Below are 115,343 nucleotides of genomic sequence, written 5' to 3'. Positions count from 1 at the left end.
TCTGTCAGGATTTGGAGACTCACCGGAACGCAATACGTCATAAAGATTAGAATCTTCTCCTTCTACAAGTGGCGCATCCATGGATAAGTGACGACCGGAGTTTTTCATGGACTCTTTTACATCATTTACCGTCATGTCTAATTCTTTTGCTATTTCTTCTGCAGATGGCGGACGTTCATTAGATTGCTCTAATAGGGCATACATCTTGTTGATTTTGTTGATAGAACCGATTTTATTTAATGGCAAACGAACAATACGGGATTGCTCGGCTAATGCCTGTAAAATAGACTGACGAATCCACCAAACAGCATACGAAATGAATTTGAAACCACGGGTTTCATCAAAACGTTGTGCGGCTTTAATCAGTCCTAAATTTCCTTCGTTGATCAAATCGGGAAGGGTTAATCCCTGATTTTGATATTGTTTAGCTACCGAAACAACGAAACGCAAGTTGGCTTTTGTTAGTTTTTCAAGTGCTCTTTGGTCACCGGCTTTGATGCGTTGTGCTAATTCTACCTCTTCGTCAGCGGTAATAAGGTCAACTTTACCAATTTCTTGTAAATATTTGTCTAAGGAAGCGGTTTCACGATTGGTAACCTGCTTGGTAATTTTAAGTTGTCTCATGATTTTGTTGTCCCAATTTTAAGTGTACAAATGATTATACGTTTAGAAGTTGAAAAAAGTTACAAAAAATTGAAAATAATTTATATTATTTCAATACGAGTATTTTGTAAGGTTTTATTTTATTGATTTGTAATGGATTAGTTGTTTTTTTATTGAGTTAATTATTTGTAAATACTAATTTTTGTATTTTAAAGTTTACTAAATTTAAGTGTTAATCTTAAAACTGAAATGTTATGAAAAAAGTATTTTTATTTTGTTTGATGTTGGTTTTTTCAACTCAATTTTATGCTCAGGAAGCTACTGCTGGTGGTGTTATGAAAGAAAAAATGGCTGCTGAAAAGAAAAAAGCCGATAAGGAGGCTAAGGACAAGGCAGCTATGGCTGCGGATAAGAAAAAGAAAATGGCTGATGAGGCTATGATGAAAACCGATGAAGCTAAGGCAAAAAAAGAGGCTGCGATGGTTAGAAAAGATGAAATAACGGCTAAGGCTAAAAAGGAAATGAAGGCTAAGAAAGAAGCGGGAACTAACATGTCGGCCAATAAAGCTCAGGTGGCTAAGGATAATGCCATGGAGAAAGAAGCTCGTGTGAAAGAAAAAGCCTCGGTAGCAAAAGATAAAGTAACAGGGTCTTATAACGGACATAAAGTATATACCGGTCCTAAAGGAGGTAAGTATTACATCAATAAAAATGGGAATAAAATTTATTTGGATAAATAGTTGTCAGTTTTTTGTAATTCAATCTTTCAGTATCTAAACAAAAATCCCGTCTTGTTCTGAAACGAGACAGGATTTTTTATAATAAACCTTTAGTAAACTAAGATTGGATTACTCTTGTTTAGCCTCACGCGGAGGGCGGGCGATAAGTGCTTTTTTAGATACTTTCTCTTTTTTAGTTTTAGGGTCAACTCCTAAGTATTTTACTTGGAAAACATCTCCCATTTTTACTACATCGGCTACGTTTTCTGTGCGTTCCCAGGCTAATTCAGATACGTGTAATAAAACTTCGTTTCCAGGAGCAGCAGTATATTCTACTACAGCACCAAAATCCAGCATTTTAATTACTTTTACTTGATAAGCTTCTCCAACTTGTGGTTTGAAAGTGATAGCGTCAATTTTAGCTAATACTGCTTTGATTCCGTCAGGATCAGTTCCTAAAATTTCAACAACCCCTTGTTCGTCCACCTCGTTGATAACGATAGTAGTTCCGGTAGCTTTTTGTAAATCCTGAATTACTTTTCCACCAGGACCGATTAAAGCACCAATGAAGTTTCCAGGAATAGTTCTGGTGATGATTTTAGGAGCGTGAGCTTTAACGTCTTCTCTAGGAGTAGCAATTGTTTCGGTTAATTTTCCTAAAATATGCATACGTCCGTCACGAGCCTGAGATAAGGCTTGTTCCATGATGTCATAACGTAATCCTTCGATTTTGATGTCCATTTGACAAGCAGTGATTCCGTCAGCAGTTCCTGTTACTTTAAAGTCCATGTCTCCTAAGTGGTCTTCGTCACCTAAAATATCTGAAAGTACAGCAAATTTTTCTCCGTCAGTAATTAATCCCATGGCAATTCCGGAAACGGGTTTTGTCATTTTAACTCCTGCATCCATTAATGCCATTGTTCCGGCACAAACAGTAGCCATAGAAGAAGAACCATTTGATTCTAATACTTCAGAAACCACACGAATTGTATAAGGACAATCAGCAGGAATCATGTTTTTCAAAGCACGTTGTGCTAAGTTTCCGTGACCAACCTCTCTTCTTGAAGTTCCTCTTAGAGGTTTGGCTTCTCCGGTAGAGAAAGGAGGGAAGTTATAGTGTAAGTAGAATTTTTCTTCACCTTGTTCTGATGGAGAATCGATTTGGTTAGCTTCTCTTGAAGTTCCCAAAGTTACAGTAGCCAAAGCCTGAGTTTCTCCGCGTGTAAAAATAGATGAACCGTGAACAGACGGTAAGTAATCTATTTCGCTCCAAATAGGTCTGATTTCAGTTGTTTTTCTTCCATCCAAACGAATTCCTTGTTCTAAGATTACATTACGAACGGCTTCTTTATTGGTTTTGTAGAAATATTTTCCAACTAATCCGGCTAAGTCAGCATTTTCAGCATATTCTTCTTCTGTAAATAAAGCTTTTGCTTCTTCTTTTACAGCAGCAAATTTTTCACCTCTTTCGCTTTTTCCAGATGCTTCTGCAGCAATGGCATAACATTTGTCGTAAGCAGCAGCTTTAACTTTTGCGTAAACCGCTTCGTCTTCCACTTCGCCTTCGTATGTTCTGTATTCAGGATTTCCAACAGCCGCTCTTAAGCGTTGTTGTGCCTGAATTTGAACTTTAATAGCTTCGTGAGCAAATTTGATTGCTTCGATCATTTCAGCTTCTGAGATTTCTTTCATCTCACCTTCCACCATCGCAACTGAATCCATAGAAGCTCCAATCATCATGTCGATGTCTGATTGTTCTAATTCTTCTCTGCTTGGGTTGATAACTAATTTTCCGTCGATACGTGCTACACGAACTTCAGAAATTAGATTGTAAAAAGGAATGTCAGATACTGCTAAAGCTGCTGATGCAGCTAAACCAGCTAATGCATCCGGCATCACATCGTCATCATGAGACATTAACTGAATCATAACCTGAGTTTCAGCGTGGTAATCATCCGGGAAAAGCGGACGTAATACACGGTCAACTAAACGCATGGTTAATACTTCGCTGTCACTTGGACGAGCTTCTCTCTTGAAGAAACCTCCAGGGAAACGACCTGCAGCGGCAAATTTTTCACGGTAATCTACCGTTAATGGTAAAAAGTCTACGCCTGGGTTTGAAGTTCTTGCAGATACTGCTGTTGCTAAAAGCATACAGTTTCCTAAACGAACGACTACCGAACCGTCAGCTTGTTTGGCTAATTTACCAGTTTCGATTGAGATGCTTCTTCCATCTCCTAAATCGATAATTTCTTGTTTTACTTGTGGAATCATAAATTTCCTTTTGTTTTGGTTATACTACGGACTTTGTTGTGTTGTTGTAGTTGTTGTGTGTCCAATGAAAAACCAAACTTTTTTTTATTGTATTTAAACCTTAAGAATAAGGTTTTTATAATTTAACCATTAAGGAGTTTAGTTTCATTAAGTTTCGCTCTTAACTTTTCTTAATTTCTTAATGGTTCAAATAATTTTAAATTAAAAAAGAGGTACTTGCGCACCTCTTTTTTGTATTGATTATTTTCTGATACCCAATACTTTGATGATTTCACGATATCTGTTGATATCTTTCTTTTTCAAATAGTCAAGTAAAGATCTTCTTTTACCTACTAATTTCACTAGTGAACGCTCAGTGTTGTAATCGTGACGATTTCTTTTTAAGTGCTCAGTCAAGTGGTTGATTCTGAAAGAGAACAAAGCGATTTGTCCTTCTGCAGAACCAGTGTTTTCTGCTTTTCCTCCGTGTTGAGCGAAAATTTCCGCTTTTCCTTCTTTAGTTAAATACATGCTAATATTTTTTTAAATGATTTTTATGTATGCCTTACAGTTATTGTAAGACGGCAGCAAAAGTAATACTTTATTTTGAATTGGCAATGCAATTCAAATGTTTTGATTCTTTATTTGCTACCTCTTAATGTAATAGGGATAGAGTATAAAACTTTAACGTATTGTCCTCTTTGTTTTGCGGGAATCCATTTTTCATAATTGGTAATAACCCTTATTGCTTCATTATCTAAAGTCTCGTTCAAGGATTTTATAGTTTTTGGTTCTGTTATTTTGCCTTCTTTATCAACTATAAACCTTATGAATATTTTTCCGTTTAGTGATTTGTATTCATTTGGAATTTTAAAGTTTCTGCCAATGTATTGATAAAAGTCTTGCATTCCTTTTATTGGTTCTGGTTTGCTTTCCGGTACATCATAATGGTATTCATTGTTGTCTTTGTCTGTGCTTGTTCCTGAAATTAGTTTTCCTTTTTTGTACTCTTCGGTGTATTTGCAGTTTTTGTTGTATTTTCCTTTCCATACGCCATCTTTAAGACCGTTTTTTATATTACCTGTATCAGAATGTTTTTCGGATGTCTCTTCGTAAAACCCATTTCCGTCAATTACAGTGTGTTGTCCATCTTTGTTCCAAAACTGCGATATTTTAATTGTGGAAGTTTTGTTTTCAGAATCCCAAGTTATTTCTTTTTCTGTTTTTTTTTCGCCGTTTTCATACCATTGGGCTTGTTTTCCATTTAAGCGGTTATCAATATAGTTGGATTCTTGTTTTTTGTTTCCGTTTTCGTAAAAATCAATGCGGAGTCCTTCTAATTTTAGGATGTCTTTGTCCTTAGTAAAAGCTTTCATGTTTAGTTTTCCTAATTTAGTATATTCGGAAACAGAGTATAAATCCTTATCGTTTTTATAATCTTCGACTATTCTGATGTAGGCATAATTTTTGTCAGTAGTAGTAATGTGCAGTGAATCAAGAAAAATTATCTTGTCATTTTTTGATGTTTGAGCAGATATAATTATTGATAAGAATAATAAATATATTAGTATATAATTTGTTTTCATATTGATAAATTTTTATGGTTAATTAGCAGGGCTTTGAATGCTGATGGGTAATATAAAAGAAACTTTAGAAATAATCCCTCTGTGTGTTCCCGGAATCCAATTTGGAGATTTTTTCAATACTCTTATCGCTTCCTCTCCTGTGCCTAATCCAAGATCTTTTACGATTTTGATATCTGTTAGTTTTCCATCAATATCAACATTAAACACAGCATATAGTTTTGGTTTTTCTCCCGGTTTGGTTTGTAGCCCGTATGGGACTCTGTAATTTTTTCCTATGAATTGGTAAAAAGCCATCATGCCTTCTTTGTATTCTGGTTTTTTAAAAAGTACCTTGTATGGATGTTCAACATTATTAGCGTCAATACTTACTCCGGAAATTAATGCTCCGTTTTCATAGTTTTCTGTGAAAGAGGTTTTTGTTTTGCTGTTCTTTCCGTTCCAAATTCCTTGTTTTCGGCTGTTTTTGATTTCTCCTTTTTCGATTGTTCCGCCAATTGTTTCTTCATAGAATCCGTTACCGTCAACTACTTTTTGTTCGTTATTTTCGTTCCAATATTGTATAATTTGAGTGTAAGATTCTAAGGTTTTAGGGTCAGTGTGAATTATTTTTTCAATTTTTTTATTTTGATTTTCATACCACTCCGTTTGTTTTCCGTTGATTAGATTTTTACTGTATTGCGTTTCACGTTGTTTGTTCCCGTTTTCGTAATAATCAATTCTTGGACCCTCAAATCGGGGTTCATCTTTGTTAGTTGAAATGGCTTTCATTTTTATTTTTCCTGATTTTTTGTAGTATTCTGTGAAAATAAAAATATTAGGCTGGTTGTTGTAATTCTCTACGATACGGATGTATTTATACTCTTTTTTATTGGTTGGATATCCTAAAGAATCCAAATTATATCGAGTTGGTTCTATGATTTGTGCCGATATAGTAATTGAAGTTAAAAGTAATACGTTGGTTAATAGGTTGATTTTCATATTTGGTTATTTTTTTTCAAATATAACGAAATAGATGACAGTTTTATATTACGTTAGTGGATTTTGTTGAATTTTTCTCAAAACTTATGATGTGGCTGATTTAGAGAAAAAATTAAAGATGTTTCTCAAATGAAATAAAAAAGGCTGCCAAAATCTGGCAGCCTTTTTATTGTACTAAATTGTAATTAAAAAAACTAACTAGTTTTTTACTTTAAATGTAACTCTGCGTACAATTTGACGAGCTGTAGCTGAATTTTTGTTTACAGAAGCATCTTCTCCATTACCAACAACTGATAGTCTTGAAGCATTAATTCCAGAGTTAGTTATAATAGTTTTAACTGTTTCAGCACGTTTTGTTGATAATTTTTGGTTGTAATCTGAATTTCCAATTTCGTCAGCATAACCAATAACCTGAGCAGAAGCAGAAGGGTTGTTTTTTAAATATTTCACTAAGAAATCAATACCAGCTAATGAAGAGTTTGTTGGTTTAGATGAATTGAAATCAAAATAAACATTTACATATCCATCATTGATTAATTGTTCAACAGTAGTACCTGAAGTTGTAGTGTTATTTTGTCCGAATTTGTCAGATAAGTAGCTTTCTAATTCGTCTGGAACACCATTTTTATTGTTGTCAATAGATTGTCCTTTAGTGTTTACAGCTACACCGGAAACAGTGTTAGGCTCTAAATCATACATATCAGCAACACCGTCTTTGTCTGAATCAATTAAACCTGTTTCTAATTGAGTTAAACGGTTGTCTAAGTTGTCGTATTTGTCAGCTTCAGCAACCCAGTCAGCATGTTTTTCGTTTTTACCTAAGTAGAAAGTAAGTCCAACAGAGCCGTTTAGAATTCCACCGTCAAAAAATCCTGTGTTTGCAGCAGACATTCCGTCAAAATTATGGTTTTGTTTACCATTAGTAATTCCAGAGATATCTCCGGTTAAAACAATTGAATTGCTTAATTTAATTTGTCCTGTCAATCCAATAATTCCATTTGCCATGTAGTCGTCTCCATTGAAGCCATCAGATGTCATCATAGAAACACCCACACCTCCATGAGCTAATAAACCGATAGTGTTTGTCCAAGTTTCAAAATTTAAAACACGTCCAAGGTTTACCACCCCTTGTAAATCAGTTCTCCAGTAATTGGTGTCGAATTTAGAAGAGTCATCATCTTCTTGAAATTTGTTGTATCCAAAATCTAATTTTAAACCGAATTTAGGGTTGAACATGTAACGTACTCCTAAATCTGCATTCCAAAAGCTTGGTGTGCTTGTGAAGTAACCAGGAGTTAATGTTCTAAAAGGTTTGTTTACACCTGCTCCTAATTCAATAGACCATTTGTCATATGAATTTATGTCGGTTGATGAATTTACAGCAGCATCTTGTGCGTTTGCTGCAAAAGATAACATGATGATTGACAATGTCGCGATTGTTTTTTTCATGATTTTAATATTTAGTTAATTTTTGTAAGATTTGAGTCTAATTTAAAAACAAAGTTAAAAGGTAAAAGTTTAAAAAAGTTTCATTTGAGTTTATATAATTCCCATGTATTAACTTAAGAAAATATAATTTTAAGATTACAAATTTCGGTAGTTTATTTAAGAAAATTGCTATGGTAGTTTTTTTTAAGAAAATATTAACATTTGTTTTTCTTTCTTTTACTTTGTATCTATTTATAAATTAGTTTGTAATGTTTTTTTTAGAAACAATTTTTTTGTTTTCTTAAAAAGAAATGTTAACATAAAATTAACAAATATTATCTTTTGTTAGCGTTTTTTTTTGTGATTGTTATAAGTAATTTTAATCTCATATCATTTTTTAAATATTATGGTTAATTTGTTTTTTATGGTTTTAGATAATTTGAATATGAGGTTTTATATAGAATTTATTAAGTGGTGTTTTTGTTTGTTTTTTTTACGGTATTATGTTTAGTTGTGGAGTTGTGAATTTTGTATTTAATAAGTTAGTTTTATTTCGTTTTTTTGAATGAATCAGAATTGATAATAATTTATATAAATTTGATAAAAATCAAAGTTTGAAGAAATACTTAATTCTATATCGCCCTTTTTTAGTTTTTCTGGCTAAGTTTTTCCTGACTTATGCAGTTTTGACTTTAATTTATCAGGGGTACTTGTCGCGTTTTGATGAAAGTTCAGTGGATACTATAACTCGTTTTGTTGCTGAAAATACCAAGCAATTGCTTCATCTATTTGGAGTTGATTTTAGGTTAAAAGAGGTTTTTCAAACTGGTTTTATCACATTGTTTTACAATCAGCAAGCTGTTGCCCGAATGATAGAAGGTTGTAATGCGATTAGTGTCATTATTTTGTTTGCGGCTTTTATTGTAGCATTTTCAGGAAAAAAGAGAACGACTTTAATTTTTATTTTGGCAGGCAGTTTTTTTATTTATGTTTTAAATGTAGTTCGAATAGCTTTGTTATGTTCGGCTTTGTACTGGTTTCCCAATCAGGAAGCCTTGCTGCATGAAATTGTTTTTCCTTTGTTTATTTACGGAGTAGTGTTTGTTTTATGGGTAATTTGGGTTAATAAATTTTCATTAGATGTCAGATAAAAACTACCCACGGTCGTTAAAAATACTACTTTTTTTATTGTTGCTATTTGGTTTTGTGTTGATTCGTTATAATGAAGATGTCTTGTTTTACGACCCCTTTTTGAGTTATTTTAAAGACGATTTTAACCACATGCCTTTGCCGGAATTTGATAATTTCCGACTAATTTTAAATTTGTATTTTCGTTATGGCTTGAATATGTTACTTTCGTTAGCGATGATTTATGTGATTTTTCGTGATTGGAAGATGATTAAATTTGCTTTTTTTCTTTATTTGACAGCATTTGTGGTCTTACTGATTTCTTTTTTTATGGTCATTCATTTTTGTGGTGTTCATAATAATTTTTTACTTTTTTATATTCGGAGATTTCTCATTCAGCCACTATTTGTTTTGCTGTTTATTCCTGCATTTTATTTTCAAAAACGAAATTCCTAAGATTTTTTATGTAACTTTAAAAGGCTGTTTCAGTTGATGATACCTAATTAAATTGCTATGAAAATTGTAAAACATTCCGGTGCAGTCGTTAATTTTAATCCCGAAAAACTTACTGAATCCTTACTGAATTCGGGAGCTGATGCCCATACCGCTGAATCTATCCTAAAGGAAATTACTCATGAAATCTACGAGGGAATTTCAACTAAAAATATCTACAAAAAAGCTTTTGTATTATTGAAAAAACATACGCATTCTCATGCTGCCCGCTACAATTTACGTGCGGCTATTGAAATGTTAGGACCGGAAGGATTTTATTTTGAAAAATATATCGCCCGTCTTTTTGAAGCTGAAAAATATGAAACTAAGACTAATGTTGTTTTGCAGGGGAACTGTGTCATGCACGAAGTAGATATTTTACTGAAAAAAAACAATGTGATTTCGATGGTGGAATGTAAGTTCCACGGTGGGCGGGAAGCGGCTTCGGATGTAAAAGTGCCTTTGTATGTTTATTCCCGATTCAACGATTTAAGGGAGAATAATTACACTCTTTTTTCGAATAAAGAGCAAATTAATAATTGCTGGATTGTAACTAATACTCGTTTTACAGCCGATGCTATTGCTTTTGCAGAATGTTCTGGTATTCATTTACTGAGTTGGGATTATCCTGAAAAAAGAAGTCTGAAATCCAGAAACAATCACGATTGTTTGTATCCGGTAACCTGTTTGACAACTTTGACTAAGGCGGAAAAAGAAAAATTATTACTGCTGGATGTGATTTTAGTAAAAGAACTAAAAGACAACAGAGTTGATTTGAAGGAAATAGGAATTAGTACGCATCGGATTAAAAATGTTTTGAAAGAAGTTAATGAATTGTGTAAGTGTTACTAATATTACGATATTATGAAAATTAAATTTATCGGAGCGGCAGGGACAGTAACGGGTTCTAAAACATTGATTGATAGTAATAATGTTCGTTTTTTAGTGGATTGCGGATTATTTCAGGGGGTAAAATCCTTGCGGGAGTTAAATTGGGAACCTTTGCCGGTTTTAGCCTCCACCATCGATTTTGTGTTATTGACGCACGGACATTTGGATCATTGTGGCTGGTTGCCCAGATTGGTAAGTCAGGGGTTTACGGGTAAAATTTATTGTACCGGTCCTACGAAGGAAATTACTAAGCTGATTTTGGTAGATAGTGCTAAAATTCAGGAAGAAGATGCCTTGAAAGCCAATCAGGAAAATAGCTCGAAACACGAAATAGCCGAACCTTTGTATACAGTTAAAGAAGCAGAAAATGTTTTTCCGTTGCTCACTGTTGTTCAACCGGAGACTCCAATTGTGTTAGGAGAGGGTATTGAAGCTAGTTTTTTTCTGGCGGGACATATTATTGGTGCTTGTAGTATTGTTGTGAATTTAGAAGGTAAAACTTTAGTTTTTTCAGGAGATATCGGTAGAGATAATGATGTGTTGTTGTATCCGCCTATAAAACCTAAAAATGCCAATTTAGTATTTCTCGAAAGTACTTATGGTGATCGTTTGCATCCCGATACTGATCCAAAATTAGAATTAGAGGAATATATTAATGAAGCTTTTAAAAAAGGCGGGACAGTAATTATTCCGAGTTTTGCTGTAGAACGCGCTCAGAGTATTATGTTTTTATTGTGGGAATTAAAAAAAGAAGGTCGCATTCCAAATATTCCTTATATCGTTGATTCTCCAATGGGAGTAGGCGCTTTTGAAGTCTTTTTTAATAATACCAAATGGCACAAATTAAATTTTGTCGATTGTCAGACCATGAGTAAAATGTTTGTGATTAATTCTGATTATGAAGAAACCTTGACAGCCATCAATCATAAAGGTCCGAAAGTGGTAATTGCGGCGAGTGGCATGATTACCGGAGGAAGGGTTTTAGGTTATTTAGAAAATTACATCGGACTTCCTGAAACAACAATCCTAATTGTGGGTTATCAGGCTGAAGGAACCCGCGGACGTAAGTTGATTGAAGGGGCAAAGGCGATAAAGATATTTGGAACTTATTATACCGTAAGAGCTAAAGTTGTAGAGATAAACGGACTTTCGGCTCATGGTGATCAGGCTGATTTATTGGATTGGTTATCCGATTTAGAACAAAAACCGCACCGAGTATTTTTAGTTCATGGTGAACCTGCGGCGGCCGACGAATTGCGTATCAAAATAAGAGAACATTACGGATTTAATTGTTCGGTTCCGCTGATGGGGCAGGAATTTAAATTTTAATTTGATGAAAAAGTTGTCTACTTGTTTGAAAGGCTGTTTTTTATCGTTAATTAAACTTTAAATGGAATGAATAAATTGTGGTTGATATAATTTATTCTTACTTTCACGCTCAAAAATATTTTGAATAAAATCCGGGAGAATGAATAGCTTTGATTGGAAGAATTTAATAGACCCACTTTTTTATATTCATTTTGATATAAATGGAATAAAATTAGGAATCTATATCGTATTGTTTATTGTTTTTGCGGAGACAGGTTTGTTTGCCGGTTTCTTTTTGCCGGGTGATAGTTTGCTTTTTCTTGCCGGAATCTACAACAGAGAATTAATAGAGAATATTTTGTTCATTGATAGTGATTTTATCAATGTGACATTATTGTCTACTATGGTAGCTCTTGCCGGTATTTTAGGTAATATGATTGGGTATTGGTTTGGAGCTAAGAGTGGTTATTATTTGTATAATCGTGAGGATAGTTTTTGGTTTAAGAAAAATTATCTTATTCAGTCTAAAGATTTTTTTGAAAGACATGGAGGGAGAGCCATTATTTTTGCCAGATTCCTGCCTATTTTCAGAACCTTTGCGCCAATAGTTGCCGGAATTGTTACCATGGATAAGAAGAAATTCATGTTTTTTAATGTGGTGAGTTCTTTTTTGTGGTCGTTTACATTGATTTTTTCCGGTCATTATCTGTATGGTTTTTTACTTGAAAAATTCGGAATAGATTTAAAAGAGCATATTGAAGTTATCGTGATCGGATTAGTAGTAGTTACTCTATCTCCGGTTATTCTTAAGTTAACTAAAAAAGTAACTACTTCCGACGAGGAATAGTTTTATAAAAAATACAGCATAAAAAAATCCGTTCATATCGGAACGGATTTTTTTATTATTTAATGTGGAAATTACATCATTCCCGGCATTCCGCCACCCATTGGCATTCCGCCACCGGCATTTTCTTCTTTAATGTCGATTAAAGCACATTCAGTTGTTAAAATCATTCCGGAAACTGAAGCTGCATTTTCTAATGCTACACGAGTTACTTTTTTAGGATCGATGATACCTGCTTTAAGCATATCCACATATTCGTTAGTTTTAGCATTGTATCCAAAATCACCTGTGCCTTCTGCTACTTTTGCAACAACTACTGAACCTTCAAGACCAGCATTTTCAACGATAGTTCTCAATGGAGCTTCGATGGCACGAGCAACGATTTGGATTCCGGTAGCTTCATCAGCGTTGTCAGCAGTTAAACCACTTAAAACTGTTTTGGCTCTTAATAAAGCTACACCACCTCCGGCAACGATTCCTTCTTCAACAGCAGCACGAGTTGCGTGAAGGGCATCATCCACACGGTCTTTTTTCTCTTTCATTTCTACTTCTGAAGCGGCTCCTACATAAAGAACTGCCACGCCTCCGGCTAATTTAGCCAAACGCTCTTGAAGTTTTTCTTTGTCATAATCAGAAGTGGTAACTTCCATTTGACCTTTGATTTGGTTCACACGGTTTTTGATCATTTCAGCATCACCAGAACCACTTACGATAGTTGTATTGTCTTTATCGATAGCTACTCTTTTAGCATTTCCTAACATTTCGATAGTAGTGTTTTCAAGCGTGTATCCTCTTTCTTCAGAGATTACTGTTCCACCTGTTAAGATGGCGATATCTTCCAACATAGCTTTTCTTCTGTCACCAAAACCAGGTGCTTTTACAGCAGCAATTTTTAAGGCACCACGCAATTTGTTTACTACCAAAGTGGAAAGTGCTTCTCCATCTACATCTTCAGCAATAATTAATAATGGTTTTCCTGATTGCGCCACTGGCTCAAGAACCGGTAATAATTCTTTTAATGAAGATACTTTTTTGTCGTATAATAAAATGTAAGGGCTGTCTAATTCCACTTCCATTTTTTCAGAATTAGTAACGAAATATGGAGAAAGATATCCTCTGTCAAATTGCATTCCTTCAACTACATCAACAAATGTATCAGTGCCTTTAGCTTCTTCCACAGTGATAACACCTTCTTTTCCTACTTTTGCGAAAGCAGTAGCGATTAATTCACCGATAACTTCGTCATTATTGGCAGAGATAGAAGCAATTTGTTTGATTTTGTCTGAGTCGCTTCCTACAACCTGAGATTGTTTTGCAAGATCAGTAACGATAGCGTCAACAGCTTTATCGATACCACGTTTTAAGTCCATTGGATTGGCTCCGGCAGCTACGTTTTTCAAACCTTCTTTTACGATAGCCTGCGCTAAAACGGTTGCAGTAGTGGTTCCGTCGCCAGCTAAATCATTGGTTTTAGAAGCTACTTCTTTCACCATTTGAGCTCCCATGTTTTCTAATGGGTCTTTCAATTCTACTTCTTTGGCAACAGAAACACCATCTTTGGTTACTGTAGGTCCTCCAAAAGTTTTTCCAATGATTACATTACGACCTTTAGGTCCTAAAGTTACTTTTACTGCATTAGCTAATGCGTCAACTCCACGTTTTAATCCGTCACGTGCTTCAATATCGAATTTAATGTCTTTTGCCATTTTTATTTTCTATTTTTTAATATTGTGTTTTAAAAATTTGAATACTTTGTACTTAATTCTTAATACTCTTTTTTTTAGATTATTGCAAGAATATCATCTTCTCTCATAATCAAATAATCGGTACCTTCTAATTTTAATTCGGTTCCTGCATATTTTCCGTAAAGTACAGTGTCTCCCACTTTTACGGTCATTTCATGATCTTTTGTGCCATTTCCTACGGCTACAACAGTTCCTTTTTGTGGTTTTTCTTTGGCAGTATCTGGAATAAAAATCCCTGACGCTGTCTTAGTTTCGGCTGCAACTGGTTCAATCAGAACACGGTCTGAAAGTGGTTTAATGTTTAATGTCATGATTTTTTATGTTTTATATTAAATTAAAAGTTGCTTTTTGCTATTCAGAAATTATGCCAGTCAAATTTTACTGCCATTTTTTCTTATGAAAAATGCCAGCTTTGACAAGCTGGCATTTTTTTATGTGTATTCAAAATAATGAATTATTTTGCAGGAGCAGGAGTTGCTGGTGCAGCTGGCTGACTAGCAGCAGGTGTTGCAGGAACCGCAGCTTCCGTATTGTCAATAATTTTAGAATTGGTGTCGCTGACAGCTCCTGTGAAGCTTAAGCTTGATAAGATAATCAAGGCGATTAAAACGATAGCTAAAGTCCAGGTACTCTTATCTAAAAAGTCAGTCGTTTTTTGTACACCACCCAGCATTTGAGAACCACCGATTGAAGACGATAAACCACCACCTTTAGGATTTTGAACCATGATTACTACAATTAGTAGAAAACAAACTATAGTGATTAAAACTAAAAAAATTGAAAATGTGCTCATTATTACTTAATTATTGTTTTGTTGTAAAATCTTAATATCCGCTATGCGGTCTGCAAAGAAACTACTTTTTTCTGGATATTTCAAAATTAATATTTCATAAGCTTGAATTGCTTTTTGATATTTTTTTTGTTCCAAATAGACCTTGGCTAGCGTTTCGGTCATTAGCGAAGTAGTGTCGTCTTTATTAATGTCGATACTAAAGTTTGATGAAGTTCCCGGTTTGATTGACGGAATCTTTGGGTTGTTCTGAATAAATTTATCAATAATTGCTTCTTTTTTCTTTTTCGAATCCTCTTCAGGACTTGAAGAAATAGTGTCTTCTTTTATTTCTGATTCCCGAACAATTGGTTGGATTCTGGAAAGTTGCAGCCATTCCTGGAAAGAATGGGTTTCGTTTTTTGAAAATTCCAAAGGTTTTCCCAATTCCAGTTTTTCCTCTGTGGTTTGGGGAATTGTTTCTTCTTCAACTTTGTTGTTTAGTGATTCAAAATTTGAAATAGTCTCTTCAATTTCTTTTTTGGCAATTACTTCTATACTGTCTATTACTTTTATGGAAAGTAATTCACTTTTTTTCTTTTCAAATAATTCTTTTTGAATCGCATTGAAATCATCTGAACTAATAAAATCAAACAAAACAGCTCTGTCAGTAGTATGTGCCGCTGTAACTTTTAAAGCCGAATTGTACTTAAAACTATTTTCATTGTAGAGCCCTTTAAGGCGTAAAGCTCTGGCACTTTGAAAATACGGAAACTCCTCCAATACGTTCTCCAATGCAAGGGTTTGCCTGTTAGTAATTGTGTTCGGATGATTGATTAAATAAGTATAATCGGTTACGTTCATTGTTTTTTTTTGTTTAATCGTGGAATCGTTTATTTGTTAATCGGTTAAACAGATAAACGGTTAATCAAATAAACTTCAATTTACCATTTTGCCAAAGATTCATTGAAAATATCCTGAGTGATTCGGTCAAAAATTTCTTTTAATGCGGTGTCTAAAACAGCGCCTTGTAATTGTGTGGTTGCCGGATAATCGTAATAAAACTCGAATGGTTTTTCAAAATCGTCTGTTTCTTTGTTTTTATTAAAAAATCGGACATTGATTCTTATTTTTAATCGGTTTTGTGCTGCCTGCTGATCGGCAGTAGCAGTCATCGGGCTGATTCGGTAATCTACAATTTCTCCTTCGTAAGTTAGGTCGGCACCATTTTTAACCAAATTCAAATTGGTTTGGTTTTGAAGAATATCCTGTAAGGCAAGGGTGAATTTTCTGTCGAGTCCAGGTTCTACTAAATCGGCATTATTTGCAAAAAAATTCACTTGAAAGGTTTTAGCATCAATTTTTCCGGTTCCGGTAAAATTGTAAATCCCACAACTGCTCAACATAAAGAGACTAATTAAAGCAAAAAAAGAAAGTGTTTTTTTCATATTGTTTATTGGCAAAATTCCAATCCTGAAATTTCGGTATTAAATTCCAATTGTGTCCAAATATAATAATTGGAATTTAAGTTTTTATTTTTTTATAAATCGAATTGTTTGATTTTTCGATACAGCGTTCTTTCTGAAATTCCTAATTCGTCAGCTGCCGCTTTTCTTTTTCCTTTGTTTTTTTCTAATGATTTTTTAATCATTTCGATTTCCTTTTGTTCCAAGCGTAAAACCTCTTCCTCTTCGATTGTTTCGGCAAAAAGATAATTGTCGTCAGGATTGCTGTAATTTTCGGTGTGCGTTGGTGTCACAACAGCGGTCACAGGTTGCTCTTCAAATTCAATTTCACTGTCTTCTTTAGAGTCATATATTTTCTGAATCAAATTCGGATTGATATCCTGAGCTTTGGCGGCGCCACTTTTCATGAGTTCCAAAGTGAGTTTTTTTAAATCATTCAAATCACTTTTCATGTCAAAAAGTACTTTGTATAAAATGTCCCTTTCCGTACTAAAATCGCTTTCGTTTTTACCACTGTTAATTACCGAAGGAAGATTGCTGCCTTCTGTTGGTGGTAGGTAAGTTTGCAAAGTAGCTGCCGAAATATCTCTGTTAGTTTCCAGAACCGAAATTTGTTCGGCAACATTTCGTAACTGACGAATGTTTCCGCTCCAACGGTATTTTTGCAATAATTGAACAGTGCCTTCGTCTAGTTTTAGCGGAGGCATTTTGTATTTATGTGCAAAATCAGCAGCAAATTTTCGAAACAATAAATGAATGTCATCTTTGCGGTCTCTCAATGGAGGTAAGGCAATTTCTACCGTGCTTAGACGATAATATAAATCCTCACGAAATTTTCCTTTTTCGATAGCATTGAACAAATTGACATTGGTTGCGGCTACAATTCGTACGTCGGTTTTTTGAACCTGAGACGAACCTACTTTTAGGAATTCACCGTTTTCCAAGATTCTTAATAAACGAACCTGTGTGGTTAAGGGTAATTCACCTACTTCATCCAGAAAAATAGTTCCGCCGTTGGCTACTTCAAAATAACCTTCACGAGTGCTGGTGGCTCCGGTAAAAGCTCCTTTTTCGTGTCCAAAAAGCTCACTGTCTATGGTTCCTTCCGGAATGGCACCACAGTTTACAGCAATGTATTTGCCGTGTTTTCGGTGTGAAAGCGAATGGATGATTTTGGGAATATTTTCTTTACCTACACCACTTTCTCCGGTTACCAACACCGAAATATCAGTAGGAGCAACCTGAATAGCTTTTTCTATGGCTCGATTGAGCTTTGGGTCATTCCCAATAATCTCAAATCGTTGTTTTATGTTTTGAACTGTTTCCATGGTTTCATTGCGAGGCACGAAGCAATCTCATTATTGTTAAACGTATATTCGCAGAATTACTCTTTATTTGTTTGTCAAAGTGTCTTTGACGCGGTATTGCTGTTTTCAACTTTGTGTTTTGGAAAGTAAGTTCTAATTACATAGAATGTTACTCCAAAACCAAGTAGAAAAGTCGCTATTGCAATATATAGTTGTTTTTTTGTCATAGTTTTTTGCCACAGATTAGAAAGATTAACACAGATTTATTTTTTATAAAGTGAATCTTTTGTACTGTAGTGATTTGGTTTGAAAATTAATTAATAATCCAATTTCAGAATTAGCCAGTTTTAAATAATTTAATATTTGTGCCGTATGTTCGGTTGTAAATTCTTTTACAGCTTTTACTTCAAGGATGATATCTTCATTTACAATAAAATCAGCATAAAATTTATGAGGTAAAATTTTGCCTTTATATTCAATCGAAAATTCTTTTTCCATAATAAAAGGAATATTATTTTCTTTAAATTCAATTTCTAGAGCATCTTTATAAACTATTTCTAATAAACCTGGGCCAAGATTTCTATGAACTTCCATACATATTCCAATGATTTTGTATGTTTCTTCTTCTCGATATACTTCCATGATTTTTGAATAAGAAAATAAAATCCTTTAAATCTTTTTAATCTGTGGCTAAACAAAAACTAATTCATATCGCTCAAACCAACAGCTTCACCAATTAATGTTCCGCTGGTGCAGGACGTAATTTTTACATTTACAAAATCACCGATTTGATAGTTTTCTTTAGGGAAAACAACCGTCATGTTTTGTGAATTTCTTCCTGAAAACTCATTGGCTGATTTTTTTGAAATTTTGTCAACTAAAACTTCAACTGTTTTTCCTATAAATTCCTGGCATGTTATTAAGGAATGTTTTTGCTGCAAGTCTACAATTTCCTGAAGACGTCTTAGTTTTGTTTCTTCCGGAACATCATCTTCCATTTTTCTCTCGGCTAAAGTTCCAGGTCTTTCTGAATAAGCAAACATATAACCGAAGTTGTATTTTACATATTCCATTAAGCTTAAAGTATCCTGATGATCTTCTTCCGTTTCTGTTGGAAAACCGGTAATCATATCTTGTGTAATGGCACAACCAGGAATGATGTTGTATATCTTGTCAACTAATTGCATGTATTCCTCACGGGTATGCAAACGGTTCATCTCTTTTAAAATTCGGTCGCTTCCGGACTGAACTGGCAAGTGAATATGTTTGCAAATATTAGGATATCTAGCAATAACGTGTAAAACACTTTCGTGCATATCTTGCGGATTGGAAGTCGAAAAACGAATTCTCATTTTCGGGAAAGCCTGCGCAGTCATTTCTAATAATTGGTCAAAATTTACGGCAGTCGCTTTTTGGATTTCTGAAGCTTTTTCGAAATCTTTTTTCAATCCTCCTCCATACCATAAATAACTATCTACGTTTTGACCCAGAAGAGTAACTTCTTTAAAGCCTTTTTCGTATAAATCCTGAATCTCAGCCATGATACTTTGTGGTTCACGACTTCTTTCGCGACCTCTGGTAAATGGAACTACACAAAAAGTACACATATTGTCACAACCACGGGTGATGGAAACCAAAGCGGTGATTCCGTTACTCATTAATCGAACTGGTGAAATATCACCATAGGTTTCTTCTTTAGATAAAATAACGTTAATGGCGTCACGACCTTCTTCTACTTCGGTTAAAAGATTTGGTAAATCTTTATATGCATCCGGCCCTACAACCAAGTCAACGATTTTTTCCTGTTCTAAAAACTGACTTTTTAAACGTTCGGCCATGCAGCCTAAAACACCCACTTTCATTTTGGTGTTTTTGCGTTTTACAGCATTGTATTTTTCCAAACGTTTACGGATGGTTTGTTCTGCTTTATCTCGGATGGAGCAGGTGTTTACCAAAACCAAGTCGGCTTCTTCCAAAACTTGTGTGGTGTTATATCCGTTAGTGGATAAAATGGAGGCAACAATTTCGCTATCCGAAAAATTCATTGCGCAACCATAACTTTCTATATAAAGTTTTTTATTGTTTTCAGGTTTGTTTTCCAAGACAAGACTTTCGCCTTGTTTGCTCTCTTCTATAATCTTTTCCATTCTAAGTTGTTTCAGAGTACAAAGATAAGTGAAATCAAATAGATGTGACAAGATGTCAGATGAAGAATTAACAGTATTTTTTGATTTTGTTTTTGGATTGTTTTTAGGGGATGGAATTTGGATGTAGTTGGTTGAAAATGTTTGTGTACGATTATAATTAAGGAGAAGAATTTGTAATAAATGAAGGGAAAAAGGAAACTTATTCTCTGATAAACATTGCGTCAAATCTTTTCAAAAAAAAATGCGAAAGTCTTTGTATTTAAAAAAAATAGATACTTTTGTCTGAGAAAAATTAAGCAATGGCAAAGAATTTAGTAATAGTTGAGTCACCTGCAAAGGCGAAAACGATAGAGAAATTTTTAGGAAGTGATTTCCAGGTGGAGTCAAGTTACGGGCATATTGCCGACTTGCCTTCTAAGGAAATAGGAGTAGATGTGGAACAGGGATTTAAACCTAAATATGAAGTTTCTCCTGATAAAAAAGCCTTGGTTAGTAAGCTGAAAACCTTATCTAAAAATGCCGAAACGGTTTGGTTAGCCAGTGATGAGGACCGCGAGGGAGAGGCTATTTCATGGCACTTGGCGGAAGAATTAAAATTAGATAAAAAGAAAACCAAAAGAATTGTTTTTCATGAGATTACCAAAAATGCTATTTTAAAAGCAATTGATAATCCGCGTGAGATTGATTATAATTTAGTAAATGCGCAGCAGGCGCGTCGTGTACTGGATCGTTTGGTGGGTTATGAATTGTCACCGGTTTTATGGAGAAAAATTAAAGGCGGATTGTCGGCTGGTCGTGTTCAGTCGGTTTCTGTTCGTTTGATTGTAGAACGTGAACGCGAAATTCAGGATTTTAAAGCCGTTGCTGCTTATTCGGTTGTCGCCGAATTTACTAATGAAGCCGGAAAAGCTTTCAAAGCCAAATTGCCTAAAAATTTCAATACTAAAAAAGAAGCCGAAGATTTTTTAAATAAAAATATCGGTTCTGCTTATAAGGTTTCGGATTTAGAAACAAAACCAACCAAAAAATCACCAACAGCGCCATTTACTACTTCGACTTTGCAACAGGAAGCCGCGCGTAAATTGTATTTGCCGGTTGGGATTACAATGCAGTTAGCACAACGTTTGTATGAGGCGGGGTTGATTACTTATATGAGAACGGATAGTGTGAACCTGTCTAAAGAAGCGATGGATGCAGCGCAGGCTGAAATTATTAAATCGTATGGTAAGGAGTTTTCAAATCCAAGAACTTTTGCTAATAAAAGCAAAGGCGCTCAGGAAGCACACGAGGCAATCCGTCCGACGGACATGTCGCGTCATACGGTAAATATCGACCGGGATCAGGCGCGTTTGTATGATTTGATTTGGAAAAGAACTTTGGCTTCACAAATGAGTGATGCGCAATTAGAGCGTACTAATGTTAAAATAGCTGCGAATAATCACAATGAATTGTTCACTGCTTCGGGAGAAGTGCTGCTTTTTGAAGGTTTCTTAAAAGTATATTTGGAAGGGCACGACGATGATGAGGAAGAACAGGAAGGAATGTTGCCAGCCTTGAAAGTGAATGAAAATTTACAAAACAATTACATAACTGCAACAGAGCGCTATTCCCGTCCGGCAGCGAGATATACCGAAGCTTCTTTGGTGAAAAAATTAGAAGAATTAGGAATTGGTCGTCCTTCGACTTATGCACCAACAATTTCTACAATTATCAACAGAAATTATGTAGAGAAAGGAAATTTAGAAGGTCAGGAGCGGAATTATACGCAATTGACTTTGCAATCCGGAAAAGTTGGAGAGAAATTGTTGAAGGAAAACACCGGTTCGGATAAAGGAAAATTAGTACCAACAGATATTGGAACTATTGTAACCGACTTTTTGGTGAAAAATTTTGGAAACATTCTGGATTATAATTTCACTGCAAAAGTAGAACAGGATTTTGACGAAATCGCCGAAGGAAATATTGAGTGGGCGAAGATGATGCAGGAGTTTTACGATCAATTTCACCCTACGGTAAAAGATGTGGAAGCGAATGCCGACAGAGAAAGCGGAGAACGAATTTTAGGTGTTGATCCGGCAACTGGAAAACAGGTTTCGGTTCGTTTAGGTAAATTTGGTCCAATGGCTCAAATTGGTGATGCGGAAGATGAGGATAAGAAATTTGCCAGTTTGATGAAAGAGCAAAATATTGGAAACATCACACTGGAAGAAGCTCTGAATTTATTCTTGTTGCCAAAAGCTTTAGGAACTTATAAAAATGAAGAAGTAGAGGTAAATAACGGGCGTTTTGGCCCTTACGTGCGTCATGGAAGTGTTTTTATTTCTTTGCCAAAAGGCGAAGATCCATTGGCGGTTACTAAAGAAAGAGCACAGGAATTAATTGATGAAAAAATAAAAGCCGATGCTCCAATTGCTACTTATAAAGGAGAACCGGTTCAAAAAGGAACGGGGCGTTTTGGGCCATTTATCAAATGGGATGGCATTTTTATCAATGTGAGTAAGAAATATGATTTTGATAATTTGTCACAGGATGATATTGAAACCCTGATTGAGGAAAAACTTCAGAAGAATATCGATAAGGTCATTCATAATTGGGAAGAAGAAGGGATTGTAGTTGAAAAAGCCAGATGGGGGCGTTCGGTGATTTTAAAAGGGAAAATTAAAATTGAACTGAGTAAAGATGTTGATGCTTCTAAATTGACATTGGCGGAAGTTCAGGAAATGATTGCTCAAAAAGCGCCAGCCAAGAAAGCGCCAGCTAAAAAAACAGTTGCCAAAAAAACGACAACTAAAAAGAAATAAAACGTTTTTCCTTTTATTCTTGGGAAATAAATAAAGAGAATAAATAATTATGATGGGATTAGATTTTCTGGAGCCAATAAATGATGAAGTCTTAAAAATGTTGAAATCGTTAAGCTCTCAACAGTTGGGGAGTAAGGTGGTTTTTCATACCAAAGAAGAGTTTCCGGACTTGGATAAGGTAAAAATTGCCTTGATTGGAGTTTTGGAAAATCGCGGTAGCGACATTCTAATAGATGAAGCAGAGGATTTATCACTAATTCGACAGGAGTTGTATCGTTTGTTTCCGGGAAACTGGGATGCGACAATTGCTGATTTGGGCGATATTTTGCCTGGAAATTCGAAAGAAGATACTTATTTTGCTTTGCGCAAAGTTGTCTCTGATTTGATTAAAAAAGGGGTAATTCCGGTTGTTATTGGTGGTTCGCAGGATTTGACTTACAGTCTTTATCGTGCTTATGACGAATTAGAGCAAATGGTGAATTTAGTTGCCATTGACAGTAAATTTGATTTTGGTAAAGAAGAGGAACTGATGTCGGCTAATTCCTATTTGAGTCAAATTATTGTTGATGAACCGAACAATCTGTTTAATTTTTGCAATATCGGTTATCAAACGTATTATAATTCTCAGGAAGAAATTGATTTGATTGAAAAGCTATTTTTTGATGGTTATCGTTTGGGTGAAGTTTCTAATAATATTGCCATTGCCGAACCGGTTTTTAGAGATGCCGATCTTGTGAGTATGGATTTAACAGCTGTGAAATCATCCGATTCGGGTAATTTCTTTTCATTTGAGCCTAATGGTTTTAACGGAAAAGAGATTTGTGCCTTAGCCCGTTATGCAGGAATTAGCGATAAGGTTTCTGTCTTTGGTGTTTTTAATCATTATAATTCTAGTAAGGAATCTGTTTTAATTGCTCAGATTTTGTGGTATTTTATAGAAGGGTTTCATTATCGCTCTAAGGAATACCCTTTTGGAAGTCGTGAAAATTACATCAAATACAGTGTTCCTATTGAAGAAGAGACTTTGGTGTTTTATAAAAGTGATAAAACGGATCGCTGGTGGATAGAAATACCTTTTGTTGCTAATGGGAACAATAAATTAAAGCGAAATACGTTGTTACCATGTTCTTATGAAGAGTATTTGGGAGCCTGTAATCAGGAATTACCGGAAAGATGGTGGAAAGCGCAAAGAAAAAATGTGTTATAACTGCGTTTTTTTATAAATAAAAAGAGTTAATTTGTTAATTTCTTTCTCTGTATTTTTGTAATCTAAAGCTTATTTTTATTAAAAAAACATGTTTTTAATCGTGTTTTTATGCTTTTTGTCGATAAAATATTTTTTTTATAATTTATTTAACTCTACATTTGGGTGTGTGTTTAATAAGAAGAAAAAAATATTGTTTTATTGCTAAATAATAAATAGGTTTACAAACGAAAAAAGTAAAGAATATATAACCCGAATTTGTATGAAGAAGTTCATTACGTTTATGACAATTTTGTCACTTTTAGCAAGCTGTGGAAAATCAAGTGATAAAGGCGAGTTGGTCGGTGTTAAAGGAGCTAAATGGCATCCGGAAAAACCGTATGGAATGGCTTTAGTTCCCGGAGGTGCTTTTATTATGGGAAAAGCAGATGAAGATGTAGCGGGTGTACAGGATGCTCAAACTAAAACTGTAACGGTGCGTTCTTTCTATATGGATGAAACAGAAATTACAAATAGTGAGTACCGCCAGTTTGTGGAATGGGTTAAAGATTCTACAATCAGAATGAAGTTGGCTATTTTGGCTGATGAAACCGGAACAAAACCAGGAAGTGATGGTAAAGGAAAAGGAAAAAATTCCGGAAGTATTGGTGATTTTGCCTTTAATGATGCTGATCCTGAGAAAATGACGGCTTATGATAAATATATGTACGACAACTATTATAGTATTGGTACAGCCGAAGATCCTTATGCAGGAAGAAAATTAAACAGAAAAATAAAATTAATTAAGGATCCAAAATTATATCCAGATGAATATTATACAGAGGTTATGGATTCGATGTATATTCCAATCGAGGAAGCATACAACGGATTGCGTACTATTGATGTTGAGAAATTGAAATTCCGTTATTCCTGGATGGATATTCAGGCTGCCGCTAAAGCAAAAGTTGGAAAAAGAAAAGATTTTATTAGAAACGAAGAAGTAAAAGTGTATCCGGATACTACAGTTTGGATTAAAGATTTTGCTTATTCTTACAATGAACCAATGCATAATGATTATTTCTGGCATAAAGCCTATGGGGATTATCCGGTTGTGGGGGTAAAATGGACTCAGGCAAAAGCTTTTTGTGCGTGGAGAACGTTAAACAAAAATACTTATATCAAATCTAAAAAATCTGGTCGTGATTTGATTAACTCATTCCGATTGCCAACAGAGGCAGAATGGGAATATGCAGCCAGAGGTGGTCTGGAATCAGCTACTTATCCTTGGGGAGGGCCTTACACGAAAAGTGACAGAGGTTGTTTCTTAGCGAATTTCAAACCTAACCGTGGAGATTATGCTGCCGATGAGGCTTTGTACACTGTTGAAGCCAAATCATACGAGCCAAATGGTTACAACCTTTACAATATGGCTGGAAATGTTTCGGAGTGGACAGACTCTTCTTATGATCCAAATGCTTACGAATATGTGTCTACAATGAACCCAAATGTTTTAGATGCATCGAATAAACGAAAAGTGGTAAGAGGTGGTTCCTGGAAAGATGTTGCTTATTTCCTTCAGGTAAGTACCAGAGATTATGAATATGCCGATTCTGCCAGAAGTTATATTGGTTTCAGAACCGTTCAGGATTACATGGGAGTACAAACAACTGCCAACGGAACAGGAAGAGCTAACCGAGGAAGATAAAAAAGACCCTTAAATAAATTAACAAATAAAAAAACCTACACTAACTATTAAAAAACTTAAAGATTATGGCATTATTAGGTAAAAAAGCAATGAATTTTGCGTACGGAATGGGAGCGGCAGTTGTAATTGTTGGAGCTCTTTTTAAAATTACCCACTTTGAAATCGGACCGTTAACAGGTACTTTGATGTTGTCTATTGGATTATTGACAGAGGCTTTCATCTTTGCGCTTTCAGCATTCGAACCGGTAGAAAATGAATTAGACTGGACATTGGTTTATCCGGAATTAGCCAATGGAACACCAAACGCTAACAGAAAACCAAAAGCGGAATCAGCTTCAGAAGCTCAGGGATTATTATCTCAAAAATTAGATACGATGTTGAAAGAAGCTAAAATTGATGGTGAATTGATGGCAAGCTTAGGAAATAGTATCAAAAATTTCGAATCAGCTGCTAAAGGAATTGCTCCTGCTGCTGATGGAATTGCTGCTACCAAAAAATACAGCGACGAATTGTCTATGGCAGCTGCTCAAATGGAAGCTTTAAACAGTTTGTATAAAGTTCAATTAGAAAGTGCTTCAAGAAATGCAGAAGCTAACAAAGAAATTGCTGAAAATGCAGCTAAATTGAAAGAGCAAATGCAATCGATGACAGCTAACATTTCTTCATTGAACAATGTTTACGGAGGTATGCTTTCTGCAATGAGTAATAAAGGATAATAATTAAGTTCGAAGAGATTATAAAAAAAAACTACCCCAACTAATTATTAGAAAATATGGCAGGAGGAAAACTAACCCCTAGACAGAAGATGATTAACCTGATGTATTTGGTTTTCATCGCTATGTTGGCAATGAATGTTTCGAAAGAAGTAATATCAGGTTTTGGATTGATGAACGAAAAATTTGAAAGTTCAAATGCAAGTTCAAAACAAACCAATGATCAAATGTTAACTGCTTTGGATACTAAAGCAGCTGAAGCTAAAGGAGAGTTTGCTGTGGCAGCTCAAACTGCTCATAAAGTTAAAACAATTACGGATAATTTTTACAATTATATCAATACCTTAAAGGAGCAGGCAACTAAAGGTTATGAAGTGAATCCGGAAACAGGAAAACTACCATACGAAGATATGGATAAAGGTGATAATGTTGATGACTGGTTTACCGGAGAAGGGTATTCTAAAAAAGGAAAAGAAATTATTGCTACTATTGAGCAATATAAAGCAGATATCAAATCGACTTTAGGGACTGAAAAAAAATATTCAGGTATCATCAAAGAAGTTGAAGAGAAATTCAATCTTGCTGATGTAGAAAACAAAGAAGGTTTAAAAGATAAATATTTATCGTATCATTTTAAAGGTTTTCCGGCTATTGCAACTATAGCAAAGTTGTCATCCTGGCAAAATGATATTAACAAAGTAGAATCGGATGTGTATAGCATCGCTTTAGGGAAAGCAGCTGTTGAAGCAGCTTCTTACAGTAATTACCAAGCGATTGTAGTTTTGGATAAAAATGCTTATTTCCAAGGAGAACAAGTTACCGGTAAAGTAGTTTTAGGTCGTTATGACGAAAATACAAAACCAACAGGTTTTCAAGGACCAGGTAAAATCGTAAACGGACAAGCTGTTATCTCTTTAACAGCCGGTGGTATTGGAGAGCAAACAATCGGAGGTCAGTTTACATTTACGGAAGACGGAAAAACAATTCCTTTGAAATTCTCAGGAAAATATGTAGTTGTTCCTAAACCAAATTCAGCTACTATTTCGGCTGATAAAATGAATGTAGTGTACAGAGGGGTTTCTAATCCAATTTCTGTTTCATTTGCAGGAATTTCAGATAAAGATGTTTCAGTTTCTGCTCCGGGATTATCTAAAGTAGGAAACGGAAAATATGTGATGAGTCCGCAAGGAGGAAATGAAGTGACTATTAATGTTTCAGGTAAATTACCAAACGGACAAACGGTTTCAGATAGAAAAGTGTTTCGTATTAAAGGAATTCCAGGGCCAACAGGTACTATCAGAGGAGAAATGGGTGTTGTAAAAGGACCTAAATCGAACCTTGAAATTGCAACTATTGGAGCAAAATTAGTAGATTTTGATTTTGATGTTAATCTGAATGTTGTAGGATTTAATTTGAAAGTTACCGGACAACCAACTGTAGTGGTACAAGGGGACAGATTGAATGCGCAATGTAAATCAGTGCTTTCTAAAGCAGGAAGAGGAGATCAGGTAACGATTTCTGAAATCAAAACAAAATTAGTTGGAGCAGGTAATTATTTATTGCCTAGAACAGCACCGGTTATTTTTGAAATTCAATAATAAATACATTTTACCCAGAAGTTTACATCGATTCTTATTAATGATACTATGAAGAATATGAGAAATTTTTTGATACTGGCAATCGCTTTAATTGGAGGAGTAGCTTCTTATGCTCAGTCTAATTTGTTGAATGCTAAAATTCCGGAGGAAATAGGACTTAAAACTCCTGCTCAACTTATTTCAGACAATGACAAACCATTAGCTTATGGTTATGTTCATGACAGAGATGTATTGATGGGTAGAATGGTGTGGGAAATTATTGACTTGAGTGAGAAAATTAATTTTCCACTTTATTTCCCAATTGATACTGCGAATATCGGTTCTGACAGACGTTCATTGTATGATGTTTTGACCAGAGCGATAAAAAGCGGCGAAATCACAGAAGTATATTCGGATAGTTATTTTAATACGAAGAAAACGTATAAAGACATTCAGGCTTCTTTAAGCCGTATTGATACTACCGATGTCGGTAGAGAGCAAATTAATGCTGGTCAAAGAGTTTCTGATGAATATATTTTGCGTTCTGATTTAACAGCTCAGGATGTTACACAATACAAAATCAAAGGTTTCTGGTATTTTGATAAACGTCAAAGCGAATTAAAATATCGTTTGCTGGCTATTTGTCCTGTGACACCTGATGTGTACACGATGAATAGTGATGAGAAAGATTATATCGAATTATTCTGGATTTTCTTCCCGGATGCCCGAGAAGTGTTGCACGAAGCGAAAGCTTTTAATGAAAAAAATTCAGCAATGCCTATTTCCTTCGACCAGATTCTTAATTCCAGACGTTTTAATAGCGTAATATACAGAGAAGAAAATGTATATGGCGACAGGGAAATTCAGGAATATATGAAAGACAATGCCCAAAGCCAGTTATTGGAAGCAGAGCGTGTGAAGGAAAAAATTCGTGATTTCGAATCCGATATGTGGAATTACTAATAGTAACACAAATAAAATTTATAAAAACTCTTACCGTATGGTAGGAGTTTTTTGTTTACAAGAATGTTAAAAGTTTTTAAAACCGCAAATTCGCAAATTTTGATATAATCTTTTGCTTAGCCTTATCATATTGGGATTATAATTATTGATACAGTTTGATTTGATCCTAAAGATATAATTTGCGGTAAATTTTCCCAAAGTCTGGCTGGCTTTTTTCTATTTTTGTACTTTATTCAAATTGTATGATTGATTATCTAATTGTGGGTTGCGGATTGGCCGGAATTTCGTTTTCCGAAATTGCTTTGGCTAATCAAAAAAGTATTTTGGTGGTAAATGATGAATCTCAGAATTCTTCTAAAATAGCCGGAGGCTTATACAATCCGGTTATTTTAAAGCGTTTTAGTGAAGTTTGGCAGGCAAAAGAACAATTGGAGCTGATGAATGCTTTTTATACTAATTTGGAACAAAAAATAGCGGTTAAGGTCGATTTTAAAAAAACTATTCTTCGTAAATTCTTTTCGATTGAAGAGCAAAATAATTGGTTTTCCGCTTCTGATAAACCTGCTTTAGCGCCATTTTTATCAACAACTATTATCACCAAAAAATACGCCGGTATCGATTCTCCTTTTAATTATGGCGAAGTATTGCATACCGGTTATGTGGATACAGCGTCTTTATTGGAGCAGTATAAAAATTATCTTCTGGCTGAAAAGCTGTTGTTGCAGGAAACTTTCGATTATGATGCCCTGGAAGTTTCAGGAAACAGCATTCGATACAAAAATGCCGAAGTCAGAAATATCATCTTCGCGGAAGGTTTTGGCATGCACGCGAATCCTTTTTTCAAACATTTGCCCTTAGACGGAACCAAAGGAGAGCTTTTCATTATCAAAGCACCCGATTTAGATTTAGATGTCATTGTAAATACCTCCGTTTTTATTCTTCCTTTGGGGAATGATTTGTATAAAGTAGGTGCAACTTACAATTGGAAAGACAAAACCGATTTGCCTACCGAAGAAGGAAAACAGGAATTAGTCGAACGCATCAAAGAAATTATTAACTGTGAATTCGAAATTGTCTCTCATTTTGCCGGAGTGCGCCCCACTGTTCGTGATCGTCGACCAATTGTTGGTACGCACCCTGATAGCGGCTCGATTCATATTTTAAATGGTTTAGGAACCAGAGGTGTGATGTTAGGACCGGCAATGGCTAAAGCCTTGTTTGAAAATATCGAAAAAGGAATTCCTTTGGATAAAGAAATTGATATACTTCGTTTTCAAAAGCGAAAAAAATAATTTATGCTTTGAAATTGGGGTCGTAATGCACGAACATGTTGATGTAGATATTTCTGGACCATCTTAAAACCATTGGGCCTAAAATAATAAGTGTGGCTACAATAGCTATGAAAGCTGTTTTCATAGAAGCTCCGCAAAACACATAAGAAATAATAAAAGCGGCTATTCCAATAGCTACATTTACACCATAGCTTACATACATGGCGCCGTAAAAAAACGAAGGTTCAATTTGATAGGTTAGACCACAATGCGAACATTTTTCATGCATTTTTAAAACATTAGACAGATGGTAGGGATTTTTGTCCAAATACATGCTTTCCTTTTGACATTTTGGGCAAGTTCCTGTTAAAATACTATTTAGTTTGGATCCTTTTTTTAACATTTGCAAAAAATTTTATCAAAGGTACATTTTTTAGGAAATTACCATTGTAACATTAGTCACAAAATATGCTTAATATACACAATTTATCGGTTTCATTTGGAGGTACTTATTTGTTTGAAGAAGTTACTTTTCGTTTAGGTGCCGGAGACAGAGTCGGTTTAGTTGGAAAAAATGGTGCAGGAAAGTCCACCATGCTTAAAATGTTAGCCGGAGATTTTGCTCCGGATTCGGGAGTGATTTCTCAGGAAAAAGATATTAAAATGGGCTTTCTGCGTCAGGATATTGATTTTGAAAGAGGAAGAACCGTTCTTGAAGAAGCCTACGAAGCTTTTACCGAAATTAAAATTGTAGAGAAAAAACTGGAAGAAATCAATCATCAATTGGTGACCCGAACTGACTATGAAAGTGAGGAGTACACTAAAATTATTGAGGATTTGTCGGATTATACCCATCGTTTCGAATTATTAGGAGGTTATAATTATGTAGGAGATACCGAAAAAATTCTTTTAGGATTAGGTTTCAAAAGAGAAGTTTTTAATAATCAAACGGAGACTTTTTCGGGAGGTTGGCGTATGCGTATCGAGTTGGCTAAATTATTATTGCAAAATAATGATGTTCTATTACTGGATGAGCCTACCAACCACCTGGATATTGAAAGTATTATTTGGCTGGAGAACTTCCTGCGTAATTATCCGGGAGTGGTAGTGATTGTTTCGCACGATAAAATGTTTTTGGATAATGTGACGAACAGAACTATTGAAATTTCACTAGGAAAGGCTTACGATTTCAATAAACCTTATTCTCAATATTTAGAATTGCGTCAGGAGCTGCGTGAAAAGCAATTAGCAACTCAAAAAAATCAAGCCAAAAAAATTGAAGAAACTCAGAAATTGATTGACAGATTTCGTTATAGTGCGACCAAATCTTCGATGGCGCAGTCTTTAATCAAAAAATTGGATAAGGTAGAGCGAATAGAAGTCGATGAAGATGATAATTCGGTGATGAATATTTCTTTTCCGGTTTCTAAAGAGCCCGGAAAAGTTGTTATTGAAGCTCAAAATGTAACCAAAGCTTATGGTGATAAAACCATTTTAAAAGATATTTCGCTGTTAGTAGAACGCGGTAGCAAGATTGCTTTTGTGGGACAAAATGGTCAGGGGAAATCGACGTTTATCAAGGCTTTGGTAAACGAATTTGATTATGAAGGAACGATTAAATTAGGGCATAATGTACAGTTGGGTTATTTTGCCCAAAATCAGGCCGAATATCTGGACGGTGAAATTACTTTGTTACAAACGATGGAAGATGCCGCAACCGACACCAATCGTTCTAAAGTGCGTGATATGTTAGGTTCGTTTTTATTCCGCGGAGACGATGTGGAGAAAAAGGTAAAAGTGCTTTCCGGAGGGGAAAGAAACCGTTTGGCTTTGTGTAAATTGTTGTTGCAGCCGATCAATGTCTTGCTGATGGATGAGCCTACCAATCACTTGGATATTAAGTCTAAAAATGTGTTGAAAGCTGCTTTGCAAAAATTTGGCGGAACCTTATTGTTGGTTTCGCACGACAGGGATTTCCTTCAGGGCATGTCTAATATTGTTTACGAATTCAAAGATCAAAAAATAAAAGAATATTTAGGTGATATCAACTTTTTCCTGGAACAACGCAATATGGAAAACATGCGTGAAGTAGAGAAAAAAGAAGTAGTGAAAACCGCTGCTCCTAAGGAAAACAAAAAGGTATCTTACGAAGACCAGAAAAAAGGCAAAACCCTGCAAAACCGTTTGAGTAAAATAGAAAGTCAAATTTCACAGTTGGAAAAAGACATTCAAAACGACGATAAAATGTTAGCTTCTAATTATGATAAACATATCGAAGATGCTGCTTTTTTCAAAGCTTACAACAAAAAGAAAGAAGATTTGGATCAATTACTAATTGATTGGGAATTGGTTCAGGAAGAGATAGATAATTTGTAGTTATTTCAATAGACCTTCCAGGTTTTGAAAACCTGGAAGGTTTGTGATTTTATATTTTTTCTTTTAAAGATCTGTTTTGCCTAAAAATTTTTAGAATCTAATTTATTTTGTAATCTGCAAAAATCTGCAAAAATCTGCGTGCAATATTTTAAAAAATAAAGATTAACTAATCAACCCAATTTTTTTAGAATGCGCAATCGCTTCTTTACTTTTTTTAAAATAGCAAACTTCCACCGAAAGACTTTCTAAATTTTGGAGTGTTTTAATCACTTTGTTTTTTTTCTCTTTGGTAGTTTGTCGAATATAAATCGCCTGAATCGTCAACGGGAAAATTTTAGCAATGGCTTCGTACAATAAAGGATCTTCTTGTGAATCATCACCAATAAGGACATATTTTAAATTAGGATAAAATTCCAAAATGTGTTTGATCTTTTCAAACTTATGATTGTGTCCGCCCCTGCCAGTCCAGAAAAATTGCGATAAACTGGTTTTAATGTCTTTTAGTAATAAAACCGCTTTAGGCAACTGATGGATTTCGGTAAACTTGACAATAAAACGGTACAGATTCCATTCGCTGCTGGAAACATAAAAAAAAGTATTCAGTTCCTTGTGATCTTCACGACCGGATTGACTCAAAGCCTGATAATGTATAGTGACATCATCGAAAATCTTGCGTCGGTTAACGTTACGAAATAAAAGATGATACAACTTTCTTAAGGGATTTAAAGTATAAGAAACCAAAAAAGTGTCATCAATATCCGAAATGATGCCTAAATGATCTATTTTAGGACGGATATAATGTTCTTTGGAAGTAATCGTTTTACCATTGTAATTTAAACTTACTTCATATTCCACCCAGCCGTAATTGTCCTGATTTAACGGAATACAGAATTTAAAATAGCCGTCATTTAAGGTTCGGGTGTGAATGGTTTTTTGGTGGTGTTTTAAATAAATATCAGCATTTGCCCAGGTTTTCATGCGGTACATCCCAATAATGGAACTCGCATTTTTAAAGTTTTTATCCTGAAAATCGTATTCTACTTTTTTGGTTGGCAAAAAAACATGTCCCATTACAATCAATTCCTGCTCATTGGCATAACCCCGATACAATTTTATAATAGGTTTCATAGGTAGATTTTCTTTTGTAGCGTATTCTAAATTTAACTAATTTTAAAATAAATATGAAGTAAAATGCTCAAAAATAATGTGATACTGGTGGTGAATCCTGTTTCCGGCGGGATTGATAAAGCGGCTTTAATAGAGCAGGTGTCGCATTATGCCCGGTTTTTAAAGCTTACGTTGTATTGTTATGAAACCTCCGGAATCAATGATTTACAGGCAATTCGGGAATTTTATACTTTGCATCGCCCGGAAAGAGTTCTAATTGCCGGTGGCGATGGAACCATTAAATTGGTAGCCGAAGCACTGGAAGACAAAGAAGTGGTCTTTGGGATTTTGCCCGTAGGTTCAGCCAATGGATTAGCAACAGATTTGGGGTTGATGTTGTCTGAAGAAGAATATATTGCGATTGCTTTTCAAAATCATCATGTAAGTATCGATTATATTACTATTAACGACCTAATGTGTTTGCATCTGAGTGATTTGGGTTTGAATGCCGAACTGATTAAAAATTATGATAAGAGCGCGATAAGAGGTAAATTAGGCTATGCTTTACAGGTTTTTAATACTTTATGGCATGCCGAAAAATCGTTTTTGGTACGCATTAAAACCAATCAGGAGTTGATAGAAACCAGAGCCCGAATGATTGTAATTGCGAATTCCCAGAAATACGGTACAGGAGTAACGATTAATCCTATCGGAATTATGAGTGACGGAAAATTAGAATTGGTGATTTTAAAACGAATAACGTTTTATATTTTTTGCAAAATTGTAATGGGAAAAATTCAAACCATTACACAGGACGTTGTGATTGTTTCAACGGATAAGGCACAAATTTCAATTGACCGTTCGGTAAGTTTTCAAATTGACGGTGAATTTTGTGGAAAAGAAGATAATTTGGATGTGCGTATTTCTTCCAAAAAATTGAAAATTGCAGTTGCTCGGGTTTAATTTTCTTTAAAAGGATTTCTTTCCTGCCATTCCAGTTTGGGTTCGAAATAATGAAAAGTTTTGGCAACAAATAAATTTAAAAACGGATTGTTGTGCCGGATGAGTCCAAACATATCCACGGCTTTGGCACCTACCGAACTTTTGATTTCTAAGGCTGTTCGGGCCAAAATGATTCGCTTGTATTTTTTGTTTACCGAATAGCCAATCATGTCGTACAACATGTTTAAATACAACAGGGTTTCTTTTTGGTACTTTTCGTCATAACCCAAAAAATAAGTGTCAATATCCGCTCCGTTTTTAATCAGGGTATTGAAGCCAATTAATTCGTTGTTGTGAAAATAGCCGTAAAAAAGAAAGTGATCTTTCAGGTTCTTTTTGAAAATTTCAAAATGATTCTCGCCCAGATAAAAGGTGTTAAATGGCGCTTTTTGAGCCACATTCATATAGAGTTCGTGAATGCGTTTCTGATGTTTTTGAATTTCTTCCAGGCTCATCTTTTGTTTGTGTAATCCGGAAGCTTTTTTTCGGGCTCTTTTGTAGTGATCTCTGTATTTTTTGTTCAAATTGGCCAAATAATCGTCAAATGAATGCCAAGAATCCCGAATGTCAAATATCATGTTAGGCTGAGTTGAAAAACGATAAAAGGAACTGAATTCAGGAAGCTCAAAATGCTGAATTTGGCTTGTCGAAAAATCTTTGAAAATAGTCAAATGAGGTTGTTTTCCTTGTTTTTGATAGTAATGTTCTAAAGTACTTGTCGCTTTTTTTAATACGCTTAAGGCTGTTTTTTTGGAAATATGTTTATTGAAAGCAATACCATTTTGTCCTGTAAGCATATTGTTACCAATGATTAAAACTCTGGAGCCAAATTTTTTGAAAACAAAATTTCTGATTTTAGTTCGTAAACAATGGTCTCTTTCGCCAAAAGAAGGAATCTGACTTAAATCTAAAAATTGTGAAACGGCAATACCAATGAGTTCTTTTTGATGGAATAAAGCAATAAACCGACAGCTCATATTTTCAGGAGCAGCTGTCTCTAAAATTTTCAGGTAACTGCGCGAAAGAAAAATATTTTTCCGGGCAAGATGATCCCATTCTTCAGGAAGGTCCTCACTCCTGTAGTATATTTTAAAAGAAAAGCCTGATTCCAAATTGGTAAGGGATTAATCGATAGCGAAGGTACTATTTTAACCGGAATAGCATGTTAAAAGATTCAAAATAACTAATTTTATATAAAAAAAATTATGGAAACGTATAATGAACAAACAGCTGAATCTCTTTTGCAGGAATTGAAAAACTGGGTTTTTCTAAAAGATGGCATTGAGAAAAATTTTGAGTTTAAGAACTTTAATCAGGCACTGGCTTTTATGGTTCAGGTAGGTTTATTGGCTGAGAAACACAATCATCATCCTGAACTTTTTAATGTGTACAATAAAGTTACGCTCCGATTGTCAACCCATGATGCTAATGGAGTAACGTTTAAAGATTTTGATTTGGCTAAGGCTATTGATAAATTATCGTAAAAATACCTCTCTTAAAATCATTTTAAGAGAGGTGTTTTTTTTTATTGCCAGACACAGATAATTCCGCCCATAATCATAAAACAAACAGTCCAATAACCGCTGTTGATAAAAGTATATTTCCAACTTTTTCTTTCAAATAAAGCATTGGTAGCAATCATAGGGAACGCAAAGAAAATACCGGTAAGAAAACCGTGTAAAGCACCGTGCTTGAAGGTTCGGAAAGCGGTTCCGTAATCAGCCATAAAGGCAGTGTAAGAAGGTTTGATGTCCACTGCTCCACCGCCGCCAATCATGCTGTAAGCACCAGTTTGGTGAATGGTTAAAGACTGTAAAATCAGTGCAATTAAAAAAGCAAAGAAAACTGCCATGATAAAAATAGCCGCCATATTGGCTCCTTTCATCTTTTCTTCGGTTAATCCGGATTCTTTCATCCAGGCGGTTCCGAAAACTTTTGGGTTGTACCAGATAAATCCAATTACTAATGTGGACAGGGCAGCTACAATAAGAGCTAAAAAGTTGATTTCCATGTTGTTTTGGTTTTGGTTAGAAATTCAAATATAACTAAAAAATAATTACTGCTTCGATTTCTTTTTTGTAAGAATATTTGTTTAATAAATAATTAAAAAATGCATTTCGTCGATTATTTTTGTCTTTTTATCGAATTTTTTATTATTTTTAATCCTGTAAATCAAATGCGGGAGTTATGAAAAATATTTTTACTTCATTCTTAATATTATTGACATCATTTTCTATGATGGCTAATGTGGCACTTTCGGACAAAGAAATTTTGGTAAAATTATATGAGGCTACTCATGGAGCTCAGTGGAAATTGAAATGGGATTTGTCTCAGCCAATGACTTCCTGGGCAGGAGTGAAAGTGGTAAATAATCAGGTGGTTGCTTTAGATTTGCAGGATAATAATCTGGAAGGGCAAATTCCAAGTGAATTGGGAGATTTGAAAAATTTACAAGAGTTAAATTTGCATAAAAATCATCTTTCGGGAAGTATTCCGGCAAGTTTGGGGAATTTGTCAGCATTGAGAGTTTTAGATTTATCATTTAATAGTTTGTCAGAAGCTATTCCGGCTTCCATTTGTAATCTGACGAATCTGAAAACGTTAGAATTATACATGAACCAACTTACAGGTGAATTGCCTTCTACTATTGGAAATTTGCAAAATCTGCAAACTTTAGCGGTTTTTAATAATCAAATTCAAGGCGGAATTCCGGCTTCATTTTATCAAATGAAAGCATTGAAAACGGTTTTGTTGAACAGTAATAAATTAAGCGGAACGGTAAGCGCTGATATTGCTAATTTGACTGAATTGGCAAATTTCAGTTTATTTGAAAATAATTTTTCCGGTCAGGTTCCATTGTCTATTGAAAACTTGAATAATTTAAAGGAAATGAATATTTCTTACAATAAGTTCAGCGGATTGGTGAGTCGCAAACTGGCTATGCTGGACACGCTTAATATGACAATGATTAACGATAAAGGTGTGGCTTATTTAATGAATGTAGCTGTTGACGTTGATAAAAGACCGATTGTGTCTGAGGAATAGAATAATTTTTTTGGTTAGAAAATTGTTTTTTTATTGAGTTAGTTTTATAATAAGTTTAGTGTTTGAAAACCTGTGAAGGCACGTTCACAGGTTTTTTTATTTTATACGCCGCTAAAAGCACTAAAACCACCGTCTATGGGAAGTACAATCCCGGTAACAAATTGCGAAGCTTCACTGCATAGAAAGTGAATGGCTCCAAGTAGTTCGTCGGCTTCTCCAAAACGTTTCATAGGAGTGTTGTTGATGATGTTTTTGCCCCTTTCTGTATAAGAACCGTCTTCGTTAGTGAGTAAATTGCGGTTTTGGTTACCAATAAAAAAACCGGGAGCAATGGCATTCACGCGAATTTTATTACTGAATTTTGTTGCCATTTCTACGGCCATCCAACGGGTAAAATTTTCCATAGCCGCTTTTGAAGCCGAATAGCCCACCACGCGGGTAACGGCTCTTTCTACAGTCATCGAAGAAAAGTTAATAATGATGCCTTCTTTTTGTTGTGCCATAATTTCTCCAAAAACTATAGAAGGAAGTACGGTGCCGTTTAAATTTAAATCGGTAACGGTTTGAAAAGCATCCATAGATAGATCAAAAATAGTTTGATTTGTTGCAATGGTTGCTCCGGGCATATTTCCGCCGGCAGCATTGAGTAAAATATCAATTTTTCCGTATTGTCTGAGAATTTTTTTTCTGGTCTGTTCTAAGGATTCTTTATCCAGAATGTTTGCTGCAATTCCTATGGCGTCATAGCCTTTGCCGGTCAGGGAATTAATCATTTCATTTATAGTTTCCTGATTTCGTCCCAGGATTACAATTTTTACTCCTGAAGCGGCCAAATGTTCCGCGATGGAACTTCCTAAAACTCCGGTTCCTCCGGTAATTACAGCAACTTTATTTTTAATGTTAAAAAGATTCATTTTATCAGTTTGAAGTGAGTAGTTATTTTAAAAGCTGTGAGAATTCATAAGAACTCGCACAGCTTTTTAAAAAAAACTAAATAGGGGTATTAATTTAGAAATTCCACCTTACAAAAGCTTCCATGGCAGCGTAATTGGACAGACCAAGCTGGTCATACAATTCGGCTGTTTCTTTATTTCTGTCTTCGGCTCTTTGCCAAAACTCTCTGGCATCGGTTCCCTGGAAAACCACGCCGTCTTTTTGTGATTGGTGTTTAAAAATTCCGTGTCTTTTGGCTAAAACCTGATCCGGACTCATTGGTACGGCCATTTCAATTTCGTCCATTCCCCATTCCTGCCAGGCACCACGATAAAGCCATAGCCAGCAATCTTTCATAAAATCTTTTGATTTCAAATTTTTCACTGCTTCCAGAATGGCGTCCAAACATACTTTATGAGTTCCATGCGGATCGGCTAAATCTCCGGCGGCATAAATTTGGTGAGGCTTAATTTTTTCGATCAAATCCATGGTTAATTGGATGTCAATCTCGCCTATTGGTTTTTTTTCGATCGTTCCGGTTTCGTAAAAAGGAAGGTTCATAAAATGGATTTTATCGTTATTTAATCCTACAAAATGAGCGGTAGCACGGGCTTCTCCTTTTCGAATTAAACCTTTTAAATGGCGGACTTCGGGAATATCAATCTGGCTGTTTTTTTTGTTGTTTAAAAAGTCATGTGCTTTTTTGTAAATCGAATTCGCTTCCGGACTGTTGATTTCAAATTTTTCATTGTAATCGCATACAAAGCGTGCAAAACGCTCGGCTTCGCTATCGGCAACTGCAATATTTCCGGAAGTTTGATAGGCTACATGAACTTCATGACCCTGTTCGTGCAAACGCATAAAAGTGCCTCCCATGCTAATGATGTCGTCATCCGGATGTGGACTAAAAATAAGAACTCTTTTTTGAGCCGGTAGTGCGCGTTCCGGACGATTAGAATCGTCGGCATTGGGTTTTCCACCCGGCCATCCGGTAATGGTATGCTGTAATTTGTTGAAAATGGCAATATTGATGTTGTAGGCAGGACCTAAATCGGCCAGTAAATCGCTCATTCCGTTTTCGATATAATCGGCATCGGTAAGACGAAGAATAGGTTTTTTCAATTCTAAAGCCATCCCTAAAACCGCTTTTCGAGTTAATTTATCAGTCCAGACAATTTTTTCAACTAACCAGGGTTTGTTGATGCGGGTTAGTTTTGAAGCGGCTTCCTGATCTAATACAAAAACGGCATCGTTATGTTCCTGTAAAAAAGAGGCAGGAACCTGATTGGTAACAGCTCCTTCGGCAGAGGCTTTTACAATATTAGATTTTCCTTCTCCCCAGGCTAAAAGAATGACTCTTTTGGTTTCCATGATTTTTTTTACGCCAAGGGTAATAGCTGTTCTTGGTGTATTGTTTAATCCTGAAAAATCTTTGCTGGCTGCGACTCTGGTAATGTGGTCTAAAGCAACTAATCTGGTTTTGGAGTTTTGCAACGAACCTGATTCGTTAAATCCGATATGACCATTTCCTCCAATACCGAGAATTTGTAAATCGATGCCGCCCAAGGCTTCAATTTTTTCTTCATATTGAGCGCAATATTCCTGAATAGCTTCTTTGGACAAAGTGCCGTCCGGAATATGATAATTTTCAGGTAAAATATCTACTTGATCGAGTAATAACTCTTTCATGAATCGGACATAACTATTGATGGAATCCGGTTCCATTGGGTAATATTCGTCCAGATTGAAAGTAATTACATTTTTAAAACTTAGTCCTTCTTCTTTGTGCATTCGCACCAGTTCGGCATACAATCCTTTTGGTGAAGAACCGGTAGCAAGCCCCAGCACACAGCTTTCGTTCAGCTCCTGTTTGGCTCTGATTAATGCTGCAATTTCATGCGCTACAGCTATAGAAGCTGTTTTTGAATTTTCAAAGACCACGGTGTTGATGTTTTCGAATCTTTTTTCAAAACCGGTGGCTTTATCGATACTGCTTTTTATCATTGTGAGTTTTATTTTAAGAGAGCATAATGTAAATTAATACCGTTAAGATTACCAAAACACTTCCGGCGAGATTCATAGCCGGCCAGGATTTCTCTTGGTTTTGGGCTAATTCTTCTTCATATACCAAATTTGATTTTGAACTAACATAATATTTTGAAACCATAAACATGATGAAGAAATTCAGTACAAATTCGATTCCCCATAAATGTACAAAATGAATGTTGAGGTGTAATACAAACGAGGTTAAAATATAGAATACAAATCCAAAAAATAATCCGGCTTTTGCACCCGTGGCATTGATTTGTTTAAAAAATAATCCTGCGACTAATATGGATGAAATAGGGATAAAGAAGATTCCGTTTAATTCCTGTAAAAGAAAATAGAGTCCGGAAGGTGCGTAAGCAACTAAAGGTGCTACCGAAATGGATAATACCGCTAAAACCAGCGATGAAATTTTGCCATAATACACCAGTTTTTTATCGGAAACATTTGGATTGAATGTTTTTTTATAAATATCCATGCAAAAAATTGTACTGGCTGAGTTTAATACGCTGTTAAAGGTACTTAAAACCGCACCTAAAATTACCGCTGCAAAAAATCCGTAGAGGTAAGTTGGTAAAACTTTTTTAACCAAAAGCGGATAGATTAAATCGGGTTTGTCATAATGTTGTTCCTGAAAATAATAGAAACCAATCAATCCCGGAAGCACAATAATCAAAGGCATTAATAATTTGAAAACGCCTGTATAAATTAATCCTTTTTGAGCTTCTACCAGATTTTTGGCGCCAAAAGCTCTTTGGATAATCGTTTGGTTCATTCCCCAAAAATAAATTTGGTTAATCATTAATCCGGTAAAAAGGGTTGAAAACGGCAATACAGAATCTTCGCTTCCGATAATGTCAAATTTTTTAGGGGCAAAATGATAAACAGTGTTTACACCGTCTAAAATATTTCCTTTTCCAATTTGGTACAACGCAATTGCCGGAACCAAAAGTCCGCCCAGCATTAATCCAATTCCGTTGAGTGTGTCGGAGAAAGCTACTGCTTTCAATCCGCCAAAAATAGCATACAAAGAGCCAATAACTCCGATAATCAAAACAGTATAAACTAAAGATTCTTCTTTAGAAATGGAAAACATTGTGGAAAAGTCGAAAATACTTTCGATGTTGATGGCTCCGGAATACAATACAATAGGGAGTAAAGTGACCACAAAGGAACTCATTAGTAAAAAAGCAACTATGGAACGAATTTGCGAATCAAATCTTTTTTCCAGAAATTCCGGAATGGTGGTGAGTTTCATCTTTAAAAACCGCGGAATGATAAAAATTGCCGCGATAACCAGCGCTATTGCCGAGGTGACTTCCCAGGCAATAACGATGATTCCGTTTTTATACGAGCTGCCGTTCATCCCGATTAAATGTTCGGTCGAAATATTCGTAAGAATCATTGATCCGGCAATGATAGGAGCTGTTAAACTTTTTCCAGCCAAAAAATAGCCATTTGAAGTGTCAAGCTTATCTTTTCGGAGTTTAAAGCTGGTGTAAAAAATGACTAGGAGCGTGAATCCAAAAAAGCCTAAATAGGTATATAACATTTCAAAAGGATATTAAATTAGGAATCGTTTTAGAATTTTAATTTTGCCGGTAAATATTTGGCAACTAATTCTTCATAATAAGGTCGTAAAGCTTTTGAATCTGGTTTTACAGGCGCTTTGGTGTATAAATCGTAAGGATTGAATTTTTTAACCCATTCAAACATTTCAATATCGTGTTGGGTCATTAAATGCGTGTAAGCATTCTCTCTGTGTTGTGAGTAAAAAGAATGGTAACGAATCATATATAAAGCTGGTTCCGGAAGATAATCCTTCATGATTTGATACAAATATTCATCGTGACCCCAGCTCATTTTTACGTTGTCTAGTCCGCAGTTTGGTGCATATACACCGTATTTGGTATTGTACTTTTCGTTAGTGCTGTCCGGATTAGCGGCAAAAAACTCCGGATACACAATTTTATCTGAAAATTGACATCCAACAGGGAAAGTATCACCTACAACAGCCCATTGCGGCTCGCCAAATAAACATAATACTTTTCCAATGTCATGTAAAAATCCTGTTAGTACAAACCAATCCGGATGACCGTCGGCGCGAATGGCTTCTGAAGTTTGTAATAAATGTTGAAACTGATCCAAATCAATATCCGGATCACTGTCGTCAACTAAAGTATTAAGGAAATCAACTGCTTCCCAAAGGGACATTTCTTTGCGGTCAAATTTTAAAAACTCCTTTTCTTTCTCACATACAAAATCATAAGTTTGATATGTATGGTTGATTCTGTAAAATTCTCTAACGGTTTCTACTCTTTCAGAATCGACATAGTTGCGGAACTCTTCCTTTTCTTTTGTCTCAACTGCCGGATCAGGATAGCGTTCGATTAGATTTTCTTCCCAATCGTCAATTTGATGCATTGGATTGTTGAATTTGTCGGAGGCATTGGTATTTTTCATCTGGTTTGTTTTTTTTAGTGATAAATAATTTTTTAGCGTGTTAATAGCTAGTTTGTTAGCGATATTCAAAATTAAGCAGATGTACTTTTTTTAAAATGGATATATGCTTCAAAAACATGGATGAATTTTTCATATTGATAATTTTTCAGCTAATAAATTATATTGTTTATATCAAAAAAAAGTTTTTTGATTTTTTGATGTCTGTCAGAGTAGTTTTTTGAAGTGATGATTTGAAACAGCTGAGTTTAGGTTGGTACTTATTATTATATAAATAGGTATAAAGTTGCTGTAATGAAGCTTAGTTTTGTTTTCGTTGTTAAAAAAAACTGCTGAAAAATTAACTTAAATAGTATCAGAAGCTTTTTGCGTTGATGAATATATGAAAATGTGCTGAAATAAGGTTTTTATTGGTAATAATGAAAAAAAATAGGGTTTTAAAAGTAGAAAATTAATTTTTTGAGTTACTTTTTTTGAGTTAGTTGGTTGAATTTTATATGTTTTTGACGGATTTGTCCATTTCGAACAGCAATCGAACTGTTAATTTTACCATAAAATTATTAACTAATTCTAATTAAAATGAAAAAAACCAAATTCAAATTATTGGCGTTATTTTTTCTGATAGCGTTTTCAATTAATTCGTGGGCGCAAAAAACGCAGGTGTCTGGTAAGGTAGTTGATGACCAAAATTTGCCCTTGCCAGGAGCTAATGTTATAGAAAGCGGAACGAAAAATGGGGTAATGACGGATTTTGATGGGAAATTCAGAATTGATGTTTCTAAGCCAAATGCTGTTATTGTAGTTTCCTTTGTAGGTTTTGCAGATCAAACTGTAAAATTAAGCGGATCTAAATCTAATTTGACAATTAAATTAGCATCAGGTGCTAATAATCTGGAACAGGTTGTAGTTGTAGGATATGGTAAAGGGTCTCGAAAAAATTTAACGACTTCTGTTACTTCTGTTAAAGCGGAAGATATGAATAAAGGTGCAATTAGTGATGTTGGACAGTTGTTACAAGGTAAGGTTGCGGGTTTAAATATTTCTTCTAGCGGTGATCCAACAAGAAAAGCATCAGTTGTGATGCGCGGTGTTTCTACTTTGAATAGTTCTCAGGGACCTTTTTATGTAGTGGATGGAATTCCCGGAGTTGATATTTCTATGATTTCTCCAGATGACATTGCAACAATTGATGTATTAAAAGATGCTGCAGCTACAGCAATCTATGGTAATAGAGCTGCTAATGGAGTTATTATGGTAACTACCAAAAAAGGTAGCAAGGAAAGAACTCAAATTGCTTACAACAGTTATTTTGGTATTGAAAATGTTTCCAATCAATTGGATATGATGAATGCCACACAATTAAGAGCATTTACAACCAAAAATAACCTAAACTTCACGCCAGAAAATGATAAAGGAGCAAATACAAATTGGCAAAAAGCAATTTTAAGATCCGGAGCTCTTTCAAGTAGTCATAACTTATCAATAAGTGGTGGAGGTGAAAAAAGTACTTATTCTGCAAGTTTAACTTCAATTAAAAGAGAAGGTATTCTTAAGAAAAGTGATTTTGGACGTGTAATTGCACGCTTGTCTGTAGAGCAATTTGCTTTTAATGATAAGGTTAAATTTGGTTTAAATGTTACTAATTCTGTTAGTAAGTATGAAAATGTACCACAACGTAATACCGTTCTTTTACAAGCTGTAAATCATTTACCTGTTTCTCCAGTTAGAAATGAAGATGGAACTTTTTTTGAAAATTTTGCCAGTACAGGATATTTTAATCCGGTGGCTTTGATTGATCACGGAACTGATGAAACTAAAACGAGTAACCTTATTGGTAATTTTACAACTGAAGTAAAACTTCCTTTTGGGTTTACCTATAATTTAAATATCGCACATCAAAAATTAAGTACTTCTCACGGAGAGTTTTATGATAGCTATTATTCACAATATAATAGTGCTAATTTCTATAATAATCCTGATCCACCGCTAACAAAAACATTAGTTAATTTTGGTGTAAATGGTTCAGCATTAAGAAATTATTATGAAAATACCAACAATATTGTTGAGAGCTTCTTAAATTGGGATAAAGAAATAGGAAATCATAAAATTAAAGCAGTTTTAGGGTATTCATGGCAGGAAAACACTTTAGGAGATGGTTTTCAGGCAACTTCAACTAATTTTCCGGTTGATAACGTAGGATATAACAACTTGGCTTTAAGTAATTATACTTCAGTTAGTGGTTATGTAGTAAATTTCGGGGATAGTCAAGCTTATCAAAAAACACGTTTGATTTCTCAGTTTGCACGTTTGAATTATAATTTTAATGACAAGTATCTTTTACAAGGTACAGTAAGAAGAGACGGAGGTTCTGTATTTGGTGCTAATAACAGATGGGGGTATTTTCCTTCTGTTGGTGGAGCATGGAGAATTGACAAGGAAAACTTCATGCAAGATCAAAATGTTTTCAGCGACTTGAAACTTCGTGCCAGTTATGGTGTAACAGGAAACTCTTCAGGATTCAATGCATATACGGCTCAATTCATTTCTGGAAGTGCAGGAACTTTCTATTATAATGGACAACAAATAGGTGCTTACGGTCCAATACAGGCTGCTAATCCGGATTTGAAATGGGAAAAAACAGCTACAACAAACCTTGGTCTAGATGTTTCCTTGTTAAAAGGAGCAATTACAGCTTCGGTTGATGTTTACGACAAGAAAACAACCGATATGATTTTCAATTACCAGGTAAACCCAGTGTTGGTTCCTGTTGGTTCTATTGTGGCTAATGGAGGTATTATGTCGAATAAAGGGATTGAAATTGCTTTAGGAGCTACACCTGTTAAAACAGCTAATTTCAATTGGTCAACTAATTTAAATATTGCTAGTAACAAAAATAAAATTGTAAAATTAACAAACCCATTCTTTATTGGAGGAGATTCTATCCGAAGAGTACAACCTGATGGTGCTGGACAAACCGGAGCTACTTTACAAATTTTAAAAGAAGGTAAACCACTTGGACAATTTTTTACACTTGATTATGCAGGAAAAGATGCTAATGGAGTTTCTCAATATTATGACAAAGGTGGGAATTTAACTACTACGCCATTAAATGGTGTTGATTATCATTATGTGGGAAGTGCTCAGCCAAAAGTGTTATTAGGATGGTCAAATAATTTCCAATATAAAAACTTTGATTTAAGTGTTTTCTTTAGAGGAGTATTTGGAAATAAAATTTTTAATGCTACCCGAGCTGATTTATTTAGACCGACTACAGCAATGACGACTAATATTTTGGTGGATGTACAAAACGAATCGCCAAATGATTTTAATTCATATCGTTATTCTTCACGCTTTATAGAAGATGGTAGTTATATTCGATTAGATAATGCAACTCTTGGATACAACTTAAAAAACATAAGCAAGTTTATTAAGAGTTTCCGTATGTATACTACTGTAAATAATCTATTTGTAATTACAAAATACAGCGGAATTGATCCGGAGGTAGAGCAAGGAGGTACCGCGCCTGGTGTAGATTCAAATAATTTTTATCCAAAAACCAGATCGTTCTTGTTAGGTTTTAATGTGGTATTCTAAAGAAATAATAATTCTAATAATTGTAAATATTATGAAAAAGATAATAAAATATTTAGGGCTTTCAGTACTGGCTATTAGCATGTTTGAGTCCTGCGAGAATTTAGATGTGCCAATTACAACACAGTTAACACCTGATGTATTTCCACAAAATTCGACACAATTTATTCAAACTGCCGGACCGGTTTATGTGGCTTTCCGAGGAGATTTTTCATTCGCTTGGTGGTGGACGCAATCTTTAACTACAGATGAGTCTATTTTGCCAGCAAGAGGTGGAAACTGGTTAGATAACAGAAACTATCTTACGTATCATTTCCATGATTGGACGCCGGACAATTCAGGTGCTATTTGGGGATGGTCATCTACTGTTATAGGGAAAAGTAATCAGGCTATTTCAATTTTAGAACAAGCGATGCCGGCTGGAACGGAAAAATCGACTTTAATAGCTGAATTGAAAACCATGCGTGCTATTTCTTATTTTATGATGATGGATAATTATGGAGATGTACCTCTGGATACAGTTTATGGCGATTTTTCTTCTCATGCTAAATCAAGTAGAACAGAAGTATTCAATTTTATTGAAAAAGAATTAAAAGAAGCAATCCCTAATTTAAATCCGGCTTCTGGAGTAACGACTTATGGAAGACCAAATAAGCAAACAGCTAATGCTTTATTAGCTAAGATTTATTTAAATGCGGAGGTTTATACAGGTACACAACGTAATAACGATTGTATTGCAGCTTGTGATCAGGTCATTAATTCCGGATTATATAATATTGAAGCAAGAGATACTTATCTTCAAATGTTTTATCCTACCAACGGACCACAAATGAAGGAATTTATTTTTGCAGTTCCTTATGATCCGGCTGTTGGTGGTGGCGGATTAATGTATCATGCCCGTTACGATGTGCCTCGCTCTTTACAAGCTAGATTTGGGCTACCATTTAGACCAAGTGCACCTCGAAGTACCCTGCCGGAGTTTTACGCTCATTTTGAAAATGATCCTAATGACATTCGTAACAAACAATGGTTAACAGGTAAACAATATTTAGCAGACGGAGTTACCCCTGTAATGGTTACCACTACTAAAAAAGGTTATGATGAATATTATACTGGTTCAGATGGTGGTGATTCTTATACTTACCAAGTAGAATTGAGCAAAGAAATAACTTATAGAGGAAGTATGGCTAATGTTAAAGGTCTTGATTTAGGAAATGATGAAATTGCCTGGAATATTGGATACAGAAATATTAAATTTTATCCTGATGCCTCTTCAATTAATAGAAATCAAAATAATGATGTGCCATTTTTAAGATATTCTGATGTAATCTTAATGAAAGCTGAAGCAATTCTTCGAGGAGGAGCTGCTACTTTAGGAGATACACCACTTTCATTAGTGAATAGTATTCGTTCTAAACGCTCAACATCAACACCATGGTCTAGCGTAACTTTAGAAGATTTATATGGAGAAAGATGTCGTGAATTTGCTTGGGAAGGTTGGCATAGAAATGATATGATTCGATTTGGAAAATTTGAAGGACAATGGGGATTCAAAACTGATTCAGATGTTAAACGTCGCGTTTTCCCAATCCCGACCAGTGCATTGGTATTAAACCCTGTATTAGTTCAAAATCCCGATTATGTAAATTAAGATTAAGTTAGTTTATTTATTATTTGATTGTTAAGTTGGTTGGTGATTTATTTGCCTTTGAAAGGAGAAGAAGCTAGAGTCTTCTTCTCTTTTCTTCTTAAAAAAATCTTTCTTTTTTGATTTAATCCCTATTACACACTTTCTGATTTAGATTATTTTTTTAGAATTATTCCGGGGCTGTTTCAATAGTTGCATTTTTGTGTTTATAATAAAAAATCCAACTGTTTAAAAAAGCGTAAAAAAGAAACTTCTATCCGTTTAATCTATTTCGGTTGGGTACAGGATTTTTTTATCTCATTCGAAATTTTTTTTATACAAATCAAAACCACAAAATAGAATCTTAAAGTTGCAATTCATTTTGACAAATAGCGACTTGGTGTTTTAAAATCACTATTTGGCATCATACAAAATATAAAAATATGGATTTTTTCCGTTTATTAAATTACAGCTCACTAATCGTTTCGCTTGTAGTATTTAGTCTTTCCTGTTCCGTAAAACCTAAAAAAAGCGATTATGCCAATTTGGTCAATCCTTTAATTGGGACGGCGCCATCAACAACGGTGAGCGCTTTACAACATGGAGAAGATGAAAAAGAGAATAATGCTCAGGTGGTGCCTTATGTAACCGTTCCATTTGGAATGACCAATTGGACGCCGCAAACTAAGGCAACCGAAGCCAAATGTATTGCGCCTTATTATTATACCGATACTAAAATTTCCGGTTTTAGAGGCAGTCATTGGCTCAGTGGTTCCTGTGTTCAGGATTACGGAAGTATGACCATTATGTCAATTTCGGGAAAACTAAAATGTCAGGCAGACGATCGGGCTTCTCATTTTTCTCACGATACCGAAAAAGCAAGTCCGTATAATTACCATGTTACTTTAGCCGATTATGCAATTGATGTGAATATGACGGCAACCAAACGTTGCGGTTTGTTTCAGTTTACATTTGAAAATTCCGGTGAGGCACATATTATTGTGAATCCAAATAGTGATGAAGGAGAAGGTTTTGTTCAAATTAATGCTGATAAAAATGAAATTACCGGTTACAATCCGGTGCATAAAATTTATCAGGGTTGGGGCGAAAAAACCGGTTTTAGTGGCTATTTTGTGGTGCAATTAAGCAAAAAATCAGGCAGATTTGGTGTTTATCAAAATGAAAAAATACTTGCAGGAAATACTCAAATTTCTAATCAGGAAAATATTGGGGCTTACATTTCTTTTATGGTCGAAAAAGGAGAAACGATTGAGGCAAAAATTGGAACTTCTTTTACCAGTATCGAACAAGCCCGTAAAAATCTGCAAGCGGAAACTAAAGGCGTAGATTTTGCTCAGGCAAAAGATAATTTGAAGGAAACTTGGGAAAATTTGCTTTCCAAAGTAAAAGTAGAAGGAACCAATGCGGATGCAAAAGTAAAGTTTTATACGGCCATGTATCACAGCTACTTACAGCCAAGAACCTTTAATGATGTCGATGGAACTTATGTGAGTTTCAATGGCGGCACACAATTGAAGAGCAGTGGCAATCAGGATTATTTTACCGATTTTTCGATGTGGGATATTTACCGTTCTTCGCTTCCGTTGTTCAATTTGCTGACTCCGGAAACCAATGGACAAATGATGAAAAGTTTGTTTGCAATGGCCGAACAGGGCGGATGGCTGCCTATTTTTCCCTGCTGGAACAGTTATACTTCGGCGATGATTGGCGACCATGCTATTGCGGCAATTGCCGATACGTATTTGAAAAATAACATTGAAATTTCAGATAAAGAATACCAATATTTATTGCAAAATGCCTTCCATTCTCCGGATAATCACACCGATTATGTGAATGGGAAAGGGCGTCGTGCCTTAGAATCTTATTTAAAATATGGTTATGTTCCGCTGGAAGATGAGGTGAAAGAATCTTTTCATAAGGGAGAACAGGTTTCCAGAACTTTGGAATATGCTTTTGATGATTTTGCGCTTTCGCAAATTGCCGCCAAACGAGGCGATACTTTACATGCTAATTTGTTAAAAAAAAGAGCATTGAATTATAAAAATGTTTTTAGTGAAACAGATTCCTGCGTGAGAGGTCGTTTTGCGGATGGGACTTTTACGAAAGATTTTGACAAGTTTGTCCGAAAACCGTACATCACCGAAGGAACTCCGTACCAATATACCTGGTATGTCCCTCAGGATATCAAAGGATTGATGAATTTAATGGGAGGGGAGAATGGGTTTAATGCCAACCTGGATCGTTTCCATGCCGCAGGACAATATTGGCATGGAAATGAACCGGGACACCAAATTCCGTTTTTGTATAATTATTCAGGTCAGTCATGGAAAACACAGGAATTGGTTACTAAAATTATGGAAACGGAATACAGCAATGCGGTAGGCGGATTAAGCGGAAATGATGATGCCGGACAAATGTCGGCCTGGTATGTTTTTGCAGCTTTAGGTTTTTATCCGGTGGCGCCTTCCGTACCACAATATGTGATTTCGGGACCACATTTTGACAAAATTACCCTGAGTTTAGGAAATGGTAAAAAGCTAATTATTAATGCTAAAGGAGCTTCTTCAGGGAATAATTATATTCAAAAATTAAGTTTTAACGGAGTAGAATATGATAAAACCTATTTAGACCATTTTTCTGTTATGAACGGAGGGAAGTTGAATTTCAAAATGGGAAGTCAACCTAATAAAACTTGGGGAAATGCTCAGGAAAACAGACCATTTTCATTGTCGAATCATTAATGAAAAAGAGATGAACAAGATTAGTCGTGGCGAATTTTTAAAACTAGGAAGTCTGTCATTGCTGGGTGCTTTGGTTAGCGACACTGTTTTTGCAAATGATGGATTTTTTAGTGCTGCGGTAGTAAATATTGATACCGATTTGATGAAAAAACTGCTTTTGAACAATGATGCCAAAGTAAAAGTATTACTTCAAAAAGGCCCATTGGATAGCAGTGTGCGTTTAAGTAATTTTCGTCCTTTGGCTGGTGCTATAGCGACGATGTCGGCCGCTGTTTCTCATCCGGAATCGCAATTTTATAAATCAGCAGAAGTAGCTGACTATTTGAACCAGTCGGCTGCTATTTTGTTAAAAGGTCAATATCCGGACGGCACCGTTGATGCCGGAGGAAATAGACAGTCGCCACCCGATACGGCTTTTGTGTTGGAATCTGTTTGTGCTGCGGCCACTGTTTTAAAAGAAAACAAACAAAAGAATGTAGTTGCGGTAAAAAGTAAACTGAAAACGTTTATTCAAAATGCCGGAGAAGCCATGATTACCGGGGGCGTGCATACTCCTAATCATCGTTGGGTAGTTAGTGCAGCTTTAACAAATATCAATGCATTGTATCCGGATGTTCGATATATCGACCGAATTAACCAATGGCTGGCGGAAGGGATTTATCTTAATCAGGACGGTCATTATTCGGAACGAAGCGGGGTGTATTCGGCAGTAATTGATAAGGCTTTTATCACTATGGCAAGATTACTGAATAAACCGGAATTATTAGATGTGGTGCAAAAGAATTTAATGACTTATTACTATTACACCGAGCTTAATGGCGATTTGGTTACGGTAGATTCCAAAAGACAAGATCAGTTTATGAATATTACGGTGTCTAAATTTTACTTGCAATACCGTTATATGGCTATTCATACTCAAAATCCAAAATTTACTTATATGGTCAATCTTATCGAAAATATTCCTGATTTTGAGCAGGATGCTTTGGTAGAATTTATGACCAATCCGGAATTGCAACAGACCATTTTGCTTAAGCCTAAGATTAAAAATGATTTTGAAGAATTTTTTGCGGTTTCTAATTTAGTCCGAATCCGACGTGGAAATACATCGATAACGCTTTTTGGCGGAAACGACAAACCTGTTCTGATTGTATCAGGAAGATCATCAAACCCAAATTTCCTGATGTACCGAAAAGGAGATGCCATTTTGAAATACATGCGAATGTCATCTTCCTTTTTTAGAATGGGTTATTTCAGTAGTGACGGCATTGAAAAAGTGGGAAACAAATACATTTTGAGAGAAACCAAACAGGGCGATTATTATCAACCTCTGATACCGGAGTTTCAAAAAGCGGATGGCGATTATCAATTGTCAGAATCGAAAGACGGACGATTTTGGAACAAAATGGATTTTGAACACCGGATTGCGAGTAATGTGAAAAAACAAACGACGGTTATTGAAATTGAAGAGAATAATGGCGCATTAAATTTAGATTTTAAGGTAGATGGTCCGCCAAATGTAGAAATTACAATCGAAATGTGTTTTAAAGAAGGAATTCAAATAGAAGGCGCAACATTGGGAGAAAAAGGAAATTATTTCCTGAAATCAGGTTTTGCCAAAGCAAACATGGAAACCGAAACAATTGACATAGGCCCCGGTTTAGTCGAACATCAAAACGTGAATAATTTAGATAGCGAAGAATATACCTATCATAGGGGAACTTTGCGTACCGACGGAGTTCATGTGTATATTACCGGATTTACACCTTTTCATCATAAAATGACTATAGGTTAATTATAAAATAAAACTTCGGGCATTGCAGAAAGTTTACTTAATTTTACGAAAATTAAGTTTAATCTATAAATAATTGAAATTATGAAATTATCATTTATGGCTGCTTTGCTGTTGGGAGGCATTTGTTTCGGGCAAAACAATACAGATGCGAGTTTGTATATGAAAGCTGATAAAATAAGTTACCTGACGGATATTGGTTCTGAATCCGGGGATTTATACAGTACAATTGGACATCATGGGCCAGCTGTAGAGAATGAATGGATGGCATTGCGAATTTATTTTAGTGATAAAGTAGCTATTGATGTTTATAATAAGGCCAAAAAAGGTTTGGAGTTGAAAGCCGCACATTGGTATCCAACTCCGGAACAACAAAAAGAAGGATGGGGAGCCGATTATTATAAAGTAGGAGCTACTGTTGGTCTAGGAGGAGTGCGTCTTTGGGACGGAGAAAAAGTAATTCCACTAAATCCGGTAACGAACCGTTTGGCTCACGTGGGAAAAACTGAGAATACGTCTTATATGGAAATGATTTCCAGAGGTGTGCCTTACAAAGGGAAAAAGGTAGATATCAAAGTGCGTGTAACGGTATTTTCAGGGAAAAGAGAAGCTAAAGTGGAAGCTTTTAGTTTGAATGGCGAAAAAGTACAGTTTGTAACCGGAGTGAATTATTTCAAAGGTTGCGGAACCAAGAAAGGAGCAAATTATATTGCCGTTTGGGGAAAACATCCGGAAGACGTAGCTGCTGAGATTGTAGAAGTGGGTGGCGCTATTAAATACAATCCGAAAGATTATGTAAAAAGTACCGATGACGGAACCCAATACTTATTGATTTCTAAACCAACGAAACATTTAGAAACGGAAGTGGTTTCGGCTTGCGCCAGAGAAAAGGAGATTAATAATTTGGATAAGTTAGAAGCTTACATGAAATAAAATCTGCATAGTAGTGCTTATTTTTTGTGAGATTTTGAAATTTTGAATTACAAAAAATAGTGCACAGTTGATACTTGAAAATCAATCGGTGTCAACTGTGCGCTTTTTTTTGTCTTTTTTTTAAAAGAAGGTGTTTTAGACGATTATTTAATGAAAAATAATTATCTCAACAGAATAATTAAAATAGCAATTATGAAAAAGAGCCGGAATGCAATTTTTATTTGTTTAGCATTACTGATAGTTAGTTTGTCAAATGCACAAAATCATCGTTTTGTCGATCCTATGATTGGTTCGGAAGGATTAGGAAATGTTTTCGTAGGACCATCATGCCCATACGGAATGATTAAACCGGGACCCGACAACGACTTGAACGCCAATAGTGGTTTTACAACCGATATGACAAAACCTATTTACGGTTTTAGTCAGGTGCACGTAAGTGGAACGGGTGGCGGAGCAAAATATGGCAATGTTTCTGTAATGCCTGTTTCGGGAGATTTTGAAACCATAAAACAGGAATCTTTGCGTGAAAACGAAAAAGTAGCTTTAGGATATTATGGTGCTTTATTGAAAAAATGGAACATTCAAACCCAAATCACGACTTCTGACAGAGCGGCTTTTTACAAATTTGTTTTTGATTCGAATGCTAAAAATGCAGTTAAAATTGATTTAGGAAGATATCTGGACGAATCCATTATTCCTGATGGGCGTGAAGCGCAGCAGTTTGTAGGTTCTCAGGTTGAAGTTATTTCAGATACCGAAGTTCGCGGTTATACTAAAGTTCGCGGTGGCTGGAATAACGGAAGTACTTATGCGGTTTATTTTTCGGCAGTATTCGATCAGCCTTTTGCTCATTTTTCTACTTGGAAAGGCGAGAAGTTTTTTCCAAATGAAAAAAATCAGGTGGATAATGGAAAGAAAACCGGAGCGATGTTATTTTTCGAAAGCTTAGCCAATAAAACGCTGAACATGAAAATCGGAATTTCATTTATTAGTAGTTTAAAAGCCAGAGAAAATATAGATAACGAAATTCCGCATTGGGATTTCAAAAAAGAATTAGCCGAAACCCAACAAAAATGGGAGAATTTATTACAAAGAGTGGAAGTTGAAAAAGAAGCCTCTGTAGAAAAAAAGACGATGTTTTACACCGGTTTGTATCATACTATGTTGATGCCGGTGGATCGTACAGGAGAAAATCCTTTATGGGAAAATGACTCCCCTTATTACGACGATTTTTATGCGATTTGGGATACTTATCGTTCTTCAAGCCCTTTAATCACGCTTTTAGATCCTAAACGTGAAATTGATATTGTGAATGCGATGTTGCAAATCTACAAACGTGATGGTTATTTACCGGAAGCCAGAAGCGGAAATTCGAATGGAAGAACTCAGGGAGGATCGAATGCTGAGGTAGTTATTGCCGATGCTTTTGTAAAAGGTTTGGAAGGAATTAATTATAAGTTGGCATTGGATGCCATGCTGAAAGATGCGCTGTTTCCTCCTGGGGGCAATGAAGAAAAAGAAGGTCGTGGCGGATTAGTGGATTACAATCGATTGGGTTATGTTTCTACCGATTATGTGCGTTCCGGAAACCGAACTTTAGAATATTCATATAACGATTTTTGTCTGGCAATTGTTGCCAAAGGAACCAAACGCAAAGGAGAATACTGGCGTTTTATCAAGCAGGCTGATAACTGGCAAAACCTATGGCGAGATATTGAAGACAATGGTTCCCGTGGATTTATCATGCCAAAAGATTCTAACAGAAAGTGGGTGGACAGCATTCAGTGTGCTGCCAATAATGGGAAAATAAGTTACGTGCCTTATACACCTTTAGCACAAGATTGGCCTAACTGTGTTTGCTGGTGGTGTGGCGTTTTTTACGAAGCGAGCTCTTGGGAATATTCTTTATCTGTACCTCATGATGTGGCCATGTTGATTAAAAAAACGGGTGGAAATGAAGCTTTCAAGAAAAGATTGAATACGCTATTTGACAAAGGATTTTATAATGTAGCCAATGAGCCTTCGTTTTTGAGCCCGAATTTATACCACTGGATCGGTCGTCCTGATTTGAGTAACGATCGCATTCACGAAATTATTGATAAAAATTACAACAGTTCCAGAAATGGAATTCCAGGAAATGACGATTCAGGAGCGATGTCTTCCTGGCTGGCTTTTCACATGATGGGCTTGTATCCTAACGCGGGACAATCGTATTATTTGATTAATTCACCTTATTTCAAACAAACGGTAATTCATCAGGAAAACGGAAAAGATTTTACCATCAAAGCGAAAAATCTTTCTGAGAAAGACAAATACATCAAATCAGTAACATTAAACGGAAAAGCATTCGAAAATGCTTTTATCGAGCATCAGGATATTGTAAAAGGCGGTGTGTTAGAATTTGAAATGGCTGCAACACCGTCTAAAACCTGGGGAACAAAACAGGTTCCGCCTTCCAAATCTGACGAAGTAATAGAGGAATAGTAATTTTTATTGATGATTAAAATAAATAGTAATGAAGAATTTTAAACCAGGAATTTTTATTTTGTTGATGAGTATTTTGCTGATGTCGTGCAAGAATACAGCCAAAAAGGAAAATCTACAACAAAAACCAAGCATAGCAAATCCGGTTATACCGGGATATTTTGCTGATCCCTGTATTGTAAAAGAAGGAGATACCTTTTTTATTTATGCCACAATTGATCCTTGGGGTGGTGATGAACTAGCGGTATTTTCAACAAAAGATTTTGTAAAATTTGAACGCCATCATTTAAACTGGCCAACCAAAAAAGCCTGTACAAGCCCGAATTCTAAAGATTCAATGGTATGGGCGCCTTCTGTAAGAAAAGCAGCAAACGGAAAGTATTATATGTATGTTTCTGTGGGGAGTGAAGTTTGGGTAGGTGTGAGCGATGCTCCGTTAGGTCCCTGGAAAAATGCCAAAGAAGACCAGTCGCCTTTGATTTCATCAAAAGATTATCCTTTGGTACATAATATCGATGCCGATTGCTTTATCGATGAGGATGGTCAGGCTTATTTATATTGGGGTTCCGGATTTAATTGGGTAAATGGAACTTGTATGGCTACCAAGTTAAATTCAGATATGATTTCTTTTCAGGAAAAACCTAAAGCTGTTACTCCTAAAGATTATTTTGAGGCCCCTTATATGATTAAGCGTTTCGGGAAATACTATTTGATGTATTCGTCAGGAAAAGCAATTGATGCAACTTATAGAGTAGGATATGCTGTGGGAAATTCTCCTTTAGGGCCATTTGAAACAGCCAAAAATAGTCCTATTCTGGAAACTTCTGCGGATAGTACCACTTATGGACCTGGACATCATTCAGTGTTTCGTGAAAAAGGACAGGATTATATTTTATACCACCGAATTCTTCCACAAAAAGAAAAATATGTATTGCGCCAAATTTGTATTGACAGCTTAAATTTTGATGCCAATCACAACATGTTAAAAGTAAAACCAACTGGTATTTCCAGTTTCTGATTCTGTATAATAAAATCTTAAAAAAAGATGAAAACCAACCTTAAATTAGTCATATTGTTTATAGTTTTTATTTTTGAAACTGGTGTTTGTCAATCGACAAAACCGGAGACAGAAATAGTTAATGCTTCGGGCCAGCTTATTGCTCGTATATTACCGAATCATGTTTCACAATTTAGTATCGAAATTGATTCTTCAGCAAAAGAGGATTGGTTTGAAATAGTTTCCAAAGGTGATAAAATTGTTTTGAGAGGAAACAACGGTGTTTCGGTTGCTTCGGCTTTGTATTATTATCTCAATAATGTTACACATTGCCAAATAACTTGGAATGGAACGAATTTGAATTTGCCTAAGAAATTGCCGGTAGTACCTAATTTAATTCATAAAAAAACACCTTATGAATACCGTTACTATTTGAATTATTGCACCTTCAATTACAGCATGAGTTGGTGGGATTGGAAGCGTTGGGAAAAAGAAATCGACTGGATGGCTTTGCACGGAATTAACATGCCGCTGGCTATTACCGGAGAAGAATATATTTGGGATGAAGTCTATAAGTCTTATGGTTTTACCGATGAAGATTTGAGTACTTTTTTTAGCGGACCGGCTTATTTCTCCTGGTTTTGGATGGGGAATTTAGATGGTTGGGGAGGTCCGTTGTCTAAAAACTGGAAAGACACGCACCGTGATTTACAGTTGAAAATTTTAAAAAGAGAACGCGAACTGGGAATGAAAACCGTTTTGCCGGCTTTTACCGGTCACGTTCCGGCATCGTTTAAAAAGTTTTTTCCAAATGCTAAATTAAAGCAAACTAACTGGGGGAATGATTTTGAGGATACTTATATTTTAGATTCTAATGATCCTTTGTTTGCTGAAATTGGTAAGAAATTTTTAGAGATGCAATCTAAAATTTACGGAACTGATCATTTGTATTCAGCCGATACTTTCAACGAAAATACGCCGCCATCTAATGATCCTGCTTATTTGTTTGATTTAAGCAAAAAAATATTTGAAGGAATGAAATCGGCTGATGAAAAAGCAGTTTGGGTAATGCAGGGCTGGCTTTTTTACAGTCACAGAGAATTTTGGGAAGCACCACAAATCAAAGGATTATTAGATGCGGTTCCTGATGACAGGATGATTATTTTGGATTTGGCTGCCGAGATTGAGCCGATTTGGAAACGCACAGAAGCTTTTTATGGTAAACAATGGATTTGGAATATGCTCCACAATTTTGGTGGGAATATTTCGATGTTTGGACGTATTGAAGCCGTTGCCAATGAGCCGGCTAAAGCTTTGAAAGACCCAAATTCAGGGAAGCTAAAAGGAATTGGATTGACAATGGAAGCTATTGAACAAAATCCGGTTTTGTATGAACTGATGACCGATAATACCTGGCGTGATACCCCGATTGATTTGAATTTCTGGCTTCAAAAATATACTTTGAATCGTTATGGAAAATCAAATGCTGACATTTCGAAAGCCTGGGATATTTTAGTAAAAACGGTTTATAACGGACAGGTAATTCGCGATGGAGCGGAGTCGATTATTGTTTCCCGACCTACCTTTGAAGGTTTCCGTCGTTGGGCGAGAACCAAACAAAATTATGCTTCAAAAGATTTATTGCCGGCTTGGGATCTTTTTATAAAAGCGATACCAGCTTGCGAAAAATCAGATGGTTTTCAATATGATTTGGTTGATGTTACGCGTCAGGTTTTGGCTAATTATGCTTTGCCTTTGCAACAGCAAATTGCCAGAGATTATCAGGCTAATAATAAAGCAGCATTTGATAAAAACTCAAAAGAATTTTTAGAATTGATTGACGATATGGATTCATTGTTGGCTACGCGTTATGATTTTCTGTTAGGTCCGTGGATTGCCGATGCCAGACGTTGGGGAATTGATGAGAAAGAAAAAGCATTGTATGAGCAAAATGCCCGTGACCTGATTACACTTTGGGGAGGAGCCAGTAACAGATTGCATGAATACAGTAATAGGCAATGGAGCGGACTGTTTACTGATTTTTACAAACCTAGATGGCAGCAATTTTTTGCTGAGGTAAAAGCTAATTGGGGACATTTTAATCAGGAGGGTTTTGATAAAAAAATTAAAGAATGGGAATGGAAATGGGTAACTGCCAGAAAGGATTTTCCGGTAAAAGCAAAAGGTAATCCAAATGTGATTGCTAAAGCTTTATATAAAAAATACCGCTCTCGCATTATACCTGTAACCGAAAAAATGACGCCAATTAAATACGATTATTAACTATGGGAGCAATTTCTAACCAAAATTCCAATCGTTTCCTCTCACTGGATGTGTTTAGAGGATTAACGATTTGTTTAATGATTGTGGTTAATACACCGGGAACGGGTGCGAATCTCTATCCTTATTTGGTTCATGCCGAATGGTTTGGGTTTACTCTGGCCGATTTGGTGTTTCCTTCCTTCCTTTTTGCAATGGGAAATGCCATGAGTTTTTCGATGGGAAAAATGAAAGAAATGGCTGCTGATGTATTTTGGAAAAAAGTAATCAAGCGAACACTTATTATTTTTCTTTTAGGATTCTTAATGTATTGGTTTCCTTTTGTTAAACAGGGTGTTGATGGTGTTTGGGAATTAAAACCTTTTGCGGAAACCCGTATAATGGGTGTTTTGCAGCGTATCGCCTTGTGTTATATGTTTGCGGCAGTTATTTTTTATTATTTGTCGGAGAGAGTGGCAATCGTTTTATCTGTGATTTTTTTATTGGGATACTGGGCGATGCTTTATTTGTTTGGGCAGCCGGGAGCCGAACTCGAAATGGCGACCAATGCTGTGACCCGTTTGGATTTATCGGTTTTAGGAAATGGTCATATTTATAAACGCGATATGGTGCCTTTTGATCCGGAAGGAATTTTAAGCACCTTGCCTTCCATTGTCAATGTAATAGCCGGTTATATTGCCGGAGCATTTATTCAGAGAATTGGAAAAACATTTGAGGGTATTGCCAAATTATTGATTGTTGGTTTCCTTTTGATGGCTTTGGCTCGTTGGTGGGATTTGGTTTTGCCTATTTGTAAAAAGTTATGGACAGGTTCTTTCGTGTTGTATACCGTTGGAATTGACTTATCCATTATGGCTGTTTTAATTTATTTTATCGAATTAAAGCAAAAATATTTTGGGGTGGAATTCTGCACCATTTTTGGCAAAAATCCTTTGTTTATTTATTTGTTTTCCGAACTTTTCTTTACGTTTTTGCGCCGCCTTACTCATATGAATCCGGAAATGGATGTTTTTGAATGGTTTAGCGAATGCATTATTCAAAGAATATTTCCGGGAAGTTTTGGCTCGTTTGTTACCGCTATTTTGTTTATGTTGCTTTGTTGGGGCGTAGGTTGGTGGCTCAATAAAAAGCGCATCTATATTAGGATTTAATTTTCTAAGTAAACGTTTTTGATATGATTTTGAAAAATAAAATTATAGTACTGCTTTCCATATCATTATTTTTATTGGTTTCTTTTAAAAAAGAAAAGCCAGTAAAAATGAATGAAATTCAGGTGATTGGGAGTCATAATTCATATAAAATAGCTATTGAAAAACCGCTCTGGGATTATTTGTATCAAAAAGATTCTACCGGAGCAAAGTCACTTCAATACACACATATCCCTCTGGAAGCTCAGTTGGATTTAGGTCTGCGAAATCTGGAAATGGATGTTTTGTATGATCCGAAAGGAGGTTATTATTCCAATCCCAAAGGGCTTGCAATTGTTAAGACTTTAGGCAAACAGCCGTTAGAGTATGATAATGAAAAAAAGTTGGCGCAGCCGGGATTAAAAATGTTTCATATTCCGGATATTGATTTCAGGAGTCATTATTTGCTTTTCAAAGAAGGATTGCAGGCTATAAAAAATTGGTCAGATGAACATAAAAATCATTTTCCTATTTTTATTTTAATCAATGCCAAAGATGGTAATAGTCAAAATTTGAAAGAACCTTTGCCTTTTACAAGAGAAGCTTTGGAAACGATAGATGAGGAGATTCGTTCGGTTTTTGACGAATCCCAATTAATCACTCCGGATTTGGTCAGAGGTGATTTTGAAACTCTGGAGGAAGCTGTTTTGAAAAAAGGCTGGCCAGATTTAGAAACTGTCAGAGGAAAATTTCTATTTGTTTTGGATGAAAATGAAATCAAGATTAGTCGATATATTGATGGACATCCGTCATTGAAAAACAGCGTTTTATTTGTAAATGCTAAAGAAGGTGCACCGGAAGCGGCTTTTAGAGTAATCAATGACCCGATTAAAAATTTTGAGTATATCAAAGATTTAGTAGCCAAAGGATATCTGGTTCGCAGCCGAGCCGACGACGGAACGACAGAAGCCAGAACGAATGATTATACTAAATTTGAAAAAGCAAAAGCTTCGGGAGCACAGGTAATTTCAACGGATTATTACATTCCGTCCACGCTTTTTAAATCATCTTACAAGGTGAGTTTTGAGAATAAACGTTACGAAAGAATTAAAAATAGCAACCATGTTCAAAAATAAGTTTTCTAGTGTTTTCATAGTTTTTATTGCTCTTTTTGCCAATGCAATACAGGCGCAAAACAATGATTTTACCATTGTTTCCGAAAATCAAAAAGCGGGAATTTTAGTTGAAGAAAAAGAACCAAAAGTGGTTCATATCGCTGCTGAAATTTTGGCTGATGATGTTTTTTCGATTACCAATAAACGATTGAATCCCGATAGCTATCGGGATGCTAAAAACAGTTCAGGAATAGTAATTATGGCAGGAACTATTGGGCAAAGTAAATGGATCGATGCTTTGGTTTCGAAGCAAAAAATTACCGTTACTGATGTAAAAGGGAAATGGGAAACTTATAAAATTCAGCTTATTGAAAATCCAGCAGCAGCCATCAAAAAAGCATTGGTAATTGTAGGTTCTGACAGAAGAGCGACTGCTTATGGATTGCTCGAAATTTCCAGAAAAATAGGTGTTTCTCCATGGGAATGGTGGGCTGATGTTACACCGGATAAAAAGGATAATCTGGTTTTGAATATTGAAACTAAAACTTATGGTTCGCCATCGGTTAAATACAGAGGAATTTTTCTAAACGATGAAGATTGGGGATTACAGCCCTGGGCGGCTAAAACATTCGAACCGGAAACGGGCGATATCGGACCTAAAACCTATGCAAAAGTTTTTGAATTGTTATTGCGTTTGAGAGCTAATACCATTTGGCCGGCGATGCATAAAAGCACCAAGGCTTTTTATTCTTTTCCAAAAAATAAAGAAGTTGCCGATGATTATGCCATTGTGGTAGGAACTTCGCATGCCGAGCCGATGCTGAGCAACATTAATGCGGAGTGGAATCACAACACGATGGGGGAATATCGCTATGATACGAATTCGGCAACTATAAAATATTTTTTCAGAAAAAGAGCCAAAGAAACTGCTCCTTTCGAAAATATTTACACCGTAGGAATGCGTGGCGAGCATGATTCTCCAATGATTGTGGGCGAAGACGATTCGGATTCACAGGTTAAATTATTGGAACAGGTAATTGCCGACCAAAGAGCAATTTTGAAAAAGGCTACAGGGAGAGAACCAAACAAAATTCCACAGGCATTTATTCCATACAAAGAAGTGTTGGATTACTATCAAAAAGGATTACAATTACCGGAAGATGTGCAACTGGTATGGACCGATGATAATTACGGATACATTCGTCAATTGAGTAATATAAAAGAGCAAAAACGTCCCGGAGGTGCCGGAATTTATTACCACACTTCCTATTGGGGTCGTCCGCACGATTATTTATGGCTCAATTCTACCAATCCCGTTTTGATGTGGGAAGAAATGGCAAAGGCTTACGAATTTCAATCTCGTGATTTATGGATTTTGAACTGTGGAGATATTAAACCACATGAATATAATATCGAATTATTTTTGGATATGGCCTGGGATATGAATCCGTTTCAGCAAAGTCAAAGCGTAAAAACACACATGCAAAATTGGGCTTCGAGAGAATTTGGAAGTCAAAACTCGAAGGCTGTTACCGACTTATTTTTTGATTATTATCATTTGGCTTTTCAGAGACGTCCGGAGTTTATGGCCTGGAATCAGGTAGAGCCGGAAACCAAAGCATCTCCAACTGCACTGACTCAAATTCACTACGGAGATGAGGTTTCGAAAAGAATTGATGCATACCAAAAATTAATGGATGCAACTGAAAAAATAAAAACCACTATTCCGGTCAATCGTCAAAATGCTTTTTATGAATTAGTTGAATATCCGGTTATTGGCGCAGCGAGTTTAAATCATAAATGGTTGTATGCCTATAAAAATAAATTTGTTGCGGAGCAAGGTCGCGGAAGCGCAGCATTTTTTGCAAAGAAATCGACAGCAGCTTTTCAGCGAATTCAAAAAGAGACTCAGTATTTTAATAACGAATTGGCTGGAGGAAAGTGGAAATACATTATGAGTATGTCGCCACGTTACTTGCCTGTTTTTGATCAGGCTACTTCAACTAATGCTGTTGCCGGAAAGAAGCCGGAAATGAAACTGGCTTTGGAAAGTTATGAAATGGAAGTGAATCATAAAACTGAGAATTCCTATGCTGATGTTCTGCCGGTTTTTAATGCTTATGTAAAGAATCAGTATTATATTGATGTTTTTATGAAAGGTGAGGGAACGGTAAATTGGCAGGTAAAACCCAAAGCAGATTGGATTAAAATTTCGCAACAACAAGGGACTTTAGATAATATGGACAATAGTCAACAACGCATTTGGGTAAGTATTGATTGGGACAAAGTACCGCGGGGAGAAAACAAAAAAGAAGCACCATTAGGACACGATTACCAATTAATTCCGCCAAGTTATAAGGTGAATTCAGCTATAGATTTCGTCAATAAAGACACTTTAATTACGATTGGTGTTACTGCTTTTAATCCAAAATTTGCAGCTTTGGAAAACTACAAAGGTTTTGTGGAAGACAAAGGATATGTTTCTATAAATGCTGCGAATTATTCGAATAAAAAAGACGGTGCAGCGGCCAAATGGGAAATTTTTGAAGGCATTGGTTATGCCGGAAAGGTGAGTGTAGCTTTGCCAAGAACCGCTGATTCTGAAGTGGATGTAAAGGCTATAAAAAATAACAGTCCCGTAATGGAATATGAATTTTATACTTTTAATTTTGGTGATGCCAAAATAAATGTGCAAGTCGTTCCTACTCATGCTTTTTATGAAGGGAAAGGGGTGCGATGTGCAGTAGCTATTGACAATGCGGAACCTGTAATTTTAGATTTTCAAACTTTTGGACGAAGTGATGAATGGATGCAAAATGTATTGAAAAATGCTGCGGTTAAATCGGCGAAGCAAATTGTGAATAAGGCGGGAAAACACACGCTGAAAGTTTGGATGGTTGATCCGGGAGTAATGATTGATCAAATTTTAATTGATTTGGGCGGATGGAAAGATTCTTATGCTTTTCCACCGGAAACGAAGATGTAATTATGATAAAAAAGCAAAAGAATATTTTTAAGCATATAGTTTTAAGTTGTATTGTTTGTTTAAGTTTTAAAGGATATGATGTATTTTGTCAATCCAAAACGAAAAACACACAAATTGCCTTCTTATCTGATGTTCATTTGCTGGATATTTATGGCGAGTTTTCAGATGCTGATTATAAAGGAATCCTAAATCCTGCTGATGGAAAATACACTTTGTTGCGAACCATGAAATCCCAACTGCAATCGACAAGATTGTTCAACGAAAATTATTTTGCTTTTATTGCTGCTTTGGATGATGTTGTGAGGCGTAACATAAAAATCGTGGCTCTTCCCGGAGATTTTAGTGATGACGGTCAACCGTTAAATATTCACGGACTAAAAAAGATATTAGCGGATTATTCCAATAAATATGGCATTCAGTTTATAATTACCACAGGAAATCACGATGTAGCTAAACCATTTTTGACTGATTCCGGAAAAACTGATTTTTTGGGAAAGGACGGAAAAAATCAGGTGATTATGAGCAAAGCGGGAATGTATGTCCCTAAAAGTTCGGACGAACTCCCTGTAGTAATTACAAAAGATATTGGAACGATGGGTTATGCCGAAGTTCTGAATGAATTAAAGGATTTTGGTTTTTTTCCTAAGAAAACCGATTTGTATTGGGAAACGCCTTTTACGAATTACAAGCCAGAAAATTATAGTTTTCAATTGGCTTCGGAAAATGCAACAATTGAAAAAAGAAAATATGCTATTCCGCCTTATCAAAATCCAATTCCGGATTTAAGTTATTTGGTAGAACCTCAAAAAGGGATTTGGCTGTTAGCTATTGATGGAAATGTTTATATCCCCAAAGAAGAGGCTAAAAATCATCCTGAAAACCCATCCAGTTATAATAGTCCGAATGTGGGCTACAATCAGGTTTTAACCCATAAAAAACACTTGATAGATTGGGCAGTAAAGGTCGCTAAGGAGGCGAAAAAAAGAGGCAAAACGCTCATCGCCTTTAGTCATTATCCGATGGTTGACTTTAATGATGATGCTTCGGGAATGATGCGAAAATTATTTGGAGAAGAGAAAATGCAATTGCACAGAGTTCCTGTAGAAGAAGTGAGTGCTCTTTTTGCGGAAGCGGGAATCCAAATTCATTTTGCGGGACACATGCACATTAATGATACCGCAATTAGAAAATACAAAGACGGAAAAACATTGTTTAATATCCAGATTCCGTCATTAGCGGCTTATATTCCGGGATATAAAATTTTGACTATTCGGAGTAGAAATAAAATGCAAATCAGTACGGTTACGATTGATTCGGTACCTGATTTTAAAACGCTTTTTCCTTTGTACGAACAGGAATATGCTTTTTTAAAAAGTATTGGTAGTCCTGATATTTGGGATAAAGGCATTTTAGAAGCTAAAAATTATCATGAATTTACCAATTGGCATCTTAAGGAATTAGTCAGAACCCGTTTTCTTAAAAACGACTGGACAACAGATTTCAAGAACTTTTTGTTACAAGCATCTGCAAAAGATTTGTTTGCTTTTGCCCATGTTTCTCATTCACAACAAGAGCAATTTAAAAATGAAAACTGGAGCGGTTTTGATATGATTTTTGATTTTTACCGTCTGCATTCGGCGGATGAATTGGCTCTGAAAGATATAGGGAAAGAACGAATTCATCAGTACGAAATACTGATAGATTCTTGTTTGGCGCATTATAAAAGCGGGCTTCATGCGTCAGAAACGGAAACTTCCTTTTATGAGTTTTGTTCTATTTTTAAAAGTTACCTAAATGGAGCACCATCCGATAATTTTATTATAAATTTGAGGAGAAATACCATCCGAAACTAATTTTTTATCATGAAATCTAAATTCATTATAGTTTTCATTCTGTTGATTTTGATGTCTCCGCTTATGGGGCAGAACATAAAATTTGAACATTATAGTGAAAATAACGGCTTGTCTTATAATTCGGTGCGACATATTGTTCAGGACAAAAATGGATTTTTGTGGTTGGGAACTTTTTTTGGACTGAATCGTTTTGATGGTTATCAGTTTAAGGCTTACATGAGTTCAGAATTGGGGAAAAACAAAATTTTCAATGACGATATTACTGCATTAGAATTAGATGAAGGTTCTAATAATTTATGGATTGGAACCCGAAAAGGACTTACTTTGTATAATATGGACACCCATGTTTTTAGTACTTTTTTTAACCAAAAAACGAATCCGAATAGTTTACCCGAAGACGAAATCCGCGCAGTGCATGTCGATAAATTTAAAAGAATCTGGGTAGGAACAATGACTAAAGGATTGTCGGTTTTTAATCCCAACGAAAGACGTTTTACTAAAATAAACATTAAGGGTTTTGAATACATCAAAGCCATTTTTCAGGATAAAAAAGGAAATATTTGGGTAGGAAGTTTTGGCACGGGTTCAGTCGCCAAAATTATTTTGGGAGCTAAGGGAGAGATTTTAAAAATAAACACTTATACCTTATCGGTTCCAAATTCGAATCAAAAAAATCCCTATATCAATTTTATTTACGAAGATGTTAAATCGGATATTTTTGTGGGAACGCGGGAAGGTTTATATAAATTAAATAAATCGCAAAATACTTTTGAGAATCTTTATATCAAAGATGTAGTTTTAAGAAACAAATTAGGGCCTTATTTTATTGCAATAGCCCATGCACCAGATGGTAAATATTGGCTGGGAACCTTAGGAGGGATTTTGGTTTGTGATCAGTTAGAGGATGTTGCGGTTGGTAAATTTCAAAGGTATTTTTCTAAACTAACTGATGATAATTCCTTAGTTGGGAATATCGTTAATTCACTGTATTTTGATAAAACCGGGGTTTTATGGATTGGTACTGAAGATGGTTTGGATAAATACGATCCTTATGGGAATCAGTTTAAAATTAGTAAGGATATTTCGTTCTATAATGATAATCAAAAACCCAGTATAAGAGGTTTTTCCAAAACTTTTGACGGAAAAGTTATTGTAGCCACTAGATATAACGGACTTTTTATTTCGCGTGATAAGGATTTTGTGCCATTGTATAATAATACGAATGACATTGCCAGTATTTATTCTAATGACGGAAAACTTTTTTACTGCGGTTTGTGGAACGGGAAAATATTGGTTTATAATTATTTGACGAACAGTTCCCGGTTAGTCGATATTGGAGTGAAAAGTTCTCCTTTAATTTCTTTTTTAGTAGCCGATGAAAATACTTTGGTGGCAGGTTCTTTTGGAGAAGGTGCTGTGATTTTAGACGCTAAAACACTTCAGGTTAAAATTCCCAAAGGTGTTTTGTTACCCGATTTCCAAATTAATAAAATAAAGGCGGATCGGTTTAAAAATTTATGGTTTGCCACCGAAACCGGAGTTGCGAAGTATAATTTAAAAACCAAAAAGTTCAAATTGTATTTAGAAGCACCACATAATAAAGCTGGTTTACCGGCCAATCATGTGAGTGATATTTTGATTGATGACAATGGTGATATTTGGGTGGCTACGGTAAAAGGACTCGGGTTTTATAATGCGAAGAAAGATGCTTTTATTCCTGTTTTAGAACCCAAAGAGCTTCATGGAAAATGGATTACCGATTTGGAAATGGATAATGATGGTTATTTGTGGCTGAATATTAATAATAATAGTGTTGCCAGATATAAGAAAAAATCAAAGAAAATAAATATTTATTATGTTGACAGCGGTAACCGTTTAGATGTTTTTAGTTCCAAAGGTTTTTATAGTTTAAATAATTCGACAATTTATTTAGGAGGAAAAAATGGCGTAATTTATTTTTCTGCAGATAAAATTAAGGAGAATAAAGTCGCTCCTTCACCCATTATCACGGAGTTTAAAGTTCAAAACGAAGAGGTGTTTCCCGGTTTAGAAATTAACGGACAAATTCCGCTTTTAAAAGATATTAATACCTATAAAGAAGTAGAGCTTAATTATGATAATCGTAATTTTTCTATTCAATTTTCGGCGCCATCTTATAGCAATGAACGTCTAAACGCTTTTGAATATATGTTGGAAGGTTTTGATGAAAATTGGATAACTACTACCAGTGAATCCCGGACAATTCAATATACTAACTTGAATCCGGATGATTATGTTTTTAAAATTAGAGCCCGAAATAGTGACGGAATTTGGAGTAAAACAGCAGCTTATCATATCACTGTTTTATCGCCTTTCTGGACTACAACTAAGATTTTCCTGTTGTTGGTTTTGATTGTTTTGATTACGTCTTATTATATTCGAAAAGAAATTAAATCCCGAATTAAATTAAGACAGGCACTTTTACTGGAACGTGTTAAAAGAGACAGTGACGAACGTTTGTCTAACGAAAAATTGCAATTCTTTACTAATATTTCCCATGAATTAAGAACGCCTTTGACATTAATTTTAGGTCCGGCAAAACAATTGTTAGAGCAAAAAGACAGCTTTGATTATGATAAAAACAAATTGCATTTGATTTATCAAAATGCCAGCAGATTGTTGTTGTTGGTGAATCAAATTTTGGATTTTAGAAAAGCACAATCAGGGGAGTTAAAATTAAAAGTGTCTAAAACAGAAATTGTTGCCAATACACAAACGGTTTTTAATTCTTTTGCCGAATTAGCTCAGGAAAAAGAGATTAATTTTAATTTTAATCACGAAGAGGAAAGTATAGAAGGTTGGGTAGATGTAGATAAATACCATAAAATACTCTATAATTTATTGTCGAATGCTTTGAAATTCACTAATGATTACGGAAATGTCGATTTGTATGTGGGTGTAAAAGAGAAAGAGAATATCCGGGAATTAATTGTTGAAGTAAGCGATGATGGAATAGGAATCCCGCTGGAGAGTCAGGAAAAAATATTTTCGAGATTTTATCAGGTAAAGGGAAGTAAAAAGAATAACACGGGTTCCGGTATTGGTCTGTCGTTAGTGATTTCTTTGGTTGACGTACACAAAGGTCGTTTGGCGTTAAAGAGTGCACCTGCTAAAGGAAGTGTGTTTACTTTAGAATTGCCAATTTCTAAAGAAAGTTATAAGAAAAATGAAGTTTTTGATATTGAATACAAAGAGGAAGAAGCGGTTTATACTGTGGTTGATAAGCTTAAAAAAGGCAATCAAAGTACCGAATTGAGACAAAATATCGTGGTGATTGAAGATAATGCTGAACTTCGATATTTTATTGTTGACTATTTGTCGGAATTTTATAAAGTGTATCAGGCTGAAAATGGAGATGAAGGACTGAATCTTTGCCGAAAAATTAAGCCGGCTCTTTGTGTAGTTGATGCCATGATGCCGGTAATGGGGGGATTTCAGTTTGTAGAAGCTTTAAAAAGTGATGAAAATATTAGTCATACTGCTTTGATTATGCTTACCGCTTTATCTGAAAATGAAAATAAGATTAAAGGTTATAATTTAGGTGTAGATGAATATATGGTCAAACCGTTTGATCCTGCGTTGTTAAAAACCCGAATTGATAACATTATTAAAACCCGAAGCGAATTAAAACAGCGGTTTTCGGGAGAAATTGAAACGGATGTTTCGACTTTGACGCATTCGCAATTGGATATAGATTTTATTTCAGATATTACCGATTTGATTGAAAAAAATATTAGTGATCCGGAACTCACCGCTAATTATTTATGTGCTGAATTAGGAATGAGTTCTTCCAAGTTGTATCGAAAAATAAAACAACTAACCGATTTGTCACCTAACGAATTTATAAGAACCGTTCGATTGAAAAAAGCAGCTCAGTTATTAAAATTAAAAACACTTAATGTTTCAGAAGTGGCTGATAAAGTGGGGTTTAATGATCCTTTGTATTTTAGTCGATGTTTTAAAAAACAATTTGGCTATTCGCCAAGTAAGTTGATTAAGTAGTTGGTTTTTATTTTTTTAAGTATTAAATATTTCTTTGTGTAAAATTACTTTCAGTTATTTTTTGATAAAAATTGTTTTTTGGCACAATTTTAGAGAATTGTGTTGGCTTATTTTAGAATTTAATATATATATTAGCAGATGTTTAAATTAATAGTCTAATTTTTGTAAAAAGTGTTTATTTGAATTAGATTTTTAAAATTTAGCATAAAATTGTTGCGATTCGATTATTAAGAATTATATTTGTGCAATCGATTACATTTTTTTGATTGTGATTTTCTGTGTTTTTGTACTAATTAGTTGATTCGTATTGTGTTGCGCTTTGTTTTTTAATATGGCGCTAATTTTTTTGCCTTTTTCTAAAACGATTTCGGTGAAAACAATAAGAAAGAATATTTTAACATTAAATAAAATTTATAAACATTTTAATTATGAGCCAAACAAACAAAGCTGTTGGAAATTATCGCTGGACAATTTGTTCCTTACTGTTTTTTGCAACAACGATAAATTATTTAGATAGACAGGTTCTTTCTTTGACATGGAGTGATTTTATTGCTCCTGAATTTCATTGGACAAATAACGATTACGGTAATATTACTGCTTTGTTTTCCATTTTTTATGCGGTTTCTTTATTGTTTGCAGGGAAGTTTGTGGACTGGATGGATACTAAAAAAGGATTTCTTTGGGCTATTGGAGTTTGGTCTTTAGGTGCTTGTTTACATGCGTTTGCAGGAATTGCTACTTCAGGATTATTAACGGGAAAGTGGTTTGTAGGTTTTGAAGGAGCTAAAGAAATGATTGCTACAGTTGAGGATACTTCTCTAATTATTAGTGTGAGTGTTTCCTTGTTTATTTTTGCAAGATTTGTTTTAGCAGTTGGTGAAGCCGGAAACTTTCCGGCAGCTATTAAAACTACAGCTGAATATTTTCCTAAAAAGGACAGAGCATTTGCAACCAGTATTTTTAATGCCGGTGCTACGGTAGGAGCTTTGGCGGCTCCTGTTACCATTCCTTTTATTGCTGAAGCTTATGGCTGGGAAATGTCTTTTATTATTATTGGTGCTTTAGGATTCTTATGGATGGGATTTTGGACCTTTATGTATGATAAACCGGAAAGTCATTCTAAAGTTGGTGAGGCTGAATTAGAGTATATTCAACAGGATGCTGTTGCAGATAGTAAAATGGAAGGTTATGTACCTGAGACTGCAACTAAAGTTTCTTTGGCTAAGTGTTTTAGTTATAAGCAAACCTGGGCTTTTGCTTTTGGTAAATTTATGACTGACGGAGTTTGGTGGTTTTTCTTATTCTGGACTCCGGCTTATTTAAGCTCAGTTTATGATATGGATTCTACAGAAGCGGCTTTTCCGTTATTTGTATTGTATATGATTACTTTATTGTCAATCATTGGAGGATGGTTGCCTACATATTTTGTAGATAAAAAAGGAATGAATCCTTATGAAGGTCGTATGAAAGCGATGTTAATTTTTGCCTTTTTTCCTTTATTGGCATTAGTAGCTCAGCCATTAGGGCATATTTCTTATTGGTTGCCTGTGCTTATTATTGGTATTGCGGGAGCAGCTCACCAGGCTTGGTCGGCTAATATCTTTACAACAGTTGGAGATATGTTTCCTAAAAAAGCTATCGCGACTATTACCGGTATTGGAGGTTTAGCCGGAGGTTTAGGTTCTACGTTAATTAATAAAGGATCAGGAGTTTTGTTTGATTATTCTAAAGAGAGCGAAATGGTGTTTTTAGGTTTCAAAGGAATTGAAGCCGGTTATTTCATTATTTTCTCTATTTGTGCTGTTTGTTATTTGATTGGGTGGGTGGTAATGAAATCATTAGTGCCTAAATATGCGCCTATAACTGACTTGTAAAATATATAAAAAGCTCTCTTGTGAAATTAAGAGGGCTTTTTGTTTTTTTAACTTTTTATAGAAAACATGTTTTTTAGAAAAGTACCTTTGCAATAAAATAAATTAATACCTTTGTAATCGATTACATAAAATTAAAATATTATGACAAAATATAGTTCCAGATACGCATCGAGCCCTCAGGCGGTAAAAAACTACGATACTAAACAATTAAGAGAAGAATTTCTGATTGATGATTTAATGCAGGAAGATGAAGTAGTGTTGGTTTATTCGCATTACGACCGTTATATTGCGGGTTCTGCAGTTCCTGTGAATAAAGATTTAGTTCTTGAAACAATTGATCCTCTTAAAGCGCCTTATTTTTTAGAAAGAAGAGAGTTGGGGATTATTAATGTGGGTGGAAATGGTTCTGTTGTGGTTGAAGGAGAGACTTATGAATTAGGTCTTAAAGATGCTCTGTATATTGGTGCTGGAAATAAAGAAGTAATTTTTAAATCGGAAGATGCTAAAAATCCGGCTAAGTTCTATATCAATTCTGCACCAGCTCACACGACTTATCCTACTGTGAAAGTAAGTTTGGCGGAAGCTAATAAATTACATTTGGGTACAATGGAAACGGCTAATCATCGTACCGTAAACCAAATGATCATTGGAAGTGTGGTGACTACTTGTCAATTACAAATGGGAATGACAGAATTAAAACCGGGAAGTGTTTGGAATACGATGCCAGCTCACGTACACGATCGTCGTATGGAAGTTTATTTTTATTTAGATATTCCTGAAAATCAAGCAGTATGTCACTTTATGGGTGAACCACAAGAAACAAGACATATCTGGATGAATAATCATCAGGCGGTAATTTCTCCACCATGGTCTATTCACTCTGGAGCAGGAACCTCTAATTATACTTTTATTTGGGGTATGGCAGGTGAAAACTTAGATTACGGAGATATGGATGTTTGTAAAATTACTGATTTAAGATAAAAAATGACAAATTTATTTGATATAAAAGGAAAAGTTGCTCTTATCACAGGAAGTACACACGGACTGGGAATGGCAATGGCTAAAGGATTAGGTCAGGCAGGAGCAACAATTGTGGTGAACGGAAATTCTTCTCAGGAGAAAATTGATAATGCTGTAGCTGAACTTAAAAGTGAAGGAATCAATGCTGTAGGTTATAAATTTAATGTAACCGAAGAGCAGGAAGTTAAAACAGCGGTTGCAAAAATTGAAACTGAAGTTGGACCAATTGATATTCTAATTAATAATGCCGGAATTATCAAAAGAATTCCATTGATTGACATGGAAGTGTCTGATTTTAGAGAAGTAATTGATATTGATTTAGTAAGTCCGTTTATTGTTTCTAAGCATGTTGCTAAAGGAATGATTGAAAGAAGAGCGGGAAAAATCATCAATATTTGCTCCATGATGAGTGAGTTAGGTAGAAGTACTGTTTCGGCTTATGCTGCTGCAAAAGGTGGTTTGAAAATGTTAACTAAAAATATGGCGACCGAATGGGCTAAATATAATGTTCAAATCAACGGAATTGGACCTGGATATTTTGCTACGGAACAAACAAAACCAATTAGAGTTGACGGACATCCGTTTAATGATTTTATCATTAGCAGAACACCGGCAGCAAAATGGGGTGATCCAAGCGATTTAGCCGGAGCGGCAATCTTTTTGTCATCTAAAGCAAGTGATTTTGTAAACGGTCATATTTTATATGTTGATGGTGGAATTTTGGCTACCATTGGTAAACCATCAAACGAAGATTAATATTTTAAGGAAATTATAATGAGTACTTTTATCAACGATAACTTTTTATTAGAAAATAAATACGCAGAAGAATTATACCACAATTATTCTAAAAATCAACCGATTATTGATTACCACAATCACCTGAATCCTCAGTTTATTGCTGAAGATAAAATCTTTAGTAATATTACTGATGTTTGGATTAAAGGAGACCATTACAAATGGAGAGCGATGCGTACTTTGGGTATCAATGAACAATTTGTTACAGGAAATGGTTCAGATAAAGATAAATTTTTAAACTGGGCAAAAACGGTTCCTTATACCATGCGTAATCCATTGTACCACTGGACACACTTAGAATTAGCTCGTTATTTTGATATTACTGATTTATTAAACGAAAAATCAGCGGAAAGAATCTACGATGAAACTTCTGCTAAAGTAAATTCAGCTGAATACAGCACAAGAAACTTACTTCGTAAAGTAAATGCAGAATTAGTTTGTACAACTGAAGATCCAATTGATAGTTTGGATTTCCACGAAAAATTGGCTAAAAGTGATTTCAAAACTACTGTAAGTACAGCTTTCAGACCTGATAAAGCCATCTTAATTGCTAACGATGGTTATAACGAATATTTGAACGCTTTAGGACAAAAAGCTTCGATTGAAATCAATACTTATGCAGATTTACAAGCGGCTTTAAGAAACAGAATTGAGTATTTTAATGCGAATGGTTGTCAGCTTTGTGACCACGGATTAGACCAAATCTATTTCGAAAATTATACGGAAAGTGAAGTTACTGCTATTTTCAAAAAGAAAAGAGAAAGCCAAGCGATTAGTAACGAAGAAGCATTGAAATTTCAAAGTGCTATCTTGGTATTTTTATGTGAAACTTACCATGAATTTGGTTGGGTACAACAATTTCACTTAGGTGCTTTGAGAAACAATAATGCTCGTATGCACCGTATTTTAGGTCCTGATACCGGATGGGATTCTATTGGTGATTATCCACAGGCTCAAAAATTATCAGCATTCTTAAATGCTTTGGATTCTAAAGATAAATTGACTAAAACTATTATTTATAACCTAAATCCTGCTGATAACGAAGTTATGGCTACCATGATTGGTAACTTTAACGACGGAAGTGTTAGAGGAAAAGTGCAATTTGGTTCTGGATGGTGGTTCTTAGACCAAAAAGACGGAATGACAAAACAATTAAATGCTCTTTCTAATATGAGTTTAATTAGCTGTTTTGTGGGTATGTTGACAGATTCAAGAAGTTTCCTGTCTTTCCCAAGACACGAATATTTCCGTCGTATTCTTTGTAATCTTTTAGGAGACGAAGTAAAAAGAGGTGAATTACCTGCATCTGAAATGGAATGGATTGGAAAAATGGTTTCTGATATTAGCTACGGAAATGCTAAGGAATATTTCAAATTTCCGGTTAAATAATAAGTAAAGTATAATCTATAAATATTTTTCAATTGAAGAAAGTAGTCACTTTTGGAGAAATTTTACTCCGTCTTTCTACAGACAGACATTTGAGGTTTGCTCAGGCTGAGTCCTATAAAGCAACTTATGGAGGAGGAGAATTTAACGTAGCTGTTTCGCTAGTAAATTACGGGATGAAGGCTGAGTTTGTTACTAAAGTTCCGAATAATGAATTAGGGAATTGCGCTATTCACGAAATGCGCAAACTGGATGTAGATTGTCAAAATGTAATGAAAGGTGGAGATCGTTTAGGGATTTATTTCTTGGAAACAGGAACCAGTACACGTGCAAGTAATGTAATTTATGACAGAGCTAATAGTTCTATGTCAACTTTGAAAAAAGGAGAATTTGACTGGAAAGAAATTTTAAAAGATGCTACTTGGTTTCACTGGAGCGGAATTACTCCGGCTCTTTCTGAAACGGCTGCCGAAGCTTGTATGGAAGCGATAAAAGTAGCTCACGAATTAGGTTTGACTATTTCTACGGATTTGAATTATCGTTCAAAACTTTGGAATTATGGGAAACAACCTAAAGAGGTAATGCCGGAAATGTTAAAATACAGTAACATTATATTAGGAGACATTGATACAGCTAACTTTATGTTAGGTTTAGATAAAGTAGATCCTGATTATCAGCAAGTAGAAACTTTGCCGGCTGTTTATAATGAAGTATTCAAATTGTGTCCTGAATTAAAATACATGGCAACTACTTTGCGTTATTCTGTAAGTGCTTCTCATCAGCGTATTGGAGGAATCCTTTATGATGGAAAAGAAATATTCAAAGCTGCTGTTCAGGAAGTAACTCCTGTTGTGGACAGAGTAGGTAGTGGTGATGCTTTCATGGGAGGTTTAATCTATGGTTTAAACGAAAAACCATTGGATAAACAAAGAGCATTGAATTTTGCAGTTGCTGCTTGTTGCTTAAAACACACCATCTACGGAGATTATAATTTAATTACTAAAAATGAAATTGAAAAATTACTTGATGGGGATTTCACAGGTAAGGTTTCTAGATAAAAAAGATAAAATGGCTCAATTTACACGTATAGAAGTTGCTACTGCAATGAAAGAGACAGGGATGATTCCTTTGTTTTTTAGCAATGATTTGGAATTAAGTAAGAATGTATTGAAAGCATGTTATGATGGTGGTGCCCGTTTGATGGAATTTACTGCCAGAGGAGATTTCGCTCACGAAGTTTTTGCTGAATTGACAAAATATGCTATCAAAGAATTGCCTGGAATGATTATGGGAGTTGGTTCAGTAACAGATGCTGCTGCTGCTTCATTGTATATGCAATTAGGAGCTAATTTTATTGTTACTCCGGTATTCAGAGAAGATATTGCTATTGCCTGTAACCGTAGAAAAGTATTGTGGTCTCCGGGTTGTGGTACTTTAACTGAAATTGCAAGAGCTGAAGAATTAGGATGTGAAATTGTTAAATTGTTCCCGGGAGAAATCTACGGGCCTCAATTTATCAAAGGAGTAAAAGGACCGTGTCCTTGGACAAATATCATGCCTACAGGAGGAGTTTCTACAGAGAGAGAGAACTTAAAATCTTGGTTTGATGCTGGTGCTTACTGTGTTGGTATTGGTTCTCAGTTAATTTCTGCTGCCGTTTTGCAATCTAAAGATTATGCTGGTTTGACTCAAAAAGTAAAAGAAACAATCGCAATTATTGCTGATTTACGTAAAAAATAAAAAAATACACAACCGATTATGTCAGAAGTAATGGAAAAATTAAATAGAAAAAACAGGGGTTTAGAAAAATTAAACCCAATTAAAGTAGTTCAGTTTGGTGAAGGAAACTTTTTGAGAGCTTTCGTTGATTACGCTTTTCAAAGATTGAACAATGAAGTAGATTTCAATGCCGGTATTGCAATGGTTCAGCCATTGGCAGGTGGTATGGTAAATATGATTAATGAGCAGGATGGTCTTTATACTCTGTTTATGAACGGAATCAAAAAAGGGGAGAAAATTCAGGATATTCAATTAATTACTAATGTTGTAAAAGGAATCAATCCTTATACTGATTTTGCTGATTATTTGGCTTTAGCCAAAGAAGAAGAATTGCAGTTTATTGTTTCCAATACTACTGAGGCAGGAATTGAATTCGTTTCAACGGATACACCGGATATGCAACCACCAGCAGCATTTCCTGCTAAGTTAACTCTTTTGTTATTGGAAAGATTTAAACATTTCAACGGAGATGCTTCTAAAGCTGTAACAATTATTCCTTGTGAATTAATTGATTATAATTCAGAAGCTTTGAAAAAATGTATCTTGCAATATTGTGATTTATGGAATTTAGATGCTGCATTTAAAAAATGGGTTTCTGAAGATTGTACGTACCACAGTACTTTGGTTGACAGAATTGTTCCTGGATATCCAAGAGCTGAAATTGAAGAATACAATAGTAAATTAGATTACCAAGATAATCTAATTGTTGCTGCTGAGCCATTTTTCCTTTGGGCTATCGAAGGTGGTGCCGATTTGAAAGCAAAATTACCATTCCATAAAACCGATTTGAATGTGAAGATTGTTGACGATATTCGTCCTTTCAAAATGATTAAGGTACGTATTTTGAATGGTGCACACACAGCAATGGTTCCTGTTTCTCTTTTATTTGGTAACAAATTAGTTATGGAAACAGTTAATGGTGATTTTACCGGGCCTTTTGTTGATAACGTAATCAGTGAAATTAGCGAAACGCTTCCTATGGATAAAAATGAAATCACTGCTTATGCTGAAGAAGTGATGGATCGTTTTAAAAATCCATTTATCAAGCATGCTTTAGCTGATATTGCTTTAAACTCAATCTCAAAATTCAAAGTAAGAGTATTGCCTAGTTTATTAGGATATTATAATACAAAAAAACAACTTCCAACTAGTTTGACTTTTTCATTAGCTTGTTTAATTCAATTCTACAAAGGAATTTGGAATAACGAAACTTTACCGGTAAAAGATACTCCGGAGTTAGTGGAAGCATTCAAAAAAGCCTGGGAATTAGGAGGTTTAGAATCAGTAGTAACTACAGTGTTGGCTAATACTGATTTCTGGGATCAAGATTTAAATGAAATCAACGGATTGTCACAAGCTTTAGTGCTTGCATTAACTGAAATTGAAGCCAACGGTATTCAACAAGGCTATATCAATTTTTCTCAAAAAAACTAAGAAATAAAAAAATTAAGTTAGTAAGATGCAAAAGAAATTAATAAAAGTAGATCCTTCGGATAACGTAGCTGTTGCTTTGGTTGACCTAAAGGCAGGTGAAGTAATTCCATTTGAAGGACAGGATGTTTTAGTTGTTTCCGACACTAAAATGAAGCATAAAATTGCCATGAAAGATTTTGAAGTTGGTGACAAAATCTACATGTACGGTGTAATCGTGGGGAAAGCGAGTCAAAAAATTGCTAAAGGTGATGTAATCGCAACTACGAACGTAAAACACGAAAGTGCTAAAGTAACCGGAAAAACAGATTCCATTGGTTGGGAAATCCCTAATGTGGACAAATGGAAAGACAAAACTTTCATGGGATACCAACGTGAAGATGGTCAGGTAGGAACTGAAAATGTTTGGTTGTTCTTCCCGTTAGTTTTTTGTGAAAACAGAAATATCGAAATCTTAAAAGATATTTTTGAAAAAGAATTAATGAAGCCAAAAGAAAACGATTACCAATTGTTATTACGTTCATTAGTGAAATCAGAAACTGGAGGTCATGGTAACGAAGCGGCTTCCAACGATGCTGATTTATTCAATAATATCGAAGTGAAGTTTATCACGCACCAGGGTGGTTGTGGAGGAATTCGTCAGGATGCACACAGTTTGGCTAAATTATTAGCCGGATATGTAAACAATCCTAACGTTGCCGGAGCTACTGTATTGAGTTTAGGTTGTCAAAACTTACAAATCTCAATCTTCAAAGAAGCTTTAGAAGCTATTAACCCAAATAACCAAAAACCGGTATTAATTTACGACCAACAATCAATTGGTACAATTGAAGCGATGTTGAGCAGCGTAGTGAAAGATTCATTTGAAGCAATTAAAAAAGCGAATCAAATTAAGAGAACTCCGGCGCCTTTATCTAAATTAAGAATTGGTTTAGAGTGTGGTGGTTCTGATGGGTTCTCAGGAATTTCTGCAAACCCAACATTAGGTGTTTTATCTGATAAATTAGTTGCTCTTGGAGGAACTACAATTCTTTCTGAATTCCCGGAATTATGTGGAGTTGAGCAGGAATTAGTAAACCGTTGTATTGATGATAAGGATGGACAACGTTTCTTAGAATTAATGAAATGGTACGAAAAAACAGTTGTTGATGCAGGATCAGGATTTGATATGAACCCTTCTCCGGGTAACATCAAAGACGGTTTGATTACGGATGCAATGAAATCAGCAGGCGCTTCTAAAAAAGGAGGTACTTCTCCTATTGTAGGGGTTTACGATTACGGTGAATACATCAACGAACCAGGTTTTACCTTGTTATGTACTCCTGGAAATGACGTAGAGTGTACTACTGCCATGGTAGGTTCAGGTGCTAATATGGTATTGTTTACAACAGGTTTAGGAACTCCAACAGGAAACCCAATTGCTCCGGTTGTAAAAGTATCTTCTAACACGCAATTAGCTCAAAAAATGTCTGATATTATCGATTTTAACACTGGTGAAATCATCACAGGTGACAAAACGATTGAGCAAACAGCTGATGAGATGTTAGAGTTTATTATTAAAGTAGCGAGTGGTGAAGTGAAAACCAAAGCTGCAATTTTGAATCAAAATGACTTTATTCCCTGGAAACGAGGAGTATCTTTATAAAGATTGTTTTTAGATTTTGTTTTTAGTTGAAAAGGGAGGTTGTTTTTTCGAAAACGCCTCCCTTTTTTATGTTGTTATTTGAAGTAAAAAAGACACCGCAGATTGCTTCGCCTATTCGCTATCGCTCGGGTCACAGATTTTTATTTTATAATCTGCGAATCTGCGGTAATTTTTTTATTAGTCGAATATTAAGCTATTCTGGTAGAAGATTGTCTAATCAATAATTTTGGCATTAAAACCACCTGACTTTCTGATTTCTTTTTGTCACGGTTATTTATTTTATCTAAAAAGACCTGAGCGGCCACTTTTCCCATTTCTAACGGTGATTGGTCAACAGTAGAAATAGATAATTCCATGAATTTAGTAAAAGGTTCGTTTCCGAAACCAAAAACACAAAAATCTTCCGGAATTTTAATACCGTGTTCCTTTAATTTTTGAATAGCTCCCAAGGCTGCAAAATCACTGGTAGAAAAAATAGCATTCGGAGGTGTTGCTAGAGTAAGTAGTTTCTCGGCAGCTTCCTGACCTTCCTGGACGTTACTTTTGATATTGATAATGTAATCGGGATTAATGGCTATATTATTGTCTAGTAATGCCTGTTCGTATCCGCGGTAACGTTCTTCGTAAATTTCTAATGACCGGTCTCCTGAAAAATAAGCAATTTTATCGCAACCTTGCGCAATTAGGTGCTGAGTGGTTTGATAAGAAGCCTGATAATCATCGATGGTAACCGAGCTGACATTGTTTATTTCTTTTTTTCGGTCAAAAAAGATTAAAGGTATTTTTTTTTGAATAACACGTTCAATATAATGATTGTTTTCTTCGCTAAGATTGGAAATCGACATCAAAATACCGTCAACCTGAGCGTTTAGCAACGTATTAATATTTTCAATTTCGCGGTTTTCTTCTTCGTGAGTTTGGCAAATAATAACCTGATAACCTTCGGGATGTAATCCTTCTTCGATACCTCGAATTACTGAAGCGAAAAAATTGGTGTTGATACGAGGTACAATAACGCCTACATTATTGCTTCTTCCGCTTCTTAATGCTAATGCTAATCGGTTTTGCTTATAGTTCATTCGGTTAGCAGTTTCAAGAACGAGCTTTCGGGTACTCTGGCTAATTTTTGGGTTGTTGTTTAAAGCTCTTGAAACAGTTGCAGCCGTAATGTTTAGCTCTTTAGCAATGTCATAAATGGTTGTTTTTTCACTCATTATAAATATTCTGTCAGGGTAAAAATACTATATTTTTTCAATTATTTATAGGTTTCCTTTTGATATTGATGTGATTTTGAAATAAAATCTGATTTTTTGATAAATTTTTAGTTTTAAGAATGTGTTTCTTAGAATATTTTGCTAATTAATGGTTAATTTTTTTAATAAATGAAATAAATATTCTTTTTTTTGTGTAAATCTGATTTTTTTGAAGAAATTTATAGCATAATAAAAAAAATAATTGATAGATTTGTGTAATCGATTGCATTCTTTTGTTGGAATAAGGAATTTCAGTCGTATCAATTCTTAATTTAACCTTTTTAATTTTTTGTCTATGAAAAATAAACTGTTTCGGTTGCTTTCGGGTGTTTCTGCGATAGCGGTTTCAGTAATGTTCTGTAATTGTGCTACGCAAAAAAAAACCGATGTGTTGTCAAATCCATGGAAGCTGAAAAAACAGATTGAAGCCACGGTTGTTGCTCCGGTTTTTATCAATAAGAATTATAATATTGTTGATTTTGGTGCAAAAAGTGGCGGAGTTATAAATAATTCAGAAGCTTTTAAAAAAGCTATCGAAGCCTGTACTAAAAATGGCGGGGGGAAAGTTGTTGTGCCGACCGGAAAATTTTTAACCGGACCGATTCATTTGGATAATAATGTGAATTTGCATTTGGAAGATGGAGCGGAAATTTTATTTAGTACCAAATCTTCTGATTATCCTTTGGTAAAAACTACTTTTGAAGGAACCGAATGTATGAATCATTCGCCGTTAATTTATGCTTATAACAAAAAAAATATTGCCGTTACCGGAAAAGGAATCCTGAACGGTCAGGCAGATAATGAAAATTGGTGGTATTGGTGTGGTGCTAAAAGATACGGTTGGTCAGAAGGAAAAGGAAATCAAAATGACCCGCAAAATCGTGTTCGTTTAGTTGAATCGGGTGAGCAAAATGTGCCGGTTGAACAACGAATTTATGGTGAAGGTTCGTATTTAAGACCAAGTTTTGTGGAGTTTTTTGAATGTACGGATGCTTTGATTAAAGATGTGAAAATTATCAATGCACCTTTTTGGGTGATTCATCCGATGAAATCTGTTAATGTAACAGTTGATGGTGTTACGGTGGAAAGTCACGGACCAAACAATGACGGCTGTGATCCGGAATATTCTAAAAATGTAATTATTAAAAATTGCTCTTTTAATACCGGAGACGATTGTATTGCTATTAAAGCCGGAAAAGACGGTGACGGAAGACGGGTGGCGATGAAAAGTGAAAATATTATTGTGAGAGATTGCAAAATGCTTGACGGACATGGTGGTGTGGTAATGGGAAGCGAAATGACCGGCGGAATTAAGAATGTTTTCGTAGAAAACTGCGAAATGGACAGTCCTAATTTAGATAGAGCGATTCGTATTAAATCCAATTCCAGAAGAGGCGGAATTGTTGAAAATGTTTTTGTTCGAAATATCAATGTAGGCCAGGTGGGAGAATGCGTGCTGCGTATTAATATGTTTTACAATGTTTACGGAAATCAAACCGGAAATTTCATTCCTCAGGTGAAAAATGTGACTTTGGAAAATGTAAAAGTTAAAAATGGCGGTAAATATGGAATTTTAGCCAAAGGTTACAAGGAATTGCCTATTGAAAATGTAACTTTCAAAAATGTAACCATTGACAAGGTGAAAGAACCTTTTTCTGTTGAAAATGTTAGCAATCTTCAATTGATAAATACCTTTATCAATGGCAAGAAAGTTGATAGTCCTAAGTTGTAAAAAAAAAAACGAAGGATTAACTTCGAATTAAATTTTAAAATAAAAAAAAAGACAATAACGTAAAAAATAACATGATGAAAGCAAACCGATTTATTCTCACTTTTATTTTAATTGGAGCATTGGGTTTTACAAGTTGTAAATCACAATCAGCATCATCTTCGACTAAAAATGAATTAACCTCCTCAAAGTTGAAATGGTCTGAAAAAATGGCTTTAACACTGATGATGCGTCATCCTAATGCCTATGAAATTGATGATCGGACCACCCCAAAATGGGATTATGTGCATGGTTTAGTAGCAAGTTCTATTGAAGAATTGTATAAAAAAACCAAAGATGAAAAGTATTATAACTACGTTAAAGGATATGCTGATGCTTTAATAGATGAAAATGGGAATATTGCAACCTATGAAATGGATAAATACAATATTGATATGGTAGTAGCAGCTAATATTTTGTTTGACATTTATGATCGAACAAAAGAGAATAAGTATTTAATCGCCATGCAAACCATCAGAAAACAATTAGATGATCAGCCAAGAACAGCAAGCGGAGGATTTTGGCATAAAAAGATTTATCCTAACCAAATGTGGTTAGACGGTTTATACATGGGGCAACCTTTTTATGCTCAATATACTGCTACGTTTGAAAACGGAAAGAATCTTGATGATGTTGCAAAACAATTTGAATTATTAGAGAAAAATGATAAAGATCCTAAAACAGGATTATTGTATCATGCTTGGGATGAAAGCAGAAAAATGCCATGGGCTGATAAAGAAACTGGTAAATCACCAAATTTTTGGTCTCGCTCATTAGGTTGGTATGCTATGGCTTTAGTGGATGTTTTGGATTATTTTCCAAAAGATCATCCAAAGCAAAAAGAATTGGTTGGTTATTTGAATAATTTGGCAATTGCTTTAGAAAAAGTTCAGGACAAAAAAACAGGATTATGGTATCAGGTAACCGATATGGGTGGTAGAGAAGGGAACTATCTTGAAGCTTCAGGAAGTTCTATGTTTGCTTATGCTTTGGCAAAAGGAGTGAATAAAGGGTATTTGCCTGCTAAATTTAAAAAAGTGGCTAATTATGCTTTTGATGGATTAACTACTAAATTGATCAAAGTGGATGCTGACGGCGGAATTACTTTGACACAATGTTGTCAGGTGGCTGGTTTAGGAGGAAATCCATACAGAGACGGTTCTTACGAATATTATATTAATGAGAAAAAGAAGGATAATGATCCTAAAGCGACAGGACCATTTATCTTGGCGGCAATTGAATTGAACCGTTAATCTTTTGTTTCTAAATTAATCAATAATAAGAATGAAATTTTTAAACAGAGCCATTGCAGTCGGATTAGTTATTTGTACCAATTCGATTGCAATGACCCCAAAAACGGCTGTAGGTTCCGGAGCAATTGTTGCTTCTTCAAATGAAATAGCAGTAAAGAAAATGTATTTGGCTCCAAAAGACGAATACAATATTGTGGTTGCTCAGGATGGCAGCGGCGATTATAAAAGTATCCAGGAAGCTATTTACAATTCACCTTCTTTTCCTTATAAAAGAGTGACCATTACCGTTAAAAACGGAATTTATAAAGAAAAAGTTCATGTGCCGGAATGGAATACCAATCTTACTTTGATTGGTGAAAGCAGAGAGAAAACCATTATCACTTTTGATGATTATTTTGGGAAAATCAATCTGGGGCGCAACAGTACTTTTATGACTCCTACGGTTTTAGTAGAAGGAAATGATTTTAAAGCGGCCAATTTAACGATTCAAAACTCAGCCGGTACCGTTGGGCAGGCGGTTGCTTTGTCAGTGGTGGCTGATAGAGTGGTAGTTTTCAATTGTAATCTTTTAGGAAATCAGGATACTTTATATACTTCCGGCGAAGGGTTTAAAAACTATTTTAAGGATTGTTTTATAGAAGGAACAGTCGATTTTATTTTTGGCGGAGCTACTGCGGTTTTTGAAAATTGCGAGATTCATGCTAAAAGCAATGCTTATCTCACGGCAGCTTCAACTCCTGAGAGTTCAAAATATGGTTTTGTATTTTTTAATTGCAAATTGACAGCTGGCGAAAAAGCTACGGAAGTGTATTTAGGACGTCCATGGCGAATTTATGCTAAAACTGTTTTTTTAAATTGCGAAATGGGAAGTCATATTCGAAAAGAGGGTTGGAACAACTGGTCTAAACCTGATGCCGAAAAAACTACTTTATATGCGGAATACAATTGTTCCGGTCCGGGATTTCAACCGGAATCCAGAGCCAAATGGTCGCATCAGTTGAACAAATCTCAGGCCAATAAATATACTTTAAGAAAAATTTTTGGTGATTCTAAATCAAATTGGTATTCAAGTTTTAAATAAGATTCTATGAAAATAAAGTGTTTACTTTTTTTATTGATAGCAACTAGTTGCTTTGCTCAAAAAACGACGGTTTATACCATTGGCGACTCGACAATGGCGAATAAATCCAATCCTGCGAAAAATCCGGAACACGGCTGGGCTCAGGTTTTACAGCAATTTTTTGATGATAAAGTGGTGGTGGACAACCGTGCGATGAACGGTCGTAGTACCCGCAGTTTTATCAATGAAAAACGTTGGGATTCGGTTTTAGAAACTTTAAAAAAAGGAGATTATGTTTTTATACAGTTCGGACATAACGATGAAAAAGAGAATAAACCTGCTGTCTATGCTAATCCGCATACAGCTTATCGTCAAAATTTAATTCGTTTTGTGGCGGAAACCCGAGCCAAAGGAGCGACTCCGGTTATTTTATCTTCTATAGTAAGGAGAAAATTTAATGAGCAGGGAACTTTGGTAGATACGCACGGTTTGTATCCAATGGAAGCCCGATTGGTAGCGGTGGATTATAAAGTGCCATTTATCGATTTGCAATATTTGACGGAATTATTGGAAGAATCCTATGGAGTAGAAGGTTCTAAAAAATTGCATTTGCATTTTGCGGCCGGTGAAAGTTCTTTTTATAAAACCGAAAAACATGACGATACGCATTTGTCATTGTTAGGAGCTACTGAAATTTCAAAATTGGTTATCGCTGAATTGAAAAAAACCGACTTGGATTTGAAAAATCACATTAAATAAAGAAAAAATATGAAAAGCAATTCTTTCTGTGTCCTTTTGTTATTAAGTTTTACGGTGTTGTTTTCGCAAGCAAAAGTTGAAAATAAAACGGCAGCCATAGAAAGAATTGTCAATCGTATTCAGTTGCCGGTTATTCCGGCTTATACCATTAAAGTTACTGATTTTGGTGCCAAAGGTGATTCGGTGACCAACTGCAAGTCGGCTTTTGACAAGGCAATGAAAGCCTGTGCTAAAAAAAACGGCGGAACTATCGTAGTTCCAAAAGGGGTGTACACCATCAATGGTCCGATTCATTTTGTGAGCAATGTGAAATTGCATTTGGAAACCGGAGCTAAAATTCGTTTTGGTTCTAATCCGAAAGATTATCCTTTGGTTTTAACCAGTTGGGAAGGGACAATGTTATACAATTATAGCCCGTTGATTTACGGGAATAATGTGCAAAATGTAGCCATTACCGGAAATGGAATTATTGACGGTGAAGGGCATAACGGCTGGGTGAAATGGAAGCCATTAGAAGAAAAGGATAAATTACTAAGCCGTGAAATGAATCATAATAATGTGCCTTTAAAAGATAGAATTTTTGGAAAAGGACATTATTTAAGACCGCAATTGATTCAGTTTTTGAATTCTACAACTATTTTGATTGAAGATGTAAAAATTGAAGATTCTCCTTTTTGGTGTGTGCATTTGTTAAAATCAAAAAGTATTACCCTTCGCGGTTTAAAATACGATGCGCAGAATTACAATAATGACGGTATTGATCCGGAATATTCCAGTGATATTTTAATTGAAAAGATTCAATTTAATAATGGCGATGATAATGTGGCTATTAAAGCGGGTCGCGACGACGAAGGCCGTGATAATGCCAGTTCTCCTTCGGAAAATATTGTTGTTAGAAATTGTAATTTCAAAGGCTTGCACGCCGTGGTTATTGGCAGCGAAATGTCGGCCGGAGTACGCAATGTTTATGTGGATAATTGCAAAGCCTGGGGGTATTTGAAAAGAGGAATTTACATAAAAACCAATTCGGATCGAGGCGGTTATGTGAGAGATTTGTCTTTTTCGAATATTACTTTGGGAAAAGTGGAAGATTGTATTTACATGACGGCTAATTATCACGGAGAAGGCAGCGGGAAGTTTCCTTCTAAGATTTCTGATATTTCTATTTCAAATATAAGTTGCGAAAGTGCTTCGAATGCCGCAATTATCATAGAAGGTTTTCCGGAAAAAAAGGTGGAGAATATTGTATTGGATAATATAACGGTGAAGTCGGCAAAAAACGGCATGAGCCTGACTCATACACAAAATGTGAGTGTTAACGAAATCGTAATTGGTGAAAAAGGAGGGGTTCCCAGTTCAGTTAAATAATAAAAAATTAAGGTTTTAATTTCTCAACAAAAAATAAATGGCAGTAATAAGGATGCTGCTTTTTTCGCTTTCTCTTAAAAAAGCATAAGCTCTCTTCATCTGGGTTTTTACAGTATTGATGGAGATGTTGTGCATTTCGGCAATTTCCGCATAGCTATGTCCTTCTACTACATGGGACATAAAGATTTCTCTTCTGGCTTGCGGGATTTTATCAACTAAATTAAAAATTTTCGGTTTTTTAGTTTCTTCAGTTTTTTCAAAAACAAGCTGTTCTTCCTCTTTAGGCAAAGCAATTTTTTTAGTGTCTAAACTTATGGTTGTGCTTTTCTCTAAATGCTGAAGACTTAAATTTTTTACGGCTCTTGTGGCATAAGCTTTAAACGAAATAGTAAAGTTGATACTCTCTTCTTTTTCCCATAGATAAATAAAAAAATCCTGAACCACATCTTTTGCAACATCTTTATCCTTAGTAATATTAAAAGAAACTAAAGATAAATAAGTAAAATGCTCTTTATACAGGCTTTCGAATATTTTTAAATCTTTATGTGTTGACATGCGGATATTGATTTTATATAGCTTGTAATGGATTACATGAGGCAAATGTAAAATAAAAGATTGCTTTTTTTTTGTTATATGTAAAAATAGATAAAATTTTTTAAGAATACTGTCACCCTGAAATGATTTTTTTCTAACAAATATTTAACACCTAAGAAATTTTGGAATTGTATAAGAAATTATTGGTGAACAAATTTTCTCCGGAAATAGTATTCTGACTTTGTTTTTAGAATTGAAGATAAATCAGAAGTTGTTTAAAAAGAGAGTTAAAAGCGAAGCAATTTATTAACATTTAAAATAAACTATTTATGAAGTGAACCCATAATTAAACAATGGGACATTTGAAAATCAGAAAGCAGTACCAGCGTTTTCAGATTTAGTCATCTGTTTCAAAAGACGTATCGAAATTAAATCATTTAAAACCAACCAAAAATTATGAAAAGAATTTTACTTTATCTGACCATGATGTTTGCATCTTTACAGATGTATTCACAGTCGGTAACAATTACTGAGTCTGTAGGATGGTTAGAATCGGCTTATGTGAAATGGCAAACTGTTTCCGGAGCACAAAGCTATAATGTGTATTATAGTGGTAATGGTTTGACTAACCAAAAAATTGACAATCAATTAATTCGTAGTTATGGTTCTTATTTTCGTGCCGACGTTTTAGGTTTGGCAGCAGGAACTTATACGATAACTGTTAAACCGGTTATAAGCGGATCAGAAACATTGGGGGCTACCACACAAAGTTTGACTGTTTTAGCTCATGACCGAAATGGTTTTGCTTTTCAGGGCGGAAGAATACCGGGTGCCTATAATATGGACGGAACGCCCAAAACCAATGCGGTAATAGTATATGTTAGTGAAAATACTAAAAATACAGTATCTCTAAATGTTACCGGAGCAACCACCAATCCTTGCGTGGGGATTCAAAATATTTTATATGGATTTAAAAAAGGTGTTGATACGCGTCCTTTGATTGTTCGTTTAATTGGAAATATTACCGACTTTGATGTAATGGATGGTGGTGATATGGTTATTGAGAACAAGAATAATGCGGCAGGTTCTATTACCGTTGAAGGTGTTGGTAATGACGCGGTTTGTAATGGATGGGGGATAAGATTGAAATCGGCTTCGAATATTGAAGTGCGAAATCTTTCCACAATGAATGTAAACAGTACTGCCGGTGATGATATTGGGATGCAACAGGATAATGATCATATCTGGATTCATAATAATGATTTGTTTTATGGAAATGCAGGTAGTGATGCCGATCAGATAAAAGGAGACGGAGCTTTAGATAATAAAACCTCGACGTATTGTACTTTTTCGTATAATCACTTTTGGGATTGCGGAAAAGCCAGTCTTTTAGGGTTAAGTGAAAATACAACTTCAGGTTTGTATGTAACCTATCATCATAACTGGTTTGATCATTCTGATTCCCGTCATCCGCGTGTGCGTTTTTATTCAGCTCATATTTATAATAATTATTATGATGGAATTGCCAAATATGGTGCCGGTTCTACCGAAGGTTCTTCGTTATTTGTTGAGGGGAATTATTATAGAAATGCTAAATATCCAATGCTGATTTCATTGCAGGGAACGGATGTTTGGAGTAGCTCTAAACAAGCCAATGATCCCGCTAATATGGGAACTTTTTCAGGTGAAAACGGGGGAATAATTAAAGCGTTCAATAATACTTTTGATACTGATCTTGGTACTAATAGTATGCGTTTTGTGGCTTATGGAGATACTAATCCTTTGTATAATATTTCGGGAAAAATTAGTTCGACAATTGATTTTGATGCTTATGTGGGAGCAACAAGAAGCGAGCAGGTTCCGGCTACGGTAAAATCCTATGCAGGAGCTAATGCTTATAATAATTTTGATACCGATCCGGCATTATATGTGAATGCCTTAGTTCCGGATTCACCGGAAACAGCTAAAACGAAAGTGATGCAGTATGCAGGTCGTGTTGGTGGAGGTGATTTCAAATGGACGTTTAATAACAGTGTAGATGATACTTCTTATTTGGTTAATACGCCGTTAAAAACAGCAATTACGAATTATACATCTTCTTTGGTAGCAATACAGGGTGAAACTGTTGTTTCGAGTCAGACTTTAGTAGCAACAACAAATAACAACAGTCAAACCGTGACGAGTGGTTCAACAATTGCAACCATTGTATTTACTTGGGGAGGAGACGCCATCGATGCAACGGTTACAGGGTTGCCGGCTTCGGGACTTAGTTTTGTGAAAGATTCCAATGCTAAAACAATTACGATTTCCGGAACTCCTACAGCCACTATATCCTATTCAATATCCACTTCAGGGACAGCGGGGAATCCTGCTACAGCTTCCGGAACAATTACAGTTGTGCAGCCAGGTACAACAACAGGAGGGGAGGTTCATAATTTTACTGTTTCGGGTAAAACAAGCAGTTTTTATACTATTACAGGAAATATGAACTCTACCGATGGTTCTCAGACTTATGATGGTTTGACATTGACTTCTCGTTTGAAGATAGAATCTGCTACGTCAATTACTTATACGACAACAGGAGTTTCAACTTTGACTTTGGTTTTTGACAATACTTTTACAGGAACTATTAAATTGAGTAATGATAATAATGTGACAACGACTTCTTATACTGCATCAGCTGGTATTGTTACGATTCCATCGCTTCCTGCGGGTAGTTATTCAATTACTAAAGGGGGGACAACAAATTTGTATTATATTAAAACAGTTTATGATACACCAACTTTAGTAAATCCGAACCTTTCTAATTTTTCTGTAGCTAATAAAACAGTTGGTGATGCTGCATTTAATTTAACAGCTCCTACGTCTAATAGTGATGGAGTATTTAGTTATTCTAGTAGTAATACAAGTGTAGCGACTATTAGTGGAAGTACAGTAACCATTGTAGGAGAGGGAACGACAACTATAACAGCAAATCAGGTTGCTACTGCAACTTATGCGGCAGGTAGTATTGCTACTACATTAGAGGTGAATTCAGCAGCTGTTTCTAATCCAACTCCAACATTTTCTAATTTCACAGTTCCAAATAAAACAGTAGGAGATGCGGCTTTTACTTTGACAGCTCCTACATCTAATAGTGATGGAGTATTTAGTTATACTAGTAGTGATACTAATGTGGCAACTATAAGTGGTAATACTGTAACTATTGTTGGAACAGGAACAACAACTATAACAGCTAATCAGGCTGCTACTTCAATGTATGAAGCAGGAAGTATTTCGGTAGGGTTTACTGTTACTGCTTCAGCTGTAAGTAAAACTGATGTTTGGGATTTTGCTGCAGAGCAATTAGATACATCTTTATATGATAATAAATTAGATGTAACCACAATCAACGGTTGGTATCCAAGTACTACTGTTGCAGGTTCTATAAGTACATCTAATACGATGCCTACAGTTTTTACCGTAGGAGCATTGTCTTGGGTAGGTAATGTAAGTGACAGATTAAGAACTACAAATACAAGTATTACACGTTACGATGAGAATATTGCAGGGGTAACAGGCTATAGTGGAAGGGTATATTGTAACGGTACGCCTTCACTTTCTTCTGGAGTGCCAACGAATAGATTTATGAGAATTGCGTTGGATAAAGATGATGAAGTAACTATCATCACCAGAACAGACGCTGATGCAACTCTTAGTTTTGTAGATGAAGTTAATCCTGGAACTCAAACAGAAACCTTGAGCATCTTATTTACTAATTTGACTACTACAGCGGTTTTCAAAGCAAAGAATACAAGTACATTTAAAATTTATTCAAATGGGAAAACGAGTTTCTTTAGAATTTTAAGAAAAGCAGCTTCTTCATCATCAGTTTCTTTAACAGCTCCGGCACTTTCTAATTTTAGTGTAGCCAATAAAGAAGTTGGAAATACAGCTTTTGCATTGACTGCTCCAACATCTGACAGTGATGGCGTTTTTACCTATACCAGTAGTAATACTGCTGTGGCAACAGTTAGCGGAAATACCGTAACTATTGTGGGAGCAGGTACCACAACTATTACGGCTAATCAGACGGCAACAGCAACCTATGCTGCCGGAAGTATTGCAGCAACTTTAACGGTTACTGCACCGTTAACGACTCCTACGCTTTCTAATTTTACTATTCCAAATAAAACAGTAGGAGACGCTGCTTTTGCTTTGACAACACCTGCGTCGAATAGTGATGGCGCTTTTACTTATACTAGCAGTAATACAGCTGTGGCAACCATCAGTGGAAATACAGTTACACTTGTAGGAGAAGGTTCAACAACAATAACAGCTAATCAGGTGGCTACAACAAGCTATACTGCAGGAAGTATAACAGCTGATTTGGTAGTTTCTGCAGCACCAGTTACAAGTTCTGTTATCTATGATTTTAGGGATGGGGTAATTATTGCTGCCGGAAAAAGTGCTGATAATGTGGTTACTTTGAGTGGAGGAAACTATAAATTACATAGTGCTACCTATGGTCTTAATATGAAAGTCGATGGTCAAATTGATATTGCAGTAACCGGAAGTTGTACGGTTCGATTTCTAGGGTCGCAATATTCTTCATTACAAATGGAAGGTACTGCTATTTCGACAGGAGATTTAGGAACAATAGCGACTAAAGTTGTTGTAGATCGCGTAGATACTTTTGAATTCGCATATATCGGCGGACCAAGAACTTTACACTTTAAACTAGTGGCTCCAGGGACTGATTTGTACTTGCCATTACTTGAGATTATACCAAATAATGTTTCTGTAGCCAAAGCCGATGTTTGGGATTTTGGAGGAGAACAACTTGACGAAGTTTTGTATAATAATAAATTAGATGTAAATACTATCAATGCCTGGTATTCCGGTACTATTACAGCAGGAAGCACAGGAGTTGTATTACCAGCTTCGTTTACTGCCGGTGATTTAGGATGGGTTGGTGGAACTAATGACCGCCTTAGAACTTCAAATACGGCTATCACCAGATATGATACCAATTTAGGTTCAGGAGCAGCTGCCGGATTTACCGGAAGAATTTATGTAAACGGAACTGCTCAAACAGGACGTTATTTAAGTTTTAATCTGAAAGAAGACGATGAGTTAACCGTGTTTGCTAATAGTGATGCAGCAGGAAAATTGAACTTTGCATATATAGCTGACGCCAATGTGCAATCGGATTTAGTGGGAACAACAACTACAACAACAGAGTATAAATTTGTGGCTAAAAAAACCGGGCTTTATAAAATATTTGATCCGGTAAATAAGCCAAGTTATTATCGGATATTAAGAAAACCGGCAACTTATGTAACTGTTTCTGGTGCTGTCGATGTAACTAAAGCAGCGGATATTCCTGCTGGTTATACCGTTGAATTGACTAATGCAGCAGCTAAAACCTGGAGTGCGACAGTTTCTAATGGGAAATATAGCGTGATAGTTCCGGCTGATTATACTTACACCTTAAGCATTGGAAATGCAAATGGCTATTTGATTACCAGCGGAGATACCTTTGCAGTAACTGCCGATGCAACAACGAATGATATTGCTGTAGCCAAAATTACATTATATACTATAACAGGAAACGTAACAGGATTAGGAACGGATATTACTAATTTAAGTCTGAAATATACTCCGGATCCGGCTGCTAATAGTACTTATGTGCCTGCTCCGGTGGTGAATACTACGACTGCTCAATATTCTGTGAAATTAGAAGCGGGAGTGCCTTACACAATTTCAGCGACTGGGGTTAATGAGTATGAAATTTTAGCCAATACAATTACGGCTAATACCAATACCACTGCAGATGTTGCTTTTACGTTGAAACCTAAATACAAGGTTACGATTACTGCGCCAACTTTGGATGCAACACAATTGTCTAAATTAGGATTGAAGTTTACCAATAGCAATGAAACAGGTGTAAGCTATACTTTTACGGATATTAACAATATTAGTTTAAGAAATGGAACCTATTCAGTTGTTGCTTTAGGTTTGGATGAATATCCGGTAGAATTAGCTTTAACTTCTAATTTGGTGGTTGCCAATGCAGCGGTTTCCAAAGAGTTAACCTTTAAACCAGTATCGGTTTGGTCTTTTGATGATAAAGTAATTTCAAATGGCAGCACAAGTTATAAAGGGATGCTGTTTACTGGTTCGGTAGCTAATGAAATTGCCAAAGGACATTTGAATGCTGCAGCAGGATCAACCATTTCTGTTCCTGTGTCGCCTAATCAAAAAGTGATAGTTACGTATTATTATGCCGCTAATTTTTCAGTCGCTGGAGGAAATGCGGTAACAACTACCAGCGGAAGTACTTCTCTTTTGGAAAAAACAGAATATGTTTATACAGGAACTTCAGCAGGAAATGTAGTAATTGCTGTAAACGGAACTACCTATTTTACAGAAATATCGGTAGAGCAAATTGTAGCTTACGCTCCGGTAATTACTGTTGGGGTTGATAAAGATTACCAAACCATTAATGCTGCTTTGAAAGCAATTTCCAGAATGGTGCGTACATCATCACAAAGAGTTTCAGTAGTAATCGATCCGGGGAACTACGAGGAAATGATTGTGGTAAATAGTCCAAATGTAACTTTCAAAAATGCATCGAGCACGCCAAGTATCGCCCTAAAAAATAAAGGAGTAGATATTGACGCCAATGCGGTGCGTATTACATCTTACTATGGTTACGGATATAGTTATTACAGTCAGGGGAATGATAACAAATGGAATGCTGAGGTTTTGGCGGTAAACAAAGCGAACAATAGTTATGCTTACGAAAATGTGAGTGGTACAACCAATGGTTCTTATTGGGATGCAACGGCGGTAATCGCTGCCAATGGTTTTGAGGCCGAGAATATCATTTTCGAAAATTCATTCAACCAATACATTTCTAAAAAAGAATCTCAGGATAAAGTAGTGATGTGGGCTGTAGGTAATAAGGGTTTACGACCAACAGATTATGGAAATACTGCGGTTCAAAACAGAAGTTTTGTAGAAAGAGCGGCTGCAATTGGAATTCCTAACGGAGTTGATAAAACGATTTTGAAAAACTGTAGAGTAGTTGGTCGTCAGGATTCTTTCTATGGAGGTCAGGGTTCAAGAGTTGCCATTTATAAAGGAGTAATGATGGGAGCTGTGGATTACATCTTTGGCGGAATGATTGGGGTGTTTTATAAAACTGATTTTGTAATGAATGTGAGTGATGTTGCAGGAGATGCTTCTTACTTAACAGCACCTCAGCAAAGCAGCGGACGCGGATATTTATTGTACGAATGCAAAGTAACTTCTGCAGAACCTGGAGTGGAAACAGCCTCGGCTTACAGAGCAAAACCGGGATATTTCGGTCGTCCTTGGGCGGCTAATACAAGTGAGGTTGTAGTTTATAAAGCAACAATTGAAACTTCCAATTATCCTGGTTCAGAAGGATTGTCGCTGATTTCTCCGGAAGCTTGGTCTAATTCCTTAAGCGGAACTTCTGATAATATTTATGAATTTGGCACGATTGAAAATTCTGGGGTGAATAATTCCGGAAATCGTGTAAGTTGGTCTAAAGTTTTATCAACTCCGGTTTTAACTGATGGTACTGAAATTACACCATTCAATTTTACCAAAGGATCTGACGGTTGGGATCCGTTCCCAATTTTGGAAAGCATTACAACTTTGCCAACCAATAATTTTACGGTAAAAGTAAACAGTGCTACTTGTAACGGAATGCAAAATGGTTCAATTACGGTTTCTTCTAAGGAGCAAACATTAAATTATAATGTGAGTATTAATTCGACGAATCTGACTTTGAACAGCACTGCAGGATATACACAAACTATCGAAAATTTAGCTGCCGGAGTGTATAATGTGTGTTTTACAACGTCGGATATAGCAGGGTATTCACAATGCTTTGAGGTTAAAATTGAAGAGCCTGAGAAGATTGTAGTGAGTTCATTTGTTTCTAAAAATTCTAACACGGTTAGATTAGCTTTGAAAGGAGCTGCAACATATAAAGTAGCTGTCAATGGTGTAGAAGAAATCGTTTCGGCATCCGAGTATAGTGCTAAGTTGACCTCCGGATTGAATACAATTGCTGTAAGTACTGATTTAGTATGTCAGGGAATGTACAATGAAACTGTTTTTCTTTCAGAAGATATTCAGTATTTTCCAAATCCAACTAGCGGTCCGGTTGAAATATATTTGGCTGGTAATGATGCTCAGGTTAGGGTTCGCGTTTTTGACATGGCAGGAAATAGAATATTTGATATGGAAAAATCCGTTGCTGCTAACAGAAATGTAGGTGTTGATTTATCGGCCTATGTTTCCGGAGTGTATCTGGTGGAATTAGAAGGGAAAACAATTAGTAAAACATTTAAAATTGTAAAAAAATGAGAAAATCATTAATTTATTTTGTGCTTTCATTGGTGATTCTGAATACTGCCTGCAGTAATGATAAAAATGATGATAATGAAAACAGCGCTCCTGTAGTGGGAGAGCTTTATCTGGCAAGCCCTTTGGATGCTTCCACCTGTGAAGGTGTCTCGACCTCATCTTCTAAATGTGAGGTGACTTTGAATTGGGAGCCAATAAGCGAAAATGAAAGTTATGTGCTTACGGTAACCAATTTGAATACAAACAAGGTGGTGCTTATTCAAAATGATATTAAAACAACGTCTTATAAAATTGTTTTAGATAAAAAAGTGCCTTTTTCCTGGAAAGTTTCTTCAAGAAATAAGGTGACCAAAAAGATAAACTATGAGAGTCCTGTTTGGCAGTTTTATGCTTCGGCAGGAGAAAGTGTTGCTAATTACGCACCTTTTCCGGCTAGTTTAATTGCTCCAATTCAGGATAAAACAGTTACTGCTGTTGATGGTAAAATAGTTTTGAAATGGGCCGGAGCCGATACCGACGGAGACAGCCTGAAATATACGGTGTACATTGATAAAGTGGACGGAATGCAAACTCCTGCTGCCGAATTGACCAATATTAGCGCAACACAGGCAAGTGTCAATGTAAGTGCCGGAGTCTATTATTGGAGAGTAAAATCTTCTGATGCAAATAGTAGTTCTTTTTCGCAAATTGTGAAGTTTGCGGTAAACTAATTTAGTGTTTAAATAAAATTTTGAGTTGAAAAAGCCTGAAGAAATTCAGGCTTTTTTTGTTATAAGAGTGGTTGTTTTGTTTTCTAAGTTGTTGGCTTTTTAGGATTTAAAAGATTTTGTTAATCACTAATAATAAAATAAATAATCTGATTTTTTTTGTTATTGGTAAAAAAAAACTAAAAAAAGTAACAATGTTGTCACCCTGAAATCCTTTTTACAGAACATATAATTAAATATAACTACAAATATGAAATCGAGCGCTCATTTGATAAATATATTACAGGAAATTGTAAGCAACGGAAGTGTTGATCCTTCCAAGTTTAAATTGCTGTCTCCGGAAGAGCAGGAATTGATTAAGGAATTGGAGGCAAATAACCGACTTCAGGAGGCTTTGTCTTTTGTGGAGTCTATTGATGAAGAACAAAATTGGGAAGAATTCAAAGAGCGAATCCATCTTAAGAAGCAACCTATTGTGATTAATTGGAAAACATTGCTTCAATATGCCGCCGTTTTTGTGGCATTGTTGAGTGTTGTTGCTGTTTTTCAATTTCAAAATAAAAAAGAAACTAAGGTTGAAATTCCAAGTGATGCCATTCAATTGGTTTTGGAAAACGGAGATATTGAGGTGTTGAGCCCTAATGGCGACAAGCAAATCATTAAGAAAAACGGGGAAGTTGTTGCTTCTCAAAAGGAAAATGAAATCAGTTATCGTTCGGATAAATCAATGGATAAATTGGTGTACAATGAAATTAAAATTCCTTACGGTAAAACCTTTCATATTGCGCTTTCTGACGGAACTATAGTGCATATGAATGCCGGATCTTCGTTGAAATTTCCGGTGCAGTTTGTCAAAGGGCACAACAGAGAAGTGACATTGGAAGGGGAAGCTTTTTTTGAAGTAACTAAAGACAAAAAACATCCGTTTGTTGTAAAAACCAGAGGAATTGATGTTAGGGTTTTGGGAACCAAATTTAATGTGAGTTCCTATAAAGAAGATGTCGAAATCAATACTGTTTTGGTGGAAGGTTCTGTTAGTTTGTCAAATGAAGCTAATCCAAAGCAAAAAACATTTTTAGTTCCGGGTGAAAAAGGAAGCTGGAGTGCCGGAAAGCAGGCTATTGCGGTTGAAAAAGTAGATACCCGAATTTATACCGAATGGATGACAGGAGAAATTGTTTTCAGAAAAGCCACATTCAAAGAAATGGTTACAAAATTAGAGCGCAGCTACAATGTGACTATTGAAAGTAATAATCAGGCTCTTTTGGATAAGAAATTCAATGCCAGCTTTAATAAGAATATCGAAACCATTGATGAGGTTTTAGATGCAATGAGTAAGATTCAACAATTCTCTTATCAAAGAAAAGGCAATGAAATAAAAATAAACTAAATAACCTTTTAACTAACTTAAAATAAATAATTTATGAAATGAATATGTGATTTTTTTATTTAAAAGAAAGACATAAAAAAAATCGGAAAATAGTACCAGTATTTCCCGATTTAGTAATGTGTTTCAAACGACGTATCGAATCTAATCATTTAAAAACGAATCAAAAATATGAAAAAAAACACTAACGGCAGTGGACTCTGTCCGTATTTGCCTAAAATTAGCCTAAAAATGAAATTGACCACCTTGTTATTGATTTTGTCTTTGGTTAGAATCCAAGCAAGTAGTTATTCTCAAAATACCAAACTTTCCTTAAATTTTAAGGAGGCAACAGTGGAACAGGTTTTCAATAAAATCGAAACGGTTTCTGAATACCGATTCCTTTTTGAAAGCAATCAAATTGATTTGAACAGAAAACTGAGTTTAAGTGTTGAAAAACAAAATATCACGAATATTTTGAATTTAATGTTTAAAGGAACTAATGTTTCTTATAATGTTAATGACCGACAAATTATTTTGACAAAGTCCAAAGGAATTTCCAGTACTGAAACCGCCGCTGAGGTTAAAAAAGTGGCCGAGCAGGGAATTCAGATTTCCGGTGTTGTTACTGATGCCAGTAATATGCCTGTGCCGGGTGTAAATATTATAGAAAAAGGAACCAAAAATGGAGTTCAGACTGATTTTGACGGGAAATATTCTATAAAGGTAAGTAGTTCAAGTAGTGAATTAGTGTTTTCATTTATCGGTTATGAAACCATTACTAAGGTTGTTGGAAACAGTAAAATAATGAATGTTGTTTTGAAAGATGAAAGCGCTAAATTGAATGAAGTGGTTGTAATTGGTTATGGTACAGCTAAAAAGAAAGATTTAACGGGTTCAGTCGTTACTATTTCAGGAGAAGAGTTAAGAAAACAGCCTATTTCAAATGTGGCCGAAACTTTAACGGGACGTTTGGCTGGGGTACAAGTGGCAACCGCTGAAGGTTCTCCTGATTCAGATGTAAAAATTAGAGTACGTGGAGGTGGATCTTTAACACAGGATGCTTCACCATTAGTAATTGTAGATGGATTTCCTGTAAACGGGATAGGTGATATTTCTCCTTCTGATATCGAAACAATTACTGTCTTAAAAGATGCTTCTTCAACTGCCATTTATGGTTCCCGTGGCGCTAACGGAGTTATTATTATAACTACTAAATCTGGAAAAGACGGAAAAATATCAGCTAGTTTTAACACGTTTTATGGTGTTAAAAACATAGCCAAAACTATTGATGTTTTAAATCCCGAGGATTATGTGAAATGGCAGTATGAATATGCTTTATTAGCTAAAAATGATGTAAGTTCTTATGAAAAATATTTTGGTTCCTGGCAGGATTACGATCAGTACATTGGTTTAAAAGGAAACAACTGGCAAAAACAAATTTACGGTCGCACCGGAGAAGTACAGAGCCGAGATTTAGGAATCCGTGGTGGTTCAGATAAAGTTAATTTCAACTTTAACTATGCCCATTATGATGAAAAAACCATAATGGTAGGTTCTAATTACAATAGAAATAATATCTCCTTAGCATTGAAAGCTAAAGCTGGTGATAAAGTGGATCTAAACTATACATTTCGCTATTCAGACACACAAATTAATGGTGGTGGAGCTAATGAGCAAAATGAAATATCCGCTGCTGATGCCCGCTTACGTCATAGTGTGGGGTATTCACCAATTCCATTACCGGGTTTGACTACGGATAATACAGACGAAGCAATCTCCAGTTATCTTGTAAATCCTTTTGTAGCCGTAGCTGATAATCAACGTTTACAACAGAGAAAGAATTTTAACATGTTAGGAAGTTTTGCATGGAAAACCTTTAAAAATTTCCAATTAAAATCTGATTTAGGATTGGATAATTATAACTATCAGGATTATCGTTTTTACGGTCGTTCTACTTATTACTCTTCAAACCGTCCAGCGGCAGAATATCAAGGTTTAGCTGCTTTAGTAATGAGCGACAGGAAAAATGTACGTTTTAGAAATGCCAACACTTTAAATTATGATTTTAAAAATCTAATTGGTGAAAACCAAGGTTTAAAATTGCTTTTGGGAGAAGAGATGATTGTGTCACGTACTAATGAAGTAACTAGTGAAATTCAGGGTTTTCCAAAAACTTTTGATTTTAACAATGCAAGAAATTTAACTACTCAAGGGCATCCATTATCAGTTGAAAACTATTACAGCCCGGATGATAAGTTATTGTCGTTTTTTGCTCGAGCTAACTATGATATACTAGATCGTTATTTGTTTACAGCTACTTATAGAATGGATGGTTCCAGTAAATTTTTAGGGAATAACCAATGGGGATATTTTCCTTCGGCAGCTGTAGCCTGGAAAATTAATGAGGAGCAATTTTTAAAAGATGTTTCCTGGATTAATGCCTTGAAAGTAAGAGTGAGTTATGGTGAAGCGGGTAATAATAACATTCCTTCAGGGCAAACTGCTGTAATATTCCAACCAAGAATTACTACTTATGTAAATAATGTTTCGAGTTATTGGGCAGCATCTAATACTTTGATAAATCCTGACCTGAAATGGGAAACAACGGTTACTCAAAATATTGGTCTTGATTTTGACTTGTTTAGAGGAAGAATATCTGGGTCTATTGAAGCGTATAACAATAAAACAAAAGATTTATTATTAGAACTTCCAGTTCCTGGTTCAGGATATGGATCTCAATTTGTGAATTTTGGATCTACTCAAAATAAAGGTCTCGAAGCATCTTTAAATTTGGTTGCTTTAGAAAACAAAGATTATGGATTGAGTTTTAATTTTAATATTGGAATCAATAAAAATGAAATTACTTCATTAGGTTCTTTGTCAAAATATACGGCAAATACAGGTTGGGCATCTACTCAGATAGCAGATGATTTTGTAAACTATTTACATAACTCACTGGGCTTGATGAATGGATATGTAAATGATGGTCGTTATGAGGTTTCTGATTTTAATTATGATGTAGTTACCGGTAAATATACTTTGAGAGAAGGTGTTGCCGATGCTACAGCCATTGTTGGAACTGTACGTCCTGGTATGATGAAGTTAAAAAACATAGACGGTTCAACTGACGATAAAATAACAGCTAGCGACAGAACAACCATTGGTAGTGCATTACCAAAGTATAACGGTGGTTTGACTATCAACGCAAATGCTTATGGTTTTGATTTATCGGCAGCTTTCAACTTTAGTGTTGGAAATGATGCCTACAATGCCGATAAGGTAGAATTTAATACTTCTAATGACAATGGCCAATACCGAAATCTATCGACAATAATGGCGGATGGAAAAAGATGGACAAATCTGGATCCTGTAACAGGGACACTTGTTACAGATCCTGCTGAGTTAGAAGCATTAAATGCTAATACTACCATGTGGTCACCTTATATGAAGAATTTTGTATTTAGCGATTGGGCTGTTGAAGATGCTTCTTTTATACGTTTAAACAATCTAACGCTAGGATATACAATTCCGGAAAAGTTAATTGCCAAAACTGGAATTTCTAAACTACGATTTTATGCAACAGGGACGAATGTTTTTGTTCTTACAAAATATTCTGGGTCAGATCCTGAGGTTTCTACAAGAAGAAAAACACCGCTTACGCCAGGAGTAGATTATTCTGCTTTTCCTCGCAGCAGACAATTAACTTTAGGATTAAACCTTAATTTTTAATTAAAGAGAATTTCAAAATGAAAAAACATATTATAATTACAGGATTAGTAATCGCTGGACTATTCAGTTCCTGTCAGGAATTGAGTTCTGATTTTTTAGATACTAAAACAACATCAACCCTAGAAGAATCCGTAATATTTTCGGATGCTACTTTAGCAAAGGGGGCAGTTGATGGAATAAAAGATCAGTTTGGACAAACGAACTCTTACAGAGGACGCTTTTTACCATATTATGGATTAAATACAGATGTAGAATGGAATCTTAATTTAGGAGCTGGTGATGCCGGATCCGAGTTAAGTAATTATGCTGCAACACCAACCAATACCATTATGAATATCGATTCTCAAGGGAATGTAAACGCCTTAAGTACTTGGGGGATTATGTATTCAGGAATTGAAAGAGCCAATATTTGTATCAGAGGATTGCGTACTTATGGGAATCCTCAGCCAGGAACGGAAATGGGATATCTCTTAGGAGAATCATTAACTTTAAGAGCGATTTATTATGCCGATTTATTAAAGGCTTTTGGAGATGTGGTAGCTCGTTTTGAACCGATTAGTTCAGAAACTTTATATTTGGCAAAGTCCAATCGTGATGTGGTATATAAACAACTGCTTGCAGATTTAGAAGAAGCAGCCACTTTAGTGCCTTGGCCAAATGAAACCTCAAGAACAGTTTCGGTAGAACAAGTGAATAAAGCATTTGTTAAAGCATTTCGTGCCCGTTTAGCGATGGCAGCCAGTGGTTTTCAAAGATATCCTGATGCGGTTCGCAGAAGTACAGATCCGGATTTATCCGTTGCTAAAATGTATCAGTTAGCTTTAGACGAATGTAGAAGTGTTATCAGTAGTGGTACGGCGCATTTAGAATCTTCTTTTGAAACTTTATGGAAAAAATATAATGCTGAGGTAGTAACAGCGGGTGGAGAATCACTTTGGGAAATTCCATTCTCTTCTGGTCGTGGTCGTATGCTGTTTACTTTTGCTGTTAAACATTCCGGAGTAGATCAATTTCAGGCGCAAGGTGCCAGAGGAGGTTCAGCAGGACCGCTTCCAACAGTTTTTTATGATTATGATCAGGCCGATAGCCGCAGAGATGTAACCTGCGTACCTTATAAGTGGGGAACACCAGTTAATGAAATAGCCAAACAGGAATTAGTAAAATCGGATACCTGGTATTTTGGAAAATTCCGTTACGAATGGATGACCAGAAGAGTAACTTCTACGAATGATGACGGGGTGAATAAAATTTATATGCGTTATGCCGAAGTGCTTTTGATAGCTGCCGAAGCTGCTAATGAATTAGAAGGACCTGCTGCAGCAGCTCCTTATCTGAAAGAAATTCGAAGAAGAGCTTTTGCCTCGGATGTACAGGCTGTAAAAGTTGATGCTTATGTAAATGCTTTAACTACTAAAGAAGCCATGTTCAACGCAATTGTAAATGAACATAAATTTGAGTTTACCGGAGAAATGGAACGTAAACAGGCTTTGATTCGTTGGAATTTATTGAAAACTAATTTGGAGCAGGCTAAAGAAAAAATGACCAATTTTAAAAACCGTGTAGGCGAATATGCCGATGTGCCAACCACTTTGTATTATAAATATAAAGAGGATGGTATTACCTTAGATATTTATGGGTTAAACAGAGGAGAAACTACTAATCCGGGAGTCGCTTATTCCAATTTCAATTGGACCAAGTTTGATGATGAGACGGCAAAACCAAAGGTGATTAATTTATTCAAAGAAGGCGTTAATCCGGATGACAGACAGTTCTGGCCGATATGGCAGGTTTTCATTACCGCTAGTAATGGAAAATTAGTTAACGATTATGGTTACGGAGACAATTAATTAAATGGACGAAATTATGAACAAAATAAAATATATAGTAAAAGGACTGCTGGTTTCACTTCTTTTGGTGTTGTCCGTAAGCAGTTGTGACAGTTATAATGTCGATTTGATTGACGAATTGTTAGTTGACAGAGCTTTTTCTCCAATAGATCTAAAGGCAACTGTTAGAAACCAAACAAATGTGGAGCTAAATTGGACTACTCGTGAGGATGTAGATCATTATGTGGTGGAGTTTAGTGCCGATGATGAAACTTTTGCAACAATTGATAAAACGGTTAATGTTCAGGCAACAGAATTACCGGTAACCGTAGCATTAGAGGGAGAAACCAAATATTCGATTAGAGTAAAAGCAGTTAGCGCCAGAGGATTAGAAGATTCAAAATGGTCTGTGGCTACTGCAACCACACTTTCTGAGCAAATATTTTTGGCCAGTCTGGATGGCGATGTTCAGGCAAAACAAGTGACTTTAAGATGGCTTGCTAATGCTAATGTAACTAAGATAGTTCTTAGTCCGGGTAATATTGAACATGTAATCACTGCCGATGAAAAAACAGCAGGTGTTGCTGTTATTACAGGCTTAACCGGCGAGACAAGTTATAAAGCAGAATTGTTCAACAATACCAAAAAAAGAGGAGAATTGAATTTTACCACTTTAGTTGATATTGGGAATGGTATTTTAATCCAGCCTACTGATGATTTGAATGCAAAAATCCAAGAAGCCACAGCTGGAGATGCTTTGTATTTAGCTCCGGGAGATTATACCGTTTACTCTGGTGAAATTATTATTAATAAATCAATTACAATCAGAGGATTGTATCCTTATGATAAACCTCTTTTGCATGTTAAGTTTAAATTAGCTTCTGGTTTGGCAAATTTATCATTAATTGATTTGAATATTGCTGGTAAAGATTCTCAGGGAATAGTTATGGCAGATGCTTATGCGATTACTTTGGGTGATGCCAATACTACTTATGGCGATGTATTAATAAGCGGTTGTGAAGTACATGATTTTGACCGTTCATTGATTTATGGTTCTGTTGCAGGTTCAAAGTTGAATTCTTTTACAGTAGAAAATAGTATTGTTAAGAATGTAAATATTACAGCAGGTGCTGATTTTATTGATTTTAGAACAGTTTATGTAGGTGCAATCAATCTTAAAAATTCCACATTTAATAGCTGTTCCATAGGTCGTGATTTTGTTCGTGTTGATGCTGCTTCGGGCTTTTCCGGTACAGGATTAACTACTAATGTGTTAATTGATGGCTGTACACTTTACAATGTTTCTTCTGGTGTAGCAGGAAAAAGGATTCTTTATATTCGTTTTGTTTCTAATGCGTCAACGGTTAAGAATTCAATTTTTGCAAATACAATTGCCATTTATTCAAATCAGGCAGCAACTTCATCTCCAACATTCCAAAATAACAATTATTTTGGAGCTGATGGGCTTATTACAACTAATACCAAATATGATTCGTCAACTAGTTTGACAACACTGGATCCTGGATTTACTAATGCTGCATCAGGCGATTTCACCATTAGTAATCAAACCTTAAAAGATAATCTGATAGGTGATCCTCGTTGGATTAAATAACAAATAGAGAATAATCTGCGGAGAGGTATGCGTCAGCATGCCTCTTTAGTTTATGACTTTTCAAAAGCGAATATAACTTTTAGCGTTTTGAGAAAAGTCAGCTATGGAAATAATGAAAATAATCATGAAAAATATTTTGAAAATAGTGTTTCTGCTGACACTTTTTGCCTGCTCAAAAGATGAGGCAACGGCTAATGAAAACAACAGTAATAACGAGAATAATAATCTGGTGTATGTCTCTTCTGTGGCGATTAGCGGAACAGACATTACTTCCGGAACAACTACACAACTTTCGGCAACGGTATTACCGGCTGAGGCAACTTCTAAAACGCTGGTTTGGAGTTCATCGGATAACAGTGTTGCTACGGTTTCGTCAACAGGTTTGGTAACAGCTCTTAAAAACGGAACGGTAACCATCACGGCAACGGCTTCGGACAAAAATACGGTGAAAGCAACCAAAACAATTGTGATTTCTTCTTTTGTTACAGAACCCGTTTATACCTATACGGTTGCTACTTCGGCAGAATTGCTGACTGCTTTGTCCAAAGTAAAAGCGGGAGAAAGCATTTTCCTCAACGGAGGAACTTATACCATGAATGCCAGAATAACACTAAGTGCTTCCGGAAGTGCCGGAAATGAAATAAAAATTCTGGGTCAGTTAGACGGAGCCCGAGCCAAATTAGATTTTTCTGCCATGCCTGAAAGTTCTTCTAATCAGGGAATCGTTCTTTCCGGAAGTTATTGGAATATCAAAGGAATTGATATTTACAATGCCGGAGATAATGGCATGCAAATAAAAGGAAGCAATAATACGATTGAATTCTGTTCTTTTTCGGAATGTTCGGATTCCGGTTTGCAATTGGATAACGGAGCGTCTAATAACACCATTTTAAACTGTGATTCCTATTTTAATGCCGATTCTTCTTTGGAAAATGCCGATGGATTTGCCTGTAAATTAAATGTGGGAACCGGAAATAATTTTATCGGTTGTCGTGCCTGGCAAAATTTGGATGACGGCTGGGACGGTTATTTAAGAGGAGCCGACAATGTGACTACCACTTATACCAATTGCTGGTCGATTAAAAATGGTTATTTGAAAGACGGAACAAAAGGAGCCGGTGACGGTAATGGTTTTAAAACCGGAGGGAGTGATGATAAATTGTTAAAACACAACGGAATTTACAAAAACTGTATGGCAGCCGGAAACGTAGCCGATGGTTTTGATCACAACAGTAATCGCGGAAATGTAGAAATATACAATTGTTCGGCTTACAGTAATGGAAACAACTATAATTTTAGTTCAACAAATCCTTTAGCTAAATTAACGCTTAAAAATTCCTGTGCAATTGGTGCTTACGGAAGTGTAAAAGCGGATGTTTTGGATGTGACCAATAATGGTTGGCAAAATGGATTGGTAACGGATGCTGCCGATTTTGAGAACACCGATATTAGCCAGTTAATTCAGGCTCGAAAAGCAGATGGAAGTTTGCCTGACGTGACTTTTATGAAATTGAAAACTACCAGCGATTTGATTGACAAAGGAGTGGTGATTGACGGAATTCCTTATTTGGGAACCCTACCGGATATTGGTGCTTTCGAGTTGAAATAACCCCGAAAATAATTACTTTTATATTCCTGAAAATACAATTACAGAAAAGTGATAGTATTTTCAGGAATATTTTTTTATTCAATTTTGAAATTAAATAACAAAAAAGATGAAACTAAAAGGTTTGCAACACTTCAAAAAAAGTTTTCGGTTGGTGTATTTAGGTATTGGGATTTTTGCTGTTCAAAGTCTTAATGCTCAATATTTAAAAGGAATTACTTATGTAAGAGATACTTCTTATGCCAATTATAGTGCTTTCCAAAAAACATTGAAATATTTTCCCAATTGTACATTGGTACCTGAAGTACATTCTGATTTGGTGGTTGAGAAAAAAAATGTGGTTTATGCCACTTACGGAAAGCGCAAGATGCTTTTGGATGTTTTTAGCAATAAGCAAAAAAAAGAAAAGCAAACGGCAATTATCATTATTCACGGCGGGGGCTGGCGTTCCGGAAACCGCACACAGCATTATCCGATGGCGCAAAAACTGGCTAGTCTGGGTTATGTGTGTTTCACGCCGGAATACCGATTGTCAACTGAAGCGCTTTTTCCTGCTGCCATTTATGATGTAAAAGCTGTTATTCGTTGGCTACGGGAAAATGCAGCCAAATACAATGTTGATCCAAACAGAATTGTAGCACTTGGATTTTCTGCCGGTGGCGAAATGGCTGCTTTTATGGGAACAACAGGAAATATGCCATTGTTTGAAGGGGTGGTGACGAATTCGGATTCACAATCACAGGTGAATGCAGTTGTAGATATTGACGGAACCTTGTCTTTTGTGCATCCGGAAGGAGGAGAGGGCGATGATTCTAAAAATATTTCGGCAGGAACCTATTGGTTTGGATATTCCAAAAAAGAGCAACCCAAACTTTGGGAAGCCGCTTCGCCATTGAGTTATGTGAGCGCCCAAACGCCGCCTTTTGTTTTTATCAATAGCTCTGTGGCTAGAATGCATGCAGGAAGAGATGATTTTAGAAAAGTTTTAACCGAAAACGGTATCTATTCCGAAGTACATGAATTTGAAAATTCCCCGCATTCCTTTTGCTTATTCGAACCTTGGTTTAGTCCTACAATTCAATACATCGATGGATTTTTGAAGAAGGTATTTCCTTAAATGAATATTTTTGAAAAAAATAAAGCCGCAGAAAATTTTTCTAGCGGCTTTGTTATTTTGGCACGGGCGGAGGGATTCGAACCCCCATCAACGGTTTTGGAGACCGCTATTCTACCCTTGAACTACGCCCGTAGTTTAAGGCTTTGTGGTCGCAAATATAGCCTTATTTGGCAAAATAACTAACCGCAAAGCCAACTATCACGAATAAAATTGAGTTGTTTTTTATAATCGATTGGTTGTCAGTAAAATATTTTTTTAATCCAAAAGAAAGAATTTTTCCAAAGCTGTAATTATTGATGTTGAGCGAAGTCTCCTGACATGCTGTGGTAACGGTCTAGTGTATGAGCAGTAGCGGATTTCAAGGCAATTACTTGTCCGCTGCGACTAAGTTTATTAAATGCACCAACTTCTGATTTAGCATTAAACCCGCTATTGCTTATACACAATGTTATGCCCTGGCGTTCTTTCGTCCGTGTCTCGCAACCCTTCTTAATATTGAGCTTTACAACCAACTGTCCGAATGTTTTTCTGTCGGGTTGTGTGTTGGCGTTTTTAAAATTTTTAGAAGGGTAGGAGATTTTAAAAAATAATTTTTCTCGGGCGGGAGAGGAGGAAGCTCTTACCACAGCTTTGGCTTTTGGGTCGGCTTTGGGGGCTGTGGTATGTGCTTACACCTGTGCATTGGCTATTTTACAACAAAAATGATGTCGGTTAATGCGGTAAATGTTTGTGGCTTTCCTTTATAACCAAATGAAACTTTCAAATCCTCTGTCTTTTTGTTCTTGAAATTATCCAGATATTTCATTATTGTCGGCTTCAATAAGTCAAGGTTTCGCTTTAGTTTCCATGAATTACCAAAATCATCTGTATCAACTAAAACAAGAAACAGTCTATTTTCTGAGCCAAAACGCATTTCACCTTGATTTTCATAGAGCCATTTGGCTAATATTTTAGGATTAATTTGAACTTCCTTTAAAATATCGGTTTTTTCTTTCTTGAGCGTAGCTAATACGGAATTACAGAATTCATCATTTCTGTCTTTCATTTTTTCTACAATTTCATATTGGATGTTTGCAGGTTTAGCTGTTTTGTCAAACGTAATATTAGCCTCTTTAGCCTTGCTTTTTAGGTATGTCAATTCAACAGGGAGACCTTTTTCTTTCCGTTTGAATTTGATGTATTCGGCAGGCAAATAAGTCACTTTGAGGTCAAAGGGAACATTGTTAATGAAGAAATCAACACTTTTGATTTGTCCCACAGTAGGCAAGACAGCTTTATGTGATTTGAAAATGTGTTCAATCAAAATACTGCTCCAATGGTTGTACCAACTGTTCAGTACATATCCTTGAACGGCAACGTGAATTTCACTTTCAAACTTTGAAAGAAGCGTATCATAGGACTTATGTACTTTCACGTAGCGACTCACTAAATACTTATCCAATGAATTTTGATAATCACCACCCCAATCAAAGTTTTTTAGCTTGTATAATTCCGAGACGAGTTGGTCGGTATTAAGTTCAGCTACCTGTGCCTTGTTCTTTTTCTCAATGTACGAATCGAGAAGTTTATGTGAATGGGAAATATCTTTACAAAGAATACCGAACAACTCTATGAATTGTTTTGCTAAAGCGGTTTCCTTGAGACTAATGCTGTTTTTCTCAACAAATTCTGAAATCAATTCTTTTCGAACAATTGATTTCGTTTTTAACCAAAGTAATCCTTCGCTGTTTGAACTAAACTCTTCAAGTTTTTCGCTTTCGTGTAATTTTTTCCAGTAGTTAAAGTCCTTCATGTATTTTTTGTACTTCTTGATTTTTATTGATAACGTGTTTCTTTTTCGGTTTGCAGACAAACAATACTTCATGACTTCCGGCTACACTTCCCTTTCCACCTCTACCATTTCGGTATGCTTTTGCCTTAACTTCTACATCCTTATATTTTGAGATGATTTTGGTTAGTTCTTCAACGCTTGGATAACTACGGTCATTATAGCTGATTAACCAATGTGGAATTTCCTGCGAATACTCAAACAGTTTTTCAAAGGAGTCAACAACATCCCGCTTTTTGTCAAAACCGCTAAAACGCTGTGGTTCGTAGCGTTTAATTCCATTTATAAATTGCTTGTCTTCCCAGTATTCCGTATATGTCTCCAACAAGTGATAGAAACTTTGATAATCTGCATGGCTGTCACAATAAGGAGGGTCAAAGTAAGCTAAATCAACATTGTCGAGTTTTGGCAATAAGTCAAGAATGTTTTCATTGAAACTTTGATTTTCCTGTTTATTATCAAATACGGCATTATTGTATTTGGGAAGTAAATCTTCAAAAATTTCTTTAACTGGTCTTATCAAGCTTCTGTTACGTTTAATTCGTTCAGGGTCGCTTGCATATTTTAAAGCCTGTGTATGACCAAAATGCCCCATTGTAATTTTCCTTGTCATACTCCTGTTAATGATTGAATAGACTAAAGCCTCTTTGTAAGGATTATTCAATAAGGGAATGTTGGCTCGGAAATTATCTAAAAATTCAGCTTCCTCTTTTTCAAAAAATACACCTGTGAATACAGATTCAATTAGCTGATAATCTTCTTTGTTTTTTGCTGTTTTAAAGAGAACTTCTAAATCTTCTTGGGTAATCTTTTCTTTTGCATTTTCAATTAATGCTAAACCTATTTGGTTATTGAAATTCAGGAAATCATTTGTAATGGTTTGAAATCCATTTTGTTTAAACAGGAAAGCAACAGATTGGGAACCTGAAAAAGCGTCAAGAGCCGAGTTAATGTCTTTTGGAATAAATTTTTGAATCCATGCCAAGTGGGTATGTTTAGCACCCAAATACTGTGGTTCAGGAAATTGATAATCGAAATATGAGTATTCTTCAAATAGCATTTATTTTGTTTCTTTTAATTCGGAAATTTTCTTTTTAACTGCATTAAACCGTTGAATCTCTTCGTTTAGATTTTCTATTTCGGGTTTCTTATACGCATACTTATCACTATGAGAGTGCCCCTCCATATATCGACAACATTGATAAAAGCTGTCGAGCAATTCATCTCTTATTTCAGTTGTGAAGAACACGCTTTTGAGGCTGTCAACACTGACCCTTTCTTCAAAGCGTTGAACTACTCCTTTGAAAAGCCCAAAAACAACCTGAGTTTCGTAGCTTGTTCGTAAAGCAGCAAAGCCATTTTTTATTTTATCTTCCCTAAGTTCAGGTCCAACTTTTTTAGCCTCTTCATAATATCCTTGTGCTTTGCCTGATGTTTTGTAATCTTTTTCGAAGGAAGGCGTATTTTTCAACCATATTTTACCTGGTTGGCTTCCTCCAACATTTTCAATCCAATGACAATCATTAGAAATATTTGCCTCTTTACAATGGTTAATTAACGATGAGACGAAAACTAAATCATGAGTAAAAATAATTACCTGTTTTTGTGTTGTTTCGTTTACAAGGCGTTTAGCAATTTCACTTTTTCGTCTGTCGTCCAAAGAAGTAACTGGGTCGTCAAAAATAATTCCTTTGTTTACTTCCGATAATTGCATTTCTGCAAGAAAATCGGCAATGGCAATTACCTTTTGTTCGCCTTCGCTTAAAACAGCATTTGGATTTCTTCCCTTTAATTTCAGTTGCCTATATGATTTACCTGCTGAACCTGTGTGATTGATATCAATTCCAAAATTACCGTTAAGTTTTTGGCACTCCTCATTAAAGACATCAATGTATTTTTGGTTGAAATATTTATCTGATAAAGCTTTTTCGGTGTCTGTAATTTTACGCTTTGCAAAACTGGCTTTCGCTGCTTTTTTAAGCCAAACCTGATTATTGAAGTAGGTTTCAAACTTTGAGAAATGGGTATTGAATTTCTCCTTGTGTTCCAAAAGTGTTTTTGCTTTCAACAATTTAGCCAACTGCTTTGCTTGCTCATCTTCCCTAATAATCTTGATGGATTTGTCAATAGCCGTTTCAATAGTGGTGTGGTATGCCGTACTGTTTTTTATTTCCGCTCTTTCGTTTGCTGTTTTGCTTTGAATGTCGGAAACAATGTTTTGAGCAAGTATTTTCTGTTCAGAAAGTTTTTTCCCTAACGCTTCTAACTCATTAGGGTATTTTTCGGTCAGCCAAACTGTAAGTGTGTTGTCTTGCGGAAACAAGTCAAAGTTTAGTTTCTCAAACGTTTGCTTTACTTTTTCGAGTGATTCTTGTGACTTTTTTGCATTTTCTTCGGCTACACTCTTTATAAATTGCCAATAATTGGCAATCAGTTTTTCGGCATCTTCTGAAAGCGGTTGCTGACAAAGTATGCAGTTGTCACCATTTTCGGGATAGACTTCATTTTCAGATTTCTGTTTTTTGGCAAACGCTTCGGCTGCTACAATAAAATTTTTCCATTCTTCTGTTCCAATTCCTTCAATTTTATCGGTTTTAAAGTTTTCAATTCCTTCGGCTTTGGCTGCTGCCGCTTTTGTGATGCAGTCTGTAATTGCATCTTTGACTTTTGTCAGATAGTTTCTTTCAAAATATTTATTTAGGGTTTCGATTGAAGTTTTATTTTCACCTAATTGCTTTTTGATTGCTTCAAGGTTCTTTAGTTCTTTCTCTCTTCCTTTTGAAGCTAAAAGAAGCTCATCATATTGTTTCTGAATTTTTTCTTTTTCAGCTTTATCCTCATCAGAAAAAGGAGTGTGTTTTTTCAGGTTGTCAATGTTTGTTTGAGCATTTATGTTCTGAACAATGGTTTTAATTTCTGATTCTCCATCAAACAAAGCGGAAAGGTCATCTGCTGTATTTCCTGAATTTTTAGTTGAAATGTCAGAATTTAGTTTTTGTTCAACACGAATAACCGCATTGGTATATTCAGCAAAAAAGCTTAGTCCTGCTGGTCTAAACTCAAATTCATTTTTTTCAGCAAGTTGTTTAAACAATCCTTTGCCGTCAAAAACAGCAAACTGCTCAAACTCGGCATTATCTTTTTGTGAGTATAATAAAGGAATATCCGTATTGTTGGATTTAAATGTAAATTTTGCATTTACAGGTTTGTGTCCACTTTCAAGATGAACGTTTTGTAAAATATCTTCGGGTGCTTTTGAATAGAATACCTTTTTTAGCAACCTTGCATAGCCGGACTTGCCCGAACCATTTGCACCATAAACTATTGTGAGGTTAGAGCTAAAATCAATAGTTTGGTTTTCTGTCAAGGCGTTTACACCTTCGACATTTTCAAGCTTGGTTAAAAGTAAATCAGGTTTGTAATTTCCTGCATTTGCCGAATTGTAGTTAATTTCAATTTCAGGTTTTTCTGTTTCCTCATTGAGTTTTAGTTCTTCGAGCAAAAATGAATATGAACTGTCAATATCGTTATCCGAAATAGCATTTCCAGACAAAATCTTTTCAGCAAGATATTTTGCCCAATAGGGAAGTCCATCAGCGAATTTCTTCACTTCCGTTTCAAGTGTTTCCACTTGCTGTTCAACTTCTACTATTTCATTTAATTCATCCATTACTTTCTTTTTGCCATAATGTATTTTACCTTTTCTTCTGCTTCATGCAAGGCTTTCAATGCCACATCTTCGTCTGCCACCTCATATACCAACTTGTCAGACAGCCAAGAAACAAGTAAATCATTTTCTTTGACCTTGAAAAATTGGGCAAGTTTTACAATCTGTTCACGGCTTGCATTGCGTTGTCCTCTTTCAATTTTACTTAATATTGCTTGGTCTATATCAAGGAATGCCGCAACTGTCCGAAGTGGCAATTCCTTGTCTTCCCTCAGTTTTCTTATCGTTTCGCCTAAGCTGTCCATTTTGAACAATTCTATTTTGAATGATTTTGTCAAAAATACGAAAGTTATCATGGAAAACCATCTAAATAGACTCCAAAGTTTTTAACAGATCATTATTGTTAGGCGGGTAGGAAAAATTGGCTCTTTTGCAAAACTTGGGTTGTGGGTCGGCTGGTGCGGTTTTGCAAATGTGCCAATGTGCGGCTGCTAAAATTATTTTTTAAAATGTGCGGTGGGAAAAATTTTAAAAACATTCGGGTCGGTTTGTCTTACCGTGTCAATTTGTTAAAGAACGCTTTTAAGTCAGTCCGCTTAAATTGTCAGGGTGTAAAAGTTTCCGTTTTTTAGTCGTCACTCAAGGTTGCACTGTCTTTTTACGCTTGGGCATAACGTCCCGCCGGCTTTGCGAAGTTTGGGTTTATATTGCCCCGAACCTTTCCATTTAGGACTTAGCCAAATATACAAAAAGATCCTTCCATTAATCACTTCCGCCCAAATTTCGCAATACCTTGTTGAACTAAACCTTCGGTAGCACTTATTGAGATTTAGTACCTTACGAAGATAATTAAAAATCGTAAAGTATGGCTACAAAAAAAGCATCCAGATGAATTAAGAGAGAATAAAATTCTGCAGCAAGCCAAGCGAGAAGTTCCCGGATTTGAGGAATTGTTGCAACGTTTTGAACGCACCGTCTCTGTTTTGGGTAGAAGTGAGAGTACCTTTAATAATTACTCTCGCCACGTGGCGGCTATTTCGCTCTATTTTGGCAAAATCCCCACAGAATTAGATCCCGAACAAGTACAGGACTACTTGTTTTACTTGCAGAAAAAGTCAAAAACCCCATCGCAAACTTA

81 protein-coding genes and 1 tRNA gene (1 of these 82 running past the window's edge) are annotated in these 115,343 nt (G+C 35.6%); 52 read left to right on the top strand and 30 right to left on the bottom strand.

What is annotated here, in order from left to right; genetic code table 11:
• Positions 1 to 624, bottom strand: partial view of a sigma-70 family RNA polymerase sigma factor gene (locus tag H599_RS0100415; protein WP_007804760.1) — the 5' portion only. The gene continues 240 nt to the left of window position 1, outside the view; 624 of the gene's 864 nt are visible here — the first part of the coding sequence; its start codon is at positions 622 to 624; its stop codon lies beyond the left edge, outside the window.
• Positions 625 to 857: 233 nt separating this feature from the next.
• Between H599_RS0100415 and H599_RS0100410 the strand changes: the two genes are divergently transcribed.
• Positions 858 to 1,343: a hypothetical protein gene (locus tag H599_RS0100410; RefSeq protein WP_026712307.1), complete on the top strand. Its 486-nt coding sequence runs from the start codon at positions 858 to 860 to the stop codon at positions 1,341 to 1,343.
• Between the two features lie 108 nt (positions 1,344 to 1,451).
• Here H599_RS0100410 and H599_RS0100405 read toward each other — a convergent pair whose 3' ends face one another.
• The 5 genes from H599_RS0100405 to H599_RS0100385 form a co-directional block, all read right to left on the bottom strand.
• Positions 1,452 to 3,596, bottom strand: coding sequence for a polyribonucleotide nucleotidyltransferase (locus H599_RS0100405; RefSeq protein ID WP_026712306.1), 2,145 nt, complete (start codon positions 3,594 to 3,596; stop codon positions 1,452 to 1,454).
• 240 nt (positions 3,597 to 3,836) lie between these two features.
• On the bottom strand, positions 3,837 to 4,106 hold the full coding sequence (gene rpsO, locus H599_RS0100400; protein WP_026712305.1) for a 30S ribosomal protein S15: 270 nt from the start codon (positions 4,104 to 4,106) through the stop codon (positions 3,837 to 3,839).
• Positions 4,107 to 4,216: 110 nt separating this feature from the next.
• A complete protein-coding gene (locus H599_RS0100395) occupies positions 4,217 to 5,161 on the bottom strand; it encodes an energy transducer TonB (RefSeq protein WP_026712304.1) in 945 nt (314 codons plus the stop codon).
• Positions 5,162 to 5,179: 18 nt separating this feature from the next.
• Complete coding sequence (locus H599_RS0100390; protein WP_026712303.1) at positions 5,180 to 6,139, bottom strand: toxin-antitoxin system YwqK family antitoxin; 960 nt, start codon at positions 6,137 to 6,139, stop codon at positions 5,180 to 5,182.
• Between the two features lie 198 nt (positions 6,140 to 6,337).
• Positions 6,338 to 7,588: an OmpA family protein gene (locus tag H599_RS0100385; protein ID WP_026712302.1), complete on the bottom strand. Its 1,251-nt coding sequence runs from the start codon at positions 7,586 to 7,588 to the stop codon at positions 6,338 to 6,340.
• A gap of 593 nt (positions 7,589 to 8,181) precedes the next feature.
• Here H599_RS0100385 and xrtF point away from each other — a divergent pair.
• The 5 genes from xrtF to H599_RS0100360 all read left to right on the top strand — a co-directional run bounded on the left by xrtF (position 8,182) and on the right by H599_RS0100360 (position 12,233).
• On the top strand, positions 8,182 to 8,718 hold the full coding sequence (gene xrtF / locus H599_RS0100380) for an exosortase family protein XrtF (RefSeq protein ID WP_026712301.1): 537 nt from the start codon (positions 8,182 to 8,184) through the stop codon (positions 8,716 to 8,718).
• A complete protein-coding gene (locus H599_RS0100375) occupies positions 8,708 to 9,151 on the top strand; it encodes an exosortase F system-associated membrane protein (protein WP_026712300.1) in 444 nt (147 codons plus the stop codon). Before xrtF ends, H599_RS0100375 begins: the two co-directional genes overlap by 11 nt.
• Positions 9,152 to 9,208: 57 nt before the next feature.
• Positions 9,209 to 10,039, top strand: coding sequence for a restriction endonuclease (locus H599_RS0100370; protein WP_026712299.1), 831 nt, complete (start codon positions 9,209 to 9,211; stop codon positions 10,037 to 10,039).
• Between the two features lie 12 nt (positions 10,040 to 10,051).
• The gene (locus tag H599_RS0100365) at positions 10,052 to 11,407 is read left to right on the top strand and encodes an MBL fold metallo-hydrolase RNA specificity domain-containing protein (RefSeq protein WP_026712298.1); all 1,356 of its coding nucleotides are present in this window, start codon (positions 10,052 to 10,054) and stop codon (positions 11,405 to 11,407) included.
• A 139-nt stretch (positions 11,408 to 11,546) separates the two neighbouring features.
• On the top strand, positions 11,547 to 12,233 hold the full coding sequence (locus tag H599_RS0100360) for a DedA family protein (RefSeq protein WP_026712297.1): 687 nt from the start codon (positions 11,547 to 11,549) through the stop codon (positions 12,231 to 12,233).
• Between the two features lie 71 nt (positions 12,234 to 12,304).
• Here H599_RS0100360 and groL read toward each other — a convergent pair whose 3' ends face one another.
• From groL to miaB, 8 genes are all read right to left on the bottom strand, one after another.
• Complete coding sequence (groL, locus tag H599_RS0100355) at positions 12,305 to 13,936, bottom strand: chaperonin GroEL (protein WP_026712296.1); 1,632 nt, start codon at positions 13,934 to 13,936, stop codon at positions 12,305 to 12,307.
• 74 nt (positions 13,937 to 14,010) lie between these two features.
• Entirely contained in the window at positions 14,011 to 14,286 is a 276-nt protein-coding gene (locus H599_RS0100350; protein ID WP_026712295.1) for a co-chaperone GroES, read from the bottom strand.
• 143 nt (positions 14,287 to 14,429) lie between these two features.
• Positions 14,430 to 14,768, bottom strand: a complete 339-nt coding sequence (gene secG, locus H599_RS0100345; RefSeq protein ID WP_026712294.1) for a preprotein translocase subunit SecG — start codon at positions 14,766 to 14,768, stop codon at positions 14,430 to 14,432.
• Between the two features lie 6 nt (positions 14,769 to 14,774).
• Positions 14,775 to 15,608, bottom strand: coding sequence for a tetratricopeptide repeat protein (locus tag H599_RS0100340; RefSeq protein WP_026712293.1), 834 nt, complete (start codon positions 15,606 to 15,608; stop codon positions 14,775 to 14,777).
• Positions 15,609 to 15,688: 80 nt separating this feature from the next.
• On the bottom strand, positions 15,689 to 16,192 hold the full coding sequence (locus H599_RS0100335; RefSeq protein ID WP_026712292.1) for an LptE family protein: 504 nt from the start codon (positions 16,190 to 16,192) through the stop codon (positions 15,689 to 15,691).
• Between the two features lie 92 nt (positions 16,193 to 16,284).
• A complete protein-coding gene (locus H599_RS0100330; protein WP_026712291.1) occupies positions 16,285 to 17,538 on the bottom strand; it encodes a sigma-54 interaction domain-containing protein in 1,254 nt (417 codons plus the stop codon).
• Positions 17,539 to 17,787: 249 nt separating this feature from the next.
• Positions 17,788 to 18,159, bottom strand: coding sequence for a GxxExxY protein (locus H599_RS0100325; protein WP_035140967.1), 372 nt, complete (start codon positions 18,157 to 18,159; stop codon positions 17,788 to 17,790).
• 59 nt (positions 18,160 to 18,218) lie between these two features.
• Complete coding sequence (gene miaB, locus H599_RS0100320) at positions 18,219 to 19,664, bottom strand: tRNA (N6-isopentenyl adenosine(37)-C2)-methylthiotransferase MiaB (RefSeq protein ID WP_026712289.1); 1,446 nt, start codon at positions 19,662 to 19,664, stop codon at positions 18,219 to 18,221.
• 299 nt (positions 19,665 to 19,963) lie between these two features.
• Between miaB and topA the strand changes: the two genes are divergently transcribed.
• From topA to H599_RS0100285, 7 genes are all read left to right on the top strand, one after another.
• Positions 19,964 to 22,465, top strand: a complete 2,502-nt coding sequence (gene topA / locus H599_RS0100315; RefSeq protein WP_026712288.1) for a type I DNA topoisomerase — start codon at positions 19,964 to 19,966, stop codon at positions 22,463 to 22,465.
• 52 nt (positions 22,466 to 22,517) lie between these two features.
• Positions 22,518 to 23,672, top strand: a complete 1,155-nt coding sequence (locus H599_RS0100310) for an arginase family protein (RefSeq protein WP_026712287.1) — start codon at positions 22,518 to 22,520, stop codon at positions 23,670 to 23,672.
• A 259-nt stretch (positions 23,673 to 23,931) separates the two neighbouring features.
• Positions 23,932 to 25,353, top strand: coding sequence for a T9SS ring complex lipoprotein PorK/GldK (gene porK / locus H599_RS0100305; RefSeq protein ID WP_026712286.1), 1,422 nt, complete (start codon positions 23,932 to 23,934; stop codon positions 25,351 to 25,353).
• Between the two features lie 65 nt (positions 25,354 to 25,418).
• Positions 25,419 to 26,069 carry a type IX secretion system motor protein PorL/GldL gene (gene porL / locus H599_RS0100300; RefSeq protein ID WP_026712285.1) on the top strand — a complete coding sequence of 217 codons (651 nt, stop codon included), beginning with the start codon at positions 25,419 to 25,421 and terminating at the stop codon, positions 26,067 to 26,069.
• 56 nt (positions 26,070 to 26,125) lie between these two features.
• Entirely contained in the window at positions 26,126 to 27,664 is a 1,539-nt protein-coding gene (gene porM / locus H599_RS0100295) for a type IX secretion system motor protein PorM/GldM (RefSeq protein WP_026712284.1), read from the top strand.
• A 48-nt stretch (positions 27,665 to 27,712) separates the two neighbouring features.
• Positions 27,713 to 28,606, top strand: coding sequence for a type IX secretion system ring subunit PorN/GldN (gene porN, locus H599_RS0100290; RefSeq protein ID WP_026712283.1), 894 nt, complete (start codon positions 27,713 to 27,715; stop codon positions 28,604 to 28,606).
• Between the two features lie 242 nt (positions 28,607 to 28,848).
• Complete coding sequence (locus H599_RS0100285; protein ID WP_026712282.1) at positions 28,849 to 29,898, top strand: NAD(P)/FAD-dependent oxidoreductase; 1,050 nt, start codon at positions 28,849 to 28,851, stop codon at positions 29,896 to 29,898.
• Position 29,899: 1 nt separating this feature from the next.
• Here the strand turns inward: H599_RS0100285 and H599_RS0100280 are convergent, their stop codons facing one another.
• Positions 29,900 to 30,280: a DUF983 domain-containing protein gene (locus H599_RS0100280; protein WP_026712281.1), complete on the bottom strand. Its 381-nt coding sequence runs from the start codon at positions 30,278 to 30,280 to the stop codon at positions 29,900 to 29,902.
• Between the two features lie 65 nt (positions 30,281 to 30,345).
• Here H599_RS0100280 and H599_RS0100275 point away from each other — a divergent pair, with 65 nt between their 5' ends.
• Positions 30,346 to 32,253, top strand: a complete 1,908-nt coding sequence (locus H599_RS0100275) for an ABC-F family ATP-binding cassette domain-containing protein (RefSeq protein ID WP_026712280.1) — start codon at positions 30,346 to 30,348, stop codon at positions 32,251 to 32,253.
• A 162-nt stretch (positions 32,254 to 32,415) separates the two neighbouring features.
• Here H599_RS0100275 and H599_RS0100270 read toward each other — a convergent pair whose 3' ends face one another.
• Complete coding sequence (locus H599_RS0100270; RefSeq protein ID WP_026712279.1) at positions 32,416 to 33,381, bottom strand: App1 family protein; 966 nt, start codon at positions 33,379 to 33,381, stop codon at positions 32,416 to 32,418.
• Between the two features lie 63 nt (positions 33,382 to 33,444).
• Here H599_RS0100270 and H599_RS0100265 point away from each other — a divergent pair, with 63 nt between their 5' ends.
• Positions 33,445 to 34,323: a diacylglycerol/lipid kinase family protein gene (locus H599_RS0100265; protein WP_026712278.1), complete on the top strand. Its 879-nt coding sequence runs from the start codon at positions 33,445 to 33,447 to the stop codon at positions 34,321 to 34,323.
• On the opposite strand, the gene H599_RS0100260 is transcribed toward H599_RS0100265, so the two are convergent.
• Positions 34,320 to 35,339 carry a peptidogalycan biosysnthesis protein gene (locus H599_RS0100260; protein WP_316930431.1) on the bottom strand — a complete coding sequence of 340 codons (1,020 nt, stop codon included), beginning with the start codon at positions 35,337 to 35,339 and terminating at the stop codon, positions 34,320 to 34,322. The two genes, H599_RS0100265 and H599_RS0100260, sit on opposite strands and share 4 nt — an antisense overlap.
• Positions 35,340 to 35,567: 228 nt before the next feature.
• On the opposite strand from H599_RS0100260, the gene H599_RS0100255 reads away from it, so the two are divergent.
• Complete coding sequence (locus tag H599_RS0100255) at positions 35,568 to 35,846, top strand: 4a-hydroxytetrahydrobiopterin dehydratase (protein WP_026712276.1); 279 nt, start codon at positions 35,568 to 35,570, stop codon at positions 35,844 to 35,846.
• Between the two features lie 41 nt (positions 35,847 to 35,887).
• Here the strand turns inward: H599_RS0100255 and H599_RS0100250 are convergent, their stop codons facing one another.
• Positions 35,888 to 36,373 (bottom strand): DUF1761 domain-containing protein, encoded by a 486-nt coding sequence (locus tag H599_RS0100250; protein WP_026712275.1) that lies wholly within the window; start codon positions 36,371 to 36,373, stop codon positions 35,888 to 35,890.
• Positions 36,374 to 36,549: 176 nt separating this feature from the next.
• Between H599_RS0100250 and H599_RS0100245 the strand changes: the two genes are divergently transcribed.
• Positions 36,550 to 37,407, top strand: coding sequence for a leucine-rich repeat domain-containing protein (locus H599_RS0100245; RefSeq protein WP_026712274.1), 858 nt, complete (start codon positions 36,550 to 36,552; stop codon positions 37,405 to 37,407).
• 101 nt (positions 37,408 to 37,508) lie between these two features.
• Here the strand turns inward: H599_RS0100245 and H599_RS0100240 are convergent, their stop codons facing one another.
• The 4 genes from H599_RS0100240 to H599_RS0100225 all read right to left on the bottom strand — a co-directional run bounded on the left by H599_RS0100240 (position 37,509) and on the right by H599_RS0100225 (position 42,849).
• Positions 37,509 to 38,321 (bottom strand): SDR family oxidoreductase, encoded by an 813-nt coding sequence (locus H599_RS0100240; protein WP_026712273.1) that lies wholly within the window; start codon positions 38,319 to 38,321, stop codon positions 37,509 to 37,511.
• 94 nt (positions 38,322 to 38,415) lie between these two features.
• The gene (gene nagB, locus H599_RS0100235) at positions 38,416 to 40,344 is read right to left on the bottom strand and encodes a glucosamine-6-phosphate deaminase (RefSeq protein WP_026712272.1); all 1,929 of its coding nucleotides are present in this window, start codon (positions 40,342 to 40,344) and stop codon (positions 38,416 to 38,418) included.
• A 13-nt stretch (positions 40,345 to 40,357) separates the two neighbouring features.
• A complete protein-coding gene (locus H599_RS0100230) occupies positions 40,358 to 41,938 on the bottom strand; it encodes a solute:sodium symporter family transporter (protein ID WP_026712271.1) in 1,581 nt (526 codons plus the stop codon).
• Positions 41,939 to 41,967: 29 nt separating this feature from the next.
• A complete protein-coding gene (locus H599_RS0100225) occupies positions 41,968 to 42,849 on the bottom strand; it encodes an inositol oxygenase family protein (protein ID WP_026712270.1) in 882 nt (293 codons plus the stop codon).
• 576 nt (positions 42,850 to 43,425) lie between these two features.
• Between H599_RS0100225 and H599_RS0100220 the strand changes: the two genes are divergently transcribed.
• From H599_RS0100220 to H599_RS0100115, 21 genes are all read left to right on the top strand, one after another.
• Complete coding sequence (locus H599_RS0100220) at positions 43,426 to 46,440, top strand: SusC/RagA family TonB-linked outer membrane protein (protein ID WP_026712269.1); 3,015 nt, start codon at positions 43,426 to 43,428, stop codon at positions 46,438 to 46,440.
• Positions 46,441 to 46,471: 31 nt separating this feature from the next.
• Positions 46,472 to 48,088 (top strand): RagB/SusD family nutrient uptake outer membrane protein, encoded by a 1,617-nt coding sequence (locus tag H599_RS0100215; protein ID WP_026712268.1) that lies wholly within the window; start codon positions 46,472 to 46,474, stop codon positions 48,086 to 48,088.
• Positions 48,089 to 48,507: 419 nt separating this feature from the next.
• Complete coding sequence (locus H599_RS0100205; protein WP_026712267.1) at positions 48,508 to 50,826, top strand: GH92 family glycosyl hydrolase; 2,319 nt, start codon at positions 48,508 to 48,510, stop codon at positions 50,824 to 50,826.
• Positions 50,786 to 52,618: a hypothetical protein gene (locus tag H599_RS0100200; protein WP_155960706.1), complete on the top strand. Its 1,833-nt coding sequence runs from the start codon at positions 50,786 to 50,788 to the stop codon at positions 52,616 to 52,618. Before H599_RS0100205 ends, H599_RS0100200 begins: the two co-directional genes overlap by 41 nt.
• Positions 52,619 to 52,699: 81 nt before the next feature.
• Positions 52,700 to 53,548, top strand: a complete 849-nt coding sequence (locus tag H599_RS0100195) for a DUF4861 family protein (protein ID WP_026712265.1) — start codon at positions 52,700 to 52,702, stop codon at positions 53,546 to 53,548.
• A gap of 192 nt (positions 53,549 to 53,740) precedes the next feature.
• Complete coding sequence (locus H599_RS0100190; protein ID WP_026712264.1) at positions 53,741 to 56,032, top strand: GH92 family glycosyl hydrolase; 2,292 nt, start codon at positions 53,741 to 53,743, stop codon at positions 56,030 to 56,032.
• A gap of 31 nt (positions 56,033 to 56,063) precedes the next feature.
• A complete protein-coding gene (locus tag H599_RS0100185; protein ID WP_035140966.1) occupies positions 56,064 to 57,050 on the top strand; it encodes a family 43 glycosylhydrolase in 987 nt (328 codons plus the stop codon).
• Positions 57,051 to 57,077: 27 nt separating this feature from the next.
• Positions 57,078 to 59,312, top strand: coding sequence for an alpha-N-acetylglucosaminidase (locus H599_RS18950; RefSeq protein WP_081810469.1), 2,235 nt, complete (start codon positions 57,078 to 57,080; stop codon positions 59,310 to 59,312).
• A gap of 2 nt (positions 59,313 to 59,314) precedes the next feature.
• Entirely contained in the window at positions 59,315 to 60,460 is a 1,146-nt protein-coding gene (locus tag H599_RS0100175; RefSeq protein ID WP_035140964.1) for an acyltransferase family protein, read from the top strand.
• 23 nt (positions 60,461 to 60,483) lie between these two features.
• A complete protein-coding gene (locus tag H599_RS0100170; RefSeq protein WP_051590584.1) occupies positions 60,484 to 61,572 on the top strand; it encodes a phosphatidylinositol-specific phospholipase C1-like protein in 1,089 nt (362 codons plus the stop codon).
• Positions 61,559 to 64,537, top strand: coding sequence for a glycosyl hydrolase 115 family protein (locus tag H599_RS0100165; protein ID WP_026712260.1), 2,979 nt, complete (start codon positions 61,559 to 61,561; stop codon positions 64,535 to 64,537). The genes H599_RS0100170 and H599_RS0100165 overlap by 14 nt, the downstream gene beginning before the upstream one ends.
• A complete protein-coding gene (locus tag H599_RS0100160) occupies positions 64,495 to 66,390 on the top strand; it encodes a metallophosphoesterase family protein (RefSeq protein ID WP_245600470.1) in 1,896 nt (631 codons plus the stop codon). Before H599_RS0100165 ends, H599_RS0100160 begins: the two co-directional genes overlap by 43 nt.
• 63 nt (positions 66,391 to 66,453) lie before the next feature.
• Complete coding sequence (locus H599_RS0100155) at positions 66,454 to 70,431, top strand: hybrid sensor histidine kinase/response regulator transcription factor (protein ID WP_245600469.1); 3,978 nt, start codon at positions 66,454 to 66,456, stop codon at positions 70,429 to 70,431.
• Between the two features lie 428 nt (positions 70,432 to 70,859).
• On the top strand, positions 70,860 to 72,305 hold the full coding sequence (locus H599_RS0100150) for an MFS transporter (protein ID WP_026712257.1): 1,446 nt from the start codon (positions 70,860 to 70,862) through the stop codon (positions 72,303 to 72,305).
• A 141-nt stretch (positions 72,306 to 72,446) separates the two neighbouring features.
• The gene (kduI, locus tag H599_RS0100145; RefSeq protein ID WP_081810468.1) at positions 72,447 to 73,286 is read left to right on the top strand and encodes a 5-dehydro-4-deoxy-D-glucuronate isomerase; all 840 of its coding nucleotides are present in this window, start codon (positions 72,447 to 72,449) and stop codon (positions 73,284 to 73,286) included.
• Between the two features lie 3 nt (positions 73,287 to 73,289).
• Positions 73,290 to 74,081 carry a gluconate 5-dehydrogenase gene (locus tag H599_RS0100140; RefSeq protein WP_026712255.1) on the top strand — a complete coding sequence of 264 codons (792 nt, stop codon included), beginning with the start codon at positions 73,290 to 73,292 and terminating at the stop codon, positions 74,079 to 74,081.
• Between the two features lie 18 nt (positions 74,082 to 74,099).
• Positions 74,100 to 75,509, top strand: coding sequence for a glucuronate isomerase (uxaC, locus tag H599_RS0100135; protein ID WP_026712254.1), 1,410 nt, complete (start codon positions 74,100 to 74,102; stop codon positions 75,507 to 75,509).
• Between the two features lie 32 nt (positions 75,510 to 75,541).
• A complete protein-coding gene (locus H599_RS0100130) occupies positions 75,542 to 76,564 on the top strand; it encodes a sugar kinase (protein WP_026712253.1) in 1,023 nt (340 codons plus the stop codon).
• Positions 76,565 to 76,574: 10 nt separating this feature from the next.
• Entirely contained in the window at positions 76,575 to 77,246 is a 672-nt protein-coding gene (locus tag H599_RS0100125) for a bifunctional 4-hydroxy-2-oxoglutarate aldolase/2-dehydro-3-deoxy-phosphogluconate aldolase (protein WP_026712252.1), read from the top strand.
• Positions 77,247 to 77,276: 30 nt separating this feature from the next.
• Positions 77,277 to 78,719, top strand: coding sequence for a tagaturonate reductase (locus H599_RS0100120; protein ID WP_026712251.1), 1,443 nt, complete (start codon positions 77,277 to 77,279; stop codon positions 78,717 to 78,719).
• 25 nt (positions 78,720 to 78,744) lie between these two features.
• Complete coding sequence (locus H599_RS0100115; protein WP_026712250.1) at positions 78,745 to 80,361, top strand: UxaA family hydrolase; 1,617 nt, start codon at positions 78,745 to 78,747, stop codon at positions 80,359 to 80,361.
• Between the two features lie 188 nt (positions 80,362 to 80,549).
• On the opposite strand, the gene H599_RS0100110 is transcribed toward H599_RS0100115, so the two are convergent.
• A complete protein-coding gene (locus H599_RS0100110) occupies positions 80,550 to 81,575 on the bottom strand; it encodes a LacI family DNA-binding transcriptional regulator (protein WP_026712249.1) in 1,026 nt (341 codons plus the stop codon).
• Between the two features lie 334 nt (positions 81,576 to 81,909).
• On the opposite strand from H599_RS0100110, the gene H599_RS0100105 reads away from it, so the two are divergent.
• From H599_RS0100105 to H599_RS0100085, 5 genes are all read left to right on the top strand, one after another.
• The gene (locus tag H599_RS0100105) at positions 81,910 to 83,346 is read left to right on the top strand and encodes a glycoside hydrolase family 28 protein (RefSeq protein ID WP_026712248.1); all 1,437 of its coding nucleotides are present in this window, start codon (positions 81,910 to 81,912) and stop codon (positions 83,344 to 83,346) included.
• Between the two features lie 71 nt (positions 83,347 to 83,417).
• Positions 83,418 to 84,635, top strand: a complete 1,218-nt coding sequence (locus H599_RS0100100) for a glycoside hydrolase family 88/105 protein (protein ID WP_051590583.1) — start codon at positions 83,418 to 83,420, stop codon at positions 84,633 to 84,635.
• Positions 84,636 to 84,666: 31 nt separating this feature from the next.
• Entirely contained in the window at positions 84,667 to 85,716 is a 1,050-nt protein-coding gene (locus tag H599_RS18945) for a pectinesterase family protein (protein ID WP_081810467.1), read from the top strand.
• Between the two features lie 6 nt (positions 85,717 to 85,722).
• On the top strand, positions 85,723 to 86,454 hold the full coding sequence (locus H599_RS0100090; RefSeq protein WP_026712246.1) for a rhamnogalacturonan acetylesterase: 732 nt from the start codon (positions 85,723 to 85,725) through the stop codon (positions 86,452 to 86,454).
• 9 nt (positions 86,455 to 86,463) lie between these two features.
• On the top strand, positions 86,464 to 87,822 hold the full coding sequence (locus H599_RS0100085) for a glycoside hydrolase family 28 protein (RefSeq protein WP_026712245.1): 1,359 nt from the start codon (positions 86,464 to 86,466) through the stop codon (positions 87,820 to 87,822).
• Between the two features lie 15 nt (positions 87,823 to 87,837).
• On the opposite strand, the gene H599_RS0100080 is transcribed toward H599_RS0100085, so the two are convergent.
• Positions 87,838 to 88,377: an RNA polymerase sigma factor gene (locus H599_RS0100080; RefSeq protein WP_026712244.1), complete on the bottom strand. Its 540-nt coding sequence runs from the start codon at positions 88,375 to 88,377 to the stop codon at positions 87,838 to 87,840.
• A gap of 435 nt (positions 88,378 to 88,812) precedes the next feature.
• Between H599_RS0100080 and H599_RS20195 the strand changes: the two genes are divergently transcribed.
• The 8 genes from H599_RS20195 (at position 88,813) to H599_RS0100035 (ending at position 108,710) form a co-directional block, all read left to right on the top strand.
• Positions 88,813 to 96,744: a pectate lyase family protein gene (locus H599_RS20195; RefSeq protein ID WP_051590582.1), complete on the top strand. Its 7,932-nt coding sequence runs from the start codon at positions 88,813 to 88,815 to the stop codon at positions 96,742 to 96,744.
• Entirely contained in the window at positions 96,741 to 97,454 is a 714-nt protein-coding gene (locus H599_RS0100065; protein WP_026712243.1) for a hypothetical protein, read from the top strand. Before H599_RS20195 ends, H599_RS0100065 begins: the two co-directional genes overlap by 4 nt.
• A gap of 247 nt (positions 97,455 to 97,701) precedes the next feature.
• The gene (locus H599_RS0100060; RefSeq protein ID WP_026712242.1) at positions 97,702 to 98,841 is read left to right on the top strand and encodes a FecR family protein; all 1,140 of its coding nucleotides are present in this window, start codon (positions 97,702 to 97,704) and stop codon (positions 98,839 to 98,841) included.
• Between the two features lie 168 nt (positions 98,842 to 99,009).
• The gene (locus H599_RS0100055; RefSeq protein ID WP_245600468.1) at positions 99,010 to 102,549 is read left to right on the top strand and encodes a TonB-dependent receptor; all 3,540 of its coding nucleotides are present in this window, start codon (positions 99,010 to 99,012) and stop codon (positions 102,547 to 102,549) included.
• Between the two features lie 17 nt (positions 102,550 to 102,566).
• Complete coding sequence (locus tag H599_RS0100050) at positions 102,567 to 104,396, top strand: RagB/SusD family nutrient uptake outer membrane protein (protein WP_026712240.1); 1,830 nt, start codon at positions 102,567 to 102,569, stop codon at positions 104,394 to 104,396.
• 16 nt (positions 104,397 to 104,412) lie between these two features.
• A complete protein-coding gene (locus tag H599_RS0100045; RefSeq protein ID WP_026712239.1) occupies positions 104,413 to 105,987 on the top strand; it encodes a DUF5123 domain-containing protein in 1,575 nt (524 codons plus the stop codon).
• Positions 105,988 to 106,111: 124 nt separating this feature from the next.
• Positions 106,112 to 107,596, top strand: a complete 1,485-nt coding sequence (locus H599_RS18925; protein ID WP_051590581.1) for a right-handed parallel beta-helix repeat-containing protein — start codon at positions 106,112 to 106,114, stop codon at positions 107,594 to 107,596.
• Between the two features lie 106 nt (positions 107,597 to 107,702).
• Positions 107,703 to 108,710, top strand: a complete 1,008-nt coding sequence (locus tag H599_RS0100035; RefSeq protein ID WP_081810465.1) for an alpha/beta hydrolase — start codon at positions 107,703 to 107,705, stop codon at positions 108,708 to 108,710.
• Between the two features lie 58 nt (positions 108,711 to 108,768).
• Here H599_RS0100035 and H599_RS0100030 read toward each other — a convergent pair.
• The 6 genes from H599_RS0100030 to H599_RS0100010 all read right to left on the bottom strand — a co-directional run bounded on the left by H599_RS0100030 (position 108,769) and on the right by H599_RS0100010 (position 114,510).
• Positions 108,769 to 108,842, bottom strand: a tRNA-Trp gene (locus H599_RS0100030).
• A 158-nt stretch (positions 108,843 to 109,000) separates the two neighbouring features.
• Positions 109,001 to 109,336 (bottom strand): hypothetical protein, encoded by a 336-nt coding sequence (locus H599_RS20675; protein WP_155960705.1) that lies wholly within the window; start codon positions 109,334 to 109,336, stop codon positions 109,001 to 109,003.
• Positions 109,337 to 109,395: 59 nt separating this feature from the next.
• Positions 109,396 to 110,502, bottom strand: coding sequence for a hypothetical protein (locus tag H599_RS0100025; protein ID WP_026712237.1), 1,107 nt, complete (start codon positions 110,500 to 110,502; stop codon positions 109,396 to 109,398).
• Positions 110,489 to 111,598 carry a DNA adenine methylase gene (locus H599_RS0100020; RefSeq protein WP_026712236.1) on the bottom strand — a complete coding sequence of 370 codons (1,110 nt, stop codon included), beginning with the start codon at positions 111,596 to 111,598 and terminating at the stop codon, positions 110,489 to 110,491. The genes H599_RS0100025 and H599_RS0100020 overlap by 14 nt, the downstream gene beginning before the upstream one ends.
• A complete protein-coding gene (locus tag H599_RS0100015) occupies positions 111,599 to 114,208 on the bottom strand; it encodes an AAA family ATPase (protein WP_026712235.1) in 2,610 nt (869 codons plus the stop codon). It abuts the gene before it with no gap.
• Positions 114,208 to 114,510 (bottom strand): helix-turn-helix domain-containing protein, encoded by a 303-nt coding sequence (locus tag H599_RS0100010; RefSeq protein ID WP_026712234.1) that lies wholly within the window; start codon positions 114,508 to 114,510, stop codon positions 114,208 to 114,210. The genes H599_RS0100015 and H599_RS0100010 overlap by 1 nt, the downstream gene beginning before the upstream one ends.
• A gap of 645 nt (positions 114,511 to 115,155) precedes the next feature.
• Between H599_RS0100010 and H599_RS20465 the strand changes: the two genes are divergently transcribed.
• Positions 115,156 to 115,343 (top strand): phage integrase N-terminal SAM-like domain-containing protein (locus H599_RS20465; RefSeq protein WP_316930430.1); only part of this gene is annotated, 188 nt, incomplete at its 3' end.

Origin of the sequence: Flavobacterium daejeonense DSM 17708 (assembly GCF_000425425.1) — a bacterium.
Lineage (GTDB): Bacteria > Bacteroidota > Bacteroidia > Flavobacteriales > Flavobacteriaceae > Flavobacterium > Flavobacterium daejeonense.
Note: the sequence above shows the minus strand (reverse complement) of the source record. Positions and strands in the feature narration are given on the sequence as shown.

What these genes read in the sequence shown, in the direction of transcription:
- H599_RS0100165 (WP_026712260.1), top strand. Translation starts at nt 61,559, where the DNA reads ATGTTCAAAAATAAGTTTTCTAGTGTTTTCATAGTTTTTATTGCTCTT.
- H599_RS0100105 (WP_026712248.1), top strand. Translation starts at nt 81,910, where the DNA reads ATGAAAAATAAACTGTTTCGGTTGCTTTCGGGTGTTTCTGCGATAGCG.
- rpsO (WP_026712305.1), bottom strand. Translation starts at nt 4,106, where the DNA reads ATGTATTTAACTAAAGAAGGAAAAGCGGAAATTTTCGCTCAACACGGA.
- H599_RS0100390 (WP_026712303.1), bottom strand. Translation starts at nt 6,139, where the DNA reads ATGAAAATCAACCTATTAACCAACGTATTACTTTTAACTTCAATTACT.
- H599_RS0100220 (WP_026712269.1), top strand. Translation starts at nt 43,426, where the DNA reads ATGAAAAAAACCAAATTCAAATTATTGGCGTTATTTTTTCTGATAGCG.
- H599_RS0100350 (WP_026712295.1), bottom strand. Translation starts at nt 14,286, where the DNA reads ATGACATTAAACATTAAACCACTTTCAGACCGTGTTCTGATTGAACCA.
- H599_RS18945 (WP_081810467.1), top strand. Translation starts at nt 84,667, where the DNA reads ATGAAATTTTTAAACAGAGCCATTGCAGTCGGATTAGTTATTTGTACC.
- H599_RS0100140 (WP_026712255.1), top strand. Translation starts at nt 73,290, where the DNA reads ATGACAAATTTATTTGATATAAAAGGAAAAGTTGCTCTTATCACAGGA.
- porN (WP_026712283.1), top strand. Translation starts at nt 27,713, where the DNA reads ATGAAGAATATGAGAAATTTTTTGATACTGGCAATCGCTTTAATTGGA.
- H599_RS0100045 (WP_026712239.1), top strand. Translation starts at nt 104,413, where the DNA reads ATGAACAAAATAAAATATATAGTAAAAGGACTGCTGGTTTCACTTCTT.
- secG (WP_026712294.1), bottom strand. Translation starts at nt 14,768, where the DNA reads ATGAGCACATTTTCAATTTTTTTAGTTTTAATCACTATAGTTTGTTTT.
- H599_RS0100020 (WP_026712236.1), bottom strand. Translation starts at nt 111,598, where the DNA reads ATGCTATTTGAAGAATACTCATATTTCGATTATCAATTTCCTGAACCA.
- H599_RS0100330 (WP_026712291.1), bottom strand. Translation starts at nt 17,538, where the DNA reads ATGGAAACAGTTCAAAACATAAAACAACGATTTGAGATTATTGGGAAT.
- H599_RS0100385 (WP_026712302.1), bottom strand. Translation starts at nt 7,588, where the DNA reads ATGAAAAAAACAATCGCGACATTGTCAATCATCATGTTATCTTTTGCA.
- H599_RS0100360 (WP_026712297.1), top strand. Translation starts at nt 11,547, where the DNA reads ATGAATAGCTTTGATTGGAAGAATTTAATAGACCCACTTTTTTATATT.
- H599_RS18950 (WP_081810469.1), top strand. Translation starts at nt 57,078, where the DNA reads ATGAAAACCAACCTTAAATTAGTCATATTGTTTATAGTTTTTATTTTT.
- H599_RS0100065 (WP_026712243.1), top strand. Translation starts at nt 96,741, where the DNA reads ATGAGAAAATCATTAATTTATTTTGTGCTTTCATTGGTGATTCTGAAT.
- H599_RS0100170 (WP_051590584.1), top strand. Translation starts at nt 60,484, where the DNA reads ATGATTTTGAAAAATAAAATTATAGTACTGCTTTCCATATCATTATTT.
- H599_RS0100275 (WP_026712280.1), top strand. Translation starts at nt 30,346, where the DNA reads ATGCTTAATATACACAATTTATCGGTTTCATTTGGAGGTACTTATTTG.
- H599_RS0100035 (WP_081810465.1), top strand. Translation starts at nt 107,703, where the DNA reads ATGAAACTAAAAGGTTTGCAACACTTCAAAAAAAGTTTTCGGTTGGTG.
- H599_RS0100150 (WP_026712257.1), top strand. Translation starts at nt 70,860, where the DNA reads ATGAGCCAAACAAACAAAGCTGTTGGAAATTATCGCTGGACAATTTGT.
- H599_RS0100100 (WP_051590583.1), top strand. Translation starts at nt 83,418, where the DNA reads ATGATGAAAGCAAACCGATTTATTCTCACTTTTATTTTAATTGGAGCA.
- H599_RS0100285 (WP_026712282.1), top strand. Translation starts at nt 28,849, where the DNA reads ATGATTGATTATCTAATTGTGGGTTGCGGATTGGCCGGAATTTCGTTT.
- H599_RS0100205 (WP_026712267.1), top strand. Translation starts at nt 48,508, where the DNA reads ATGGATTTTTTCCGTTTATTAAATTACAGCTCACTAATCGTTTCGCTT.
- H599_RS0100175 (WP_035140964.1), top strand. Translation starts at nt 59,315, where the DNA reads ATGGGAGCAATTTCTAACCAAAATTCCAATCGTTTCCTCTCACTGGAT.
- H599_RS0100325 (WP_035140967.1), bottom strand. Translation starts at nt 18,159, where the DNA reads ATGGAAGTATATCGAGAAGAAGAAACATACAAAATCATTGGAATATGT.
- H599_RS0100215 (WP_026712268.1), top strand. Translation starts at nt 46,472, where the DNA reads ATGAAAAAGATAATAAAATATTTAGGGCTTTCAGTACTGGCTATTAGC.
- H599_RS0100055 (WP_245600468.1), top strand. Translation starts at nt 99,010, where the DNA reads ATGAAAAAAAACACTAACGGCAGTGGACTCTGTCCGTATTTGCCTAAA.
- H599_RS0100090 (WP_026712246.1), top strand. Translation starts at nt 85,723, where the DNA reads ATGAAAATAAAGTGTTTACTTTTTTTATTGATAGCAACTAGTTGCTTT.
- uxaC (WP_026712254.1), top strand. Translation starts at nt 74,100, where the DNA reads ATGAGTACTTTTATCAACGATAACTTTTTATTAGAAAATAAATACGCA.
- H599_RS0100250 (WP_026712275.1), bottom strand. Translation starts at nt 36,373, where the DNA reads ATGGAAATCAACTTTTTAGCTCTTATTGTAGCTGCCCTGTCCACATTA.
- H599_RS0100240 (WP_026712273.1), bottom strand. Translation starts at nt 38,321, where the DNA reads ATGAATCTTTTTAACATTAAAAATAAAGTTGCTGTAATTACCGGAGGA.
- miaB (WP_026712289.1), bottom strand. Translation starts at nt 19,664, where the DNA reads ATGGAAAAGATTATAGAAGAGAGCAAACAAGGCGAAAGTCTTGTCTTG.
- H599_RS0100395 (WP_026712304.1), bottom strand. Translation starts at nt 5,161, where the DNA reads ATGAAAACAAATTATATACTAATATATTTATTATTCTTATCAATAATT.
- porK (WP_026712286.1), top strand. Translation starts at nt 23,932, where the DNA reads ATGAAGAAGTTCATTACGTTTATGACAATTTTGTCACTTTTAGCAAGC.
- H599_RS0100010 (WP_026712234.1), bottom strand. Translation starts at nt 114,510, where the DNA reads ATGGACAGCTTAGGCGAAACGATAAGAAAACTGAGGGAAGACAAGGAA.
- H599_RS0100125 (WP_026712252.1), top strand. Translation starts at nt 76,575, where the DNA reads ATGGCTCAATTTACACGTATAGAAGTTGCTACTGCAATGAAAGAGACA.
- H599_RS0100255 (WP_026712276.1), top strand. Translation starts at nt 35,568, where the DNA reads ATGGAAACGTATAATGAACAAACAGCTGAATCTCTTTTGCAGGAATTG.
- nagB (WP_026712272.1), bottom strand. Translation starts at nt 40,344, where the DNA reads ATGATAAAAAGCAGTATCGATAAAGCCACCGGTTTTGAAAAAAGATTC.
- porM (WP_026712284.1), top strand. Translation starts at nt 26,126, where the DNA reads ATGGCAGGAGGAAAACTAACCCCTAGACAGAAGATGATTAACCTGATG.
- H599_RS0100080 (WP_026712244.1), bottom strand. Translation starts at nt 88,377, where the DNA reads ATGTCAACACATAAAGATTTAAAAATATTCGAAAGCCTGTATAAAGAG.
- H599_RS0100225 (WP_026712270.1), bottom strand. Translation starts at nt 42,849, where the DNA reads ATGAAAAATACCAATGCCTCCGACAAATTCAACAATCCAATGCATCAA.
- groL (WP_026712296.1), bottom strand. Translation starts at nt 13,936, where the DNA reads ATGGCAAAAGACATTAAATTCGATATTGAAGCACGTGACGGATTAAAA.
- kduI (WP_081810468.1), top strand. Translation starts at nt 72,447, where the DNA reads ATGACAAAATATAGTTCCAGATACGCATCGAGCCCTCAGGCGGTAAAA.
- H599_RS0100155 (WP_245600469.1), top strand. Translation starts at nt 66,454, where the DNA reads ATGGGGCAGAACATAAAATTTGAACATTATAGTGAAAATAACGGCTTG.
- H599_RS0100375 (WP_026712300.1), top strand. Translation starts at nt 8,708, where the DNA reads ATGTCAGATAAAAACTACCCACGGTCGTTAAAAATACTACTTTTTTTA.
- H599_RS0100060 (WP_026712242.1), top strand. Translation starts at nt 97,702, where the DNA reads ATGAAATCGAGCGCTCATTTGATAAATATATTACAGGAAATTGTAAGC.
- H599_RS0100200 (WP_155960706.1), top strand. Translation starts at nt 50,786, where the DNA reads ATGCTCAGGAAAACAGACCATTTTCATTGTCGAATCATTAATGAAAAA.
- H599_RS0100185 (WP_035140966.1), top strand. Translation starts at nt 56,064, where the DNA reads ATGAAGAATTTTAAACCAGGAATTTTTATTTTGTTGATGAGTATTTTG.
- H599_RS0100270 (WP_026712279.1), bottom strand. Translation starts at nt 33,381, where the DNA reads ATGAAACCTATTATAAAATTGTATCGGGGTTATGCCAATGAGCAGGAA.
- H599_RS0100025 (WP_026712237.1), bottom strand. Translation starts at nt 110,502, where the DNA reads ATGAAGGACTTTAACTACTGGAAAAAATTACACGAAAGCGAAAAACTT.
- H599_RS0100310 (WP_026712287.1), top strand. Translation starts at nt 22,518, where the DNA reads ATGGGATTAGATTTTCTGGAGCCAATAAATGATGAAGTCTTAAAAATG.
- H599_RS20195 (WP_051590582.1), top strand. Translation starts at nt 88,813, where the DNA reads ATGAAAAGAATTTTACTTTATCTGACCATGATGTTTGCATCTTTACAG.
- H599_RS0100260 (WP_316930431.1), bottom strand. Translation starts at nt 35,339, where the DNA reads ATGAGCTGTCGGTTTATTGCTTTATTCCATCAAAAAGAACTCATTGGT.
- H599_RS0100265 (WP_026712278.1), top strand. Translation starts at nt 33,445, where the DNA reads ATGCTCAAAAATAATGTGATACTGGTGGTGAATCCTGTTTCCGGCGGG.
- H599_RS0100015 (WP_026712235.1), bottom strand. Translation starts at nt 114,208, where the DNA reads ATGGATGAATTAAATGAAATAGTAGAAGTTGAACAGCAAGTGGAAACA.
- H599_RS0100335 (WP_026712292.1), bottom strand. Translation starts at nt 16,192, where the DNA reads ATGAAAAAAACACTTTCTTTTTTTGCTTTAATTAGTCTCTTTATGTTG.
- H599_RS0100085 (WP_026712245.1), top strand. Translation starts at nt 86,464, where the DNA reads ATGAAAAGCAATTCTTTCTGTGTCCTTTTGTTATTAAGTTTTACGGTG.
- H599_RS0100405 (WP_026712306.1), bottom strand. Translation starts at nt 3,596, where the DNA reads ATGATTCCACAAGTAAAACAAGAAATTATCGATTTAGGAGATGGAAGA.
- H599_RS0100050 (WP_026712240.1), top strand. Translation starts at nt 102,567, where the DNA reads ATGAAAAAACATATTATAATTACAGGATTAGTAATCGCTGGACTATTC.
- H599_RS0100365 (WP_026712298.1), top strand. Translation starts at nt 10,052, where the DNA reads ATGAAAATTAAATTTATCGGAGCGGCAGGGACAGTAACGGGTTCTAAA.
- H599_RS0100115 (WP_026712250.1), top strand. Translation starts at nt 78,745, where the DNA reads ATGCAAAAGAAATTAATAAAAGTAGATCCTTCGGATAACGTAGCTGTT.
- H599_RS0100245 (WP_026712274.1), top strand. Translation starts at nt 36,550, where the DNA reads ATGAAAAATATTTTTACTTCATTCTTAATATTATTGACATCATTTTCT.
- H599_RS0100190 (WP_026712264.1), top strand. Translation starts at nt 53,741, where the DNA reads ATGAAAAAGAGCCGGAATGCAATTTTTATTTGTTTAGCATTACTGATA.
- H599_RS0100410 (WP_026712307.1), top strand. Translation starts at nt 858, where the DNA reads ATGAAAAAAGTATTTTTATTTTGTTTGATGTTGGTTTTTTCAACTCAA.
- topA (WP_026712288.1), top strand. Translation starts at nt 19,964, where the DNA reads ATGGCAAAGAATTTAGTAATAGTTGAGTCACCTGCAAAGGCGAAAACG.
- H599_RS0100195 (WP_026712265.1), top strand. Translation starts at nt 52,700, where the DNA reads ATGAAATTATCATTTATGGCTGCTTTGCTGTTGGGAGGCATTTGTTTC.
- H599_RS0100280 (WP_026712281.1), bottom strand. Translation starts at nt 30,280, where the DNA reads ATGTTAAAAAAAGGATCCAAACTAAATAGTATTTTAACAGGAACTTGC.
- H599_RS0100160 (WP_245600470.1), top strand. Translation starts at nt 64,495, where the DNA reads ATGGAAAGATTCTTATGCTTTTCCACCGGAAACGAAGATGTAATTATG.
- H599_RS18925 (WP_051590581.1), top strand. Translation starts at nt 106,112, where the DNA reads ATGAAAAATATTTTGAAAATAGTGTTTCTGCTGACACTTTTTGCCTGC.
- H599_RS0100230 (WP_026712271.1), bottom strand. Translation starts at nt 41,938, where the DNA reads ATGTTATATACCTATTTAGGCTTTTTTGGATTCACGCTCCTAGTCATT.
- porL (WP_026712285.1), top strand. Translation starts at nt 25,419, where the DNA reads ATGGCATTATTAGGTAAAAAAGCAATGAATTTTGCGTACGGAATGGGA.
- H599_RS0100110 (WP_026712249.1), bottom strand. Translation starts at nt 81,575, where the DNA reads ATGAGTGAAAAAACAACCATTTATGACATTGCTAAAGAGCTAAACATT.
- H599_RS0100370 (WP_026712299.1), top strand. Translation starts at nt 9,209, where the DNA reads ATGAAAATTGTAAAACATTCCGGTGCAGTCGTTAATTTTAATCCCGAA.
- H599_RS0100120 (WP_026712251.1), top strand. Translation starts at nt 77,277, where the DNA reads ATGGAAAAATTAAATAGAAAAAACAGGGGTTTAGAAAAATTAAACCCA.
- H599_RS0100340 (WP_026712293.1), bottom strand. Translation starts at nt 15,608, where the DNA reads ATGAACGTAACCGATTATACTTATTTAATCAATCATCCGAACACAATT.